Source organism: Vibrio sp. R12-SG2-ISO1 (assembly GCF_059834045.1).
In genome coordinates this window covers 1-115,343 of the sequence record NZ_JCBDGO010000005.1, presented here as the reverse complement: position 1 = coordinate 115,343, position 115,343 = coordinate 1, and the positions used below count along the sequence as shown (strand labels likewise).

Sequence of the window (115,343 nt, the reverse complement as noted above, 5' to 3'; positions counted from 1 at the left end):
TCGCGAGCATGTCCGTCGTTTCTTGGTCTCCAACGCCTTGTACTGGTTTGAGCAATTCCATATTGATGGTATCCGCGTTGATGCGGTAGCCTCGATGCTTTACCTCGATTATTCGCGCAGTCACGATCAGTGGATTCCGAACGTCGATGGTGGCAACGAAAACTACGATGCTATCGCGACCCTGAAATGGATGAACGAAGAAGTCTACAAACACTTCCCGAACGCCATGACCATCGCGGAAGAGTCGACGGCGTTTCCGGGCGTCTCAGCGCCGACCTTTATGGGTGGACTCGGCTTTGGTTTTAAGTGGAATATGGGTTGGATGCACGATTCGCTCTCTTACATTCAACAAGACCCTGTGCACCGCAAATACCATCACAACACCATTACCTTCCCGTTGATTTACGCGCACAGTGAAAACTACGTGCTGTCGCTGTCTCACGACGAGGTCGTGTACGGCAAAGGTTCAATCCATAACAAAATGCCCGGTGATGAGTGGCAGCAAACCGCAAACCTGCGTGCCTACCTAGGTTACATGTACGGTCAGCCTGGTAAGAAACTCAATTTTATGGGCGCAGAGTTTGGTCAGACCGGTGAGTGGAATCATGATGATCAACTGCAATGGTTCTTGCTCGATTTTGAGCGCCATCAAGGGGTACAAGCTCTCACGCGTGACCTCAACTTGCTTTACAAGCATGAAGCGGCGATGCATGAGTGGGATTGTGAGCCAACAGGATTTGAATGGCGCTTGCAAGATGCGGCGGACGCCTCCATTTTGGCGCACGAACGCTTAAGCGAAAACGGCGAGCGAATCTTGGTGGTGACGAACTTTACACCAGTGCCGCATGAGCGATTCCGTTTGGGCGTACCAATCAAGGGTGAGTATGCGTTGTTGCTCAACACCGACGATGATAAGTACCACGGCAGTGGCTTTGAGGTGAAAAGCAAAGTGAAGACAGAGAAGGTCAGCAGCGAAGGGCTGGATCACTCACTTCTTCTAAGTTTGCCGCCGCTTTCGACGGTGTTCTACAAACTGCAGTAACGTCGATAAACGGTGATTCGTTGAATTCACCGTAATTGGTGTTATTGATCTTGCCCGCCTTTATGGCGGGCTTTTTGCCGTTTATGGGGCGGGATGCGATTCTTGTGTGGCGAGAATCAACTGCGCAACATGACTTGGCAAGGTGGCCTTGGTGTTGTGTTTGAAGTCGAACATTACGCAGGTGGCGCGTCCGGTGGTGGTAATTTTACCCAGTTTTTTGCTCACGATTTGGTATTCCATCGTAAAGCGGTCTTGTTGGAGGTCGATGACGCGCGAGCCTACCAACAGTGTGTCCGGGTAAGTGACGGGCAGTCTATAGCGACACTGTGTCTCACTCAGTACGGGCCCAATCTGGGTTTTTTGGATGTTCACGAGCAAGTCAATCTTGGCAAAATACTCCAATCGCGCTGTTTCAAAGTAGCGAAAATAGACCGCATTGTTGACGTGTTGCAAGGCATCCATTTCTCCCCATGCGACGGGAATTTCAGTGATGACAGGAAAATCGCTCAACAGATCACTCATAGGGTTCACTTAATTTTTATTGTGGATGGAGTAAATATTCTAGAACTTCAGCGTCGGGTTGTTTTTATTTTGTTATTTATTTGTGATCTTAGATGGTTAAATCATGTTCCAGTTTTACTTCAAAGGTGTGAAAGAGTAAGTTAATGGAATGTTAACCAGAAGAGGTGCGTAGCATGGCGGTACTTGATGGTTTCAACTTAGCGCGATTAGAACGTCGGACTGACTGGACGCCGAACGTATTTAGCTTACGATTAACCGGCGCCCCCCTGACCTTCAAGGCTGGGCAGTTTACTAAATTGGGACTGCTTGATGACGAAGGCAACATGATTTCGCGCGCCTACTCATTGGTGAATGCACCGCTCAATACCAGTGATATGCTGGAGTTCTTAATCGTCGCGCATCCAGAAGGTAAACTGACGCCGAAACTGCAACAGCTGCAAACCGGTGATGGAGTCTACGTGGGCAAAGAGGCCTATGGTGACCTGACGTTTGACATCATACCCAAACAGACTCAAAACCTCTGGCTGCTCTCGACAGGTACCGGCATCGGACCGTTTCTCTCTCTGTTGGATGACATGAATTTTCGCCCCAATTGTGATGAGATTGTGCTGGTTCATGCGGTGCGTCATGAGAAAGAGTTGGTCTATCGCTACTTGATTGATCAATTGGTACAGCAATACGAAGGGCGTCTGCGGTACTTGCCGGTCGTATCAAGAGATCCTGACACCACACACCTTAGCGGCCGAATTCCTCAACTGCTGCAAAGTGGTGCGCTGCTCCGCAGTGCGGATGTTTGTTTGGCGCCCGAACAGAGTTTTGTGATGCTGTGTGGTAATCCTGAAATGATTAAAGATACTCAACAAACGTTGGTGGAGATGGGGCTGAATAAGTATCGACGCGCCACGGGTGGCAACATCATCTTCGAGCGGTATTGGTAGCCCCGCGCATAAGAATAAAAACACACTAAGAATAAAAAAGCCGAGCGGCAGAAAACTGCGCTCGGCTTTCGATGTTTAAGCAGTGTAATACGCGAAGGTTTACTGCGTACGATACTGCTTGAGAATGCTTGCCAGTGATGACGACGCTTTGGTCAGGTTCGCGACGCCCATTGAGCTTTGCTCTGCGACACTGCGAATGGTATTCGATTGGGTGCGAATATCACTAAGCTCTGAGGCGATGTCGTTCGCCACGGCGCTTTGCTCTTCTGCTGAGGTCGAGATCTGAATACTCATATCCATGAGAGAGCGGGCTGAGTCGGCGATGGATTGAACATCGCTGCCTAGCTCGGCAATCAAATCGCTGCTAGTTTTAGCTTGGGCAACGGTTTGCTCAGTAATATTGGCGATGTTGTGGCTTTCTGATTGCAGCTTCTCAATCATTGATTGAATTTCAACGGTCGCCGCTTGAGTACGACTAGCGAGTGTACGGACTTCATCGGCCACTACCGCAAAGCCGCGACCTTGTTCACCGGCACGCGCCGCTTCGATCGCCGCGTTGAGCGCGAGGAGGTTGGTCTGCTCAGAAATGGCATTGATGGTGGTGATCACCTCATTAATCTGTGTGGTGTTCTCATTCAGGCTAGATACAGAAGAAGACGCTTGCTCAATGTAGCTAGAGAGCTTGTCGATCTCTTGAATCGCAGACAAGACACGCTTGTGGCTGCCATCAATGTGTTGGGTATCGTTCTCGGTTTGCGACGTCGCCTGCTGAGAAATGTTCGATACCTCTTTCGCTGATGCCGTCATCTCTTCCATCGCGGTCGCCACCGAATCAAGTGAGGCATACTGGCTTGAAATTTGTGACTCGCTCAATTTCATCTCTTGCTCGAAGGAGGCAGAGGTTTCACTGAGAGTGGTCGCATTTTCTTTCACCGTTACCACGAGTTCAGTCAGGGTATCCATGGCTTTATCCAGCGCGCAGCCAATGGTACCGAATTCATCACGACCAGGGTGGAAGCCTAAGCGCGACGTTAAATCGCCTTCACCGATACGCTCGGTAGTGGTATAGAGCACCCAAAGCGCGCCACCAATAAACGTAGCGACCCAATAGCTGAACAGCGCAAACGGGATGACCCAAAGGTAGCTCAGTGCGAAACTGGTCAGTGCGGCAGATTTGCCTTGTTCTAGGCTTTGAGTAGCATTGACTGTCAGTTGATAGTGGCTGCCATCCGCGGCTCGCGCGGTGACCTTCACGACACCATTATTGAGGCTAGCAGGCGCCATCGAAGTCGATTTAGACACATTTTTCTGTGCACTAATGCTCTCAGGGGTACCCGCAGCGAGTATCCCGGCCAATCTTTGCTCCGCGGCGTAGATGGCGTTGTGCTCTAGCGCGTCAACCGTCGCGTAGTAACGTCCACCTGCAATCGCAGTTAAGGCAACAAGAAAAATGGCGAAAATCGTCCACATCTTGTCGTTGATAGACATTTTGATGAAGAGTCTATCAATGGTTCTAAAATCAACTTCTTTCATTCGTGACTTCCTATTCTTGTTCGTCGCACGGTTTGCTCTGCTACTACCTAGCCACCCGGTGGTGAGTGGGTTACCACTGCATCGGCAAATCCATGTAAATAATAAGCAATGAACTTATATTTATGTGAGTATCATCGCGTATTTTTGAAAAATGTTTAGTGAACTTTTCGTTTATTGAGACTTGGATCCCTATTTATCACTGCAAGCGATTCATCACTGCGAGTGTTGGTCGATTCCGAGCGATAGACGTCGTGTATCTGGCTCTAAACTTGCTTTATCTGTGCTTATGTCGATAGGTCTTCGGCATCAGGATAAAAACACGCGATTGAAGTGAGAAGGGACTCAATGAAGTTAATGATAGGTCATTTGGCGGCGAGATCTTGAGCTAAGGTGCATTTTTTCAGCAAGGAGAGGGGTGAAAAATGAGTCACCAACATGGTGCCGCTTAGCACTAAACCAGTGCCGAGTAGGGTAGACCACCCGACAGGCTCATCGAGAATCAACGCGCCCCACAAAATCCCGAATACCGGAATAAGAAAAGTGACCGAGAGGGCAGAGGTCGCACCCTCGTCGGCAACCAGGCGAAAGTAGAGTAGGTACGCTGCCCCAGTACAGACGACGCCTAACGCCACCACCGACACCATCTCAACTTCCGTTGGTGCGCCGCGCATCGGGACGAAAGGCAGCAAAGGTAGTATCCAGATCACTGCAGCCCACATGTTGCCATGTGCATTGTCGAAGGAGGCGACGTTTGGCGCCGATTTGGTGTAGTTGGTGGCGATCCCATAGCTGAACGCCGCCATCAGTGCGGCCATAATGGGTAAACGCGCTTGTGTACCAATCTGAATTGCGTCAACGCCGACCAACACGGTTACGCCTAAGATGCCAAGTGCCATGCCTAGAACCACACGTTTGGTCAGCGGTGCTTTATGCCAGACCACACCAATAAGCGCGCCCCAAATGACAGCGGTTGAGTTGAGAACAGAAAGCGTCGAGGCATTGAGCGTTTGTGCTGAATAGGCAAACAGTAGAAACGGTAACGCGGTATTAAACAGGCCAATGATCATAAAGTGATGAAAGTATTGGCGAAAGGGCAGAGAACGCTTGAGAGAATAAGAGACCAACAATAAGCTCAGCGCCGCAAAGCCGACGCGGCATTCAATCAAATAGGCGGGGCCAAACGTATTGGCCGCAATGCGCATAAAAAGAAATGAGCCACCCCAAATAGCAGCAAGCATCATTAGACGGATAAAACTGGCATAACTCATTGTCGATTCCTTCCATTGGTCAACTCAATGTGACGCAAGTGACTGAATAAGGCAATGAAATAGTGAATGCAGGTTCCGATTCTGGCCAATTCTATCGACACGGGAAGAAATACTATTAGGTGAGGCGCTGCGGTTACTATATGCTCAGAGAGTGATCGCAGTATGACAAAGAGACTCCCCACTATGAACCTCATCGTAAACATTCAAAAAGGCGTAAAAAAGCAAGGCTTTGAGATGGCCACTCGCCAAGCATGGAAATGTGGCGTGAAAGCAAACTTGGTTAAGCGGGTGATTGGTATTGCGAAGGGGCAGGTGGTGTGTGTGATTGAGGGCGTAAGACCGGAACTTTCGACGCCGTTAAACAATCCACTGCATGAAGAAGAGAAACAAGGCCGCTACGTGTTTGTCGGCGGCATAGTATGGGAACCCAATGATCTGTTGGCACCAGGCTTTCCAGAGTTTATGTTCATGCATCTTAGAAACAGTGGTAGTCGACATAAATACATGACAGACGATGAGCTATTTCTCAATATTGCCTAGCGATGTCTACACGTCGCTTTTAATGACGGACAGAGCAAAAAATTCAGGGGCCAATTGGCCCCTGAGTCGTTATTGACGGCTAGTGATCGAGATAGAGGTAGTTTTGCCAGCTCTTCATGCGAATCAAAACCTTACGCATAATAGACACGTGCTCAAATCGATCCGAGTAGACCGCAACTTCGACAGCGGTGCCCAGTGGCAGATGGTAATCCGATAAATCATCGGTGATACGCAGGGTGACAAACACACGGCCGCTGGTGCGCAGTGCATCTGTCCCTAGTAGGGCTCCACGCGCTTGGAACTGGCTTTCACCAATCGCTGGTAGCACATCCACCACTTCCCCTTTAAACACTTTGCCCGGTAAGGCGCGGAAGAGAAACTCGGCTTCGTATCCAGGCTCTAAACGTTGCAACGAGTTCTGGCGAAATGCCGCGGTGTAGATGATCTCTTCGGTATGGACAAACGTCATCACGGGCGCCAGCGGAAGCGGCACAGCCATGACCCCAGGGCGCAGAGCCAATTGAGTGGCAAAACCATCAGTTGGCGCACGCACGACCGTTTGCTCTAAGTTAAATTCAGCTTGGCGAAGTTCGGCCAACAAGCGCGCGACTGTGGTGTTCTCACCACCGATCTCTGAATCGAGCGAGATTTGAGCTTGCTGAACGTTTGCTTCGGCGGCAGCGACAGCGGCTTGTGCGGCTTTAAACGCTTGGCGACGGGTATCGAGTTGTTGCTCGGTGAACGCGCCTCTGTCAAACCCACGTTGATAACGGCTAAACTCGCGCTCCGCTTTATCTCGATCAGCAATGGCTCGTTCTCTGTCTGCCACGGCTTCTTGTAGATTTGATTCAAGACCCAATGCGTCTTGGCTCGCTTCTTTGATCTGCGCTTTGATCTTGTCGACTTCCGCTTGGTAAGGGATGGGATCAATGCGGAACAGGACATCCCCTTGTTTCAATGGCTCGTTTGGCTCTACTGGAACGTCAATGACTCGACCGCGTACACCGGAAACAATCGGCGTGCTAGAGAAAACTTGGTTACCAATTTGGGTAAACGGGTGGTTGTAGTTCATCAACAAGATCAAAGTGCCAATCAGTACCACGCCGCCTAACACCGCTGTCGGTACGGTCCACTTGTTCAACGGAATCTTGAAGACTTTGAAGATGGTAATACAAATAGCCGCGTAGGTTAATATCAGTAAGAGATCCATTAGCTACGCTCCTCATCCGTTGATGCGACTGGGTCAGATTGTTGTTTTTTCAGCTCAGCCACCTCTTTTTGCAGTTGACTGACTTGGTCGATCAGCGCATCGACGCGGTGGTGCATATCATGCTGTTCGGCTTCCAATTTCTGAAAACCCCAACCACGTTCTTTGCGCCACAGCGTGGCCCAAATCCATAGAAATGGCCACAACGCATGGAGTGTGAATAGACTCACCCAACCCGCGTAGTGAATCGCGTCTTGATGGGGATGTTCGCGCTCTTTGGCGATTTCGTAGGGAATGTCATGAATGACGATGATGCCGTAGAAAATCACTAAGGCAACAAAGACGAGTAGACCAAGTGCGAAGTAGTCTAAAAACATGGCAACGTCCTTATCTCTTTATTAATGAAAACAATCCATACAGGGTACTGTCAGTTATCTACAAAGTATAGAAATAAAAACAACAAATTAGATGCAAACTCGCTCACGATTATTAACATCAGAATATTCAGACAAAAAGAGCAGAGCAAGAGGATGGACTGCGCGAACAAGGCCGGGGTAGTGCCGCTATTCGCGCTGAAGAGAGTTATTCGGTGCAGACTTGGTTTCGGCCGTTGGCTTTAGCGCGGTAGAGCGCTTTATCTGCTCGGTAGAAGGTACGCTGCGTGTTTTCCCCTTCTCGGTGCAAAGTAATGCCGATACTGACGGTGAGGCCACGCTCTCCGAGAATTTCATGCCAGCCAAACTGGTAGATTTTTTCGCGGTAATTCTCGGCATGCAGGGCAGCTTGTTCAAGGGAGGCGTTTTCCAGAATCACCAAAAACTCCTCGCCACCAAATCGCACGCAGGAGGCGCCACGAAACTTAAAGTAGGCGGCCAGTTCGTGAGACACATTAACGATCGCTTTGTCGCCGACTAGGTGACTGAGCTCATCATTGATGGACTTAAAGTGATCAATATCGACGACTAACAGGGCAAACGGCGTTTCGTGTAACAGCAGGTCTTTCAGCTTAACGTCGAGCCAGCGACGGTTGTGCAAGGAGGTGAGCGGATCGGTAAACACGTCCTGCTGAAGCTGAGCCACAGTGTGTTTTTGGCTTTCAGTGGTCTCTTTGAGCTCTCGATTCTCAAGCTCAGAGAGGATCAGTTTGAGCTGCAATTCAAAGCGTGACAATTTGCGCAGCTGACTCGCGCCCAACTCACCAATAGGGATTTTTTTCATCAAATCGCTTTCGATGCGATACGCGCGTTTTTGAAATTCGAGGGCGCGTTTAAAGTCGCCTTGCTGCTCGGAAACATGAGCCATCGAGTTGGATAGCTTAAGGTTTAATAACGGTGAGGGTTGACGCTCGATACGGCGATGCGCTTGGTGCAGTACCCAACTGGCCAAGTGGCCTTTGCCAAAGTCATTGAGGCAACAAGCAAGCTCGATTTTGATCATGGTAGAGAGCCAGGCGGAGTGAATGTTGCCTGCGGAGTATTGCACGTTGCCCAGTGATTTAAGCGCCAATTCTGCTTCGTCGCTTTGTCTATACAGCTTAGCTTGATAGAGCAAAATCTGCCCCGCCAACACTTTGTCGCTGACCAAGATACTGAGCTCTTCACACTCTTTGATCAAATCGGTGGCAGCGGTGAGACGGTTAAGCTCGATATAGCAAGCCAGCATATAGAGCTTATAGCGCAATCGCAGCGACCGACTTTGGATCGCATGGTCAATACTGTCGATTTTTTGGTAGTAGCGCAGCGCGCGATTGTGATCGCCATAGGCATCACACAGATTGCCCATCCCCAATACCGCGAGTACGTACGCATCAATATTACTGCTTTCTACAGCGATCGTTGTGGCACTGGCGTACTGGCTTAACGCGCCGTAGTAATCGCCGTTTTCGACCAAACGCTCGGCCAAATTATTGCGCACTTCGAGCACCATTTCGGCGTCTTTGGGCAGAGCGAGAAACTTCAGCGAGGTTTGCAGCTCATCAATACTCGCCTGCAATTGCTTGAGCTCGCTGCGGTATTCGGCGCTAATGAATAAGGCCTGGGCTTTTTCTTGCGGTGTGGTAGCGATATGTCGTCGAACGTGGTCCCAAAAAATCAGCGCTTCTTCGCCAGAGACGGAGGAGGGATCAAGGCCAGAATCTGAAATTTTATTGAGGAGTCTTTCCATGCTGTTTTCCTCCTACACGTTTTCTTCGAGTTGTTCTAGTGTGAACGGGAAGGAGAGAATGTCGCTGAACACAACTTTTGGCAGCGATTGGCTCAATCCGCGTCGATGCCAAGGGTACATTTCTATCATTTTGGTGAGAACCTGAAAAACGCTGATGGCGTCACTGCCTTTTTCGGCGATCAGTAAGCCAAGGCGTTGACTGCTCAAGCGAGACAACAAATCACGGTTATTACACAGTGAATGGGCAATTTCAGCGCACACATCCAAATAGAGCGGATCGTCGTGTTGGATCATAATCACCGCGTGATTGGCGTGCTTTAACTCTGTCTTAAACAGCACCAATTGTTCCCACCAAAACGTCTCAGACACCATTTGTGTGAGGTGTTTTTCAGGGTCGTATTCGTGTTGACGTCGGATGCGGTTGATCAGTTTGCGCGCTCGTTGTTCTAGCTGACGTTTCGATGCGCGCGCTTTATCGCTTGATACTCGTGCGGTTTGCTCGCGCAGCATGTTAATGGAGTGGTCTCGGTATTTTTTGAATGATGCGAGTGCCGCTTGATATTGACCGCTCTCTTCCGCCACGCGCGATTGCTGAAAACAGATTTGTGATAACAGCTCGCCATTATCAAACGACTTGGCGGACTGCTCTGCTTGAATCAATAACTCGGTCGCTTTTTGTGGATTTTTTCGTAGTAGCTCGAGTCTCGCTCGGCTGATGTAGGAGTGAGACTTCATCCACACCAAATCGTGTTTCACCGCAAGATCGTGCGCTTTTCGCGTGGCTTCCTCTGCATCTTCAATACGCTCAAGCCCAAGTAGCGCAAGTCCGCGGAAATCCCAAATCTCTGCCAGCCAAGTTTTGTCTTCGTGATCATAGAGTAAGTCTGAGGCGCCATCCAAAACAGAGAGCATTTCGACGTAGTTGTTGAGTAGGTAGAGATCCCAAGCGAGCAAAATACGCGATTTGCCCTCAAGCCAAGCGATGCGATTATGGTTGGCCACCATGACCGCTAATTCGTGAGTACTTTGGGCAAGGCCGTACTCTTGGGTAATGCGCCAAATGTTGCCCAACCCAATCAAAGATTCGATTTGGTACTCAATTTCATCCACCAGTGCGGACTGCTCAAGGCAGTTAATCCAGTATTGTTGAGCGGAGTAGTATTTGGCTTGGCCCCAATATTGGAGCGCATAGACGTGCAGAATTTCAGGAAGCAGGTCATCGGTATCGAGGGCGTTGTGTTTAGTGTGCGCCTCTTTGATGTAGCGAAGTCCTTTGCGGTAGTCCATCGATGCCCACGCGCATCGCGCCATTACGATGAGGCTTTTCACCTCGGCGGGTGGGTAGAGGATTTGGGCGGCGCGCGCTAAGCACTGCTCAGCGGAAGCGAAGACTTTGTCCGGATCGGATTCAATCTTACTTTTTAGCTGTTCAAGCTCAGTGTCGAGTAGGCGTTGGCTTTTTTCCAATGAGTCAATCCCTTACCGCTAAGTAAACCTATCAAACTTTAGTACTAAACCTCAGTATAATATGAACATTGACGGGTTTACGACTATCAAAAGCATCAAACATTCCACCTTTTACAGGGATGCGTCACACTTCTATTTATTATGAGAGCAGCTCACGCAGTGTCAAAGGGGATTGAGTCAATTCAAGCCGTTGCGCTGCGGTCATGCCTTGTTTGTCTTGGTAGCACAAATTATGCCACGCTCTAAAAATATCCAACATAGGCAGCAGGCCACCCGGTCTGAGTTTGCGACGCGGCTCATTGATAAAACCGCTAAAGAGCGTTTGAAAACGAGACTGGAAAAACGCCGTTTGACGAATGGAAGCCCTGCGCAGCCAGTAGTTAGGTCGATTATCTTGTCCTGCGAGATAGCAGATGCCCTTGGCGTATTGACCATCGGAAGTAATCGCCCAGCGATCGCGCCACCAACCCATATGCACGATGTCGATTTTGTCCAAACTGTGGTTTAGAGACCACTGTGGATCTTCTTCGACATACATAAGGTCGATATTTTGACGCTGAATTCTAGGCAGGCATATGCTTAATGCTGCAGAGCGAAGCACCGGATCTTGCGGTAGATAGATGGAAACTTGGCGGTCGTCCTGACACAAATCCAGCACATGTAAGAAATGGGCGTACGAGGTGTACGGTGCTCTGATTAATGCCCCTTTAGAGGGGTAATGGAAGACGGTGAGGTTGCCCATGGGATCTTCCACATTGCCTCGCGCCAAAATGGTTTGGTACTGCTGATCGATGCGCTCGCGAAGATCGCTCGGTGGCGTTGGCACGGGCAGGTTGGCCTCAGAGCAGTGATCGCGTGAGACAAAACGCGCAGGCGTTTGGTACGGGTCATGATCGATGCCACCAACGGGTTCTTCATTAGCCGAGTAGTTGACGTGTTGGCACAAAATGTAGCCGCTGTGGGCTTCACCCGTCGCAAACCACAATACGCCGTTATTGCTTTTTGGTTGCAGGGTGACGTAGTGAGATGCGAGTTCGTAGTGTTTAGCGTGGTTGACCCAACGAGCGTCAATCATGGCAAGCTTGCGTCGGCAGCGGCTGGCAATATGGTCAACATGGTCATAAAAGGTTTTGGGGTTGATGGAAAGCTTGCGGCAGATTTCACGCACAGTATAACCCGTAAACAGCAACCCAAGCAGGTTTTCTTGAAATTGACGTTTTTTGTTCGCCCCTGACCACTTATCGACAAAGGTCGATTGGCACGCTTTGCAACGATAGCGTTGCCTATCACCACTGTAGCCAAACGCGTGGTAGAGGTGTTTATGTGTGTGAACCGAAAGGCCCATGTTGGGACAATCAGGCTGGCGACAAGCGGGCAGCCCATCGCTGTGTAGCTGGCGTAAACGTTGCAGTTCAGTCAGCACATCTTGATTGTTAAGTAAGGGGGGGAAAGCACCGCACTCCCGGCATACCATCGCAGGTCGTTTAGGGTTAGCGTGCTGCACAACGTAACGATGCGCATCACTCAATCCAAAGTTGTCACACGCCAATGTTTTACAAAAATTGAGCTGTAACCCATCTGCTTCCTTTGGCAGTTTGCCAGTTGTCACTCTCTCCCCCTCGGGACTATCTGGGCAGCCAAGCGGTCACTTGGCTGCAATATCGTTACAGGTTGATAGCAGTTTCTAGCGCCACTTTCATCATGTCATTGAACGATTTTTGACGCTCTTCTGAGCTCAGCTTTTCACCACGGATGATGTGATCAGAGACAGTCAGAATGGTGAGCGCTTTTGCACCAAGGTCAGCGGCAACGCCGTAGATGCCTGCAGCTTCCATATCCACACCAAGGATGCCGAGTTTTTCCATCTTCTCGAAGATATCTGCTTCTGGTGTGTAGAAGAGATCTGCTGAGAATACGTTACCGACTTTGACTGGCACGTTTTGCGCGCGAGCTTGAGCAACGGCGGTTTCAAGAAGACCAAAGTCCGCAATGGCTGCGAAATCGTGATCGTTGAAACGGATTCGGTTAACTTTTGAGTCTGTGGAGGCGCCCATGCCAATCACGACGTCCATCAATTTTACGTCGTCACGTACAGCGCCACAGCTACCGACACGAATCACGTTCTTCACACCGAACTCGGCAATCAACTCATGAACGTAGATACAGCAAGATGGGATGCCCATGCCGTGACCCATCACCGACACTTTTTTGCCTTTGTAGGTGCCTGTGTAACCAAACATGTTGCGAACGTCACAAACTTGTTTGACGTCATCAAGGAATGTCTCTGCGATGTATTTAGCGCGTAGCGGATCGCCTGGCATCAATACGGTTTCTGCAAAGTCGCCTGGCTGAGCATTAATATGTGGGGTTGCCATAGTCATTACTCCAATTGGGTCAGTAATCGCGGTGCTGATTACCAATTATGTTGAACTTCAATTCTGTGTTGAGGCAATACTAGCCTTGTCAGCCATTGTTCCTTGAGAGGTTGCTCACAAAACAGGGTGTGCCATGACGATTTCGAGATATTGATAACCAAATATGTTGAAAGTGATTTGGCAATCGATTTGCAAAAACGTTTGCTTGGGTAGTGAACCAAAATGGTTAAGTTTGCGTAACATTGTACAAATAATTTTTTTGTACATGTTTCAAGTGCTGTGCTACTACTTATATGAGAAATTGAGTTATACAAGAAATTAAGTTGTACACATTTGATGGTGATGGGAGCTCAACATGGAAAAGCAAATTACGATCGGTATCAGTTCTTGTGTGCTGGGAGAAAAAGTCCGTTTCGACTCGGGTCATAAGATCAGCAAGTTTGTCACGAAAGAGTTGGCACCGTTTTTTGAATTTATGCCGATATGCCCTGAAGTGGGAATGGGGATGCCGGTTCCTAGGCCGACGATTCGATTGATGTCAAACGACGAGCGCATTGCGCTGGTAGAGACCAAAGATTCGAGCAAAGATCACACGGACGCTATGATTCGCTATTCCCAAGAGAAGGTTGCCAGTTTAGTCGATGAAGAGCTATGCGGTTACATCGTTTGTGCTAAATCGCCCACCTGTGGAATGGAGCGCGTTAAAGTATACCGTAAAGCTGGTGCGGAAAATATTGGGGTTGGGCTGTATACACAGCAGTTGATGGAGCAGATGCCATGGCTACCCGTTGAGGAAGATGGACGGCTCAATGATCCTGTGTTGAAAGAGAACTTCATTACCCGCGTCTATACCCTACGTGATTTTTATGACTCAATGGGTGAGACGCCGACCCGTGGCAAAATCATCGCTTTCCACTCGCGTTACAAGTTGACCTTAATGGCTCATCACCCTGAAGCGTACAAAGAGCTTGGGCGCATGGTTGCCAACATCAAAGAGTACGACATCGAAGAGTTTTACCACTTGTACCGTACCGCGCTGATGCAAGCGGTGGCCAATCGCGCCAGTCGTAAAAACAACACTAACGTGCTGATGCACATCCAAGGTTACTTTAAGCGTCATCTCGACAAAGAACAAAAGTCTGAGCTGCGCCGCGTGATCGACGAATACCGTGTGGGTTTGCTGCCTTTGTTGGCGCCGCTAACGCTCATCAAACATTATCTATCCACTCATCCCGATGAATACTTGGCGAAGCAAAAGTTTCTTCAGCCTCACCCACAGGAGTTAAGACTGCGTTATGGTCTGTGAAAAAAATTGGTATGCGATTCGAGAGGTCTCGGATTTAACCGGAGTTAAGCCTGTGACGCTGCGAGCGTGGCAGCGACGCTATAATTTGATCCAACCGGAGCGCACTGAAAAAGGCCACAGACTCTACACGGATGAGCACATCGCACTTATCAATGAGATTCAAGGCTGGCTCGCGAAAGGGATTTCGATTGGCAAAGTGAAAGCCCTGCTCGGGTCTGATTTGCCAGATGAAGCGCTAGACGTCGGCAGTTTAGAGGCAGTAGAGGAGGTGCTTGAAGCGCTGACTAACCTCAATACCAAGCGTGCAGAGAGTGTGATTAATGGTGTGCTGAAAGAGTATCCTCTTGAGTTGGTTGAGCGTCAGTTCATCACGCCAACGCTCAATGCGCTCGCTCTAGTGAAACAAAGCCTGCGCTCTTTGCATCTTGGTCTGTTTAATACCTTGATGGTCACCAAACTCAACCAGATCATTGAGGCAGAAAACAAGGTGGCCCATCGCGGTAAATGTTTGGCAATCAATCTCGATGCGGCGCGCGATATTCACACTCAACTGTGGGCCCTGAGTCTTGTCAGTCAAGGCTATCGAGTCTTGATGATTGATGGCGTCGAGGATCTGTCGGGCCTCTTAGAGCACACCGCCGTTCACCGCTTTGAACAACTGGCGTTTTACAGTGCCACGAAACCGATTGAATCTCAGCTTAGTGTGATCAAAGAGTTAGAAGCGCAGCATGGGCAAGTCTCGCTGTCAGAAATGATCGAATTGGTAAGGAGAACGTTTTGAATATTGTTTGGTTTCGCCGTGATTTACGTGTTGAAGACAATCATGCCTTAGTGAGCGCCGTGAATCGAGGTCAACCGGTCGTGGCGTTATACATCGCAACGCCTGGTACCTGGCAAACCCATGATCATAGTCCAAGGCAAGCGGATCTCATCTACCGTCGCTTGCACGAGTTAAAGACGGAATTAGCCGAACTCGACATCCCGCTTTATTACGCGCAAGTCGAGACCTTCGCAGACAGCGCAGCGCTGGTGGCTGAGTTGGCACTGCAAGCCAAAGCAACGGCTCTGTATCTAAATAACGAGTATGAACTGAATGAACGTCGCCGCGATGAAGCGCTGGAGGAGGCGTTGAGTTCAAGTTCTGTGGAGGTGCATCGCTTTGATGACAAGTGTATTTTTCCGCCGGGCTCAGTGCGCAACAAGCAAGGCGACTATTTCAAAGTCTTCACCCCTTACAAGCGCGCTTATTTAAGTAAACTCTATAGTGAAGGATTCCACATCCAGACCTTCAAAGCGACGCCGTGTGCAGGGGCGTTGCAACACCAAGATGTCGCCTTGTTGGATGAGACGAGTCCGTTCAGTTACCCGCGTGAATCGAGCGAGCGATACAGTGTCAAGAGCCGAGACATCATCGCTACCTTGAGAGAGTTTGTGCAGAGCAAAGCGGATGAGTATGGTGATAAGCGGGATTTCCCGGCGTTGGATAATACCAGCCAGCTGTCGCCGTATCTGGCGATTGGAGCGCTGTCGGTGCGTCAATGCATGGCGCGCTTAATGTATCAGCAAACGCTGCCACTCAGTGGTGGGCGAGAAGTGTGGCAAAGTGAGCTCGTATGGCGAGAGTTCTATCAACACTTACTCCACTTTGAACCCAAACTGTCGAGAGGGGAGAGTTTTAATGCTTGGGGAGAGGAGCTGAGGTGGCAAAATAACCCCAAACACATTGAGGCCTGGATGCGCGGTGAGACAGGCTACCCTATTGTCGATGCGGCGATGAGGCAACTGAACGAAACGGGCTGGATGCACAATCGACTGCGCATGGTTGTGGCGAGTTTTTTGGTTAAAGATCTGCACGTCGATTGGCGTATTGGCGAGCGCTACTTTATGCGTCAACTGATTGATGGTGATTACGCTGCTAACAATGGTGGATGGCAGTGGTGCGCGTCAACGGGGTGTGATGGTCAGCCTTACTTTCGTATTTTTAACCCGACCTCTCAAGGTGAGCGCTTTGATGCTCGTGGCGCGTTTATTCGCCGCTGGGTGCCAGAGTTGAGTTCAGTTCCAGACAAATACATTCACACACCTTGGTCTGACCCGGGGTTAAATTGTCGTCAATATCCTCAACCAATAGTTGATCATAAGAGCGCAAGAGCGATAACCTTAGAGATCTACAAAGAAGCAAAGGGAAACTAAATGCTGCGTAAATGGGTGTCTTTGTGTGCACTAGTCACACCCTGGTTTGCGTTTTCTGCGACCTACGAATTACCCGGTGAAGAGAGTCGTCTTGTCGGGCGTACTCAGTATCACCAAGTGGTTGAAGGTGAAACATTGGCGGAAATTGCCAAACGTTATGATGTTGGTTTTCTCTCCTTGATGGCCGCGAATAAAGGGGTCGATCCCTTTTTGCCCGCCGCCGACCATGTGTTGACGATTCCCACGCAAGTGATCTTGCCCAACGTCGAGAGACAGGGTGTGGTGATCAATCTCGCGGAGCTGAGGTTGTACTATTTCGAACCTGAAAAAGGCGTGGTGCACATCTTCCCGGTTGGGATTGGCCGTATCGGCCGAGATACTCCCACTATGACGACCAGCATTAGCCAAAAGCGCGCCAACCCAACTTGGACGCCGCCGGCTTCCATTCGTAAAGAGTATTTGGCGAAGGGGATTGAGTTGCCGCCTGTGGTGTCCGCAGGCCCTGAAAACCCGCTTGGTGAGTACGCGCTCCGCTTGGCCTATGGTGTCGGAGACTATCTGATCCACGGAACCAACAAAGACTTTGGCATCGGTCTACGTGTTAGTGCTGGCTGTATTCGAATGGAGCCCAAAGACATTGAGTGGCTTTTCTCTCAAGTCAATGTGGGCACTAAGGTGCAAGTCATCAATGATCCAGTGAAAGTGGCGTTGGAGCCAGACCGAAGCGTCTTTATTGAAGCGCATGAGCCCCTGACACGAAGTGATGGCAGCAAGACGTTGCTGACTATTCCGCAAGAGCTCACTTGGTGGCTCGATGAGTTTCAGCATTCTGATTCCAAAGCGAAAGCAGCGATCCTTGCGCAAAATGGTGTGCCGGTAGAAATCGTCGCGCCAGATTATTTGTAGGTAATGAGTTGCTTATCGAGAATGAACGGTAGCTAGAATGGTCAGCGTGAGTGCAGGATTTTCAACGTGCTGATACGCTCAACGATGAGAAAAGAGAAAGGGTCTGCATATGCAGACCCTTTCTTTAAAACTTGACTGAATTACTTAGTGTAAGACTGAGCAATGTTGTCGATGCGTTCGTTTGCACGAGCGGCTTCTTCTTGCGCTGCCATTGCTGCGTCGCCTGACTTACGAACGTCTGCTTGCAGTGCTGAAACGTCTTGGCTTAGCTGGCTAACTTGATTGCTTAGCTCGTCCAGTTTCGCTGTTGTTGCTTCGTCTGGACCAGAAGCACAACCTGCTAGTAGAAGAACAGAAGAGGCTGCAGCTGCGATCAACATTTTGTTCATATTAGAACTCCTTGCTTATATGAGTATCATTTAGATTGCCCTATACATTCTTCATCATATAGTGACATCCACAGTGTAGTGCTAAATATTAACTTCCAAAAGTAGAGAAAAGTCAAAAAAACCCAAGAATTTAGGTAATTATCGAATTTGTTGACGAATGTCTCATTCGTGAGAGTAAATAATGCAAGTGAAGTCAATAATGAGCATCTATCAATAGTGGGGCTGCTGAAACTCATCCAGTGAGAAAGTACGCTTGCGATTGAGAGTCAAGAGGGTTTGATCGATATTTTGACCATACTCTACCCATCACCGTCTATTCTAGGTATCATGTACCGTTTTGATTTCGTCGCTCGATGTAGCGGGCGTCACTGTTTACCGTTCAATGTGGATTTATTGGAGACAACATTGCAATTCAAAGATTTAGGTTTAGATAATCGCTTATTAAAAAACTTGAACCATTTTAATTTTACCAAGGCGACTGACATTCAAAAGCAAGCGATCCCCGTGGCGATTGCTGGTAAGGATTTACTCGCCTCCTCGAAGACTGGTTCAGGAAAGACACTGGCGTTTGTTCTGCCGATTTTGCACAAGTCTCTAAAAAATAAATCGTTTTCAGCCAAAGACCCACGCGCATTGATTCTAGCGCCGACCCGTGAATTGGCGAAGCAGGTGTACGGTGAATTGCGTTCTATGTTGGGCGGTTTAACGTACGACGCCACCCTGATTTTAGGCGGTGAAAACTTTAACGACCAAGTCAAAGCGCTTAAGCGCTACCCTAAATTCATTGTGGCGACACCAGGGCGTTTAGCCGACCACTTGCAACACAAATCCTTGTTCCTTGATGGCTTGGAAACGTTGGTTCTGGATGAAGCGGATCGTATGTTGGACTTGGGTTTCGCGCCTGAGCTACGTCGTATCCACAATGCAGCCAAGCATCGTCGTCGTCAAACCTTGATGTTCTCGGCCACGTTAGACCACGCAGAGGTCAACAACATCGCTTTTGAAATGCTCAATGCGCCTAAGCGTATCGCTGTAGGTGTGGCCAATGAAGAGCACAAGGACATCACGCAGAAGTTCTACCTGTGTGATCATCTTGATCATAAAGAAGCGATTTTAGATCGCATTCTTGAAGAGGCGCAGTACAAGCAGCTGATCATTTTCACTGCAACACGTGTCGACACTGAGCGCCTGACTGATAAGTTGAACGAGCGCAAGCTCAAAGCGGTAGCGCTGAGCGGGAATCTGAATCAAACTCAACGCAACACCATCATGAGTCAGTTTGAACGTGCCGTGTTTAAGATTCTAGTGACCACCGATGTGGCTTCACGTGGTCTTGATATTGCCAACGTGACCCATGTGGTCAACTTTGATATGCCTAAGCATACTGAAGAGTATGTGCACCGAGTGGGCCGCACGGGTCGAGCGGGTAACAAGGGGGATGCCATTTCGCTAGTAGGACCAAAAGATTGGGACAGCTTTAAGCGTGTGGAAGCTTATTTGCAGCAAGACATTGTCTTTTCTGAGCTGGAAGGTTTGAAAGGCAAGTTCAAAGGTTTGAAGCCGCGTAAGCCCGATTTTCGTAACAAAGCCAAACCGAACAAGAAAGCCACCACGACTAAGAAAAAGGCGTCAACTAAGCCTGTTAAGCGTGATAAAGGATTCTACCAAAACGTGGCGGTGGGCGATTCGGTGTTTATTCCGAAGAAGAAAGTCGCGCCGAGTAGCGACGACGAATAACCTCAGCGTAAACGCACAACATAATAAGGGACTGCCGCGGCAGTCCCTTTGTCTATCTCACGCTTTAGACTTTAAAGAATCCAAGCTGCTGCTTTTGATTTTCAGCCAGTGCCGAGAGCTCTTGGCTGGCGGCGGCGGCTTGAGTGATACCAGTGACGTTTTGGCTCACTAACTCATAGATGTTGCTGAGGTTGTTGTTGACGTCGGAGGTGACTTGCCCTTGCTCTTCGGACGCGATAGCGACTTGAGCGTTAATACTCGACAGGTCGGAAATCGACGTGGAAATATCACGCAGCGAAACACTGACCAACTTTGCTTGCTCTTGACTGCGAGTGATCATCTCAAGGCTTGAATTCACGCTGTCATTGGCACTGCCCGACTGTTTTTGCAATTCTTCGATAATGGTCTGGATCTCTTTTGTCGACTCCTGTGTGCGTGCAGCAAGCATGCGAACTTCATCGGCGACTACAGCAAAACCACGACCACTTTCACCTGCACGCGCCGCTTCAATCGCTGCGTTTAGGGCAAGCAAGTTGGTTTGCTCAGAAATGCTCTCAATCACTTCAATCACTTTGCCGATCTGCTCAGATTGATCTTTGAGTGAGTGAACCACTTGCGCAGCATCCGATAATTGACGCGCCATTTTCTCGCTCTCACGAGTATTCTCATCAAAGACTGCCAAACTCTCTTTTGCCAGTTTATCTGCTTTTAGCGCTGCAGAGTCGGCCAGATTGGCGTTTTGCGTCACTTCGGTTGCCGTGCCCTCCATCTGGTTGATCGCCGACGCCACTTGCTCCACTTCGTTCTTCTCTTGGTCGGAGTTGACGCTCGATTGTGTCATCACTGCCGCTAACTCCGTAGAGGCGGACGCGACATCCACACTGATTCGAACCAATGAGTCGACGGTTTGCTGGAGTTTGCTCACGGTACTGTTGAAGTCTTTAGAGAGTGCAGTGATCTCGTTGTTGCCTTCTTCTTGCACGCTAACGAGTAGATTGCCGTGCGCCAATTGTGTCATGGCTTGTTGTAGGCGCTGAATCGGCGTGACGATGATTCCGGCCAGCAACCAACTTAATATCAACGCGATGGCGAGCACAGCGACAAGACCGATGATACTGCTGTTCATCACCGAAGAGTGGGTTGCCTCACTGCGATGCAGGTCATCCAATGCCAGTTCATTGAGCTTAGTGGAGAGGTGGTCAATGGCTGATACCATCTCTTGCCCGGCCTGGCGGTAGACTGCCGAAGCTTGCTCAAAACGTTGGTCAAACGCCGCACTGGATTGGGTCTGTTGATGTTTCTGATTGAGGAGCGGCACCATAGTATTGATGGAGTAGCGAACGTAGTGCTCGATGGCCTCTTTCATAGCCGAGACTTCTTTTTGCAAGCCCTCTACAGTATTGAGTGAGTCCAGCAGACGTTGACTTTCGCTCTGTTTTTCTAACAAGGTGCTGGCGAGTCCATCAACATCTTCTGCTCGAAACAAGCTGTAGATAGCTTTGATACGCATACCGTAGGTGTTGTCGATAATGTCAGTGAGTTCTTCTTTGTGATTGACGAGATGTTCAGTGGAGCTTTTGACGGTGCCAAACGCGTGAGTCAGGCTATTTGAGCTATAAGTGATGCCTGCGATGAGCAAGATCAGAGTGAATATCACAGGTACAACAACTTGTACCTTGATAGAAAGGTTACTGAGTAACTGGCGCATTAGTGGTCCTCTACATACGAAACTGAATAAGATCTATTATTTTTATAGTTAAGGAGAATGATTCTAATTTGTCTCTGATTTATTTCAATGATCAAATTTATCTTACATAGATAAGTTTGATCCGACGTTATGCAACTTATATTTGCATTAATATCAGATGGTTGATTCTTACCCACTAGATTGATGAGAAAGAGAAGGGCACACCAAGAGTGGTCGAGGTGGTGTAGGCGTCAGTGATGCGCTGATGTCGAGAAATAAGACTGATGTGTCATATAGGCTTCAACGAAGTGAAACACAACTGTCACATTTGAGTCCTAAAGTGAGCAGCGTTCAAGTGAAACACAACGGCAATAAAGCCAACTTAAGGAAATTGTGATGAAAAAGACAGTAATCGGTGCAATCGCACTTCTAGGCGCCATGGCAGTGACTCCTGTTTCTGCTAAAGAAACAATCTCTGCTGTAGGTTCTAGCAGCGTAACTCCACTGATGGAAGTTTTCTCTGAAACATACATGAAGTCAAACTCTGATGTGTTTATCGAAGTTCAAGGACCAGGTTCTTCTGCGGGCGTGAAAGCGGCGAAGAACGGCAGTGCTGACCTTGGCATGTCTTCTCGTAACCTGAAAGAGTCTGAGAAAGAGCCAACATTGAAAGAGCTAACAGTTGCACTCGACGGTATCGCTGTTGTGGTGAACCCTAAGAACGATCTTAAAGGTCTAACTGCTGAGCAAGTAACGGCTATCTACACAGGCGAAGTGACGAACTGGAAAGACGTGGGCGGCGCAGACAAGCCTATCGTAGCGATCACGCGCGATACTGCATCAGGTACACGTGGCGCGTTCGAAGACATCATGAGCCTTAAGAAGAAGATCTCGGGCAAAACTGTGTCAGCGATTTCTCAGCGTGCTCAAGTGGCCAACGGTAACGGTGCTCTTAAAACCATGGTTGCCTCTAACCCATACGCGATTGGTTACATCTCTCTAGGTACCGTTGACGAGTCGGTTCACGCACTAGCGATTGACGGTGTCGATGCAACGGTTGACAACGTGAAAGGCGGTTCTTACAAAGTGGCGCGTCCTTTCCTAGTTCTTTACCGTGAAGGTCAACCTACTGCGGCAACACAGAAATTCCTAGACTGGATGGTGTCTGACGACGCGCAAGCGCTTGTTGACCAAAAAGGTTACATCTCAGTTAAGTAACGCCAGTAAGATTTTAATTGCTCAGCCCCCTTTGGGCTGAGCCTTTTCTCACTCTGAAACGAGTGTTTCACTCGTTATCTCGGTAAGATTTTATGACCATCGCAACAAGTAGTGAAAAGCTTATGAATACTCAAGCGACTCAAGTATCTAAGCCAAGTCTTCGTGCCAAAAAGCGCGTTGATTGGAAAGAGCGCATCTTCCATGGCTTATTCTTAACCAGTGCTATTATCGGCATTGTTTCTCTCGCCATCATTGCTTACTTCATTTTTAGAGAATCCATTCCTGCCTTTCAAGAAGCGGGGATTACCGGCATTGTTCTAGGCCAAGACTGGTTGCCACCGGCACTGTATGGTGTGGCGACCATGATTGTCGCTTCGATTGTGTCCACCTTTGGCGCAGTGATTGTGGGTGTGCCGATTGGTGTATTGACTGCCATCTTTATTGCGGAAATCGCGCCTAAACGTTTAGCGGATGTGATTCGCCCAGCGGTTGAGCTGTTAGCGGGTATCCCTTCGGTCGTCTATGGCTTCTTTGGCCTCGTCATCATCGTTCCGCTGATTCAAAACATTTTCAATGTGCCTGCGGGTAACACCATTTTGGCCGGTATCATTGTACTCGGGGTGATGATCCTTCCTACGGTCATTACCGTGTCTGAAACCTCAATTCGCGCTGTGCCTCGTTCCTACAAAGAAGGGTCGTTAGCGCTGGGGGCGTCAAAAATCTACACCATCTTTAAGCTTCTCGTTCCAGCGGCACGAAGCGGTATCATGACTGGGGTTATCTTAGGCATTGGTCGCGCATTGGGCGAAACGATGGCGATCATTATGGTCATGGGTAACGCACCGGCGATGCCACAAGGTATTTTAGATTCCGCACGTACGCTGACCGCTAACATTGCGATTGAAATGTCCTACGCAAGCGGTGTACATGCGAACGCTCTCTACGCAACGGGCGTGGTACTGTTGGCCTTTATCATGATGTTAAACGGTGCATTGTTGTACTTAAACCGCGAAAAAGCGAAATAAGCGATAGGTGAAGATTATGGACCGCGTGAAATTAAAACAGTCTCGAGAGCGTAAGGATCAGATCCTCAATGCGTTTGTTTGGTTGTCTGCTGCGCTGACAGTTGGCTTCCTATTTTGGATTATCTGGTACATTCTTTCGAATGGCCTACAGCATGTTGATTGGAAATTTATCTCTGGCGATTACACTCGAACCGGTGATGAGCAAGGTATCTTTCCGATGATTGTATCGACCATTTACATGGTTATCGCATCAATTGCGGTTGCGGCCCCAATGGGCATCATGACCGCCATCTACTTAACAGAATACGCCAAAGTGGGCAGTAAACTGGTCAAAGTTATCCGTTTCTGTACTGAGTCACTGGCGGGTATTCCATCGATCATCTTTGGTCTGTTTGGTATGACATTCTTTGTGGCGATTTTGGGGCTGGGCTTCTCCATCCTATCGGGTGCATTGACACTGAGTATCTTGATTCTTCCCGTGATCATCCGAACTACGGAAGAGGCGTTGATGTCCGTACCACAAACATACCGCGAAGGCTCATATGGCCTTGGCGCATCGAAAATTTACACTATCTGGCGCCTAATTTTGCCAAGCGCAATGCCAGGTATCTTAACCTCGGTCATTCTAAGTATTGGTCGTGTGATTGGTGAGTCTGCCCCTGTATTTCTCACCGCAGGTATGGTCGCGCGTATTCCTGATTCGTTATTCGATTCAGGCAGAACGCTGACGGTACACCTGTACAAGCTCACTACAGAGCTCTTCACGATAGATGAGTGGAATCAGGCCTATGGAACAGCGACAGTGCTGATTGTGGTTGTTCTATTGATCAACATGATCACTAAACTGATTGCTCGCCGCTTCAATACCGCGACTTACTGATCGCTGACTGACCAAATTTAAGAGATTAAGACCATGAACAAATTCAACATTGAAAATCTAGACCTGTTTTACGGTGAGAACCAAGCCCTTAAATCGATCAACCTTCCGATCCCAACCCGTCAGGTGACGGCGTTGATTGGGCCTTCAGGCTGTGGTAAATCGACGCTGTTGCGCTGCTTAAACCGCATGAATGACTTGATTGAAGGTGTGACTATCAAAGGCTCGCTTGAGATGGACGGCACAGACATCTACGGCAACATTGACGTGGCGGATTTGCGCATTCGTGTTGGGATGGTGTTCCAAAAACCTAACCCTTTCCCTATGAGCATTTATGAAAACGTGGCTTACGGTTTGCGCGCTCAGGGTATCAAAGATAAAAAGCACATCGATGAAGTGGTAGAGCGCTCACTGCGTGGCGCAGCTCTGTGGGATGAAGTCAAAGATCGTCTTAAATCGCACGCTTTCGGCTTGTCGGGTGGTCAGCAGCAGCGTCTATGTATCGCGCGTACTATTGCGATGGAACCGGATGTGATCTTGATGGATGAACCGACGTCCGCGCTTGACCCAATCGCGACTCACAAGATCGAAGAGTTGATGGAAGAGCTGAAAAAGAACTACACGATCGTGATTGTGACGCACTCCATGCAGCAAGCACGTCGCATCTCCGATCGCACGGCGTTTTTCTTAATGGGTGAGTTAGTTGAGCATGACGATACACAAGTCATCTTCAGCGACCCTAAAGACGATCGCACCAAAGGCTACGTGAACGGCGACTTTGGTTAACGCTTAGCGGCTAATCAACAGAATTTACTGGCAATATCACTATAATAATATGCGATGGTACTTTGCCCCTCTTCTTAGAGGGGCTTTTTTGTGTCCGTCTTTTACTCATGACAGCCTTTCACTCATGGCATTAGTGAAGATTGAGATTTTTAAACTAACGTGATTGGTTTTCTGACAATGTGCAGTCTTGATGTAAGGACAAGTGAAGCGGTGCCACTTGAGGGGCGCTCAGTAACAGTGTGACTGGAAGCGTATCGAGGGAAACCGTGACGCGCGAACCTGGGCTCAACGAGCTTTGAATCGTGTTTGTACCTTGCAGTTTAATCTTGCTGCCAGAGGGGATTGTGGGCAGCGCAGTGATGGTGAGATGCAAAGGCGCAGCCTGTTCTTGCCTACAGTTTAGCGATGCAAATGGGGGAATAGAGATAGACACCGATTCTGCCAGTGTACTGAATGACAAAATGAAAGCGACGCCAAAGGACGTCGCTTTATAAACTAATGTGTTCACGATATTAGTTTTGGTTAATGGTTACTGTAGAACTGTTAGCATTAGTGCCATATACCATCGCGATGTCATTTGCGTTTTGTGTAACGTACACTTGGTTGCTATCAGAACCTGATAGATCGACGGTCGCACTAGAGCCGTAGCTTGTTTGCGTAACGCTGAGGATATTTTGATCACTGCCAGAATACACATCGATATCCGCTACGTTGTTATCGTTTTGAGAGACAGTGACGGTGTTCCAGAAACTACCGCCATCAATATTCACTTCTGCTAGGTTACCATTGTCTTGTGTGACCAACACAACGTTGTGATCACTCACATCCGTAACATCGATATCAGCAACACTGCTATCGCCATGCTGGATGGTGGTAACGGTGTTATACCACCCGTCGTTAATATAAACGTCGGCGGTATTACCAGAGCCAGCATTGACAGTGTTGGTGACAACGTTGGATAAGCTGTTGTTGATAATGTTGTTATTCACAGTGTTACCATATGCAGCCGCTCCATTAAATGAAGCGGTAGTAACGTTACCATTGCCTTGAATTAGGATGTTGGCGTCGTTGTAATCGCCACTATTCACTTGAACGGTAGAGATGTTTTGATCCCCGTCTTGATCTACAGAGAACGTGTTGTACTCGTTAACACTGCCCGAGGTAAACATCATGGCGTTGTTACTGTCCCCCAACTGTTGTACTTCAAATACAGAGTGTTCAGCATTGTCTGCGTTGACGGTTGTCACGTTCAAATCACCGGTTTGGTTGATCGTCGTGCCGTTATACTCAGTGTCTTTCATGGTTACAAACGCATCATTTCCGAGTGCCGGATTGAGGTGGGTCGTGTTTTGATTGATGACGACGTTGTCGCCTAGTGCGTCAGTTAATGTGACGGAGGCATCGTTTCCCGCGTATGCTGCACCAGATGCAAGAATAGCTGAGATTGTAATCGCTAGTTTTTTCATGAATAGATCCTTTATATGTCCATTATTAATATAGATTTCGTTCCTTTATGTCTGCATCACTGCCGAACATAAATACCGCGACTCATACTGCTTATAATTAGGATGGAATCATTTCCATCTTGTTCGATACCATAGCTAGAACCGCCTTTATCAAAAATGTACGCTTCATTGCTATCGTTAGTTTGTACGATACTAATGTCGCTTCCATAGTTTGAGCTGCAGTTCCAACCACTGCACTGACTAAGAACAGCAACGTTGTCGTCGCCGTCTTGGCTAATGTAGCTGTTGTGGTGTCGACCCGATTGTTCAAGATAAGCGTAATTATTAGTGCCTTGCTGTTCTATCATCCCGATATTATTTGAACCTGCTTGGTTAATGACTGCTTTACTTGAATAAGAGTTGTGTTGTACCACCTTGGCTTTATTTGTTCCTTGACCATAAATATCTTGATTAATCTCTATCTCAGAATCAGAACTGCTTATTATGGTGACCTCTGCATAGTTCTTTTCAGACGTGTTAACCGATAATAAGTCACGGTAACCGGGTGCACTACTGTAAAATTCACCAAATTCCGCTGACATCTCATCTGTAAACCGTGCGCCTGCGTATGCATGAGCCATGGATAATAAAGATAAGACAACAAAACCCTGACGTAATAGTTTTAGATTTTGCACCTTAACCTCCGTTATTTAGGTGTCGGCTACAAAGCCTGCTCCATAACTCACGATTAATTATGCTCTGGTTTATCACAAAAACAATGAACTTAAATTTGAAAATGTCTGGTATCAATTTTCTTTCTAATGAGACGCTGTTTTGCGTTGTGCAATCTAAAGTTTAATAAAACCAGTTTCATAGTTAGTTAAAAAGTTTATGTTTTGTTTTATCTTATTGATTTATATTGGTTTTGTTGTGTGTTTTTTGTGGGTGCTTTAATTTGTTTTTAAGTTTATTAGTCGTGGTACTCTTTGTTCTGTCTCAATATTGAGATGATCTAAAATGTCAGTAAACTGCCCTTTCAACTTTTTCAAAGATCATATAAGTTTTAATCATATTCATACTCACCATGCAAAAGTGGACATTTAGAATGAAACTAACAAACACCTTAAGGGTTATTTTTTTTGGTTTTATTCTGATGATGTTTAGTGTCACATCTGCTGCACAGAAGGTAGAGGTGGGTGATGAATCAAGCGATGATGGTCATTTTGAAAACAATGAGTTTTATATTGAAGTTGAAGGCCTGATTGTTGATAGAACGATGACAAGGCTAGGTGATGATTTCTATTTTTTCTTTACTCAGTATATGAATGACCGCCATGGCTCATTGCAAGAGAATTTGGTGGTGAAGGAGCGTCCTACTGCTCTGTCAGGCAGTATTATTAGCGTTCTTCACCGAGACAAAGTCATTTATCGCACTGCGTTGTCGCCAGGCAGAAAAACAGCGCAAGACAAAGCCAAAGAGGCGCTCAGTGCAGTCACAAATTACCTATTGAGATGGAAAGCTCAACGCGAGTATCAAGATACCTTTGATCTCGAACGAGATGAGTTCTAAAGGATGAAACTATGAAACGAAAAGTAATTGGTTTACCGGTGTTTCTGTTGAGTATGCTTGCTGTGAGCACTCAGGCGACAGAATTGATCTATACCCCAGTGAACCCAAGTTTTGGAGGCAACCCGAACAATAGTTATCACTTACTTAGCATTGCCAATGCAATCAACGACTATGAGGCGCCAGGGAATCAATTTGGCTTTGAGGAAGAATCGGCGTTAGAGCGACTTGCCAATAGTTTGGAATCCAGATTGATCAGCCAACTCTTAGCGGATGTAGGCAATGGGAATACGGGTCAACTGGAAACGGATGATTTCTACTTAAACATTGTGGATGACAATGGCTCGTTAATTGTACAGATTGTCGACAAGATTTCAGGTGAGTCCACAGAAATCAAAGTTGCTGGGTTAAACCCTGATCAATAACTATTTCCGGAGACTTCCCATGCGCCTGATTACTCTCACTTTACTCTGTGGCTTATTATCCGGTTGTGCCATTTCTATGGATATGCCTGATACTGACGAAGCACCGACTTTGATGCCACGCGGAGCAACTTACCAAGACTTGGTCAACCTACCTGAACCTCGAGGTAAGATTTTGGTCTCTGTCTACGACTTTCGCGATCAAACCGGTCAATATAAGCCTCAACCTAACAGTAACTTCTCGACGGCGGTCCCCCAAGGTGGTACGGCGCTGTTGACTGCGTCTTTGCTTGACTCCAAATGGTTTGTACCGCTTGAGCGAGAAGGGCTACAAAACTTGTTGACCGAGCGCAAGATTATTCGAGCGGCACAAAATAAGGGCTCAGGTGCAGAAAACCACGGTGATGATTTGAGTGCACTGAGCTCTGCTAATGTCGTGATTGAGGGCGGTATCGTCGCCTATGACTCAAACATTAAAACCGGCGGTGCGGGAGCACGCTATCTTGGTATTGGCTCATCGGGGACATACCGAACAGACCAAGTCACAGTGAACTTGCGTGCGGTGAATGTTCGTACGGGGCAGATTCTGCTTAGTGTCACCACGAGCAAGACGATATTTTCCCATGAACTGACGGCAGGGGCGTTTCGTTTTATTGACTACCAAGATTTACTTGAAGTCGAAGCGGGGTACACGAACAACGAGCCAGTTAACGTCGCTGTGATGTCTGCGATAGATGCGGCGGTCATTCACGTCATTGTTCGAGGTATCAGTCAAGGACTTTGGCAGCCGGCTAACCCAGAAGACAGAAACAACGCGTTGCTACAAAAATACGCCAAACAGACTCATCAGATTTTATAAAAGCAAACCTAAGGCCAAAAGCCTGTCTATTCAGAAAAGTCACGCCTATACAGATCGTATAGGCGTTTTTCTGTCTGCTTGTATCACTTAAGTGCTCAATCGTGATTGAGGGAGAGTGGTGTTTACTATCACCTAGGAAGGAGTATTGGCGGGTTTATCCTTGTCATCCTGTGCCGCGTCCTCGCCCGTGTCGGCAAATATCTCCGCTACTGCGCTGCGCTCTAACTCGCCTTGCAGATTTCCTTCGTCATCAACGACGGGTAGAGAGTAGTCGTACGACATGGTATCGACCAGCACCTCTTCGATGGCAGAATCGGCAGAGACCGTCGGCACTTCCTCATAGATTTCCTGATTGATTGCGTCTTCGCCATGTTCTTTGGCGGCATCCATCAGACCCTCTTTGGTCAACACGCCCTGATACCCCTCTTCAGTGACATGATAGGCGTAATCCTGTTTGAAGCCTTTCATCTGTTTGATGGCGTCTTGAATTGTGGTGGCGGTAATGCGATACGCGGGTGGGTTCATCACGGTTTCCACCGTGAGCGCGCGAGCACGATTGACGTCTTTGACAAACGCCTCAACGTAATCATCAGCAGGGTTCAAGAGGATATCGTCCGGTGTGCCTTGCTGAACTAACTCGCCATCTTTGAGGATGGCAATTCTGTCGCCCAATCTCAGAGCTTCATCCAGATCGTGAGTAATAAACACGATGGTTTTGTGCAGTTTTTCTTGCAGCTCGATAAGCTGATCTTGCATTTCACTGCGGATCAGAGGGTCGAGCGCCGAGAAGGCTTCATCCATGAGCAGGATTTCGGCATCGGTACACAGGGCACGTGCTAAACCGACACGTTGCTGTTGTCCCCCAGAAAGCTGAGAAGGGTACTGGTTTTGATAGCCTGACAGCCCAACGGTATCGAGCCACTCATTGGCTTTTTTTAAGCGCTCTGGTTTTGCGATGCCCTGAATTTCTAACCCGTACGCGACATTGTCGACAACCGTACGATGAGGGAGCAGGCCAAAGCGCTGAAATACCATCGACATTTTGTGACGGCGGAACTCTTCAAGCTCGCTTTGACTGAGCTTCATCACATCGGTCCCTTCGACCAAAATCTGGCCTTCGGTGGGGTCGATGAGTCGATTAAAGTGTCGAATCAAGGTGGATTTTCCAGAGCCTGACAGGCCCATGATGACAAAAATCTCCCCTTTATTGATTTGGAGATTGATCTCTTTAAGTCCGACAGTATGGCCGGTTTCAGCGAGTACGTCGTCTTTGCTTTGACCCTGCTTGACTCGCTCCATGACAGAGTGTGGCTTGGCACCGAAGACCTTGTACAAGCCACTGATCTCGATAAGTGGTTTAGTCATGTTTCAGATCTCCTAGATGAGCTTGGGTGCGCTTTGCATACGCTTGTGAGGCTCGGTCAAACAAAATAGCCAGCACGACGATGGCAAATCCGTTAAGTAGGCCTAACGTAAAGTATTGGTTGGTGATGGATTTAAGAACGGGTTGCCCTAGGCCTTTTACACCAATCATAGAGGCAATGACCACCATCGATAGCGCCATCATGATGGTTTGGTTGATGCCTGCCATGATGGTGGGCATCGCCAGTGGGAGTTGCACGCCAAACAGCCGTTGTTTGGCGCTGGCGCCGAAGGCCGTCGCGGCTTCGAGCACCTCTTTGTCGACCAAGCGGATACCGAGGTTGGTTAGGCGAATAACCGGAGGGATCGCATAAATCACCACGGCAATGAGCCCCGGTATTTTACCGATGCCGAGTAGCATTACGACCGGAATGAGATACACAAACGCGGGCATGGTTTGCATGATGTCCAACATCGGCGTGACGATAGATTGGACTCGATTTGAACGCGCCATCGCAATACCAATAGGGATACCAAGTACAATAGATAGCATGGTGCAGACAGTGATGATACTCAGCGTTCGCATAGTATCTTCCCACATACCAAAATAGCCAATGAAAATTAGTGAGATAAAACACCCGACACCCAATTTCCAAGAGCGGCTGGCCAAATAAACAAGCGCGGTACAGACCGCAAGAACAATAACCCAAGGCGTGGAGAGGAGCAGTTTTTCAAACCAAATTAAAAATGAGAGCAGTGGGTCAAAGAAAGACTCGATCATTTCACCGTATTCGCGAGAAAACTCGCGGTAGGCACCATCGAGTGTTTTGCGAATCGCTCGCAAATCTGAGCGTTCCATTTCTGGAAAGCTGCTAAACCAACTATCACTAGACATCGTGTTTATTCCTTTTATTCTCCTTCACGCGTCGCGCGTGAAGGAGTACAACTTATAACAGAGTTAAGGGAGGAGGGGGTTAGAGCGCTTTGGTCACTTTGTCCGCAACGTCTGCAGGTACCCAAGCTTGCCAGATCTGTGGGTAGGACTCTAAGAAGTGGAACATGGCTTCCTCACTGTCTGCTTGGTTGTCTTCCATCCAAGCCAGCAACTGGTTCATGTCAGCGTTAGTAAAGCCACGCTTTGTGAAGTAGTCATACGCTTCTGGTGAGCGAGTAGCGAACTCTTCTGTCGTGATGGTGTGGACGGGGGAAGGTGGGTACATCGTCGCTTTAGGCTCCGCACATTCCGGTTGCGAAGTACAGTTGACGAACTCATCTAAGTCAACACCACTACCAAAATCGACTTTGACCATGTTGTATTTACCTAACACGGCGGTCGGAGCCCAGTAGTAACCGAACCAACCTTGTTCACGCTCATAGGCTTTGGCGATAGAGCCAGATAGACCTGCACTTGAGCCTGGATCAATGATGGCAAATCCCGCTTCTTCTAATTTCAGTGCGCGGAATAGGTTCCCAGCGCTGATTTGACAGTTCCAGCCCGCAGGACAGCTGTAAAAACCGCCTAACTCGTCATCTTCAGGATGCTCAAAGAGTTTGGCATGCTTTTTCACCCCTTCAATGGTGGCGATTTCAGGGTATTGTTCGACTAAATAGGCAGGTACCCAAAACCCTTCTTCACCACCATCAACGAGGGATTTGCCCGCGTAGCGCAGACGCTTTTCCTCAACCCCTTTGTCTAGGGCATCCTTTAGCGCGTTACTCCATAATTCTGGGGCCACATCAGGTTGGCCTTTTTCAATCATTGATGTACCGGTGGGCATAGTGTCGCCGGGGATCAGTTCAGCATCACAGCCATAGCCGTGCTCGAGAATAAATCGATCAATGTTGGCCATCAAACTGGCGGAGTTCCAGTTCATATCAGCGATGGTGACAGAGCCACACTCACTTGCCTGTGAGTGAAAGGCAACAGAAGAGAGCGCAATTAGCGCGGCGGATTTGAGTTTCATTATTATTTCCCTTTTAAATGAATCCGTTAATAGAATAGTGAATTAATCATTAGAGTTCAAATTAACAAACGGACGAAGAGCTCGATTTTCAAGACAAAAAGCGAGCTTTTAGGGATTTAATGACGAAGTTAGCACCGATTATCTGCGCACAATGCATAGTTACAGAATGATACCCGTTCGAGGTCGAATGAGTTAATCAATAGACCAGACATTTTTAATGTCTGGCCAGCCCCAGTTGGTGAGCTCGACGTCTTTGAGTACACCCTCAAATCTGAGTGTTTGCCGATGATGGAACAGTGGCGATAGCCAAAACTGATTGATGAGTGCAGAGGCGATGGGCTCTAGCGCCTCTAAGTAGTTCGCCAGTGGTGTCGTGCTGCGTAGATCATCTAGCGTGCTCAGCAGCCAGCGTTTGGAGTCTTCGCCAATGCAAGCTTGGACTATTGGGTTGTGGTAGAGGCTGTTGAACGCTGAGGCGTGGCGATTGTCATCGAGGTTGATATTGGTGACGATTAGAGACGCTTGTAACTGACCACTTTCAGCGAGCGCAGTCAGCTCACGATAAGAATAGGAGTGAACAGTGACTTCAACGCCAAGGGTTTCGAGTAACGACTGAATAGCGAGTGCGCAGCTTTGCAGCGCGGTGTAGTCGTAAACGGCAATGCTGATGTGATTGGGCAGCGGTACACGAGGCATCGTGGGTCGAATCACTTTATGCCACATCGGCAGTAAGTTTTGCGCGACCTCACAACCGAACGCACGTCCGCTCTCTTGTAACTGCTTGAGCACTCGCAGAGGGGTGATAAAGGTCGAAAGAAAACGGCGTTGAGCATCGTTGAGCGTATTGCACGCCGTTTGATTAAATAGGACAAACATACAGCCATCTTCAACCCGAGAGCGCTTGATGTCGGTGTGCGGTTCATGACTCACCGCATGTGAGAGATAGTGATGACAGGGATCTTGCGCACCCGGTTGGTTTGTCTCGATTTGTTTTTTGTGGGCAGTGGGCTCTTCAATTTGCCAGATGGTCACTTGGTCGGTAAGCGCGCGGCAGGCATAGAAGCGCTCGAACGCTTGCAAGTTCAGTTTAGCACTGGAATGTTCGCTTACTTCAAAGGGGCCGGACCCGATCACTTGTGATTGTTTGGTGTCGTGGACTTGGCTCGGCGGTTGAATGGAATACTTGACGCCAGAGAGTAAGCCACCAAATCCTTGGTCGGGAAGGGAGAGTTCGAACATTACTTTATTGTGTCCGGGTGAGTGCACGGAATTTAAATGAGACAATTCACTACGGTAATGGCCAAGCTCACGCAATTGCTCAAACAGCGCCACAACACTGTTTGCGTCGATTGGCGCACCATTGTGAAACGTTAGCCCAGGGCGCAAATAAAACGTCCATGTTAGTGCGTCTTCATCATAGTGCCAATGATGAGCCAGTTGAGGAGTAAGCACTCCGTCATTGGTACAGCCAACCAGACAACAATAGAGCTGGCGAATTAGATAGCGCTCACTTGAGCGTTGCAGCTGATGGGGTACTAACCGCTCAAATGCACGTTTGTAAGTTAACTGTATATGCAGCCTTCCTTCACGTAGCGTCGCACCGGAGGTGTGTTGTAGGAGGCGGCCAAACTCTATTTGGTCGTCATCGAGGATCTGGAGTGCTTTCTCGTATTGGCCTTGACTGATACGGGCAGCGGCAAGTTGCGATTTCAAATCAGATAGGGCGCAGTGAAGTGTCAACGAGGAGCGTTGATTACGCCCCGCTTTTGGTGCCCAACTCAACCAGTTCAGTGCTTGCATCTGACCAAGCAAATTGCGAGCGTGCCGGGGTGTCGTACACAAATGTTCTGCCACCGTTGGTAGAGCAATCTTAATCGTTGCGCTTATTCCTAGCGGCGCAAGCCGTGAATAATAACGCAGTAAATTGATGTCAGACACTAGGCCTCCGATAATGAGAACAGAAAGTGAGCGTGATTTCCGTGTTTTGGCGAAATTCACGCTTATTGGCCGGCATGAAGCCGATATGTCGATTATATGGGAAAGACCAAGAAAAATTTAGACTCTTTTTTCTTTCCTTATTAAGTCGCACACTGACGCTGTACTAAGGAGGCATGAATGAACCCAACGGCTCACCCTATCACCAGATATTATTATCAGCGTTTAATGATCACCCACCCTTCGCTCGAGCGCGCCGCGATCATGGCGCTTCTTTTTCTCGTCGAGAATTAACCCGAGCCCCGATACGCGGCGCTGCTGATTAATGCTCCTACCCCCACAGAAGATTCTTCAGCGCCGTTTTTTTCTATACCCGGATTGGTTGTATGTATTTTGAGCGAATTCTGCCATTTTGCTTATACTTAGATTGAGGATTAACGAAGAGTGGCCTGACCGCTCATATCGATGGTCACAACATAAGGAGTTGGTATGGAATTACGCAATGAAAAAGGTGAAATTACCCAAGTCGCGGATAATCTCACGATCAAAGAAGTACTTGAGTTAGGGTATTCCATTGACCTGTGTGATGAGGCGTTTGATCCCTCTGAACATTGGCATGCCGATGCTCGTTCGGTGAGCGCTCGGGGCGAGTTTCCGGAAAAATAGAGGTTACCTATGAGTATGATCCGAGCCTTGGTGCTCGGATTTTTCGTTTTTTACCCAAGGGGTCTCGCTATCGTCGCCAATAATCGTCGCTGCGTTAGGAATGAATGGTATGATGGAAGCCTTAAGAAAGTGGGCTTATCGCCGATATAAGCCGCAACAGAACTGAAACTAAGACCATCATGAATATAGTGGGTATCGCGATTGGCGCGACCGGATTATTGTTACTGTGCCTGTTTCTTTGGATGCTGGCACTCTCGCTGCGTAAAAAGCGTCTAGAGAATGAGCGTAAAGCGCGCGATATGGCGCTACGAAAAGCCATCGAGAAGAATCGTAAGCAGGAAAAAGAGGAGCGCTTGTATAAAGCGGAGTCTGGCCATGTCCCGACGATTCTGTATTTAGCGAAAGAAGCGGAGCGCCATAACATTCAAGAAGCCTTGTATTGGTATACCAAAGCGGCCAAACAGGACAATGTGACCGGAATGTATGGCGTGGTGCGTATCAGCAATCGCATGAAACAAGATGTGATCTTGAAGGAGCAAGCCAAGTACTGGCAAACGTGCATTGCCGCCCATGAGGGGAGTCTTCCTCATCGCTTTGAGATGGGAGTGGCGCTGTTCCACGGACGTGGTGTCGAGAAAGACATTGTGAAAGCGCTAGAGACGATAGAAAGCGCCGCCAAGCAAAACTTTGTTGATGCGATCAACTTCCTTGGCGACTGGTATATTGCACCGAATAACCCACAGACTAATCCAACAAAATCGACGGACTATTTTCGTCGCGGTGCGGCGCTGAAAAGCAATGAAGGTCGAATGAAGTTAGGTCTGAACTATATCTACGGACGTGGTGTTCCTGTCAGTCACGAAAAAGGGTGTTACTGGCTCGAAAGAGCGGCGGAAAAGGGCTACCTTGAAGCGATGTACCGTGCCGGTGAAGCCTGGATGGATTACCGCCCCAATGGCAACTCAATCGCTTATATTTGGCTGTTTTTAGCGGCGCAACTCGGCTACGAGCAAGCTAGATTACTGCGCGATCAAGTGGCGTTAAATATTGGTGTGGACACTGTGGTCGGCTTACAAGCCTTATCGAAACCCATGTTGAAGAAGATTCGAGAAAAGAAAGTCAGCAAGCATTCGATTATTCGCGCGCTGAACAAGCTCTATAAACGCAAAATTCCGTTGTTAGAGCAGGAGCTATCGGTCTTGAGTAAAGATGATCTATTGAGCAAAGAAGCGCTGCACAGCGAAGGCGACTCTGCGTTACCAGAGTCGCAAACAGAGACGCTCCAGCCAGATCCTTCTCGGCAAGGTGAAACGCAAGGTGAAACGCAAGGTCAAGGTGAGGAGCGTACACCGAGCGATCCTCTAGACTTCAGTCAGTCACATTTTGCACCGACATCTAAATCATCCGGTGATTGAACCGAACCGATGAATGATTGAATGTGCAACAATAAAAAAAGGCTCCCAGTTGGACTGGGAGCCTTTGTCGTTTATGCATGTGTGATTATGCGTTCTCTTGATTGTGTTTCGATTTGCAAACGGCTGCAGTAAACACAACGTCGGTTGAACTGTTCAGCGCGGTTTCCGCGGAATCTTGCACAACACCAATGATAAAGCCGACCGCGACGACTTGCATCGCCACTTCGTTTGGAATACCAAAGAGGCCACACGCCAAAGGAATCAGCAGCAATGAACCACCGGCCACGCCCGACGCGCCGCAGGCAGAAATGGATGCCACAATGCTTAGAAGCAAGGCTGTCATTAGATCAACTTCAATACCCAGGGTATGAACCGCCGCCAACGTCAGGGTTGTGATGGTAATAGCCGCACCTGCCATGTTGATGGTGGCCCCTAGTGGGATGGACACGGAGTAGGTGTCTTCATCTAAATCCAGCTTCTCACACAACGCCATGTTAACCGGGATATTGGCTGCACTTGAACGGGTAAAGAAGGCGGTAACGCCACTTTCACGCAGACATTGGAATACCAGCGGGTATGGGTTTTGACCTGTCTTTACTAATACAATCAGTGGGTTGACCACCAATGCAATGATTGCCATCGCACCAAGTAATACCGCCAGAAGGTGTGCATAACCAGCCAGCGCTTCAAAACCTGTGGTTGCCAGTGTTGAAGAAACGAGACCGAAAATACCAAAAGGAGCAAGACGGATAATGAAACGAACGATTTGCGATACGCCGTGGCTAAGATCTTCAAACACTGCTTTTGTTGTGCCTGAAGCATGATGCAGAGCCAAACCAAGACCGACAGCCCAAGCTAGGATACCGATGTAGTTTGCACTCATTAGCGCATTGACTGGGTTGTCGACCAACTTAAACAGCAGCGTATTTAATACTTCACCAATGCCTTGCGGTGGTGTAGCGCCTTCTGCACCCGATACCAGTGTCAAGGTGGTAGGGAACAAAAAGCTCAGTACGACGGCCGTTAGCGCGGCGGTTAATGTGCCAAATAGGTACAAAACCACGATAGGACGCATGTAAGTGTGTTGGTTTTTCTTTTGGTTTGCGATAGACGCAGCCACCAGAATGAAAACCAAGATAGGCGCGACGGCTTTTAATGCGCCTACAAATAGGCTTCCAAGTAACCCGACACTTTGAGCAGACTCCGGAGACACGGTAGCCAGTCCAACACCAAGGATGATACCGGCTAGGATCTGTAGCACCAGATTTCCGCGCGCAAAGCGGGCAAAAATAGAGTTGTGTTGCATATGTATCCCTGCAATGAATAATTATCTGAGGTTATAGTTATTCCAGCTATTCCTAGCTGAAGCCGATATACTAGCGTGTTGAAATAATGTGTCTAGAATTAATTGAAACATAGATGAAACAATTGGATTTTTATCAAAGTTGTAAATTATATGTTACTAGTGTGGTGTGTTTTACAATAAAAGAATGATAAGAAAAAGGGAGCATACGCTCCCTTAGTGTTGTCTCAATTGGTCGTATTCGGCATAGACGTTAGTGGTGGTGCTTCATCCCGCTCATCACCTTTTTCACCGGAGCGGTAAAGGTTTGTGCCTCGCCATCTAGGTATTCAATGGTCACTTCAATCTCTTCACCCTCGACCAAAGGCGCCGTTAAATCAAACAGCATAATATGTAGGCTACCCGGTTTCAGTTCCACTTGCTCGTGCGCTGGCACGGTGATGCGCTCAATTTGGCGCATTTTCATCACATCGCCCTCTTTGATCACATCATGTAACTCTACTTTGCCTGCCGCACTGGTGGAGGCGGAGGTGATGATTCGCTCCTCATCACCTTTGTTCATTAGGGTGACAAACACGGCACTGGTGACCGCTGCGGGCGGCGTGGCACGAGCGTAGGCATGGTGCGTCATGACATCGGTATTCGCAACGGCTGAAGCGCTCATCAGCAACGAAAACAGTAGAAGTGTAGGCAGTTTCATCAGGCAATCCTTTCTTTCTCAATCAATTATTTTTTATCAGCCTGCTGGGGCTGTTTGGTCACGGTGTTAAACGCCTCAACAATAGGCGCGGGCGTAAGAGTGTGGGGGACTTTGGTCAACAGTTTCCCATTCGGCGCTAAAAAGTAGAAGTAGGAGCTGTGATCGAGTGTGTAACCCAGCTCAGAGTTTTCCAGTTCGGTTTTTCTAAATATCACGCCATAGCGATGGGCGAGCGGAGTGGTGATCTCAAGAGGCGCCGAGAGCCCTTCTATTGACGGATGAAAATACTGCGCGTAGCGATGCGCATCGGCAGCGGCATCTCGCTCGGGATCTAAAGAGATAAACATGGGTCTAAATTGGTGCTGAACCTCTTCACCCACCTGGTTTAGAGCGCCAGCCAGCATGGCCAGTGAAGTGGGGCAGACATCGGGGCAGCGAGTGAACCCAAAGTAAACCACACGAATACGTGGGTCGGACGAGTCAAAAATATCAACGGGTTGGCCTTGCTCACCATACAATATGGACGCGTCACTGCTATCACTTGTTGGGGTGACCTGCGATTGGTGATCGAGATAGCTTTTAAGGCCAAATCCCAGCGCAAAGGCGACGACTAAAATCAGGGACCAATTTCGACTCATCTTTCCATCCTTACTGAGAGTTTATGGTGGGTATGACCGTCAGAGACGGTGCCATACCAAGTCATGGCGTCTGTCGTACAGACGGGGAGTAGCAGTTCGCCTTGATATTGGCCATCCCCTGTCCGCGTAAGCAAAAACTTTGGCGAACCCATCTCCATTTCAACGCCCTGGAGTGACAGAACCAGCGATTGAGCATCGTTGTCTGGCCAGGCGACAGAGACGGTAGTCGGCAGCAGAGGCTGACTGGTGTCTTTATCCGCGTGAATCGACACCGTGCCTAATTGACACGAAGAGGTGGTGAGGGCGCAGTACTCACTTAAGTCAATGGAAGTGTGTTGGTGGCGGGCTGTGCTCAACCAATGATAAATGTCACTGGCAAAGTAACCGCCACTGAGCGCCATGAGTACCAGAAGCCACTGCCAACGGCCTTTCCCGTGTATTGAAAAGCTTGATGTCATCGAACCGCCTCTCACATAAAAATGTCACATCGACCAACAAGAGTGGCGGGATGTTACCACAGCTCAACGTGAACGCTGTATGGCCGGCAAGGATTTGTGCGCAAAATCAAGGCTTTTTAAGCAGGCCGTAGATAGCGTGGCTCAATAGGCGGCCATCAATGTTTTCCTGATGACTTAAGATTCCCTCAAGGGTCATACCGCAACGCGTGGCGACGGCGCGGCTCGCGTGATTGTCGACCGCAGCGCTCAGTTGGACTTTTTCCATCTGGTACTGGTCAAAGGCGATGTGCGTCAGCGCTTGAACCACTCGCGTGGCAATCCCCTTACCTTGATGGTGTTGGCTTATCCAGTAGCCGACTTCAACGCATTTCGTGTCATGGTTGATGCTATTGAAACTGCAGTTACCAATAATATCGCCATTGTAGAGGATGGCGCAGGTCATGGATTTGCCATCGGCGTAATCATGTAAGGAGCGTTGAACGAACAGGCGAAAATCTTGCTCTGTTTGGCAATGTGCAGGCCAAGCTAGCCACTGTGTTAGGTAGGGCAGTTGCTCTGTGACCAACTGAGCATAGTGGGCTGCGAACGACTCATGAACCAGTGCCAATGAGACTTCGTCATCAACCTCATAACGAAACATGCTTGCACTCCTTTGCAAAGAAATATCGCGCTCGTTTGAGCGCGTGAGTGATTATTGATTGTTGATGTGCGCTTTGAAACGAGCTTGAGTTTCTGCGTCAGCTTTGTTGTACCAAAAATGGAGCATTTCTTCGGCCGTGTTGCTGTCAACTTGTGTGGTAGGGGCTGGCGTGGCAACTGAAGCCGTAGCAGCGACGGTAGAGAGTGCTGCGACACCACCTTGGCGGTTGTACTCGGCCAGTTCGATTTGGTGGTTGCGCCCAAGTTGAAAGCCATCTTTGACCAATTTATCTTGTTTGGTCTCCAGCGTGTTGCCATTCTCATCTACAAGTGACCACTCGAGATGACCGATTTGCTTGCGCGCCTGGTTTTCATTGCGGTATTTAGGCAGAGCAAATTCCAGCTTAGTGTTTGAAGCGTTGAAGGTGCCAACGAGCGGATCACTTTCTAAAATGACGCGATCATTACCTTGGTCAAAATAGGGTTGGTACTGGAACAAAATTTGGTTCTCACCATCTGGTAGAGTCAGGGTTTTCGACGCAGAGAAAAAGCCGCCTTCTAGTTTAGGGCTAGCGTCATTGACCACCAACACATTAATGGTATCAGGAATGGAAAGGGTGACATCGGCAAAGGCGGCGCTACTGATCAATGCGGTCGCAGCGAAAAGGCAAAATTGATTTTTCATGGTATTCCCTAATTACAGAGTAGCCTATGAAACAGGCACTTAACTCATGCATCATCGCGCGTATCGGGCGTCGATTTCAATAACCTTATGTGAGAAGTTTGAAAATTTAACACAATCTTCATTGGCGTAAAGGCCGCACACCGATGAGACAGGATTCTGTATGGTTTATTGTGCGGCGTACTTCACGGTAATCTCAAAAAGGTTTTCGCTATAGTGTAGGAATGTTCAATTCAACAGGAGGATAACGCTATGACAAGCAGCATGCTGGTCGACTTTTTAGTGCGACAATCAGCATTAGACAGCAAACTCGTGTTGTCGTCGTGGTACAACTTGGACTATTGCCTTTCCCTGCTCAGCAAAGAATCCTCATTACTTTGATCCCCTTTGTCAGCGCCTTGCGCTGCGAGAAACACAACCGTTAAATACATTTTAAGATCGTCACTGCGTGATGCCGCACCGCATGTGCATGCTGATCTGGCACGCTAGCGTATCGCGAGTGCCTGGCGATCAATCAAAGGATCAAAAGATGAAACGCATTCCAGAACCGTTCCGCATCAAGATGGTGGAACCAATTAAAATGACCACCTACCAAGACCGAGTTGAAGCGCTCAATGAGGCTGGACTTAACCCGTTTTTGCTTAGAAGTGACGATGTGTACATCGACTTGCTCACCGACTCCGGTACCGGGGCGATGAGTGACAACCAATGGGCAGGCTTGATGCTGGGGGATGAGTCTTATGCGGGCAGCCGCAACTACTACAACCTTTGCGCGGCAGTTGAGCACTTTTTTGGCTATAAACTTACGGTTCCCGCACACCAAGGCCGAGGGGCAGAGCAGATTCTCTTTCCCGCGTTGATTGAAAGAATGAAAGTAGTACGCGGTGGTACTGAGCCTGTCTTTATCTCCAACTACCATTTTGATACGACCGCAGGTCATATCGAGCTAAACGGCGGCAAAGCGATTAACGTTGTCGATGATCGCGCGTTTGATACCACCACGCCGTATGACTGGAAGGGCAACTTTGACCTCGATAAACTGCAAACCACCATAGAGGCTCATGGTGCCAACAATATCTGTGCGATCATCACAACGGTGACGTGTAACAGCTCCGGTGGGCAACCTGTTTCCATGGCCAACATGCGTGCGGTTTACGAGATCGCTTCGAAAAATGACATTCCAGTGGTAATCGATTCCGCGCGTTACTGTGAAAACGCCTACTTTATTAAGCAACGTGAACCCGGCTATCAAGATAAGTCAATACTTGAGATCATCCGTGAGATGTACCAATACGGGGACATGTTGACCATGTCGGCGAAAAAAGACCCTATGGTGAACATTGGTGGCTTATGCTGTATTCGAGATCATGAAGAGTTATTCCAAGCGGTGCGCACCCGATGTGTACCGATGGAAGGGTTTGTCACCTATGGTGGTATGGCGGGCCGTGACATGGAAGCACTCGCGCGTGGTCTTTATGAAGGGGCAGACGAAGATTTCCTTCACTACCGCATCAGTCAGGTTGAGTATCTTGGTGAACGTTTGCAAGAAGGCGGTATCCCGATCCAAACGCCGACGGGCGGCCATGCGGTGTTTGTCGATGCGGCGAAAATCTTGCCTCACATTCCAGCGGATCAATTTCCTGCCCAAGTGCTCTGTAATGCGCTCTATCTAGAAGCGGGTATTCGCGCGGTTGAGATTGGCTCTTTGTTGCTTGGCCGAGATCCTCAAACGGGGGAGCAAAAAGCCTCTGATTTGGAGTTGATGCGTTTGACCATTCCGCGCCGCGTCTACACCAATGATCACATGGATTATATTGCCGATGCGATTATTGCCTTGAAAGAGCGCGCACATGAACTCAAAGGGTTGACGTTCGATTACGAGCCGCCAGTGCTGCGTCACTTTACGGCGCGTTTTCGCTCTAAGTAATGGAATCTATTTGGTTAAATAGCCATTCACGTACAGATCTAGTCACTTAGATAACTATTTGCCTAGGTAAGTATTCACCTAGGTAACTGATCACATAAACAACAACGCGCCAAACGGTTTAACACTGAGTGGCGCGTTGCTTTATCAGAGCGTGGTTTAGTGATTGACCGCGCGCACTTTACCTTGTTTCAAGCTGCTCAGTACCTCAGCCTTTGGGCCGTCAGCGATAATGCTGCCTTTTTCCATCACGATGACCCTATCGACGACATCAAGCATTGAGGTTTTATGCGTGATGAGGATCAGCGTCTCGCTCGATTTCAATTGAGAGAGCTGCTGCTTGATATGCATCTCAGAGCGATTATCCATTGCGCTGGTGGGCTCATCCATCAACAAAACGGGTGGGCGGCCAAGTAAGGCTCGCGCGATGGCGACGGATTGTCTTTGACCGCCGGACAGCAGCATTCCTCCTTCACCCACTTGCCTTTCTAGCCCAGCAGGGTCTTGTTGGGTAAACACGGTCACGCCAGCGCGGTTAGCCGCATCCATCACATCGCGATCGTCGGCTAGCGGTTTGCCAAGCGTAATATTATCGCGAATCGAGCCGTAGAAGAGCTGACTGTCTTGCGGTACACAGCCAATGTTGCGTCTTACGTCGATGTGGTGCATTTGGTCTATGTCCGTATCGTCGATACGTACGTGTCCTTCAGTGGGTTTGTACAAGCCCATGATCAAGCGTTCAAGTGTGGTCTTGCCTGAGCCAATTCGACCTATGATCGCCACTTTTTCTCCTGGGTTGATAACTAAACTGAGGTCACGAATCGACGCGATGGGTGAGTCAGGGTAGTGAAAGGTGACTTTATCAAGCTCAATCTTACCGTGTACGATTGGGCGGTGAATGTAGCGTTTACCCTCTTCTTGTTCGTCAGGCATCGACATGACTTGTTCAATGATGGTCATTGAGGATTTGGCTTGGTTGTATCGAGTCGAGAGCAGTGACAACTGCACCATAGGGCCAATTGCTCGCCCGCTCAACATCGTGGCAGCAATCAGACCACCCATGGTCAATTCACCTTCAGAGATCAAATACACGCCAAGAATGATCATCCCAACGTTCGACGCTTGCTGAACAAATCCCGCTGTGTTTTGAATACCATCGGTAATTCGGCGACTTTTGATGTTCCAGTTGGCCATATGGGCAACGGCTTCTTCCCAGCGGAACTGAAATTGGCTTTGGGCACCAAATAGTTTCACGGTTTCCAGCCCAGCCAAACTCTCAATCAAGTTCGCGTATTTTTGCGATGCGAGCCTTGAACCCTCTTCAATGGTATGACGCAAAGGCCCTTGAATGAGCAGTGAGTAGATGACCAGGATTGCCACACCGACAATCGGTACCAGCACCAAGTTGCCAGCCATTAGCCAAATCAGAAGCAAAAACAGCAGCGCAAAAGGCAAGTCAATCAACGAGCCTATGGTTGCCGAGGTGAAGAACTCACGAATCGATTCAAACTCTTGTAAGTGGCGAGCAAACGCACCCACTGAAGGGGGGCGAGACTCCATTCGAATCCCCATCACTTTACTAAAGAGTTTGGAGGAGATGAGAATGTCCGACTTTTTACCTGCTACATCAATGAAGTAACTTCTTAGTAGTTTGAGCACCAAATCAAACAAGAAGATGACAAAGATCCCGCTCGCCAACACCCACAAGGTCTCAAACGCCAAGTTAGGGACCACTTTGTCGTACACCAAGCGGGTAAACATTGGCGCGGCAACGGCGAACAAGTTGATGAGAATAGACGCAATTAACACATCTCGATAAATGCGTTTCGATTGCCAAATGGTGCTCCAGAACCAGTGACCCTTTTGGGTATTGAGCACTTCGGGTGAGCGCTCATCGTAGCGGAATTGCTTTTTGACCAAGAAGTAGCGGCCAATGTAGAGCGCTTCGAGTTCATCCATGCTGATGGAAATCGGTACAAGGCCAGATTCACCCGTAACGATTTCCGCTTCGCTGCCTTCGTCATTGATGCTGTTGAGAACGCAAGCGTCACCGCTTTTGAGCAGCAACACAACGGGCAATACCAATTGAGGAATGTCGCTCAGCTTTGAGCGGTTTTCTTTCGCGACTAGACCAGCCCGTTCAGCTGAGCGCGGAAATAGGAAAGGTGTGAGCTTCCCGTCAGCAAGAGGCAGCCCATTGATGAGTGCCTCTGGAGAGTTCGCTAAACCATAGTAGCGACTGACGTAGATAAGCGAATTTAATAGCGGATCCTGCATGCTAACCCTTTGTCGTTATTTATCTACGATGAAGCCCTGGAAGACTTCAATAAAGTGTTCAGATAGGAAATCAAGCTGCGTTTGTGTTTCCACGCGCGAGGCGATGGTCTTGATACCCAAATTATGCGCAGTGCGCGAGATAGACGTCAATGTGAACTTCTGCTTTTCATCGTCAAGGTGATGAGTGTAGAGATAATCCAGTTTCACGTACGCAGGACGGAACTCGTTGATGTAGTCGAGCGATTGGAAATTCCGGCCGTAATTATCGACACCAAAGTCGGCGCCAGCGGTACGAATGGCATTACAAAATAGCGCAGTGTGGTGCGGCGCATTGATAAAGCAGTTTTCTGGAATCTCAAAGTGGAGTAGAGGGGCGACTTTGCTGTGCTTGGCTAAATATTGAGATATCCAGCGAATGAAGCTTGGTTGGGAAATACTGCTTTGCGACATATTGATGGCAACGGGTTCTTTGAATTCGCCGCGGCTTAGCTTGTCCACCACCGATTGAATGACGTACTCATCAAAGATGTGGCTTGCGCCCAATTGTTCAAGCGCAAACAGGTATTGGTTGGCGGTATAACGCTCATCGCCTTTCTCAATCGCAGAGAACACCTCGCGGTGGTATGTCTGTCCCCAGGAGTCGTTCGCGGCCTGGAACCTAAAGGAGAACCAATCGTTGCTGATCGCTTCTTCAACCAAGTTTTTCCATTGCTGTTTGCCCATGAGATTTTCAGTGTTTTCACCGGTCACATAGCCATAATTGGAATCTGGGTTTGCTTTGGCCGCTGCCAACGCGTTATCAAGCATGGTGAGAATTTCAGACGTACCGCGCGATGTTTTGCTGTACACCACACCCAGTGACACATTAGCGGTCGCCATGCCGGTAGGATCGGCACTGACATCTTGCACAAAGGTAATGATGCTGTCCGCCATCAGTTTGAGTTCACTGTCATCGATGTTAGGAAGGATGAAACCGAACTCTTCAGACGAGATACGCGCTAATGTCGCTTCCGGCGAGGAGATAGAGACTTTTAGATGTTCGGCCAGCTCTCTGACCATGCCATCACCCGCTTCATAGCCTTTTTCTTCATACAGTTCACGGATAAAGCTCGCCTCTAAGATAGCAACGCCACCCATTCCGCCTTCGGTCAACCATGCGTTTAATTGGCTCATGTAGTAAGCGCGGTTGCCTAATTGAGACACGGGATCGATGTAGGCACGTTGTCTCAATTGCTGTGCTTCTTGAGCTTGCGCTTTAAACGATTTCTCTACTTGAGCAGACATGCTGTTTATGCCATCGACCACGTAGATGAGATCTTTGGTCGCAGGGCGGGGAAGAGGTTCGCCGAATTGATTCTTCGCCACTTGCTCCATTTTGGTGACGATGAGCTGGAGCGGCTTTAATGCGCGGCGCAAGATGAAAGAGATCGCAAACAAGCCAATGAGGAAGATAAAGCAGAACGCATAAACCAAACGTTCGAAGGCAAGCCATAGCTGGGTGTAGGCATCCCCAGGGTGGCTGACAATTTCGACTTCCGCTAGTTGCATCCAGCCACTGGTCACGACACGTCGATCGTGAATAGTGTCGAACAGCTTAAGGTCGGTAAACCAGGTTGGGACATTGTTTGGTTTGATTGGGTAGGCGCGTAATATCTCATCGCCAGTATCGAGGAAAATCAGACGAACGATAGAGTAGCTACTGCCATCAAACAGCGCATTGATAACGGATTCCACCGCGACTTGGTCCTTATTCTCCAAATAAGGAGCCAAAGCCAAGCCGACCGTGTTGATGGTGTTATTCACTTCTGAGCGCTGTTGCTGCTCTAAGTTGTTTCGCGTGGTGTTGAATTCAATGATAAAGACCGAGATCATTAACATCAAAAAGACCGCAATCATTCCCGCGACAAGTTGTTTATATAACGTCATATTGCCTACTCATCATAATTGACTATTGGTTTATTGAGTTTGAGCGATTTTTCTCGCGCACGGAGATCGTTCCATAAGCTAAGTCGGGACGATTTTCCTGCTAATTGTCCGTTTTTCGACTTCATTAACCAGAGGTTTTTACCATTGAAGCTGTAGATCGGTAGTAGATCGCGGCGGGTGGAAGCGCGGCGAATCTGCGGGTTGATGTTGTCGAGAAGTAAAGGTTCCGCACTGGGTGATGAATAGTAGGCGAGAACCATGTGAAATTGATTCAGTTCGATGGCTTTAACATACACTAGCCTCAATTTTCTGTCTGAGACGCCAAGTTCGAGCAGTGAAAAATATTTGGCAATGGTGAAATCTTCGCAATCCCCGGCGTTAGCGCCTAAAAATTCGAGCGGCGTCGCCCAATAGTCGGCTTTGCCCCACAGCCTGTCATCGTTAACGAAGTGAAGCTGATTAAAAAAGTTGTTCACTTTTTCAAGTTGTTCTGTCTCCGGTAGCGATTGATATTGTGAGATTTCGTTGCGCCAGGTTTCTACGCGCTTTGCCGCTCTTGGGCCATAGACTTTATGCACAGCCGACACCCATCGTTGCTCTGATGTATTCAGAGCAAACGACGTGGCGGAGCTTATAAGCATCAGCACTAAGGCCCAACAATACTTCATCGATTACAGGCCGCTTTTGTGTGCGTTAGAGTTGTGCATTCACTATTCCTTTAGTGCGTTACTTTTTGCGCTCATGATCGGTTTGAGCAGATATTCCAGCACAGTGCGCTTACCGGTAATGATATCGACCGACGCTGTCATCCCGGGGATGATCGGCAGTGACTCATCTTTGTTTAATGACGTTTCGCTGGTCCGCACACGCACCAAATAGAAGCTATTGCCCTCTTCGTCGGTGGTGGTATCCGCGCTGATGTGCTCAAGAGAGCCTTCTAATCCGCCGTACTTGGTAAAATCATAAGCAGAAAACTTCACAATCGCGTTAAGGTCTGGCCTGAGGAAAGCGATATCTTGTGGCGCAATCTTGGCCTCGACCAACAAGGTATCTTCACTCGGTACGATTTCAACGATGTCCATGCCGGGTTGGATGACGCCACCGACGGTGTTGATATTGAGCGTTTTGACGGTACCAGTAACAGGCGACGTGACAATGGTGCGATTGACTCGGTCTTCGAGGCCAACGGTCGACTCGGTCAAGGAGGAGAGTCTGTCTTGCGCATCATTGAGTTTTTCTTGTTGCTCGGAGCGAAATTTCTGCGCGGCGTCTATGCGTGCCAACATCGACTCGCGAATGGATGAGCGTAGAACAGGTACTTTCAATTCGCTTGAGGTTAACTCTCTACGCGTATCGTTTACCTGGCGTTGCAGTTTGAGTAGCTCAATGCGAGGGACGACGCCTTCTTCCGCAAGTGGTTCGGTGATTTCGAGCTCTTTGCGTGCAAAGTCATAACTGTCTCGTAGGTTTCTTACACGCGCTTGAATTTCTACTAAGTCTTGCTGCTTCTGCTTAACCTGCTGATCTATGACGGAGATTTGGTTACGCAGATTATTGAGATCCTGACGGTATTCAGCCCGTTGACGAGCGACGAGTTGAGGCTGACGTTCTTCCAGAATCGGCGGGAAGGCGAGCTTACTGAAGTCGAGTTGAACGTTACTTTGCCAGTTGCTGTCGTTGAACTCTTCATTCACTTCAACACTGGTAATGGATGCAGAGAGTTGCAGGACACTGGCGGTCAGGTTTGCGACTTGCTGCTCTCGCTCACGAAAGTCAGAGCGAAAACGGGTGTCATCGATGAGTAGCAGTTGTTGGCCTTTTTGGACGATTTGTCCCTCTCGAACGAGGATTTCTTTCACCAAGCCGCCTTCAAGATTTTGCACGATTTGGACTTGAGAAGAGGGAACCACTTTACCTTGCCCTACGGTCACTTGATCGATCTGTGCCCAAGAGGCCCACACACCGGCCAAAATAAAAAACAGCACCATGACCCAGAGCATAATGCGGGCGCTGCTCGGGGTGTTGAGTAGGAGGGCCGCGGTTTTATCATCGACGTAATCCAACTCATCCGGAGTGAGCTTATTGTAACCGCTCTTACTCATTCGCTATCCTTTTCAATCTTGGTTATTTAATTGATTTTATTACTCAACCAGCAAAATGTTAAGAAAATGCTTATAGAATGTCGTGCTTTATATGTTTTTTGAGTCCTTGCCATTGAGTTTAGTTCCTTCATCGGGTGTTTCACTTGAGTTATACGATTTATGGGCGCACAATCAGCAAAAATTTATCGTCGCGGTCAATGAGGAGAAAAGATGGAACTGGAAGACATTCGTCGTGAGTACACTAAAGGCGGTCTGCGCCGTAAAGATTTGTCTGCGGACCCGATTGAGCAATTTGATCTATGGTTAAAGCAAGCGGTAGACGCCAAGCTCACCGACCCTACCGCCATGACCGTCGCGACAGTAGATACCAACGGCCAACCTTTTCAGCGCATTGTGTTGCTTAAGCATGTCGACCAACAAGGGTTTGTCTTTTACACCAATTTAGGCAGTCGCAAAGCTCAGCACATTGAGGGCAATGCGAAAGTCAGCCTCCACTTTCCTTGGCATCCACTTGAGCGCCAAGTGCACATTACTGGCGTGGCGGAGAAGTTGAGTGTTGTGGAGAACATGAAATACTTTTCTTCCAGACCCAAAGAGAGTCAAATTGCGGCCATTGCCAGTAAGCAGAGTAGCCGTATTTCGGCACGCGGCATCTTAGAAGGCAAATATCTAGAGCTAAAGAAGAAGTTCGAAAAGGGTGAGATTCCGGTGCCCAGCTTCTGGGGTGGTTATCGCATTCGTCCAGAGAGCATCGAGTTTTGGCAGGGAGGTGAGCATCGTCTGCATGATCGTTTCTTGTTTTCGAAACAGCAAGACAACTGGCTGGTGGACCGTTTAGCGCCGTAGCCGTCTACACAAAACATTCAGTGTAAGAGACACAAAAAATGCCACAATTGTGGCATTTTTTATTGCTACTCGAGCTCAACAGAGACGTGACTCAGCGTTAGTTAATGTCTCGTACCACTCGAAAACCGACATAGTTGGTGGCGGTAGAGTCGGACAAATAAAGCTGCTGATGAGCGGCGGACATATCCGGAGCAAAGTTCCAAGCGCCACCCTTGGCGATGTGACCAGCGCTGTTTGTCCACTGCCATACGTTGCCCACAGCGTCATACAAACCGAGTGGGTTAGGCTTAAAGGCGCTGACTGGTGACGTGCTCTTGTTTGCCCAAGGGGTGCCACTCCAGCCGGTATTCGCTTGACCGGGAACAAACTTATCTCCCCACCAGTAACGATCTTGACTGCCTGCTCTCGCGGCCACTTCCCACTCTTCTTCGGTTGGCAAGCGGTACAGAGCGCCAGTTTGCTTAGTTAACCAGCGGGCGTATGCATTGGCATCATTCTGGCTGACACACACTACAGGTGAGTTCGCGTATTGCTTGAACCCTGGGTTACGCCAGTAGCTGTTGGCAACTGGGGTGACTTCACCATTGACGATGGCGGTGCAGGTATTTTGCAATTCAGCATCGGTTTGATAGTTGGTCTGTTCCACAAAAGAAGAGAACTGAGTCACGGTAACAGGCGTCGCGCCAATCCCGAAAGCATGATCAAGGTGCGCTTGATAAGACGCATGTTCACCAATGAAGTAGCGCCCCGGCAAAATGGTGATCATTTCTGGCGCTCGAGTGCCTCCGGGCAAGCCATCTGCGAACTTGTCGCCTGCTTTGAGTGGGTTTTCAATTTCATTTAGCGTCGCGCGCAAGGTTTGGTCTTTGTTGACGCTGAGCGTTTGGTTAAATGGACGGTAGCCTTCTTTCGTTACGGTAATCTGATGTGAACCGACGGGAAGCATCACCTCCAGTGGCGTACTGCCGTAGAGAACACCGTCGATGGTGACCTTGTCGTTAAACAAGTTCGAGCGTACTGACAGCGTCACCCAAGCCACTTCTTGTTCGACGTTGGCGGTGTCATCAAACTGAGTCCCCGGTGCAAAGCAGTATTGCTTATCGATGTTGAGCAGTGAACAGGCGGCGGCTTCAGCAGGTCGAGCTTCGAGCTCCACATCCATGATGGTTCGATAGCGCACACCATCGTAAAAGCCGGATTCTGACACACTGTGTCGCAGGACATGAATATTCAATGCGACCGCATTGAGATTGCGCTGAACGAGGTTAGCTTCAGAGGTTTGCTCTGCGATAGAAGCGCGAAACTGTTTGACGGCTTTCTGTAGGGCAAGTTCGCGCGTTTGTGTATCACATTGTGCCAACGTCAATTCGGCCTGACAACGATTGGTGAAACTGATGGGGAGTTTCGCTGGGACTTTCAGTTCCGCTTTTAGGCGATCGGCACGAGCACGTAATTTGTCACTGTCTAACCCAAGGATGGTTTGCTGTAGCGCATCGACCGCTGCTTGTCTCACCAATTGCTCTTGTTTCAACTCTTCAAGCTTTTGTTCGGCCTCGAGTCGCGACTTTTGGTTCTGTTTGACGTCTGCCCACGCACTTTGGTAGCGCTGCTGAGAGGCGGCGATGTCAATCGCGGGATCATCAATCATGCGTTGATAATCACGCTCAAGTGTCTCTTTGGCTTTATTGAATGCCTCATCCAAGGTTTTGGCTTGTTGAGATAAACGGGTTAACTCGGCTTGCTGATTCGTTACTTGCGTATTTTGCTCATCGAGCGCTTTCTTTGCATCGCTGAGTTCAGAGTGCTTAGTGAACAACTGATCATCAATTTGGATCAGCGAGGTGGGCGCCTCTTCAGCCATCGCATAAGAAGCAACAACACAAGGTGAAAGTGCCAGCAAAAGGGTCGATAAACCTAATCGCATTGTCATTCTTCTACATCAAAAATTAACTAATTGGACCATTCTAAACGAAAACGCCATTTTGTGAATTGGGTGCATGTTTATCCGTTGGGACGCAGCTTCACCCAAACTGTGTCATTGGTATTCACTGTGATCACGCGGTTGTATGTTTCAAAGCCATCTTTGGTGACGGTGACTTGATGTTGACCACGAGGTAAGACTACTTCTACCGGTGTGCTGCCGTAGTCGATACCGTTGATCACCACAGCGTCGTTATATTGGTCTGAACGAACGGTGACGTTGACCCAGTTCTTCTCTTTTTGCTGCTTATCGGATTGAACCGCTTGTTCACCACGAAGACAGTAGCGAGTTGAAACGCCGAGCAGTTTACATGCCGCAGTCGCTTCGGGTTTGGCTTGAAGCTGTGCTTGCATTTGTGTGTAGTAGCTGCCTGTACCTTCAAAGCCAGAACGAATGATTTGGCTTTCTTGAACGTGGACGTTAAGTTGCACGTCTTTTTCATTGCGCTTGGCGATATTGGACTCAGTCAGGTTGTCGAGTAGTTTCGCCTTAAAGGTTTTCACCGCTTTTTGTTTGGTGAGGTAATGACCTTGATTGGTACATTCACCCAGTGTCATTGTGGCTGCGCAGGTGGTTTTGTAGTTGGTTTCCAATACATCGCTTTGACGAAGCTCGGCTTCCAGTCGTTTCACGCGTGCTTCCACTTTCTGTTCAGCCAGGTAAGAAAGCTCGGAACTGATGCGCGCTTGCTTCTGCTTGATCTGGGAGAGACGCATTTCGCTTTCAGCGATGGCTTGTTGATTTTCGAGCGAAGCCGACTGGTTGTCTTTCACTTGAGCCCAAGCGTCTTGGTACTCTTTTTGGAAAGAGACGAGGTCGATATCAGGATCGTCCAACAAGCGATTGTATTGTTTGTCCAATGCGGATTTGGCGCGGTTACGTTTCGCGTTCAGTTCTTGCTCTTCACGCTCAAGCTTACTTTTTTCATTCTGAAGTTGCTGAAGGCGCTCGGCTTCGGACTTGTACTCCGCTGCCATAGCATCTTGCTCTGATTCTTTATTGTTTAATTTACTGTCGATAGCGGAAACAGGGTCTACCTGAGTACTCTCTTCCGCAAAAGTCGAAGTCGATACCCAAAGTGGGCTTAGCGCAAGCAAAAGCGCTGGGATGCGACGTGTGATCATAAGTCCCTGCAACAATTTAACGTTTAATTCACCAATGTAATATACCGAAAACGATGAACGAATGAGAAAGTGTTTGCACCTCGTCGTTCAAAGCGGTATGGGTAAAAAGACAAACTTTTGACAGTCCTTGGCTCAGCTGTCTTACAGAGGTATCTTTCTTCCATTTATGCACGGTGAGTAATACTCAATGTCCAAGTTTATCATTCATTTATAAAAAACTTATCCGTGCATTGCTCATTTTGGGCAGATATATGAAATATGCAAGCAAAGAATCCCGATATCGAAATAAGAAAAGGGATAGAAGTGACATGAGCCGTAATTTATGTGCGCTTGATCATTCTTCCGGTAAAGAAATGACCTTCTATTCTTGTCAGTAATGAACAGCGTGTTGATGACATTTTCACCATTTGTATGATCAATGAGCGACGGGCTCGGTGGATTTCGTGTTCGTCAAACTTTGTTATACCATGATCGAGATCACCGGATAGGCGCAAGAATTAGCTGATGAATAGAGCAAAATCTCAATCCCAAGACACTCAACCTGCCAAAGTTTTGTCGCCTAGGCCGGCGGAGTTGATCACCCTGCCTTCTTATATGACCTGCCATGACCACAGTTATACGCAAGTCGTTATTGGTCTGAAAGGCAAGGCGGAGTTTGAGGTGAATGGCTATGGGAACTACGTGGGGCCAGGGCAGGGCTGCGTCGTCACCTCAGGGTCTGATCATGCGTTTGGTGGCGTGATAGAACAATCGGATATCTTGGTCCTTAACATGCCGATGCCGACGTCAGACGACCCTTTGATGCTCAATAAAATCAACGATCTGAGTCAAAAAGATACCTATTTTCAACTCGATAGCCAAATTCAAAAGTTGATTCAGATGCTAGTGTGTGAAATGCAATCGAGCCCTGATGATTTGTTGCTTAGCCGCGCCTGCAACGATACGGTGGTGGCTTTATTGCAAAGACACATGTCTGCCTTTGAGACGATTCGCAAGGAGTCACGCTTTGATCTTGAGTCTATTGACCGCTATATCGACCGGCATCTCAGTCAGAAGATCTCCGTGGCTCAGTTAGCGGGTAGCGTGTTTCTTGGTGAAAGCCAGTTTCACAACCTCTTTAAAGAACAAATGGGGATCACCCCACATCAGTATGTGCTAGGTAAACGTATTGATATGGCCAAGCAACTGATTCAACAAGGTCAGCTTTCTCTTGGTCAAGTTGCAGAGCTCACTGGCTTCTCTGGTCAAAGCACCTTCACTCACACCTTTACCCGGCTGCAAGGCCTCTCTCCATCGCAATACAAGAAACAATTCGGTTAAAAAAGATAACAGTTCCGATGCTTTGTTTTTCTGATTTGAGTGTGATTTTGTTTTTGTTTTGTTAAAAAACGTAGAATTCAGCAAAAAGCTCGGAGTTTTTGACAAGTATTCCACTCAAGCTCAAAATACACTGCTTGCCATTGTGATCAACAAATTCAAAGCATTCTCCGCTTTGAGCCGTTTCCGACAGACGTCGGGTGTGAGATTGAGGAAAACGCATGTTTACAGCAACGGATGTGTTAAACGCCGAGTTTGTTCAGCAACCGCTAGACAAACTTTGGTCGTTGATCTCGCCACTTTACATGGTGGACGAGTCGCAATGGTTAGAACAATTACTTCCATTGGCCACGCCAACAGAAGTCGAAAAACAAGCCACACTAGAAAAAACAACGCAGCTTATTAAAGAGATTCGCGCAGACAAAAAAGCCATTCAAATGATTGATGCGCTGCTGCTTGAATACAGTCTAGATACCCAAGAAGGGATCTTATTGATGTGTCTGGCAGAGGCGTTAATGCGCATCCCAGATGCGGCCACCGCCGATGCGCTCATCCGCGATAAACTCAGTGTCGCCGATTGGAGATCTCACTTAAAACACTCAGATTCTGTTTTTGTCAACGCGTCAACTTGGGGCTTAATGCTCACAGGTAAAGTCGTTGGATTGTCTGAGCCACAAGCGCAAAGCCCAGTCAGTGCGGTAAATCGATTGGTCAATAAGCTTTCTGAGCCTGTGATTCGCAAGGCGATGCATCAGGCGATGAAGGTGATGGGGCACCAGTTTGTTTTGGGACGCACCATCGCTGAGGCGCAGAAGAATGGCCGCAGCATGCGCGATAAAGGTTACACCTATTCATACGATATGCTCGGCGAAGCGGCACTGACGACCAGTGACGCTCACAAATATTTCAAAGATTACTTGATGGCGATCGAAGCCGTTGGCAGCGATCACTATGGATTGAAGACCAGCCCGGCGCCATCGGTCTCTATCAAACTGTCCGCGCTTCATCCTCGCTATGAAGTGGCGAACGAAGAGCGTGTGCTTAGCGAGCTGTATGACACCGTGATGCAGCTTCTGTCACGCGCTGTTGAACTTGATGTGGCGATCACTATTGATGCCGAAGAGGCCGATAGACTTGAGCTGTCACTGAAACTGTTCGAGAAAATCTACCGCACGGATCTGGTGAAAGGTTGGGGCAAGTTTGGTCTTGTGGTTCAAGCATACTCCAAACGTGCGTTGCCTGTGTTGGTGTGGTTAACGGGCTTATCGGCACAAGTCGGAGCAATGATTCCGGTGCGTTTGGTCAAAGGCGCCTATTGGGATAGCGAGATCAAGTGGTCTCAGCAGGCGGGCTATAACAACTATCCGGTCTACACTCGCAAAGAAGCGACCGATGTGGCGTATCTTGCGTGCGCGCGATTTTTGCTCAGTGACGCGGTGCGTGGTCGACTTTTCCCTCAGTTTGCCAGCCATAACGCACAGACGGTTAGTGCTATTGCAGTGATGGCGCCGCACAAAGAGTTTGAGTTTCAGCGTTTGCATGGCATGGGTGACGCTCTGTATCACCACGCGATGGCGAGCTACCAACAATCAGTGCGCATTTACGCGCCTGTGGGCAGTCACAAAGACTTGTTACCGTATTTAGTTAGACGCTTGTTGGAAAATGGCGCCAACAGCTCTTTTGTCCACCGTTTGGTCGATGCGCGATGCCCGATTGACTCTTTGACACAACATCCGGTCGATATGCTGCTCGCTTTTGACAGCTTCGATAACAAGAGCATTCCTCTGCCGCCCGCGATTTTCCCGGAGCGCAAAAACTCGCTTGGGATCAATATTGACATTGAAAGTGAAGCACTGGGGTTTGAGCAGCAAGTAGAGCAATTCTTAGCTCACCAATGGTTTGCAGGGCCGATTATCAATGGTCAAGTGCCGAGCGAAAGCATGATCAAGGAAAGTGGCCAGTCTGTGCCAGTCACTGCCCCTTATGATCGTCGCATTGAAGTCGGTCATGTACTGTATGCCAACCTTGATCATGTTTCCGAAGCGATTGATGTTGCGGCGCAGCATGTTTCATCATGGCGTGCCACTCCTGCAAGTAAGCGAGCACAATCCTTGGAGACGTTGGCGGATCTGTTAGAAACCCACATGCCTGAACTGGTGGCGCTGTGTCATCAAGAAGCGGGTAAGACTATTCATGACAGCATTGATGAAGTCCGCGAGGCGGTTGATTTCTGTCGCTACTACGCCAAGCAAGTTCATGAGCTAGCGCCAATGACCACTACATTTCTAAGTGGTGAGTCTCAAACGGTTGAGCGAGTAGGCCGAGGTGTCTTTGTGTGCATCAGCCCTTGGAACTTCCCGTTGGCGATTTTTCTTGGTCAGGTTACCGCTGCGCTTGTTGCCGGAAATACCGTTGTCGCCAAACCGGCTGAACAAACCAGTTTAATTGCGGCGCGTGCCGTTGAGTTGATGCTTAAAGCCGGTTTCCCAGCAGGTGTTATCCAACTTGTGCCTGGGCTTGGTAGCGATATTGGTCACGCGTTGACCTCCCATGAAGTTATTGCCGGTGTTGCCTTTACGGGCTCGACTGCGACGGCGCAACGCATCAATCAAACGTTGGCGGAGCGCGATGTTGACCCGGTACCGTTTATTGCGGAGACCGGTGGACAGAACGCGATGATTGTCGACAGTACCGCCTTGCCTGAGCAGGTGGTGCGCGATGTGATTCGCTCGGCGTTTGCCTCTGCGGGGCAACGTTGCAGTGCGCTGCGAGTTTTGTATGTCCAAGAAGACATTGCCGATCGCATCTTCAATCTGATTCAAGGCGCGATGCAAGAGCTGCGCGTTGCGGCGCCCTATCTACATTCAACGGACGTGGGACCGGTGATCGATGGCAAAGCCAAAGCGAAACTCAATCAACACATTGATACCATGACGCGGACACAAACGCTTGTCGCCCAGTTGACGTTGGATGAGACCCATCAGTATGGCGATTTTGTCGCTCCGACTGCGTTTGAGATTGACTCCATTGATGCGCTCAACGAAGAACAGTTCGGCCCAGTTTTGCACATCGTGCGCTTTAAAGCCCGTGAGCTAGTGCAAGTGGTAGAGAAAATAAACCAGACCGGTTTTGGTTTGACGATGGGCATTCACAGCCGCAACGAAACGACCTACCGCTGGATCGAAAAGCACGCTCGGGTGGGGAACTGCTACATCAACCGCGACCAAGTTGGCGCAGTCGTTGGTGTGCAACCATTTGGCGGCCAAGGTTTATCGGGCACTGGACCTAAAGCTGGTGGCCCACACTACTTGTATCGTTTTACCGAGCCACATTACACGCAGGCCGTTCAATCATCAGGGGCAGGAGAATAATCATGATTCATCAAGTGACACGTTATACCGATGCTCTCTCTGCGTTTGAGAATTGGAATCTGACCGACTTTGCCTCTAAGAAGGAGGATGTTTCCTCACTGATTGAAGCGATGGGCAAAGTACAAAGCCCTAGTGAAGACGCAGATTGGAACGCTGGGCTGAACGTCATGCGTTTTCAACTTGCGCGTGCGACATCACTGTTGGCGCATTGCCATGAGTTGTCTGGCCCAACCGGAGAGACTAACGAGCTCTACACTGCAGGTCGCGGTGTGACGGTTCTCATTCAGGAAGAAAAATCAGCACAAGCGAAGTGGTCTGTGCTTGCGCAACTGACGACGGCGTTGCTCGCGGGCAATAGCGTCATCTTATGCAGCGATGACGACACACTGTGCACAGTGTTAGAAGACGCCTGCACTCACTCATCACTGCCTACTCATGTGCTGCAGGTCGCCCCATTAGAGGCGCACCCGCAGCTATTGGAATCCGATATACGCTGTATCGGTTATGTCGGTCAAACGCAGGCGCTTGTTCGCCTCAACCGACAACTTGCGAAACGTTCTGGCGCGATTGTCAGTTTGGTTTCGGAGACGGATCTATCCGCGCTGCCTGTGGCGCAGGATCCGCATTTAGCGCTGAGGTTTATTACCGAGCGCACTAGAACGATAAACATAACTGCTGTTGGTGGTAACGCTACCTTGCTCGAGCTCGGTAGTGAAAGCCACTAAACCTAAATGCGACATCCTCTTCTAAGGAAGAGGATGTTTAGGGAAAGCGAATTCTAAAAGAGGACAATATAGATGGAAAATAGCTTTGCTATTACAACAACGTTCATCGCCTATCTGATCATGATGCTGGCGATTGGCGTGATTGCGTATCAGCGAACGAAAAATTCGTCGGATTATTTTTTGGGCGGTCGCTCGCTTGGCCCTTGGCCGGCGGCGCTATCGGCTGGGGCATCCGACATGAGTGGCTGGTTACTGCTGGGTTTGCCAGGCTATGCCTACGCAGCCGGTATTGAAGCATTTTGGTTGGCAGGTGGTCTTCTTGTCGGGACATGGCTCAACTGGCTAATCAACGCCAAACGCCTACGCACCTACTCGATTACAACCGATTCTCTAACGCTACCTGAGTTCTTGTCACGTCGTTTCAATGACAACTCAAAATTGATTCAGGTGATTTCCGCATTTTTCATTCTGCTGTTCTTCCTTTTCTATACCAGCTCTGGCTTGGTCGCGGGCGGAAAACTGTTTGAAACCGTGTTTGGTTTGGATTACACCATGGCGGTGATCATCGGTACGGTGTGTGTGGTCTCTTACACATTATTTGGTGGCTTCCTAGCGGTCTCTTGGACGGATCTGGTTCAGGGGCTGTTGATGGCGGCTGCGTTAATGATCGTTCCCGTTGTGGCGATGGAGGGTGGGTTCTCTGATGTTGCTGCTCAGCTCAATAGCATCAACCCGGAACTCCTGACACTGTGGAATGACTCCAAAGGCGAGCCACTCTCTGCTATCGCGATCATTTCGCTTGTGGCATGGGGCTTGGGCTACTTTGGTCAGCCACACATTTTGGCGCGTTTTAAAGCATCTCGCAGCAACAAAGACCTGACGACGGCACGCCGTATCGCGGTGATCTGGACAGGCTTATCTATGGCTGGCGCGCTTTTGGTGGGGATGGTCGGGCTTATTTACGTGACCAATACCGGTGGAAATGTGGATGATGGCGAAACCATCTTCATGTTGTTGGTTAACGCCATATTCCACCCAGTGATTGCCGGTATCCTACTGGCCGCGATTCTTGCGGCGATCATGAGTACGGCGGACTCTCAGTTACTTGTGTCTTCATCGGCGCTAGCGGAGGATTTCTACAAACAAGTGTTTAAGAAAGATGCCAGCTCTGAAGAGATTGTTATGGTTGGACGCGTTGCGGTTGTCGGTATTTCGATTGTCGCCCTCGTACTGGCGATGACACCCGACAGCTCTGTACTGGGTTTGGTCTCTTACGCATGGGCAGGCTTTGGCGCTGCATTTGGCCCTGCATTAGTATTGAGCTTGTACTGGTCGCGCATGAATCGCAATGGCGCGTTGGCGGGTATCATTGTTGGCGGTGTGACAATCGTGGTTTGGAAGCAATTGTCTGGCGGTTGGTTCGATGTGTATGAAATCGTTCCAGGAATTGTGTTCTCTACCCTATCAATCGTGATGGTGAGTCTATTGAGCGCAGAGCCTGAAGAGTCAGTAAAAGCACAATTTGCTGACTATGAGAAACAGCTGCAAACCCTTGATTAATCAATCACCACTCTAGTGTCTAAAGCCCTGTCCGCAGGGCTTTAGACATTTTCCAGTCTATTATTTGTACACAGCTCACATTTTTTAAACTAAAGTTTGAGAACTCGGAACTCTGTCATTAAAACTATGTCGATTAAATGGAACGCATAGAAAAGGAGAGAGGACAATGCCACAAATGTACTGCCATTGCTGCGATAAGGTAACAGCGCACAAAGCGGTGATGAAACGATGTGATGAAAACCATGATTCCGTCGTAAAAAGTTTGGCGTGTTTTTTCTCTACTCTTTTTAAAGGTGCACACTACGTGAAAATGGAGCAACAAAGCTTCTGTCGCGTCTGCAACACCCAAGCGACCCATGTCCCTTCGAACCGAGATTTCGACCACGCAAAAGCGGCGTAAGACTCAGACTTTATTTATGTTCGTTGTATAATCCAGCTCGATTGGAATCAAAGCGAGACTGGAGACGCAATGGAATTAGACCGAATAGACAAAGAAATACTGCGCGCCTTAAACATTAAGGGTCGATTGCCCATTGTTGAATTAGCGAAGCAGGTGAATCTCACTACCTCTCCTTGTTCCGATCGTGTGAAACGCCTTGAGAAAGAAGGCTATATCAAAGGCTATCATGCCGAACTCAACCCAGAAAAGTTGGGCTTAGATGTCCAGGTTTTCATCCATATTCGTCTTGATCAAACCAGTTTCTCTATTTTTGATAAATTTGCCCGAGCCGTGGCCGATATTCCGGAAATCGAAGAGTGTTACTCCTTGTCTGGCGACTTTGACACCATGATCAAAGTACGAGTGAAAGACATGAAGGCTTATCAGAGTTTCATGTCGAGCAAGATGGGGACATTACCGGGTGTGATTCAAACCCGCAGTGAAGTGGTGATTGAAGAGCACAAAACCAGCTTTGGCATCAATCCAGATCTTATCGCGAAATTGTAAACGGGGCGCTTGAAGCGCCCCGTTTTTCCTTAAGCCCGTTTTACCTTAAGATAGTATTGTGCTTAGCCGTCATTACGTTCGGAAAGCTTCTCCAATCCTAGTACCAACCCAACGGCACAAAGCATGAGCACAATCGCCAATAGCCACTGTGAGGACTGGGCAGTTAACGCTTCAAATTCAAACGGTGAAAGGTTGTGCTGCACCAAGGGTACTTGTTCGCCCTTCGAGTTCACTCGCCAACTGATGGTCTCTTTCCATGGCCAGATTTTCGGCAGTGTACCGAGCATAAGGCCGGTCAGAAAGACCAAAGTGAAGTCCCGAAAACGTCGCAATAGCCAAGATAACAGATGTGAAAAGCTCAATATGCCGACCACACACCCAGTGAGGAACAGTGCCAGGATAGGCAGATCGAAAGTTTTGACCGCGCCGAGTACTGGCGTGTACATGCCAAGAAGTAGCAGGATGAAGCTGCCGGAAATACCGGGCAGAATCATCGCACAGATGGCGATGGTGCCCGCTAAGAACACGTTGAGGTGGGTTGGTTCAAGCTGCAAGGGCTGTAACACTGTGATGCTGTAGGCAAACCCTACGCCAAGCGCGAGAAAAACCAGTCGATTGAGCGATCTATGTTGCACCTGCTTAAGCATGTGTACCACTGACACTAAGATCAAACCAAAGAAGAACGACCAGAGTGGGATAGGGTGATAGGTTAACAGCCAAGAGATCACTTTGGCTAAGGTGGCGATGCTGGTAAATACCCCAGCAAACAAACTGATGAGGAAAAGGCCATTGATATGAGAAAACGCCACGACGATGCCTTCACGTTTCACCACACCGATTAGACTTGGGTTAATACGTCGAATGCTTTCGAGTAGTGTGTCATAAATGCCGCTGATAAAGGCAATAGTGCCGCCAGAGACGCCCGGGACGACATCCGCGGCGCCCATCGCTAACCCTTTTAAAAATGTAGAAAAATAGCTCATTGTTTATGGTCACTTATTCTGTGTGGCGAGAGTATAACGCCTAAGGCGTTGGAGTTAAATTATCGCGCTATGTATAGCGCTGACTATGTGGAAAAAACATCAATAGCCACCATTGATAAAATTAAATATAAGAGATCAGTTTCTTATTGAAATGCACATTGTTTGCATTATGCAATTGCACTTTGCAAAAATACACTCAAAGCCTGATAAGAAGTGCGATACAACAGGCTAAAACGGCCAATATAAACTTGGCACGCATAATGCTTTTATATCACTGACCCTTCTTAAGCCGAGGGTCACCTAGCCAACTGACGTTGTTAGTGAATGAATTTTGTTCACAATACATATAAGCCAAGCGCACGATTGCGGTTGGCTCTTTTTTTGCCTTTTTTCCGGAAAAACTCGACAAATCCCCACTTTTTTCTCCATAATGGCCGCTTTTATTGCACAAAGACGGTAGTTTTTACGACCGATTGTCAGTCGATATCGTCTTTATCCAGTTGTTTCACTAGAGGAAAAGTACCCACGTCATTAAGGAAGATGGCATAGCAACGTTAAAGAGGTGATATGAATCCAATAATCTCCGTTGGGCCATTAGAGTCGTTCTTAGTCGCAATCAGTGTGTTGTTTCTCGGCCAGTTTATCAATGCTCGTCTTCCTATCTTGCAGCGCTTTAATATCCCTGAACCCATTGTAGGCGGGCTTGTGGTGGCGCTCATCATTACCGTGCTGCATTTCAACCACGTCGATGTGATCTTCTCTTTACCGCTGCAAAAAATCTTCATGTTGATGTTTTTTGCCACCGTCGGCCTAGCGGCCAACTATACCCAATTGATGAAAGGTGGGGCGAAGGTCTTTTTGTTTCTTGCGATCGCCTCTTTTTACATCGTGATTCAAAATGGTGTAGGTATCTCATTGGCGACCGCGCTTGGTCTTGATCCTCTCATGGGTCTTATCGCCGGTTCGATAACCTTGTCGGGTGGACACGGCACAGGGGCGGCTTGGTCGCAAACCTTTTCTGAAAGCTTTGGATTACCGAACACTTTAGAAATCGCGATGGCATCAGCAACGTTTGGGTTGATCATTGGTGGCATTATTGGCAGTCCTGTAGCTCAGAAGCTGATTAATAAACACCAGATTGAATCTCAATATGGCCGTGGCGGCCACACGCACGAGAAGTTTCCTGATCTTGTCACCTACAACGAGTACGAAGAGGACAAGGTCAACGCTAAAAAAGTGGTGGAAGTGCTCTTTATCTTACTGCTCTGTGTGACGGGGGCTAAATACCTAGAGCAGTGGGTCAGCGAGTTGGCGATCTCCTGGTTGATGATTCCCGATTTTGTTTATGCGTTGTTTATCGGTGTGTTTATCACCAATATTCTCGAAGTCACTAAAACTCACAAAGTGGACACCGAAACCGTTGACATCTTAGGGACTGTTTCGTTGTCGCTGTTTTTGGCGATGGCGCTGATGAGTTTAAAGTTGTGGAACATCTTTGATTTGGCGCTGCCGTTTTTGCTGATTTTGGCCGTGCAATCGGTGATTCTTGGCCTGTTTGCTTATTTCGTGACGTTCAAGGTGATGGGAGCAAACTACGATGCGGCAGTGATTGCTGGCGGCCATTGTGGTTTTGGGCTCGGCGCGACCCCCACCGCTGTCATGAATATGGGCTCGTTGGTCAATAAATTTGGCCCATCCCCTCAAGCCTTTATGGTTGTGCCGATTGTCGGCGCGTTTTTTATCGATATTGTCAATTTGGTCATTCTGCAAGGCTACATCAGTTTTATCCGTTAGTGGAATGAGCCTATAAAAAAGACCCAGCCGTGTTACCACGCTGGGTCTTTTTTAATGGTTTTTATCTCAAGGTGAGCTTAGTACCATCGAATTTCAGCTTACCGAGCAGGTTTTTCGCGTTTTCTGCCCCTAATTCAGTAAAGGCAACACCATATCGAGAGTAATGGTGTGAGCGCTGAAGATTGCAGATCTTGCCAAACAAAGGCTGAAATTCAACCCCTTTCCCACTTTGCACCATCACATTTAGAGAGACTTCTTCTCCGACTTGGAATGAACGACTCAGTGGCGCAGTAATGAATCGGCAACCGCCTTTGGAGAGATCGCGAATTTCTCCGTCCAGCCGATGGGACTCGGCAATCACTTTGACCGCGAGGTTGACATCGTAGCGTGGCTCTTTGCGAAGCTGGGTGACTTCCATGGTTTGTGGTACGGAAAGTGCGACCATAGGCACTGGGGAGACCATGACGTGCACGAGTTGCGAGCGGAAGTGGATCAAGGCACCTTCACCACGGGGTGAGATGGCTCTCACTGTCGCCCAAAATCCTTCTTGGAAGAAATAGTCAAGGTCATCGTCGGAGACCTTGGGTAACTCGGCTAACACATAGTTATCAGAGTGCGAACCGATGAACGCGGTTTTACAGCGGAATGTCGTGCCCACTGGAGTCGTAATGCCGATGGTTAATTCTCCACCATGTTCAACCATGGCTAGAGCGTCCGAGCTCTTAATTATGGATTTATTTTTATCTTTGATTTTCGAACCTGAATGTCGTTGTTGTTTTAACACTGCCTGTGATGTCATCTAGCCTCCTGCGTGCCTCCTTATCATTGTTTTTTGCGGTAGGCATCATATTATTTCGAAAATCATGTCAGAATGTTTCCGAATGTATTAGATTTTATTCACGCTTGAAGGATTGTTCAAACATCTATTTACGGTAAAACTATGAGCTAAGTAGCATTTTGGGGAGTAACTATGCAGGAGAAGCTGATTTTTGACGAGTCGAACTGTCAAATTCGTGTTCACCTTGAAGGGGAAGAGTACGCGTTGGTTCGTTACCAGAAAGTGGGAGACGTCTACCACATAACGTCAACGAAAGTGCCTGACGCGCTGCAAGGGCGAGGTTATGGCAAGGTTATGATGGAAGCGATCCTTCCCCTATTCGAGGAGCGAAAGCTAAAAATTCACCCGGTCTGCAGCTACGTAGTCCACTATCTTGAGCGTCACCCTGAGTGGCAACATTTAGTGGCGTGAGATATTAATTGGTTTTGATTCTCGCCATATAGTAAGTATCAATGTACTGACCGTGGCGAAATACTGAGCAGCGCGCTTGCCCTTCAATCTCAAAGCCAAACTTTTTGTAGCAGGCGATAGCGCGTTCGTTATCACTGTTGACCTCAATCTGAATGCGTTTGATTTGCAGCCAGTTATCGGCCAAATCAATCACAGACTCAATGAGCTTACTTCCTATGCCTAGTCCGTGGTATTGGTCATGAACGCCGATGCCGAATGAGCCACAATGTTGGGTTCTTGGCCGCTTTGAGTGCTCGAAGCCAATGTTGCCGACCACCTTACCCTCCACCTCAGCGACAAAGCAGTAATGGTGGCTAGATTGATTCGCCAACCGTTCACGCCAGAGCTCAATGGATGGCATGGGCAGCTGCAATGTTTCCGCTTGTGCGCGAGGCTGGCTGTAGATGTCACAAATGGCTTCTGCATCACTGAGTTTGGCTGGGCGAATAACGATATCCATGTTTGTTGATACTCTTTATGTACTGATTGGCCTACATTACTGGCGAATTCCGCACTGGTAAAGTCGCCAGTTTGCGATTAATGTAACACTTCTTTCACATCAACATGTACGGCTTATGAATCGCTCTGCCTCTTGGAAAACCCCGCAAAACTTTCTGCTGCTCATTTCTATTGTTGTACCCATCGCCTTTTCAAGCTGGATGGCACTGTTAAACAACTTTGTGATCGAGAAGGCCAATTTCGATGGTGCAGACATCGGCCTAATGCAAAGTGTGCGTGAAATACCGGGTTTCTTAGCGTTTACCGCAGTGTTTGTTTTGCTGTTTGTCCGTGAGCAAAAGTTCATGTTGCTCTCTTTGGTGGCGTTAACACTGGGCACCGCGATTACGGGGTTCTTCCCCTCCCTATTTGGCCTATTGATGACCACGTTACTGATGTCGACCGGCTTTCACTATTTTGAAACTCTAAAACAGTCGCTCTCCCTGCAATGGTTAAATAAAGACGAAGCACCAGAAATGCTCGGCAAGCTGATATCGGTTGGCGCGCTTGCCTCTCTGGTTACCTACGGCGCGCTTTGGCTGTGTTTGGAAGTGTTCGCGATGGAGTTTAAATGGGTGTACCTGCTGTTTGGCGGCGTCGGGCTGGTGTTGGTCACTTGGATGGCGTTCGCGTTTCCTCAATTTGAAGCACAAACTCCGCAAAATAAGAAGTTGGTGCTGCGCAAACGCTACTGGCTCTATTACGCATTGACGTTTATGAGTGGCGCTCGTCGCCAAATCTTTACCGTTTTTGCCGGCTTCCTTATGGTGGAGAAGTTTGGCTACTCGGCGGCCGATATCACCATGCTGTTTTTGATCAATTACCTGTTTAACTTCCTATTTGCTAAGCGTATTGGTCGCTTTATTGGCCATGTGGGCGAGCGCAAAGCCTTGATGTTTGAATACGTCGGCTTGATTGGCGTGTTTGTCGGCTACGCATTAGTGCAAAGCGCAGAGTGGGCCGCCGCTTTGTACGTGATTGATCATCTCTTTTTTGCTTTGGCATTGGCGATAAAAACCTATCTGCAGAAAATTGCCGACCCTGCTGATATGGCTTCAACTGCGGGCGTCTCCTTTACGATTAACCATATTGCTGCGGTTGTCATTCCAGTGACCTTTGGCTTTATTTGGCTTGTCTCTCCCGCCGCGGTGTTTTATATCGGTGCGGCGATGGCAGGGGTATCACTACTGTTATCTTTAAACATTCCCGCCAAGCCTGAAGAAGGGAATGAAGTCCGACTATTAAGATGGAGTTAACGCTGTGAAACAAGAGGCGACCTCACTCAACCAAAATATCGTTCCTATGTATCCGACGTTGAAAGCGTTGGATGTCGACGCGCTGGCGCCCGGCGAGCACAAATTGTGGTTTGCGGTGGCGACCGACGCGGTGGGCCACGCTCAAACTTTACCCGTTAGAGTGTTCAAAGGTGAGCAAGCGGGCAAGCGCGTCATGATCACGGCGGGCGTTCACGGTGATGAACAAAATGGCATCTTGACTGCTCAAAGTTTGGCAAGAGCCTTAGTGGGCAAAAAGTTAGCCGGCACGGTGACCATAGTGCCGACGGTCAACCTCTCGGGTATCGAGCGACACAGTCGCGACTTTCACTCCGCCGCGCCAGACAGCTCTTCTGCTAACCTTAACCGTCTGTTTCCCGGTAGCGCGGAGGGGGACGATGCCAGTCGCTATGCCTTCAGCTTGTGGGAAAACTTGCTCAAACCCAACGCAGATCTGGCGATTGATCTGCATTCGCAAACCAGCGGCTCAGCGTATCCTTTGTATGTGTTTGCCGACTATCGCTTAGAAGAAGCCATTGCGATGGCAAGACTCGTCAATCCTGATGTCATTCTTGATGATCCCGGTGACCCGGGTATTTTGGAAACCGTCTACAACCGCGCGGGGATCCCATCCATTACGATTGAAGTGGGCGTTGGGCGCTACACCGACATCGACATGGTTGGAAGAGCGACGCAAGGCGTGCTGAACATTTTACGCGCCTATGAGATGTTGGATGAACCCGTATCACGCAGCGAAACTAACTGCGTGGAAGGGAAAAAGATCGTGAGTATTCGCGCCAACCAGGGCGGATTTGTCCTATGTCACGTGCCTTTGCTGGCCAAAGTTGAAGTCGGTCAGTCGCTGGCGACGCAATATGACAGTTTTGGCGACGTGGTGGATGAATACGTCGCGCCAGTCTCGGGGACTGTGATCAGCCACAATGTTGAAGCAGTTCGTGCGCCGGGGTCACTTGTCGTGCGCTTGATTTGCTGAGGGTGTAATACCCCTAGAATCTACCCGTGGTTAATCTGGCTATTCACCGCTATGATGAGTAAAACCCATGACATAGGAAACGTCACCATGATAGAGATCGGCCAAACTATTCCAGAAGCGGTACTGAGTGAGCTTACGAGCGATGGAATGGTGTCACACTCAACTTCTGAACTATTCGCAGGTAAAAAAGTGGTTCTGTTTGCAGTACCTGGCGCATTTACGCCAACCTGCTCTGAAGCGCACCTTCCCGGTTACGTTGTGCTCGCAGACAAGATCAAAGCGCAAGGCGTTGACTTGATTGCTTGTGTCTCCGTCAATGATGCCTTTGTGATGCACGCATGGGGCGAAGCGCAAAACGCCACCGAAATTATGATGCTGGGCGATGGTGATGCAAGCTTCACCAAAGCGTTAGGGCTTGAGAAAGATACCGCTTCATTCGGTGGTCTGCGTTCACAACGCTATGCGATGGTGATCGACAATGGCGTTGTCACCCAACTCAACGTTGAAGAGCCGAGTAAGTTTGAGGTAAGCAGCGCAGAAGCAATTCTCGACTCGCTGTAATCAACGCCCTTATTGAACGATGGCCCGCATTGCGGGCCATTTTTTACACGCCTTTCATTTCCCCTGCACCATCACCCCAAGCTTTTTGCCCATCCGATACAAATTTCCGCGATCCATTTGAAGAAACTCGGCTGCTTTTGACCAAGTGCCGTTGGTGACGTCAAGCGCATGAACAATCAGATCTTTTTGATAGGCCTCGACAAGCTCGCGCATTGGCTGGCTCTCTTTGGGTAAAAAGTGCGGTTGTGATGCGGTGTTGTAGGTGGTTAGCCCAGTGTCAAAATGGCTCGGTTGAATAATATGTTGCTGCTGCTGAATGCAGCGCAGGGCCGCTCGCGTGAGGGTATGTTCTAGCTCTCGGACGTTTCCTGGCCAGGTCTGTTTTTCCAGCAAGAGAATGGATTTGGGATGCAGGTGCAAATTAGGAATGTGGAACTGGCTGCGAACCTTCTCCAACAAATACCCCGCTAGCACCGCAATATCGCCTTCGCGTTTGCGAAGCGGAGGAACGTCAATAGGAAAAACGTTCAAGCGGTGGAATAGATCGGCGCGAAAATGACCCGCATTGACCGCCTTTTCTAGATCGCGATTGGTGGCGGCGATGATGCGCACATTGACCAGCAAACGTTGATCGCTGCCGACGCGTTGCACTTCACCTTGTTGGAGAACACGCAATAGTTTGGCTTGCAGCGTTAACGACAGTTCTCCGACCTCATCGAGAAACAGCGTGCCACCATCGGCCAGTTCAAATTTCCCCGCGCGGTGCTGGCTGGCTCCGGTATAAGCGCCTTTGACATGACCAAACAATTCGCTTTCAGCCAATCCTTCTGGCAAGGCGGCGCAGTTGACGTAAATCATCGGTTTGTCTGCGCGATGACTTTGCGCGTGGACACTGTGCGCCACCAATTCTTTACCCACCCCCGTTTCTCCGGTGATCAGCACGGCATAATCCGACTGCGCCACGGTTGAGATGTTGGTTTTTAGCTGGCGTATTTGGGGGCTGATGCCCATCATCTCACCCGTCTGCGATCGTGCTTGCTGGATGAGCGTCTGCGTCACCGACTTCTGTTTCTGATTTTGCGCTTTGAGCGCATTCATCTGCGAGATATTACGTAGTGTCGCCGCCGCGAGCGCGGCAAAGGTTTCAACCGTGACAACATCGATGCTGTCAAACGCGCCGACCGTGAGTGAATCTAAAGTTAAGATGCCAACCAATTGCCCCTCCACATACAAGCTGCACCCCATGCAGTCATGGACATCCAAATCATTCTCTGCGCTGAGCATGATTCCGCTGAACGGGTCGGGCAACTCACATTGAGCATCAAAACGCACCGGGGAGGTACTTTGCATGATGGCTTGAAGTCTAGGGTGGTTTTTCGGATAGAAACGGCGACCAAAGATGCTCGCCGCTATGCCTTTTACCGCGACGGGTGTTAGCAGCCCATCCTGATCGAGAATAAACAGCGCACTCGCATCACAGGGAAAGACACGATCAACACCGTCAATTAAGACTTGATATTGACGTTCACTGTTTTGGCTAGAACTGAGGTTAAGGGCAATATCGAGTAAAACGCGATTGAGTTTATCTTGCATGGTTGTCATTTTGTCATATCGGCATGCAGGAAGTGTAGCACTGCGATGTTGTTTTAACATCAACAATGTCATTGGGTTGTTTAGCCCAGTTTAAACTTCTCCCGATACTGCTGAGGCGACACGCCGACTAAACGACGGAAGTGGTGGCGCAGCGTGACGGCGCTGTCGAACCCCGATTGTTGGGCAAGTTGCTCAATGCTTAGCGGCTCGGTTTCCAATAACCCTTTGGCGCGTTCAATACGCTGCTTAATAAGCCAGGCTTTAGGGGAGAGGTTGAAGCTTGAGCGAAACTTTCTATCAAACGTGCGCCGCGACATATTGGCGTGGTTTGCCCATTCGTCGACGCTGATGGCTTGACTGAGGTGTTCATTCGCCCACTCAACGGCGTTGGAAAACGAGCTCGGCACTTTGAGCATGGGCGTTTCGACATATTGTGCTTGTCCGCCGGTGCGATGTGAGGAGACAACCAAGCGCTTTGCGACATGGTTGGCGATTTGGTAACCAAAATCTTCGCGTATGATCGCCAGTCCTAAATCGAGCGCAGAAGCGCTGCCAGCGGCGCAGCCTATTTGCCCCTCCAACACATACAGCACGTCCGATTGATAGTCCACATCGGGAAATTGTTCACGAAACTTGCTCTCGTACATCCAATGCGTGGTGGCTTTTCTACCGGTGAGCAGCCCCAATCTGGCCAGCAAAAATGAGCCAGAGCATAGAGACAGCACTCGCTTACCTGCGTTAACAAAACGCGTTACTTCTTTCGCAATCAGCGGTGGGATGGTGTCATCCCCTGTTGGCCAACCGGGAATGATCAAGGTGTCAAACGGCTCAAGCGAGCTTGCCGACTCAGTGACCAAGGTCATGTTGCCTGTGGTCTGAATTGGCGCGTCTTCCAGTGTGATGACTTGGGTATCGTACCACTCTTTAAACTCAGGTCTTGGTAGGGCAAACAGTTCAACCGCGCAGGAGAGCTCAAATAAAGTCACGTGCTGATGGGCCAATATCGCAACGCGCACTGTTTTGGTCTGATGTGCGCAGGGTTTTGCAGTGGATCCCTGTTTGTCAGTGCTCATTATTTGCCTCCCACCTGATCGCTGCTTTTGGCTTATTATTATCGCATATTGGCGTTTAAGCCAGTGGTAAGGGCAATAATTTGTGCGGATAATGATGCTAACCTCAATAAACTAGGGAGAGAGCCATGAGCGCAGTATCAAGAGTACCGGCAGCGAGCAGTGAGGCAGCGTTGCGCCATTTTGAGTCGTTAATGCAGTTTGAGACCGATTGCTGGGACGTGCACCATGCGATAAGTAACGGATTACAAGATTTCGTTCTTATCGATGTGCGCGGTGAGGCGCTGTTTGACGCAGGGCATATTGAGGGCTCGGTATCGATTCCCCATGCTCGATTGAATGAACGTACGTTGGCTCACTACCCGCAAGACACGCTGTTTGTGGTGTATTGCGCAGGGCCACACTGCAATGGCACTGAAAAAGCCGCCGTTCGTTTGGCTCGCCTCGGCAGGCCAGTGAAAAAGATGATTGGTGGGGTAACAGGTTGGCAGGATGAAGGCTTTGCTCTGGTCACGGGTTCGAGGAGCGAGCAGAAAAATGCATCTTATGCATAACATGAGTGTAGAAATGTCATTTGAGTCATGGCGCGCGGCGCTCTACACTCCGCGCTCTTTTTACTGTCACTGAGGCTGAAACGTATGCTTTTTTCATCCCTTTTATCGCAATCACTCAGTGCTCAACTTGTGAGAATGACCTTAGTGCTTGTGCTTGTCTTGGTGGGTGTTCACCATTCCCCTTCTTTACTTAGTACGCTGGCCGAACAAGCGATGGCACTGGGGTGTCATGGACAAGATCTTGAGTTCGATGATGCTTCAAGCCAAGACTCACGTGCATCAAGTCACGGCAATAGTCATTCTCACCACCATCATTAAGGGCAACAATAATGAGTGTATTTCGATTTCCATTGATGGTTTGGCTGGGCATTGCCATTCTCATCATCTGTTTGGGTATTCGCCAATCGTTCGGCATTTTTATGATGCCTATTTCAGAGCATTTTACGGTCGGTCGAGAGTTTTTTAGTTTCGCGATTGCCCTACAAAACCTGCTATTTGGTGCGTTTCAGCCGTTTGTTGGTATGGCCGCTGATCGCTTCGGCGCCAAACGTATTATTGTCGGTGGCGCTCTGGCTTATGGATTGGGGCTTTATTTGACCTCGATCGCCACTGCGCCTAGCGTGTTGTATCTCTCATTGGGTGTGTTGGTTGGCCTTGGCCTTAGTGCAACCAGTTATGTGATTGTGCTCGGGGCCGTCGCCAAAGTGGTCCCCGCACAGCACGCGGCCAAAGCGTTTGGATTGACGACCGCCGCGGGCTCGTTTGGCATGTTTGCGATGATCCCGGGCGCTCAAGCTTTGCTGTCTGATTTTGGCTGGCAAGGCGCGATGCAGGTATTTGCGCTGCTCTGTTCTACTATGGTGGCTTTTGCTCTGTTTATGAAAACGCCTAAAACGAGTGCGGCGACCACTCAGGTGGCGGATGATCAAAACCTTAAACAGGCACTGAAAGAAGCCTTCTCCCACAAGGGGTATTGGCTGATCCATGGTGGTTTCTTTGTTTGTGGTTTTCATGTGATGTTCATTGCAACCCATTTGCCCAGTTACTTGGCTGATAAAGCCCTGCCTGCGTCTACGGCGGCGATGGCGCTGGCGTATGTCGGTATCTTCAATATTTTTGGTTCGTACTTTTGGGGCGTGCTGGGTGATAAATTCAGCAAGCGCCACGTGATGGCGGCTTTGTACGTTATGCGCACTATAGTCATCGCGGGGTTTGTCACTTTGCCTGTTACCGAATCGACGGCGGCGCTTTTTGGTGGGGCGATCGGCTTTGTATGGCTAGGGACTGTGCCGCTGACGTCGGGGTTAGTTCGGCAGATCTTTGGCGCGAAATACCTTTCCACCTTGTATGGGTTGGTGTTTTTCAGCCACCAAGTCGGTAGCTTTCTTGGCGCGTGGGTAGGCGGTCGAATTTATGACTACTATGGCTCTTACGATCCGATTTGGTGGTCGACCGTGGTCTTGGCTTTTGCTGCGGCATTGATTCATTTGCCGATCAACGACAAGCCTGTGGCAAGATTGGCCGCTGCGAGCTAATCCGCCCGTTCAACCTAATCCAAAGCTTAAACTAATCCATAATGGTAGAAACTGCGTATTGAATGGGAGTGAATGATTTTATGGAGCAAGGCTTTGTCACTCCCCACATTTCGCAGGGGGTTGTACTGGTTTCACAATGATTTTCGTCTGACAGACAACCCATTACTTCAAGCCGCAGCAGAGCAGGTCGATGAGATGCTTTGCGTCTGCAGCCCGCCTCAGATGACTCATTTCCTCTCTCGCTTTTCCCAGCAGTGCCAGTTGGGAGCGAGCAGAGAGGCTTTTTGGTCTCAATCGGCCAGCGATCTGGCGGCCAGTTTGGCTAAATTGGGTCAAAACCTCTATTGTTTGCCTGATCTTAGCGCCGCTTCGCTCGCAGCTCTCATTCGAGAGCAGGACATTACCCACTTTTATTGTCAACGTTTTGCCGGTATAGATGAGCAGCGTATAGTGGATGCGTTGCAAGCAACGTGTCCTGATCTCAATATCATCCAAAGAGAGAGTGGCCACATACTTGATGAATCTGAGCTGCCTTTTTCACCCGCCGAACTGCCTGCCACTTTTAGCCGATTTCGAAACCGTGTCGAACCCCTTGCAGTGGCAGGGCCCTTGCCTGTGGTTGAGACATTGCCAAGTGTGATTGAGGTCGATTACCCCCTAGTGACGACGAGTCCCTGCCAAAGCGGGCAGTTTCTGGGGGGAGAGAGCGCGGCGCTAGCCCATTGTGACGATTACTTTTCGACGTCCAACGCGAGTCACTATAAAGCGACCCGCAATGGCCTTGACGGCATGGCTTACTCGACCAAGTTCTCACCGTGGCTCGCTCAAGGTTGTCTCAGTGCACGGACCATTTTGGCCAAACTGGCGCAGTATGAGGCGATTTATGGATCCAATGAGTCAACCTATTGGATTACGTTTGAGCTACTGTGGCGTGACTACTTCTACTGTTATGCAAGATTGCATCGTCAGCGTTTATTCGCTTTTCGAGGTATCACAGATCAAGCGCCGCTCACGTCGTTTTACCCGGAGCACTTTGCGGCGTGGATAGCAGGGGAGACGCCTTATGCTATCGTTAATGCATGCATGAAACAGTTGCGTGCGACAGGGTATATGTCCAACCGCGGCCGTCAACTGGTGGCGAGCTGTTTGGTTCATGAGTTGGGTATGGATTGGCGTTATGGCGCTGCGTACTTTGAAACGCAGTTGGTGGACTACGATGTGGCCTCAAACTGGGGAAACTGGCAGTATCTTGCGGGCGTCGGAGCGGATCCACGCAGCGGGCGCCAATTTAATCTCGAGAAACAGACCCAAACTTACGACCCTGACGGTGAATTTATCCGCCGTTGGCAGGGGACACCCTCTCACTCGTGCTTGGATGCCTTCTCGCGCTTAGATGCCTTCGACTACAATGGCTGGCCGATTGAGGATTGCGGGGAGGCGAGATAAGTGAACTATTCTTGCGTTCGGCTCATTTTGGGGGACCAGTTAAATCATCAGCACGCTTGGTTTGCACAAAAAGAGGAGGGGGTGCTTTACCTCATCGCAGAGCTGCATCAAGAAGCCCACTACACCCGTCATCATAGCCAGAAAATTGCGGCTTTTTTTGCCGCAATGGCGAACTTTGCGCGTGAGCTACTAGAAGTGGGTCATCACGTGGTGCATCTGACGCTCGATGACACCCAGCCCTACAAGGATCTGTCCTCACTCATATCGTATTGGGTCGAGCGGGTTAATGCCGAGACGTTCGAGTATCAAAGGCCGGATGAATACCGACTGATGCGGCAGCTAGAGCTGTTATCACTGCCTCAATGTACAGTGCACTGCGTCGAAAGCGACCACTTTTTGCTGCCATTTGATGAGATTGGCGATTACTTTAAGTCGGGCAAAGCGGTCAAGATGGAAAATTTCTACCGCAAAATGCGCCAGCGCTTTGATATTTTGATGGACGCAGACAAACCCGCCGGAGGACAGTGGAATTTTGACGGTGACAATCGCAATAAGCTCAAAAAGTCCGATATTGAAGCGCTGCCGAGACCTTTGCTGTTTGCCAACGATGTCACATCGATCAATGAGCGTATCAAGCGTCATCAAATCCCGACGATCGGGCAGCAGCAAGAGCGTCTTGTCTGGCCGATATCTCGTCATCAAGGCTTGAATTTGTTGGCGCACTTTTGCCGAGTGTGTCTGCCGCTTTTCGGTCGCTTCCAAGATGCGATGACCGATCAGCATCTTAGCCAATGGAGCCTCTACCACAGCAGACTCTCTTTTGCGATCAACACTAAAATGCTCAGCCCAAGGGAGGTGGTGGACGCAGCGTTAGAGAGTTACCACCAGAGCCAGCGCAGTGACAACCCGATTACGCTGGCGCAGATTGAAGGTTTTGTCCGTCAGATCATCGGGTGGCGCGAGTATATGCGCGGCATCTATTGGAGCAACATGCCAACCTACGCGACGCTCAATGAGCTGCAAGCCAAGCGTCCATTGCCGAGCTACTTTTGGCATGGCCGCACTCAGATGAAGTGTATGCGTGCCTGTATTGGTCAATCGCTTGAGTGGTCTTACGCTCATCATATTCAACGCTTGATGGTCACGGGCAATTTTTGCTTGCTGGCTGGTGTTGCACCGGACGAGGTCGATGCGTGGTACCTTGGCATCTATATTGATGCCATAGAGTGGGTAGAGATGCCCAACACGCGCGGGATGGCGCTGTTTGCCGATGGAGGCATCATCGCCACCAAACCTTATTGTGCAAGCGGAAACTACATCAACAAGATGAGCGATTACTGCAAAGGGTGTCACTACGATGTGAAGCAACGCAGCGGAGAGAGGGCCTGCCCGTTTAATAGTTTGTACTGGCGTTTTATGTTGCTTCATCGTGAGCGTCTCAGTCGCAACCCACGCATCGGTATGATCTATCGCAGTTGGGATAAGCTGTCAGAGGCCGAGCAGGCAGAGGTGTTATCAACGGCGGAGCGTTACCTAGCGCAGATAGACGCGTTGTAACGCTGCACCTTGCAAGCAATGGGGTACTTAGCGTGATCTGTGGTATCTCCATGACGCTATCTCAGTTAAGATACGTTATTGATTGATTATCAAAAGCGGTAAACACCGCTTTTTGCTTGTGTTGACCTATGTTTGCTGAGTGGATGACTTCAGAGGCGCTGATTGCGGCGCTGCTTATTTTTATTGGTTCTTTTGTCCAAACCGCCATCGGTTTTGGTTTGGCGATTGTGGCGGCGCCACTGCTGTTCTTGGTGTCACCGGATTATGTTCCCGCCCCGATTTGTCTCGTTGCGCTGTTTATCTCGCTGCTGAATGCGCTCAAGCATCGCGCCAGTGTGGAAATTGGCGGCTTGAAAATGGCGTTGATTGGTCGGGTGCCGGGCTCTATCGCTGGTGGCGTATTGCTGGTGATGGTCTCGACCGACATGCTCGCGCTTTGGCTCGGTTTATTAGTGCTGTTTGCCGTGGCGGTGAGTCTGCTGCCTTTTCGTATTGAGCCAACCCCCGTCAAAATGGGCATCGCAGGTTTCTTTTCTGGCTTTTTTGGTACCAGCAGCGCCATCGGCGGGCCGCCGATGGCGCTCTTGTTGCAGCATCAAGAAGCAAACCAGTTGCGCGGTAACCTCTCGGCGTTCTTTGTCTTTAGCTCGATCATTTCTTTGATGATTCAAATGCCAGCGGGCTTTTTGAATTGGCACCATGTCTGGATCACCGTGCCGCTGATCCCTGCCGCTTGGGTGGGCTACAAGCTAGCTCAGATGACGACGCATTCGTTACCCAAAGAGAAAATTCGCGTGGGCGCCTTGCTACTGTGTAGTATCAGTGGTGTCACGGCCGTGTGGCAGGCGCTGGCCAGCTAATGAGCGTGCGAAGCGGTTTTGTGTTTGAATAGATGACCAACAGTGACTGAGGAGATCTGGGAATGACTATGCTAAGAATGCTAGGCAATGTGATTTGGTTTGTGTGCGGCGGCGTCATTATGGGGCTGATGTGGTGGCTATTTGGTCTGCTGGCGTTCATCAGCATCATTGGCATTCCTTGGGGGCGTGCGTGCTTTGTGATGGGCAATTTTTCCTTTTTTCCGTTTGGCCAAGAGGCGATTTCCCGTGAAGAGCTGACCAATGAGGTCGACATTGGCACCAGTCCATTTGGGCTGGTGGGTAATATCATCTGGTTTCTACTGGCGGGGATTTGGCTTGCGATCGGTCATATCTGTTCTGCGGTGGCGTGCTTTATCACCATCATTGGTATCCCATTCGCGCTGCAACACCTGAAATTGGCGCTGATTTCGCTCGCACCGATTGGTAAAACGGTTGTGCCCGTCGAGCAAGCCGCTCGGGCACGCTATTCAAATCGCCCGTAGATTCCGCGAGTACCACTCACCAAAGAGCCCCGCTTACTATATATAACAGTGTGCGGGGCTCTCTTTTTGACGCTCTGTTAGACGAACGACTAGGAAAACGCGTCTTACGCTCAGTGACTCAAAGAGTCATTGGTTCGCCGAGTTTCTATTTATTCGTCCGTCATTTATTCGCCGGTAATTATTCGCCGTAGATGTCGAAGCTAAAGTATTTGCTGGCGATCTTGTCGTAAGTGCCGTTGGCGCGAATGGCGGCAATGGCTTGGTTAAACTGCTCGGCTAAGGCCGTGTCGCTTTGACGTAGTGCCAGTGCAGTGCCTTCACCAATGTAGGCCTTGTCAGTCACTGCTTCACCCACAAATTCAAACCCTGCACCAATTTCTTTGTCTAGGAAGGCAAGCGCGAGTTGATCTGAGTTACCAAAGGTGACGTCCAGACGACCGTTTTGCATGTCGATGTATACTTCATCTTGACCACTGTAGCGTTTGATTTCAGCCACATCACCAAACTTGTCGGTGACGTAACGGTCGTGAATCGTACCTGACTGCACACCGATCACTTTCCCTCTCAGTCCGGCTTGGCTGATCTCAATGTTGCCTTGCTTAGCGGTGACGAAACGTGCTGGCGTTTGGTAATACTTGTCGGTAAACAGAATGCGCTTTTTACGCTCTTCAGTAATACGCATCGAGGCCATGATGACGTCCGATTTACGCGCGAGTAAGCTTGGAATTAACGCATCCCAACCTTGTGATACCCAAGTGCACTCCAGTTTTGCTTCAGCACATAGGGCATCGGCGATTTCAATGTCAAAGCCCGCAGGTTTGCCATCGGCATCCATGTAGTTGAAAGGGGGATAAGTGAAATCAGACGCCAGACGCACGGTTTTCGCCAACGCTGGGGCGGTCATCATAGTGGCGGTGCAAGCAATGAGAGTGAGGAGTTTTTTCATCGTGGTTCCTTTTTATAATGGGTTACTGCGCCGAAGTGGCGGGGTAGCGACACATGAGCTCGGCAACTTCGTCCATGCTTTGCTCTGAGCCGATGGTAATACGAACGCAATGCTTCAAACTTGGCTCATGAGCCTGATTGCGCGTGACCACGCCATGCTCGGCGAGGTACTGAAACAGATCCACACCGGGTTTGGTGCGAATTAGAACAAAATTTGTCGCGCTCGGATAGAGGGTCTCGATCCAGTTCAGTGAGTCAATGCGCGCGATAAAGCGCTGTTTGGTCTCAATCAGACGCTGAGTCGCCGCGGCGACTTTCTTTAGTCCATCGTTGCTGAGCGCTTTAAGCACAATCTCCGCCGTGCTGTCAGGCATCGGGTAAGGAGGGACGAGCTTTTTCACATAGTCCATAACCGCGGGTTGAGCGATGATAAAACCACAGCGCACCGCCGCCAAACCGAAGGCTTTGGATAAGGTTCGGATGACGACTAGATGCGGATAGTGATCGATAAGGTCGACCACGCTCTCGCCAAGTTCAAACTCAATGTATGCCTCATCCACGACCACGATGGCGTCGTTCGCTGTATTTTCGAGCACGGTAATGATGTCTTGACGGGCGAGCAGTTGGCCCGTCGGATTATTCGGCGAGCAGAGAAAAACAAGGTTCACCTTTGGCGCTGCGCGTGTGATGCCTTCAACATCTAACGCAAAAGCATTGCCCATCAAAGGGACATCAATAGTGTCGACCGCGAAGGATTCGGCGCAAAACTCATACATGGCGTAGGTTGGCGAGCAAATCGCGATCTTGTCTTTACCTGGCTGGCAAAAGGTTCTGACCAACAGATCAATCGCCTCATCGGCGCCGCGCACGGCCATCACATCCTGGTCGGTATGGCAGTACGCTTGGTAAGCGCGCGCGATGTCGTGAGGCAAGTAGTCAGGGTAACGGGAGTAATCGGATTGTTGTTCATCAAAAAAGATCGGGGTCTCTAACTCGTTGGCGTTGAGCCACACGCGCCCATGACCACCTATGCGTCGAGCAGATTGATAAGGTATTAATTTTTTTATGCTCTCAGGCGCTAATTTATCCGCTAATGAATCCATTTACGTTCCTTTGACTGATTTTATAGTCGCTCACAATGAAAAATTATTTCTTATAAGCGGTTTGTATTGCCAATTTAGTCAAAAATGGGAGTTGGATGAAACGAAATTAATACATGATAGCCATGCATTTTTGTCATGGCTTGTGCTAGGGGTTTTAACATGACCTGTGCTAGAGTCGTGCCATTCTGGCAGACAAGTATTGACGATGAATCATCGACTTCCTTCGACAAAAAATTTGCAAGCCTTCTTGGCAACGGCGGAGCATCTCAATTTTACTCATGCGGCGAGTGCGATGGCGATGACGCAAGGGGCGATCAGCCGTCAGATTCAGTCACTTGAATCCATGATGGGGGTGAGCCTGTTTTATCGCCACGCTCGCGGTTTGGCACTGACACCAGACGGACTCAAGTTTGTGCCACTGGCCGAAGCGGTTATTCACCAATTGCAAAATGCGGTGCGTGAGGTCGCAGAGAGCGCCAACCGCATTAAACTCAATGCACCTAGCTGCATCACCACGTTTTTGCTGGAAAAATTGACGGCCTTTCAGATTTCTCATCCGGATATCAATGTCGAGCTTACCTCGACCACCAAGCATCAGCTCCACCCTAACTTTGATAGTTTTGATCTGGTGATTATGTATGGCCGAGCGAGTGCGACCAAGCGTGTGAGACAGGTGCTTTTGTTTGAGGAGCGCCTTTCCCCAGTTTGTGCACCGCAGATTTGGCACCAAGCGCAGCAAGAGGGGGGCGGTGATGCTTACCAGTCATTGCGGCGCGTTAACTGGCTACACGCGAATGCGGAGCAATCCGATTGGCAGCTGTGGCTTGATAGTATTGGGTTAAGTCAACTGCGCGGCGCACGTAACCAAACCTTCGCCACTTTGGATCAAGCGATGAATGCCGCGCAACTGGGCTACGGGATGACGGTCGGCGATCTCACTCTGGCAGCGCGTCAAATCGAGCATCAGCAACTGATTCAGCCTTTTGAGCATGAGGTAATGTCCGGCAAAGGCTACTATTTGATCGCTCCCGCAGACAGCGACAATCCGAATTTGAGCGCCTTTGTTGAATGGTTGGCGTCGGTGAATACGCCTTAGTCTTTGGCCAGTGGAAGGTTAATACGCCTTGATACCGTAAGCGCGCAGTTTGGCGGGTAGACACTCATCGAGTGTCTCGACCTCTTCTGGGTGTATCTCAATCAGTTCAAAACCATGTTGAGCGTAGAGGGCGCGAAGGGTCTCACGTTGGTCATCTGGCATTGCGCCGCTGTCTGAGCCCCAATACTGGATATAGACGTTGCCCGTTGGCAGATAAAAATCGCTCAACACATCTTGTTCAATAGGCAGCGGTCTATCGTAGGCGTGGACAACGCCGTTCATGTACAGCCAGTTATCAATCAGTAGCTCACCTTTTGAGCGAACATAGTGCCCGTCTAAGGTGCGATGTTTGGCTTCAAACTTTTGCCGAAAGCTAGAGAGGGATTTATCCGTCGCGTGCGCGTGTGCATCTTGACCGGAAAACTCGACCACCGTTTGCCTCAGGCGTTTGTTGCGCGCTATTGAGTCATGCCAGACGACAAATTTCTGGCCGCTCTGTTTATCCTCACGTTGGTAACCACCGGCACTGAGCCCCGTCTGGCTCACTTGCCAGCCTTGCTCGGTTTTTTGGATCCAACCGAGTTCTTGAAGCAGTTGATTGATTTTTTTCGCCGCCAGGGAAAAGCGTTCGCCAAGCTCGGTGGCGGTGAGCGTTTTGCCGCTGGTGGCGTCACTATCAATCAGTAGGTTGGTTGGCCAGACGATAAACTGGCCAAATTTGGGGTGGTTGGCGTAGTCACCACCAAACTTTTTGCCCAGTTCCGTCAACACCCAACTCTCGTCATCACGATTGATGTAGCCAGCCAGTTTCAACTGATTGAACAAGGCTTTGGCGTCCAAGCCGCGCTGTTTTGCCAGCGCGGTGGTAGAGAGTTTGTCGGCCACTGGCTTAACTTGCCTTATAGTGGAAAATCGCCATCGATCCTGGCGCGATCAGCACTTGCTTGTGATCAATGGTTTGATGCACTTCGTGCGAATCGGTGTTGCAGATCATCATCCACTCTTGTTGATTTTCTGCTGGCAAGGTAAAGCGCGCGGGCGCCGTAGTTTGGTTGATGCAGTAGAACAGCTCGTCACCTGCTTTGTCGATGCCCAGTTGCAAAGCGACGCAACTCAGTTGGTTCCAATCTTCATGTTCCATGAAGGTGCCATCAATGCGTCGCCACAGTACGCGGTTTTCATTGCGGGTATCGCCACTAAAGGCGCGAATGAACGGCACCATGTAAGTTTGACGCGCTTTCACCATTTGCGCCAACCACTCACGAAAGCTCTGCTTTTCTTGGGTCATAGACCAATTGAGCCAACTAATTTCGTTGTCTTGGCAGTAGGCGTTGTTGTTGCCACCTTGGGTGTGAGAGAGGACGTCGGCGGTCAAAATGTGCGGAATGCCGAAGGCGAACAGTAAGCTGGCCATGAAGTTGCGTTTCTGCCGTTCGCGTTTTTCGATAATGCGCGGATTATCGGTTGGCCCTTCGATGCCATAGTTTGCGGAGCGGTTATCCCCGTGACCGTCCCGGTTCTGTTCGCCGTTGGCGTCATTGTGTTTTTGCTTGTAGGAGACCAAGTCCTGCATGCAAAAGCCATCATGATAGGTGATGTAGTTAACGGTCAGTTTATAGGGCCAATTCGCCGCGCTGTAGAGATCACGCGAGCCCATAATGCGCGTCGCAAACTCTTTCATAAAGCCTTGGTCACCGCGCCAAAAGCTGCGGGTGATGTCTCGTAGGCGATCGTTACACTCATTCCAGCCAACCGGAAAATTCCCTACTTGATAGCCGTTCGGGCCAATGTCCCAAGGTTCGGCAATCAACTTCACCTCACGCAAGATGGGGTCTTGGGCGACAGCTTTAAAGAAAGCGGTATTGGGGTTAAAGGCTTCACGTTCACGACCCAAGGTCGCGGCTAAATCAAAGCGGAAACCGTCCACTTGGAACTCCTGCGCCCAATAACGCAGCGTGTCCATAACTAAGTTGAGGCTCGGTTGGTAAGAGAGATCCACCGTATTGCCACAGCCGGTGTAGTTGGCGTAGTGATCGTCGTGGCGCAAGTAGTAGTTAGCATCCAGCGCTTTGAGGTTAAACACCGGACCATCTGCGCCACCTTCGGCGGTGTGGTTGTAGACCACATCCAAAATTACCTCGATACCGTGGCGATGCAGCTCGCGAATGGTGGTTTTCAGCTCAGTCACGGCGTCGTGCATCGCGTATCTTGGGTCAGGCACCATAAACAAGTATGGGTTGTAACCCCAATAGTTGACTTTATCCATCTTGAGCAGGTGCGGCTCATGCATACAAGCGGCGACGGGCAGCAGTTGCAAAGTATTGATGTTCTGCTGCTTGTAAAATTGGATCATCGCTTCGCTGACTAAGCCCAAGTAGGTCCCGCGAGAGTATTCAGGCACATTCGGGTTAAGTTTGGTGACCCCTTTGACGTGCGTTTCAAACAGCACCATTTCGTCACGCGGGCGATGAGGCTTAGCAACACCTTGCCAATCAAAACTGGTTTTAGTGACGACGCACTTGGCTAATTGGAAACTTTTTTCAGCATTAAAAGGGAGGTCATAGAAGAGAGGCTTATCGAGGGCTTTGGCATAAGGGTCAGAGAGATAATGCTCTGCATCGTTGACCCGGGTAATAAAGCCGTATTTTTGCCCCGCTTTAATCCCTTCTATATAGGTGTGCTTAATACCCGCGTCTTCATTATCGAGCGGGTAAGTCGTATAAGAGCCATCGGCTTTAAAAAGCGCGAGTTGTAAGTCTTGGTTAGAAGGCGAAAAAATCGAGAAGTTACAACCTGCTGCATCCAAGGTGGCCCCTAATGGGTATGGGCGAGAGCACTGCATTGTCTTTTACTTATTGTCGTGTGTTTTTCAATCTCACTTTAGTAAATAGTTTTGTTTATAGCAGGTCAAGCCTATTACCAAAATAATTCTCAATGAAATTTAATTACAATTTAATGAAATCAAAAAATCAAATCGTGAGCCGTGTGTCATTTGGTGCGAAACTTTGTTTCGAAATCCTCCTCTACTCCTCCCGATTAGTGTGATCTCAACCAAATCAACGGCGTACTCCCACATTCCTCCTCCCTTCTCATCCCCCTCAAATTAATCTGAGGTGGAGGAAGTCAGCCTTACCCCGCTTCGTTAATCTAGCCACAGTTGAAACGAACGAGGATGAAGCGCAAGCCAAGTCCTATCTTACCTCTCTTTTTCAAACACTCCGTTACTGCCTTGCGGGATGTCCTTAGAGGAAGAGAGCAAAAGAATAATAATCCCTATAAATGGAGTTAAATAATGAAAAAAGTAAGTGTAATTGCTGCTGCAGTGGCTGCGACTCTCGCTGCTGGTTCTGCATTCGCAGAAGATAAAGTGAACCAGGGTTGGCAAGTCAACGGTTATGGGCACCTTCTCTACAATGCTGGTCAGTCTTTAGCACTCAACGAAACATGGGAACACCGTCGAGACTACCGTGCTGCTGGTGCGCCTTTCTCTGGCAACCCAAATCAAGTTGAATTCACAGTGACACGCGGTGATAACTACGAAAATGGTGCATGGTCTAAATACGTTCTAAAAACAGAGTATGGTAATAACGAAGGCGGTAATGGTCGTGGTTTCTACGGTTCATCTTCAGGTAACGAAGGTCATTTTGAAACCGGTCAACTTGAATTTAAAGAAGCTTACGTAGAGTTGGGTGATCTTTCCTACTTTGCTGAAGGCACGAGTGTTTGGGCTGGTAAACGTTACCTAAACCGTCAGGCTGGTATCATCACTAAAGAATTCTGGAAACAATCATCTGGTGTGGGTGGTGGTATCCAATACAAAGATATGGGTATCGCTGTAGTTTCTGCTGACGCTGGAGAAGGTAGTTGTGGTGACCAGAGCTGTAAGAATGATAACGTAGACGATCAGCAGCGTAGCACTACAATGACATCGGTAGACTTGTACTACTACGGCGTAGAAGCGCTAGGCGGACGTTTTGACTTTGACGCTAAGTTTATGAGCCGTGCCAATGTAGAGTCAGACGACACAGCAGACAGCGGTTTTGGTCTTTCAGTTACCTATTCTCGCGACTACTACGGCTTCGATGGTTGGTCATTGACAGCACTAACTTATGGTAAGGGCGTTGCTGCAAACCGTGGTGTGAACTTTGGTCAATGGAGCGGGAACTGGAACAAAGATGATGAATCAATTTTCTTGACCTCTTACGGTGTGGCAAACATCACTGACAAGCTACAGCTAGGTACAGAACTGACATATTGGGATTTGTCAAACGATAAAACCGATCAAGTATGGGGCTCACAAGATGGATTGTCTCGCTTTATCTTTGGTGCAACACCATCATACAAGGTTAACGAAAATTTCCGTATGGAAGCAACATTCTCATACGCAGTTGAGAGCCTAGGGTCAGATGGTACATGGGGTCGCGAGAAAGCAGATACAAGCTTCTACACAGCAACGCTTGCTCCAGTGCTGACTGTTAATGCTGATTACTGGGGTCGTCCTCAGATCAAACCATACATTTCTTACATGGCATCAAGTGACGATGGCTACAACTGGAGTAATGATGGTAAAGATTCAGAAACTCGCTTCGGTGTTGAAGCTGAAATCTGGTTCTAATACCTAGTCTTAGTCCTCATTTACTGTTACTAACTATAAGGCGGCCCTAGAGGTCGCCTTTTCTGCTCTCTACCCAAAGGATGAATGATGAAACAGAGTCTATTAATTTTGATGTCGGGCCTTAGCCTTTTGGGGTGTGCCTCTGACCAATCGATTGAACAAAAATTGGAGCTACAGCCACTCTCTGCGTCGGTATGTTGTGAGGCGGCGACGGCGTATCCATGGATAACGTTGAACCAAGAGCAGCAACTTAAATTTCACATCAATGAGTCCTCGCCTGTTGACCTATTCCCAAGCGGGAAAAGTTATTTTGCGCCGTTTGTTTTTGACCAACAATCGGGTGTTGTGGATCTGCTCATTCGTAGCAATATGGAAGATGGGCTCGTTGCTATCCCAGTAGTTGAATTACTTAACAAGGATTTCCAAGTCGTAAAAACGCTGACAAAGGCCGATTTTAAAATCGTATTCTCAGATGCGTTTGCTCGCAATCGGTTTGAACTTGAAATCAAAGTGGATTCAGTTGAAACCCCTTATATGGTGATTTACACCGATAATAGTCAGCTCGCCAGTAAGGTCGTGGTCCCTCATCCGGCAAAACTACGTGCAGAGGAATCTGGGGAACCGATGCCAATCGTGACTGACCCTACGTATCTTGCCTCTAATGTCGGCTACTTTTCGATTGAAGTGGAAACTTTGTCATTGAGTGGCTTCGGACAGAAAGAGCTTGTTGAAAAATCAGAAGGTTCAACGGCTAAGTTGAACAAAGCGCCTAAAGTGCAAGCCATATCGGAAACCCAACACTACTACCACAACGCAATAAAGTCTGCCGTTCAGGCGGGAGAGCTCGACAAAGCCTTGAGCCTGCTAGAAGAAGCCAAAGCGCTCAATGTTGAAGGCGCACAAGAGACCTTTATCAAAGCGGTGAATGCGCGCTAACCACTAGCAATTCGAACGTAGTTAATGGTACGAATAGTTTACAGAAAGAAGCCCATGTGGAGGATAAATCCACATGGGCTTTTTCTTGGTTGTATATATCTGTAGTCTGAATGGAACAAGTGAGGCGCCCATCGGCGCCTCGTTTTGCTTAGGTTAGTTGGCCTTTACCACAGAAAGCACAGGCTGAGTTTCGCTGTCGTTTTGTAGGTAAACGGCATTAAGCGTAAAGGTGTAGTCACCCGCTTCGCTGATGGTGACTGAGCAGTTGCCGTCGCTACCAAGTGGTAGTGAGCTGCTGGCTTGTGCGGCGTTGTCGCAACCGATGTTGGGGTTACTCCAACCTGAGTCGGCGAATTTGAACGCGTAGCTTCCTGCATCGAGGGTATGGGTGACGCTGTAGACGCCGTTGCCAATAAAGCTCATCGCCCAGTTCGCATCATCGCTCCAACCATTCATATCACCTTTGACATACACGGTGGTGTCGCCGTATGGCGGGGTGTCGGAGAGATCTTTACTGCTCACGGGTAAGCCAGTGCCTTGCACGCCAGATTGCTCTTGAACAAACACCGCGGTGGTGAGTGCTGGCACGCTAAAGGTGTTACCGCTAAAGCTTGCTGTTTGGACATCGCTGTCCGCTGAGCTTTGTTGCACAGTGTGTAAGGTAAAGTTGCTCGCGTTAGCGATATCGAAGTCCTGCGTCTGTGCCGTGGCGTTGACGATGACCACAATCGCATCATAGTTGGCATCCAAATCGTCGCCTGCGCTCACGCCATCGTCAATAGACATGACAATCAGCCCCTGAGTTTGCTGAGGTCCGACATTATGGAAATCAACGCGGTTTTGTACCTCGGTCAAACTTGGCAAACGGAACAGCTCACTAGTGCTGCGTATGGTAAGCAGCTCGAGGAACTGTTGTTTGCTCAGCTCGATATCGGTCGGGATAGGTTTTGCGGTGCTGTCACTGAGCAGGGTTTGAATCAGCGGCCAGTTGGCGCCATCTTTGTCTTCACGCGGTAGGCCGACATTCCAGTTGTTGTCTGAGCCGTCAAAACGTACACGGTTAAACCAATCGCCCGAATCATAAGAATCACGCTGCATCGATTTCGAACGCAGCAACTCCGAGCCCATATGAATGAACGGAATGCCTTGGCCAAGCATCACGGTAGAGAGTGCCACCGTCTGCATTCTGGCGCGTTCAGCGCTGCTGGTGCCTGTCGCAATCTTATAGGCGTTGTTGTCCCACAAGGTTTGGTTGTCGTGTTTAGAGACATACGAAATGTTTTCAGATGGTTTGTGAGTGTAACCAGCCGGCGCACCGTTGTAGTCGATGTTTTTACCCATCTGCAGCGTGCCTTGATAATCGGTGAGGCGATAATCGGCAAGGTTCCCGGCCATGCCAAGGCGCACTAAATCTTGATTGTGCAGCATGGCATCAAGATAAGCCTGATCTTGAGTCACCTCTTCGTTGGGGTATGCCGCGTTGGCAAAGCCCTGATTAAAGCGAAGTGGGTGCTTACCTTGTGAGTTTTGTCCGCCGTCAAATGGGCTGCCACCACGTACTGCATCACGTAAGCGATCGGAGAAAGTACCGATCTCGGTGCCTGCCATGTTAATTTGCGTGGCTTGATCAAAACGAGCGTTATTGGCCACCTCACCAAAATCCCAACCTTCGCCATAGAAGAGGGTGTCAGGGTCGATGCTGCGTACTTGCTCTAACGCGTAGACCATCAGATCTTTTGGCTGGTGGCCCATCAAGTCAAAACGGAAACCATCGACTTTGTAATCGTTGGCCCACACTTTGAGCGAATCAACCATCAACTTGCCCATCATCAAGTTTTCTGTTGCCGTGTTATCACAACAGGTGGACATCTCAACTTGGCCGGTATTGGTGTCTAGACGGTGGTAATACCCAGGAACAATTTTATCCAGCACCGATTTTTCATTGATGCCAGAGGCGTTCGTGTGGTTGTAGACCACATCCATCACTAGCTTCAACTCCATATCGTGTGCCGCTTTGACCATTTCACGGAATTCGACAATGCGCGTGGTGCCTTCGGGGTTGGTCGCGTAGCTGCCTTCAGGGACGGTGTAGTGGAACGGATCGTATCCCCAGTTAAAGCTGTCTAGCATACGCAGATCGTTTATGAGTGCTTGCGCTGCACCTGTCGTGGGGTCATAGCTGTTGAGCACATCTTCGATGATCTCATTGTCGCCATTGGTCTCACAAATCGCCGCTGTGGATTTAATGGCGCACAGCTTGCCCACGGTATCGGTAATGTCGACGCGATTGGCGCTCTCTTCATCGACCGTCGCAATGTCGAATGCAGGCAAAATATGTAGCGTAGTCAGGCCGGCATCTTTGAGCGCTTGTAGGTGCTGCACGGATTCACGTGACGCTTCGGTCAACGCGATGTATTTACCGTTGAGCTCAGGGCTGCCAAGTTGATCACTGAAGCTGAAATCACGCAGATGAGATTCGTATAGGACGTGATCTTCATCTTTAGCTAGCACCGGGCTGGTGGAGCTTTCCCAGCCGCTAGGCATAAGAGTGCTATCGTTGAGATCCACCACTTGTGAGTAGCGTGAATTGCTGGAAAGGCTGAGTGAGTATGGGTCTGTGACTAAACGGGTTTCCACCACGCCTGTGGTTGGATGATAAACGGTGACTTGATATTGATAATAGAGGCCAACTTTGTCACTCAGTGCCTCAGACGACCAAATTCCGGTTGTCGTGTTTTCACTTAGCGTCACGCGCTCTAGTTCCGTTTTATCGGTATCGTAGATGACCAATTCAACGCTTTTCGCAGTGGGCGCCCACAGTTTGAAGGTGGTATCGCCTTGCTCAACGATGGCGCCGAGTGTCTCACCCATTGCATTGCCGGCATCGCTTGCGGCAAATACCGCATCCAATACGCCCGCTTTTTGCACTTCGGTTGAGGCTACCAAGTTACCACTGTTGTTATAAGCCGCGACCACCACTTGCGATTTTAGAATGGTGTGCAGTGTGGCGTCATCGACATCCAGTGTCATTGCGCCTAATTCTGCGAGATGGCGAAAACGTGTTTTCAGGTCATCGCTTAGGCTGCCACTGGTAGAGAGGGCAACTTCAGTACCACCTTGAATGGTTTTGTCACTGCTCATCGAAATGCCGCCGTTTGGTGCGTAAAAGAGTTTGACCGATGTCGCGTTTGAAGCGCTTTCCCAAGCGAGTGTATCACTATCGAGCCAGTGGGCTTTGCGCCCATCAATCATGACTGGCCGCTCTTTGGTGGGTGTATAGTACAGCTCACTGCTACCATGGAAACCAAATAGGCTGCGTGTGGGACCAAGTTTGGTCAAATCCACTTTAGCATTTTGGCTACCAAAGGCTTTCTCATCGCCTTTGTGGAGAATAAAGTTCATGCAGTTATGTGGATCTGAGGCGTCAAGATCCACCTTGAGCACGTAATACGCGCCATAGGTAGCGCTGATACCCGTACGAAGATAAGGCGCGTTCCAATCCGTACCGGTGTCGGCAATGTCCATTGCTGGTAAATCCGTACTGGTGCATCCCTCCCCATTCCAAAGGTGCATGCCCCAACCGTCATAATCACTGCCGGTTGATTGCGCCGCAATCTCGCTGTCGCGTTTGTAGTAGATCACCACCTCATCGTTGGCGGCTGGGTAGAGGTCGTCTCCCTCTTCGGTGGGTGGATTGAGTTTACAACCCGCCAAGGCGGCCACGGCAAGCATGGGTATGATGGCCTTAACCACCGGATTAAACGTGTAGTGTTTCATCGTTATGTGCTTCCATTCTCTGTTGATTAGCAACAAAAAGCATACGATTGAGTGGCCGCGCCATGTGTGAGTGCCAGAGCTAAAGTTGCTTTGGTGAAAGAAATAATGGCGTGATTGAGTGCGCCTCACATCTCTGGTTGAAAAGTGAACAATAAGTGTTTTTAGGATCACAAAATAGCGTGTAAAAATAAGACTCAATTCGCGTAGAGGAGGAGGGGTGAGGCGTAGTAAAGGAGGAGAACTCAACCTAAATTATGTGAGTTCAGTAGGCGAAAAAAAGACACATATTTTTTGTTGTAAAATAACAGTCTCAGATCTGAATTTATCAGATTGGTATGTTAAATTGTCAAAAAACTCATTTAGAATCGGAGCTTTAGTTGACAACGACAATTGATGACCACGGATGGAAAAATGACGTCAATAAAACTCGGCAGCAGTGAGATTACCCCTAGCAAAATCGTCTGTATTGGCCGCAACTATATCGAACACATTCACGAGTTGGGTAACGCCGTTCCTGAGCAGATGGTGGTGTTTAACAAGCCAGCCAGTGCGATTACGTCAACCTTGTCCTCTTTTCATCAAGAGCCGCTTCATTACGAAGCAGAGATCTGTTTTGTGGTGACGAACGGAGAATATAGCCATGTCGGGCTAGGGCTGGATTTGACCAAACGCGGCTTGCAGTCGTCTCTCAAAGGGAAAGGCTTACCCTGGGAGCGAGCAAAAGCGTTTGATGGCTCTGCGGTGCTTAGCCGTTTTATGCCACTCGATGGCATAGAGGTGAATGCGCTGAGTATCGAGCTCTACATCAACTGCGTGCGCGTTCAAAAAGGTGCAGTCACGCAGATGATCTATTCTCCACAAGCGATTTTGCAAGAGCTCGGCAGCTACACCACGCTATATGACGGGGATGTGGTCATGACAGGCACGCCACAAGGTGTGGGCGAAGTGCACAGTGGCGATCGCTTCCTTGCGCGGTTGAAAACCGATGACACCACCTTGATGGAGATTGAGTGGATTGCGCATTAATCGGATGCGTGAGTTACATCAGTTTCAATAGTAGGAAAAGACACATACTGATCACGGTGGTCAGCAATACGTTTTTGGTTTTCCATGCAATCAAGGCCGCAATCACTGCGCCCACTAAATAGGGATTGCTGTGTGACAGCCACAGCTCTCCCTCCGGTATAAAGACAATCGGTGCCCAAATGGCGGTTAATACCGCAGGCGCTGAGTAGCTGAGCAAGCGCTGCATACTGTGATTTAGCTTGAGTGGTAATTTGGGCTCAAGAAACAGGTAGCGACTGAGAAACACTAACGCCGTCATCGCTAAAATGGACCCTAAAATCATACCGCTCTCCCTTTCACTTGCTCCGTCACATAACCTGCCAACATGCCACTGATACTCGCTAGCATCAGTCCTCCATCGAGTGAGAAATAGTGACAAGTGACCGCGACGATCAGCGAGGTGAGTACGGCAACGATAACTGGCGACGACTGAATATTGGGCACGACGATGGCAATAAAGGTCGCCGCAACCGCAAACTCGAGACCGAGCTCATTCATCATCGGGATTTGATTGCCAAGCACAATGCCCGCTAAGGTCGCTAAGTTCCAACAAAGATAAAAACTGAGGCCAGCGCCCAAGGCATACCAGCGATCGAACTGCTGCTCAGATTGCTGACCACAGATAGCAAATAGTTCATCGGTCAGCAAAAAACCGAGCGTCAGACGCCATTTTAGTGGCAGTGGACTGATTCGATTGCGCATCGACACGCTGTACAGCAAATGACGGGAAGTAATAAAGAAGGTGGTGAGCAACATAGTGGCAAGCCCTGCGCCCGCTTTAAACATGCCCGTTGCGACTAATTGCGCGGAACCCGCAAACAAAATCGCCGAGAGCGCTTGGCTCTCTAAACTGGTCAATCCCGCATCGATGGCAAACGAGCCTGCGAGCAATCCCCAAGGGATCACCGCAATACTCAGAGGCACCATAGCAAGGCTACCTTTGAGAAGTTGTTCTCGTTTACTGGTTTGGTGGGTGGGGAGTGTGTCGGTATCCATAAGCCTCAATTATCCGTTTTGCACTGGTCTCTAATTTTCGCCAGGTGAAAAGCCAGCGCGATAGGCGACATGCCATTGATTCTGCTAGCTTATCGATAATGAGGCCGTTATACAAAGCGCTTTCGTGTCACAAAAGCGCTTGAGTGCTAAAGGTGCGTTAAGCTCGTTTGATGTTCACTGATGAGCAAATCCATCACTTTCTGAGCGTGGTTGCTGGCTTCGGCAAAACTTTGCTCAGGTGGGAAGGCTTCGACCACTTCGTAATAACACTTAATTTTCGGTTCAGTGCCGGATGGGCGAACAATCACACGCGCGCCACCCGCGAGATGATAGATAAGCACATCACTGGCCGGTAAATTTATGGTCTCCACTCGACCATCTTGATAGGTGGTGGTGAGCGTTTTGAGATCGTCGACGCGTTCGATGTCACGCCCTGCAATTTGGCTGACTGGTGAGGCTCTTAGGCTCTCTCCAATAGCGGGTGCGCTTGGATCTAGGGCAATACTGCGCTGCGCATTGACCACCATGCCATGTTGACGATAGATCGTCTCCAGTTGATCCCACACGGTTTTTCCTTGGCGTGCTAACTCTGCCGTCAACTGAGCAAACGCCACCAGCGCTGACAGGCCATCTTTGTCCCAGACAGTGGTGCCAATGGTATAACCCAACGCCTCTTCATAGGCAAACAAGAACGAGCGATCACTCGATACTTTACTCATGGCAACGTTAGTGAGCCACTTAAAGCCCGTCAGCGTTTGGTAGTACTCACCGCCAAGCGAGCGTGCGATGCTGGCGAGCAGTGTCGAAGATACGATGGTATTTCCCACTAGCGGCGTGACACCTTGGCTACGATCAAAATGACTGAGTAGATAATGACCAAACAGCGCGCCCACTTGATCGCCGGTTAACATTTGATAGTCGCCTTGCGCGGTTCTCGCCGCCACCGCAAAGCGATCCGCATCGGGATCATTGGCGCAGGCGAGATCGGCGTTGTGCTCCTTGGCTAATTCAATCACTTTGTCCATCGCGCCCGCTTCTTCGGGGTTGGGGAAGTTGACGGTCGGGAAATGGCCATCTGGATCACGCTGCTCTTTGACGCTGTAAACTTGGTTAAAGCCCGCATCGCTGAGCAGGGCTTCTGCCATCTCTGCGCCGACACCATGCATGGCGGTGTAGCTGATGGTAATGGGCGCAGGCGCTTGGCCGAGTTGCGGGTGAGTGTTGATGGCCTGTCGATAGGTCTTGTAATACGCGTCATCCAGCCAAACGAGCAAGCCTTGAGACTCAGCGTCACTGAGATCCATCAGCGCGAGCGGCGCCGAAGCGGCGTCTTCAATGTGCTTCGCAATGCCGGAATCATGCGGTGGAATGATCTGAGCACCATTCTCCCAGTAGACTTTAAATCCGTTGTATTCCGGTGGGTTGTGGCTGGCGGTCACCACCACTGCCGCTGCCGCGCCAAAGTGTTTGACACCAAACGCCACGATAGGCGTCGCGGCAACGTGATGCGTGAGAAAGACTTTAATCCCAAGGGCAGTCAGTACCGCAGCGGTATCGTGTGCAAACTGTTTGGAATCGATGCGGCCATCGTAGCCGACCACGACACCGCGCTCAGCCGCCTGTGGGATTTGTGCTAGCAGATAGTGACCTAGCCCTGTTGCGGTTTCTTGAATCACCAACCTATTCATACGGTTAGGCCCACAACCCACTTTGCCCCTTAGGCCCGCGGTGCCAAATTCGAGCCGTTGGCTAAAACGATCGTCAAGTTCTGCTTGTTGCTGCTGCTCGATGAGACGTTGTAGCTCTTCACGGGTGGCGGGATCGGGATCGCGTGCTAGCCATTGATCATACTGTTTCATGTTAAGAGTTCCTCGTAGGTCTTGCGACTGACGGTTTGTATGTCGTTCTCTTTGTATTGTAGCTATCTATTACAGCAATGGACGACAGTGTAACTATGGTTGTGATGATTTTAATTGATATCAATTATCATTTATAGGAGCGCAATCGTTAAATCACTATGCGGCCAAAATGGCTATGCCGACAAAATTACTTTGCCGATAAAAAACATTGGGTCACAAAAAAATCATTGGACCTTGTCAACCGCTTGCACAATCTGAAAACGCCAACTAGCTTTTAATTACATTCATTTTGTTAACATAAATATAACAAATTAAACCAAATTTCGCTGTTTATAGGAATCAACTGAGCGACTCCCTTCGGGTGATGTGTAGTAGGCCAAGGTGCGGTGAGGGAACGCTGAGTTCAAGCGAGTTAGCCAGTAGGCTACCGAGCAAAGGAGACATCGTTTGAAACGAGTACAGCAGGCACTGTGGCGATTACTTGGGCAATGGCTTGGCTATGGAATAACCAGTGTGTGGTTGGTGTTACCCGCCCACGCGTCGGCCGAGGAAAGCCCCAAGGACACCACCTACAACATGACACAAGGTGTGACCAATATCAGCGGTCAGGTGTATGAACTGCACATGCTGATTTTTTACATCTGCTGCGCCATCGCACTGGTGGTGTTTGGCATCATGTTCTATTCCATGTATCACCACCGAAAATCCAAAGGCGCGGTTGCGGCGCATTTCCACGAAAGCACCAAAGTCGAAGTGATCTGGACGGTGATCCCGATAGTCATCTTGGTCTTGATGGCAATCCCCGCCACCAAAACCTTAGTGGCCATGGAAGACACGTCACAATCGGACTTAACGATCAAAATCACCGGGTCGCAATGGAAGTGGCACTACAGCTACTTTGATGAAGACGTCGAGTTTTTCAGCTTGCTCGCGACCAGTCAAAAAGCGATCGATGGCATTGAAGAAAAAGGCGCCCATTACCTGCTGGAGGTTGATAACCCCTTAGTGCTGCCGATCAATCGCAAAGTACGATTTTTGATGACGTCCGATGATGTGATCCACTCTTGGTGGGTGCCAGATTTTGCAGTCAAGAAAGACACCATTCCAGGATTTATTAACGAGGCGTGGACGCGCATCGATAAGCCTGGGGTGTATCGCGGCCAATGTGCTGAGTTGTGTGGGAGGGCGCATGGTTTTATGCCGATCGTGGTCCACGCAATGGAAGAAGCAGAGTACGAGCAGTGGCTAGCGGATAAAAAAGCACAACTCGCTTTAGCCAAACAAGAGGCTGCGGCGTCGCTGACGGCAACACTCTCTCTCGAAGAGCTCGTCACCTTGGGCGAGAAAGTCTATCTCGATCGCTGCGCGGTGTGTCACCAAGCCAATGGCGCTGGTATTCCGGGGGCGTTCCCGGCAATCACGGGCAGTAAAGTGGCGACGGGTGAGATAAACAATCACATTGACACCATTGTCTATGGCCGCCCGGGCACCGCTATGCAGGCGTTTGCTAATCAATTGACCGACAAAGAAATCGCGGCGGTGGTGACTTATCAACGTAATGGACTGGGTAATAACACGGGTGACGTTATACAAGCGTCAGACGTTGATGCCTATAAAGCTTCAAAAAGCGCTAACAATGCTGGCGCAGCCGAGGAGGGACAATGAAAACGTCCAAATCTGACTCTATGACGGCAGACAACGTCAAATCTGCGCCTGTAACGGATGCGGAGCTAAGCCGCGCTGGGCACGCTGAAGGGGTGATAGAAGATCATCATGACGATCACCACGATGCGCCAAGCGGTATTTACCGCTGGATTTATTCCACCAACCACAAAGACATCGGCACGCTCTATCTTTGGTTCAGCTTTATCATGTTCCTTACTGGCGGCGCGATGGCGATGGTGATTCGCGCTGAGTTGTTCCAACCGGGTCTACAACTGGTGGAGCCGCAGTTTTTTAACCAAATGACCACGGTTCATGGATTGATCATGGTGTTTGGCGCCGTAATGCCGGCTTTTACTGGGCTTGCAAACTGGATGATTCCAATGATGATTGGCGCGCCGGATATGGCGCTACCTCGTATGAACAACTTGAGTTTTTGGATTCTGCCTTTTGCGTTCTTGATTCTGATTGCCTCGCTGTTTACTGAAGGCGGTGGCCCCGATTTCGGTTGGACGTTTTATGCGCCGCTGTCGACCACCTATGGCCCTGATAGTACTGCGCTGTTTGTCTTTTCTGTACATATCATGGGCATCAGCTCCATCATGGGCGCGATCAACGTCATCGTCACCATCGTCAATATGCGCGCGCCAGGAATGACTTGGTTCAAAATGCCCATGTTTGTTTGGACTTGGCTGATCACGGCGTTTCTGCTGATCGCGGTCATGCCGGTGTTAGCAGGGGCGGTCACCATGGTGTTGACCGATAAGTACTTTGGTACCTCGTTTTTTGATGCGGCCGGGGGCGGCGATCCGGTGATGTTCCAGCACATTTTCTGGTTCTTTGGTCACCCGGAAGTATACATTATGATTTTGCCCTCATTCGGTATCATTTCGGCGATTATCCCCGCTTTTAGTGGTAAAAAGCTCTTTGGTTATCACTCAATGGTTTATGCGACTTGCAGTATCGCGCTGCTCTCTTTCTTGGTTTGGGCGCACCACATGTTTACGACCGGCATGCCGGTGTTTGCAGAGCTGTTCTTTATGTATTGCACCATGCTCATCGCGGTGCCGACTGGGGTGAAAGTGTTTAACTGGGTTGCGACCATGTGGCGGGGGGCGATGACGTTTGAAACGCCTATGTTGTTTGCTATCGCGTTTATCATTCTTTTCACGATTGGGGGATTTTCGGGCTTGATGTTGGCGATCGTTCCTGCGGATTTCCAGTATCACGATACCTACTTTGTGGTGGCACATTTTCACTATGTCTTAGTCTCGGGTGCGGTCTTCTCGATCATGGCGGCAGCGTATTACTGGTTGCCGAAGTGGACGGGTCACATGTATGACCATAGGTTGAGCTTGTGGCATTTCTGGTGCTCGGTCATTTCCGTCAATATCTTGTTCTTTCCGATGCATTTTCTTGGCCTTGCGGGGATGCCAAGACGCATTCCTGATTACGCCATTCAGTTTGCCGACGTCAATCAAATCGTCTCCATTGGTGGGTTTGCCTTTGGTCTCTCTCAACTGATTTTCTTGTGGCTCGTCATTAAGTGCATTCGCGGCGGCGAAAAGGCAAGCGCGAAACCGTGGGAGCGTGCAGAAGGTTTGGAGTGGAGCGTGCCTAGCCCTGCACCACATCACACGTTTTCAACACCACCTAAGATTGATTGAGGTGAGAGATGAGCCAAGCAAATGCGAACCAGAAATTGACCTTAAAGCTGTGTGCTGCGGTCGTCGCTATGTTCGGTTTTGGCTTTGCACTCGTGCCGCTGTATGACGTGATGTGCGATGCGTTGGGCATCAATGGCAAAACCAACAGCGAGTCAGTGGTGGCACCTGCCGGGTTGAGTATCGATACCTCGCGAACCGTGAGAGTGGAATTTATGGCGCACAATAATCCGGGTATCGAGTGGCAGTTTCAGCCCCAATTGACCCATCTCGATGTGCACCCGGGTGAGGTGATTCAAACCGCGTATCAGGCGAAAAACCTCGCCAATCATACCGTAGTGGGGCAAGCAGTACCGTCGGTCTCACCCGGTCTAGGGGCCACCTATTTCAACAAAATAGAGTGCTTTTGTTTTAATCAGCAACCCCTCGATTCAGGGGCAGATGCCGAGATGCCACTGATTTTTTACATCGAACCGGACATTCCCGATTCGATTCATACACTGACACTCTCTTACACCCTGTATGACATCACGCAAAAAGAGACGCCATCCGTTGTTGATGACACCTCAACGCCTGTCACTGCGATGGCTCGGGTCGCATCGGTGCCATTGGCGGCTCAAGACATATTCCGTCAAGGTAGTCGGAGTCAAGGGAATGGAAGTCAAGAAAGGGTGAGTCAAGGAAGCCTTGAGCAAGGAGTTACCCCATGAGTACGAAACATCAACCGTATTTTGTTCCCGCGCAGAGCAGCTGGCCGATTGTCGGCGCCGTGGCGCTCTTTTTAATTGCTGTTGGCGCCGGGATCACGGTGCAGAGTATGGCAGAAGGGGGCGATACCAGTGTCTTCGGAAAGCTGATTTTAACCGCAGGCTTACTGTTTTTACTCTATATGTTTGCAGGTTGGTTTAGCAATGTGATCACTGAGAGCATGAGTGGCAAATACTCCGAGCAGCTTTCTCGCTCGTTTCGTCAGGGAATGAGCTGGTTTATCTTCTCGGAAATCATGTTCTTTGGCGCTTTTTTTGGTGCGCTGTTTTACGCGCGCATGGTTTCTGTCCCTTGGCTTGGCGGCGCGAGTAACAACGCCATGACTCATGAGGTGCTGTGGCCCGCTTTTGAGGCGTTGTGGCCGCTCACCACCACTCCCTCAGGCACGACCACCACAGCGATGCCTTGGCAGGGCATCCCGCTGATCAATACCTTGTTGCTGCTGACTTCCTCCATCACGCTGCATTTGGCCCACACCAGTTTGGAAAAAAATCACCGTATGGCCCTGATCGTTTGGTTGGAGCTGACGATTGTGTTGGCCTGCTTCTTCCTTTACTACCAAGGGGTGGAATATGTGCACGCCTATCAAGATTTAGGGCTCACTCTGCAATCCGGGGTGTACGGCAACACCTTCTTTTTGCTGACGGGATTTCATGGCATGCACGTGCTGCTCGGGACAACGTTTTTGATCATTTTGCTGGCACGTGTGGCGAAAGACCATTTTACGCCGAAAGACCATTTCGCTTTCCAAGCGGGCAGTTGGTATTGGCACTTTGTCGATGTGGTGTGGTTATGTTTGTTTGTCTTTGTCTACGTGCTTTAAAGAGGTAGACAAAGAAAAAGACAGGCAGATGAGAGCGGTTAATAGGGGCGCACGTTCGGCTCAATGAAACCACTAAGAAGCGCGGCAATTAACAGAATAACCGCGAGAGCAGAGAGGAACACGCGTCGCCCCAAATAGTGACTCATGGGTTTGTTGTCTTCTTTGGAGGTGTCTTGGCGCGGGCCTTTGACCATCTCAATTAATGCAAGGCCAAGATTAAACAGAATGAACAGTAGTAAGAGCACGAGCAGCAGTTTAAACAAAAAAATCATCCGAGATTCCTTACGTCGCCGGTTTTATACCCGAGGCTTTGCGTTGATGGTTCTGTTAACTGTGGTTGCCTTTTGCTTTTTGGTCAAACTTGGCTTGTGGCAGCTCTCGCGCGCAGAAGAAAAAGCGCAGATCGCGCAAAGCGTCGCAGAGCATTTGCAGCAAGGCCCTGTCGCGCTTAGTGCGTTGTCTCAAGCGCAGAGAGCGCAGCCAACCGGTGTGATGGTGCATTTCGATTACACCCCCATCGCAGGAAAAACCGTCTTGCTCGACAATCAGTCATACCAAGGCAAGGTTGGCTACTTAGCGATTCAATTGGTGGATGTGCGTGGTGTGGATGAGCATCTGTTGGTCGAACGCGGTTGGGTGGAAGCAAAAGCAACGCGAGATGTATTACCTGAGGTGGATTGGTTGAACGAGCCCGGTTCGATGAGCGCAAGGTTGTATCAGAAATCGTTCAACCCGCTCAGCAATGAGCTGTATTACGAAGCGGGCAACCCCGCGCGGGTGCAAAACATCAATACAGAGGCGCTCGCCAAACAGTGGGCCGCACCGATGGCGACGTTTATCGCCCAGCCTACCTCTTGGTCGATGGGTACAACCACTGGGGACAGTTGGCCCTATCCTCAGCCCTGGCAACCCATCTCGATGAGCCCAGAGAAGCATTTGGGTTACGCCGTGCAATGGTTCTCTATGGCGTTGGCTTTGCTACTGATTGTCTCACTGCTGCTGTTTCGTACCATCAAAAGAACGCTTGCAAAGGTCAAGGCGCATCATCGCAGCCTAGACTCGACTCACAAGGAGGTGTCGCATGACTCATGCCGCTAAAATGGGAACCCCGAATTCGGTCGATACACGTCGTGTCACCCGAGGGCGCTTGACGCTGATCGCGTTGGTGCTGTTTTTCACTCTTCCCGTGATTGCCGCCAAGGCGATTTTGGTTAAGCAGTGGTACAACTCGGGTGTGACCAATCAAGGGACTCTCATCGAGCCCCTCACCACCTTTGAGTCGCTCGGTGTCGCCAATCCTTTTCAGCACAAACAATGGCAACTGGGCTACGTTGTGCCGAGCGAATGTGAGGCGCGATGCCAACAGCAAATTCACCTTCTTGGTCAAACTCACATAGCACTAGGAAAATATCAAGAACGCGTCACCCCAGTATTGCTGCGCACCGATAAAAGCGCACCGCTCCTAGAAGAGGTCGCGTTGACCAGCATTGCGATCAATGAGGCGTTTCATCAAGTGGTCGGGGACTTTGAGTATGTGATTATCGACCCATTGGGGCAGTTAGTGATGCGTTATCCGCCAGAGCAAGACCTCGCCCAACTACCCGCGCAAAGCAAAGGCTTACTGGCGGATTTGCGCAAATTGCTCAAGCTGTCTCGGGTCGGGTAAGGGGGGAAGTATGATTACATTACTAAGAGCCAGTTTACTGCTCACCTTGATGGTCATTCTTCTTGGTGCCTATACCCGTTTGGCTGACGCAGGACTCGGGTGTCCTGATTGGCCCGGTTGTTATGGCCATTTAACGGTGCCCAACGAAAGCCACGAACTGGCCAAAGCGAACGCGCTTTACCCTGAGCTGACGGTAGAAGCAGACAAGGCGTGGCTTGAGATGATCCATCGTTACTTTGCCGGCAGCCTTGGCTTACTGGTGTTTGCCATCGCCTACCTTGGTTTGAAGCATCGAGCCTTACCTGCTGGGCTGTCTCTCGCACTCCCTGCCGTGATTGTGTTTCAAGCGTTACTGGGTATGTGGACGGTCACGATGAAGCTGATGCCGATTGTCGTCATGGGGCATCTGCTTGGTGGTTTTACGCTGTTTAGCCTGCTCTGTTTGAGTTATTGGCATGTGACTCGTTATCCGTTGGCGCACCGACTGGCTGACATCTCAGTATCTCGTGGACTGCGCTGGTTGGCTGGGTTCACGGCTTTGATAGTGGTAGCGCAGGTGGCATTAGGGGGGTGGACCTCATCAAATTACGCCGCGCTGATGTGTACTTCTCTGCCGATTTGTGAGGGAAACTGGACGCAATATTTAGATTTTGAGACGGCCTTTGAGCTTATCCAGCCTAAGAGTGAGAGTTACGAATTCGGTACTCTCGACTATGGCGCGCGAATGACGATTCATGTCACGCATCGTTTTGGCGCTATGCTGGTGATGCTGTTTGTTCTCGCGTTGGTGGTCGCGCTTAAGCGTTATCGGAATACAGAGTTTACCCTCTGTGCCCATTGGCTACTTGGACTGTTGGTCCTTCAAATCGTACTGGGAGTAAGTAACGTACTGCTCAGCTTACCTTTGGCTATTGCCGTGGCACACAACCTTGGCGCAGCGCTGCTGTTGGTCGCCACGCTGAGAGCCAATTACTTGCTAAGCCAAGTCAGTGCGCCAACGAAAGCGACGCAGCGTATCAGCCCGAGAATCGCCGCGTCTGTGAGGGCGCAATCCCCAAAGCGCCAGTCAGTGATCGACATTGAGGAGAGTGCTCATGAGTAAAACCGCGACGTTTACCTCTAGCGCGGAGAAATCACTCGCGCATCACTATTTCACGCTCACTAAACCGAAAGTGGTGGCTCTGATGCTGCTTACCGCGCTGGTGGGGATGTGTTTGGCCGTGGAAGGCCCGCTACCCATACAGCAAACGGTACTTGGATTGGTCGGCATCGCCTTGATGGCGGGTTCAGCAGCGGCGTTTAATCACCTGATCGATCGCCGAATTGACGCGATTATGGCGCGTACTTATCAAAGACCTCTGCCCTCTGGTCGCATCAAGGCAGTCAATGTATTTGTGTTCGCCTTTGCTCTTGGCGCCGTGGGGATGGGGGTATTGCTCTTTGGCGTCAACGCACTCACGGCTTGGCTGACATTAGCGAGCCTTCTTGGTTACGCGGTGGTGTACACGCTCTACCTTAAACGTGCGACACCGCAAAACATTGTTATCGCAGGCATCGCTGGGGCTATGCCTCCCTTACTTGGTTGGACGGCGGTCACCGGTGAGATGCACGCACACGCTTGGTTGCTGGTGATGATCATCTTCATCTGGACCCCGCCTCATTTTTGGGCGCTGGCTATCCATCGCAAAGCAGATTACGCCAAAGCTGACATCCCCATGCTACCTGTGACGCATGGCGAAGAGTACACCAAAACCTCGATCTTGCTCTACACCGTGCTGTTGACCTTGGTTTGCTTAATGCCTGCCTTAGTCGGTATGGCAGGCACCATGTATTGGGTCGGGGCAACTCTGCTCTGCCTCGGCTTTGTTGCTCATGCCTGGAAACTGAAATTCGCTCCCACCAACAAGTCAGCCATTGAGACGTTTAAGTACTCAATCTATCAGTTAATGCTGCTGTTTCTGCTGCTTTTAGTTGATCATTACTGGGTGTAAATATTAATGGACGGACGGTGTAAATTTTAAAGTTGGAGATAATATTGCCTTTTAAATAAAATAATGCTTGCAAGCCTTGTTTTTGGCAGATAAGTTACTGGGAACAGAGTGACGAGAGATTGAACATTTTTGCATCACTATCTTTGATGCTGTGTTCAGGCCAAGAAAATAGGAAGAAGTAAGCGATGTTTCAAACTGATGATGTACGAATTAACCAAGTAAAAGAGTTATTACCCCCTGTTGCTGTTTTAGAGAAGTTTCCGGCGACTGAGTCTGCTTCTTCAACCACGTTTCGTTCGCGTGAAGCGATTTCTAATATTTTAAAAGGCGATGATGACCGTTTGTTGGTCATCATCGGGCCTTGTTCTATTCATGATCCTGAAGCCGCGTTGGAATATGGTCAGCGTCTCAAGGTTCTGCGTGATGAGTTAGGTGATCGTCTTGAAGTCGTGATGCGCGTTTATTTTGAGAAGCCGCGTACCACCGTTGGCTGGAAAGGCTTGATCAACGACCCGTACTTAAATGACTCATTTGCGATCAATGATGGTTTGCGTATGGGGCGTAAATTACTGTTGGATTTGACCGACATGGGCATGCCCACCGCAAGCGAATTTTTAGATATGATCACCCCGCAGTATGTGGCGGATTTGATCAGCTGGGGCGCGATTGGTGCACGTACGACAGAGTCACAAGTGCATCGTGAACTCGCTTCGGGTCTCTCTTGCCCGGTTGGATTTAAGAACGGCACGGATGGAAACATCAAGATCGCGTCCGATGCAATTCGAAGCGCTGGCGCATCGCACCACTTCCTTTCGGTGACCAAATTTGGCCATTCAGCCATTGTCGAGACAGCAGGCAACCCAGATTGCCACATTATTTTGCGTGGTGGTAAAGAGCCAAACTACAGCGCAGATCACGTCGGCACCATCAAAGCGGAGCTGGAAGCCTCAGGTTTGCCACAAAAAGTGATGATCGACTTTAGCCATGCGAACAGTTCAAAGCAGTACCAAAACCAGATGGTTGTGGCAGAGGACGTGGCAGGACAAATTGCAGGCGGTGAAGACGCAGTATTTGGTGTGATGATTGAGTCTCACCTTGTGGAAGGTCGCCAAGACTTGGTGGCGGGCTGTGAGCTGACGTACGGTCAATCCATTACCGATGCGTGTATTGGTTGGGATGATACCGAGAAGGTTCTGCGCCAACTCGCTCAAGCGGTCGAAACGCGTCGTAATAACCGTTAATTCTCACCTTCTTGACCTCTTTCCAATAAAAACGGGCTCCGCGGAGCCCGTTTGCTTTTCTATTGCATTCGCTAATGTGCGTTAGCGGCTAATGCTCTCATTCACTCTTTACTCGCGCTTGGTGCCGACAAAGGCAACAACGACCTTGTCGTCTCCTAAGGTGCGAGAGAAGACGTACTCTTGGTTGTTGTCAATCACACGGTGGACTCCGCCGCCAATCGCTGGGTGATTCTGACGAAATTGACCCACACGTTGCCAGTGCGCAAGAAGCGCCTGGCGCTCTTTATCCAGTGTCCAAAGCATGTCTGAGCGTGTCCCTTGATGGAAGTCATCGGCATAAGGGCCTATTTCACGTCCCACTTCATCGCCGTAATAGACTTGGACCGCCCCCGGGCTGAGCAGCAGCGCGTTGGCTGCACTGCGCTGCACATCAAGCGAGTTGAAACGGCTGAAAAACAGTTCGGTATCGTGTGATGACATGTAGCTCACCGGGGTAAAGTCCGGTGTTTCTTGCATGGAATCTGCGTAGTTTTGATAGGTGCTTTGCATCTTGCTAAAGCAGGCGGCGCCCTTATCCATTTTCTTTTGTAGATCAAAGTTGATTAGGGCATCGAAGCCTTGATCGGCATAGGGAGAGCGGTAAGCTGAGTGTCCCCAGACTTCACCCATCATCCAAAACGGCTCGCCCGATTGACCATTGGCTTCACGCCACTGCTCTAGACTTGTGCTGGCTTGTTCTTTGAGTCGTTGCCATACTTCGCCCTCGACGTGTTTGACGGTATCAACACGAAAACCATCAATCCCAAAACGTTTAACCCAGTCACTCTGCCATTCAATCAGATAATCCGAGACGCGATAATTGTCGCGGCGTTGAACGCGTGTGCCCGGGTTGTCCAATAGCCATTGCGGCGGTGTCACAAATTGTTGTGATTCAGTACGGAAATCAGGTAACCCAGCCAGTGTCATTTCGATGTCGCTTGAGCCCGGTGCAGGGTATCCCGGTAGGCCCGCTCTGACCCAATCGCCACCCCACCAAGATTGCCATAGTGGGCTGTTGTAATCGATGGCTTGGTGGAAACTGTGCCAGTTCTCATCACCGTTTGGTTGCCAATTTTGCCAAGTGGCCGGCATTTTACCTGCATTGACGACCTCGATGTTGTCGGTTTGCAGATCGGCTAAGGTGGCGTACCCCGAATGGTTGATCACGGCATCGAGGAAAATCTTCATACCGCGTTTGTGGGCTTCGGCGACTAACGTTTTCAGGTCGTCCTCTTGCCCAAAGTTGGCGTCAATTTTCGTGAAATCACGTGTCCAGTAGCCGTGATAGCTGTAAAACGGGAAGCTGCCCTTTTCTCCGCCACCGACAAAGCCATGCACCTGTTCTACTATGGGCGATAACCAAATCACATCCGTCCCTAGGCTTTGAATGTAATCGAGTTTTTCTATTACCCCTTTAAGATCGCCGCCGTGGAAGGTGCCCACTTCATCTTTGCCATCCTTGCGACGACCGTAGCTGGCATCATTACTGGTATCGCCGTTGTGGAACCTGTCCACCATAGCGAAATAAATGTTGGCGTTACGATAGGTAAAGTCGCGCTCTACGGGCTCGGTGAGCACTGGCTCAAGGAGTAGGACGCCACCACTATTTTCACTCGGTTCGAGTGAGATTTGACCGTCGCGTACGGTGACGATTTGACCGCTTAAGGCCTCTTTTAGCTCGGTACCATCGGGGAAGGTGTCACCTAAGTTTAGTGTGACGGGGCCACCCACGTATTGACGACAATTCACATCCGGTAGTGGTCGTTTGAACGTTGTAGTGGTGTTTTTCTTCGCTTCGCGGGCGATCACCAATGTATTTGCTTTGGCGTCGTATTCGAAGGAGTAATCACCGCTAAAGCGGATGTTGACGGGCAGAGTCGTTGCCGTTTGACAGTTCAGGGCAATCGGCTGCCTGAACTTGACCTGCTCGAGGTTTGTGGTGGGGCAATCACCACCGGTAGCGGAAATGTGTAGCGTATACTCTTGTTTGGGCAGCGGTAAGACCAAGGGCGTATCGCTATTGAGAGGAAAATCTCGGCTGGTGGTTGTGGTTGAGAGAGTGAGAGTGGGTGACGCGAATGCAGTCGCACTCAACAGCCCACCAATCACTATACAGTGTGGTTGATATCGTTTCACGTTCTGTCCTTGTTGTTTTTTTAGACAGAATACTGCGAACGAAGCGGCGCCACATCCTACCCCCGATCTACGCCCTAAATTTTGCTCTTAGTCACAGTTCTTTCGGGCTGTGACGATGAAGAAATTGCAGCATCGACGCCTGGTCAAGATAGCCATCGGATTTCTTATGGGCACGTAAATATTGGTATGCCGCGATCACCTTGCGATGTTGCTCGATGGGCTCTGGTGTTTGGCCCATGACGGTCTCATACGCCATGGTGTAAGCGGGCATATCGACCACTTCCGCTTGCCTGTAGAGATACCCACACCCTGTGGCTAACCACTCCAGTGAGCAGTTGGCCTTCATCGCGATCTGATTCGCTTTGGCCAAGCTAGGTTCACTGCCTTTGAGATATTTGCGAATCAGGGCTTCGGAGAGCTCGACCCGACGCGCAAAACCAGAAATGGACTCTTCACCGATGAGGGCTTGAAGACGCAGTGCAAAACTCATTTTCGTACTCCAGTTCGAAATTCTGCACAGTATACGTTGTAGGTTGAAACAAACAAGAATAGGGTAGAAGCGTTCTTTTTTTAGGAGGTAAAAGATGGTGTCTAAAGTAACAATTGCGCCGCAGGGCCCCGAATTTTCACAGATGATTCAAGGCTACTGGCGTTTAGCAGAATGGGGTATGACGCCGCAAGAGCGTTTGACGTTCCTTAAGCAGCACATTGAGCTAGGCGTAACCACGGTAGACCATGCGGACATTTACGGTGGCTACGAGTGTGAGCAGCTGTTTGGTGAAGCGTTGAAGCTGGATCCTTGTGTACGTGACCAAATTGAGATTGTCACTAAGTGCGATATCAACCTATGCGTGGATAAGTTCCCGCAGCGTAAAGTGAACCACTACGACACCAGTGCGGCCCACATTTACCAATCGGTGAATAATTCACTGGAGCGTTTGGCAGTGGAGCAGATTGATGTATTGCTGATCCATCGTCCAGATGCCTTGATGGACGCAGACGAAGTGGCAGAGGCTTTTGCCGAGCTACGCAAAGTAGGTAAAGTGAAGCACTTTGGTGTATCGAACTTTTCTCCTCGTCAGTTCGAACTGCTGCAATCGCGCGTTTCTCAGCCTTTGGTGACCAATCAGGTGGAAATTAACCCACTCAATTTTGATGTTGTCCATGACGGCACCCTAGATCAAATGCAAATGCTTCGCACGCTACCGATGGCGTGGTCTTGTCTTGGTGGAGGCAGCATTTTCAGTGGGGACACAGAGCAAGCTGCTCGCGTACGTGATGAACTGGAAGCGATCCGCGCTGAAATCGGCGCAAGCAGCATCGATCAAGTGATCTACGCCTGGGTACGTCGTCTACCGTCGAATCCGCTGCCTATTATCGGTTCAGGCAAAATTGAGCGAGTGAAATCGGCCGTCGAGTCACTACAGTTCGAGCTGACACGTGAGCAGTGGTACCGTGTTTGGGTTGCATCGAAAGGGCACGGTGTGCCATAGAAATCGCAAAAGAATAATAATAATGAGAAGGGAGTCAGCGTTTGCTGGCTCTTTTTATTTTATCGTCTCCTATACTGAAAGTGCCTCATGTCATTGCTGAGACTGTGGCGAAAAAGCTCAATCTTTGCTTACTCTCGCTGTGAGATTGAGTGATGATGTTAGATGTGCATGGTTTTTGCATCTCTAAAATTACAACTCTAATAATAAATTCTCGTTTCAGTCAGTTCGCTCTAGTGCAACACCCGTATCCACGTCAAAGACGTGGGAAGCTAATTGACAAAGGGAAATGTTATGGACGTAGAAGTCATTCGCCAGCCAAGTCGTGTCAAAGAAGTGAATGGTGATGTCGTGATCGCCTCGCCCAACGGGGAGGCGCGCAAAGCGCAAGTCGGTGAGAATATCAACATCGGTGAGATGATCATCACCGCTCAAGGTGGGACGCTCGTTCTCGAAGACGTATCAGAAACACTGTTTATTGATGAAAATTGCGTCAGCTGCATAGAACCAGGTGACGGATTTGGTTGGGCAACCGCGCCAGTCAGCGGCGACATTCAGGTTGATGATGCGCTACTTGGTGAAGGGGCACTGAGCGGTGATGAATTGGCGGCCATTCAAGAGGCTATTCTTGCGGGCGCTGACCCGACGGCGATTTTAGAAGCCACGGCAGCGGGTGCAGGGACGAGTGGCTCAGCCAACGGCGGCTTCATTACTATCGCGTACAATAATCCCGAAGTACTGGCGAGCACCTTTTTCGAAACCGCGGGTTTCAATGCTCAGGCCCAGTCTGAAACGCAAGATACTGGACGCCGCTTTCAATTTTCTCCAGGTGGCGAGAGCGTAGCAGCCACCCTGTCTGAAGGTTCGTTATCTCTCGGGACCTATCCTGCCACTATTGTCAGCAGCACTCTCATTGCTGCCGGGGATCTTACTCTCGATCCCGAGTCTTTTGTTCCTGAGACCTCATCCATAGCCGCGCTGCTCACAGAACTCAATAGTGATATCACCTCGAATGGCGGGGATGTCCTGTTTTCCTATAATGATTCGCAAAATGCAATTATTGGTGTCAATGAGCAAGGGGAAGTATTACGCATTGACATTAACGCAGCCAATATTGGTCGAGACATCAATCTGGAGATCACCACAACGCTGAGTCAACCGATCGATCATCTTCCGTCAGTCGCGGGAGGTTTGGTGGCGTTTAATGAGGACAAAATCACGATCAACATTGAGATTCAGGGAGCGGATACTTTAGGTAACCTATTGCGCTCACCTATCAGTGTGAGCACGGCGATCAGTGACGGTGAGGTGCCGACACTGTCTCCTATCGACGGTAAAACGGCACTAGAATCAAGTTTGGCGACGGGAACGGAGGCAGGCAGTGTTAGCCCGATTGTAACGGGATCGATAGCCGGTCAGCTTGGCAGTGATCAAGTGGTGGGTGTACGCCTGGACGTCGAGGCATTCAACCAGAGTCAGCAGACCAATGGTCTCACCGCTGCAGGGCAAATCGTGACTCTTGAGGCTAACCCGTCTCAGCCGGGTGAGTATGTTGGATTTGTTATACAAGGTGAGGAGCGAGTCGATGTCTTTTCTCTCACCATTGAGAGCGTCAGCAACCTGAGTTCTGGCGGTTTTGAAGCCGAGTATCAATTCGAACTGCTTGCGCCGCTTGACCATTCAGAGCAGGGCAAAGACGACGTTTTAGTTTCACTGCCTTTTTTCGCGATTGATTCCGATAACGATACTACCGCCAATAGCAATTTAGTCATTACCGTCGTGGATGATGTTCCTTTGGTATCAGATGCGAAGATTGTGGTGACCGAACCGGATGTTCAATATGGCAACGAATCACAGCCCATTACGCTCATCAGTGCGTCGGGCGCCGAGCAAGGCGTGGTGACGCAGTTCACCTTTGATGGCGGCGACCCGATTCCGTTAGTCGACGGTCAAAGTGAATACTTGGTCACCGACGGTAAAGTGATTGTGTCTGCCGATGGCACACTCTCGTTTGCGCCAGATAGAAACATCGATCATCACTCAGCCAATGACGTGGTGAGCCACACCTTAGTGGCGACCATTGAAGATGGCGATGGTGACGTGTTGACCAGCACGGTGGCTATCGATATTCGCGATGGTAATGACCCCGTCATCACTCAAATCGAGACCGCGCAAGTCTCAGAATCTGGGTTAACCGGTGGCACGCAAGCAGGCCAAGCTGCCGTGCAAGACAGCGGCAAAATCACCATCGATGTCGGCAGTGATGACATTGCCGCGCTGACACTCGATATTGCGGGCTTTACCGAGCAATCGACATTGAAAGCGCAAGGGCAAACCGTGCGCTTGATAGAAGACTCTGATGTGCCCGGTCAATACCTGGGAGTGATTACCGTTGACGGGCAAGAGGTGCCTGTTTTTGAGGTCGCGCTCGACCAAGCCACCCTTAAAGATTACACCTTTACCTTGCTCAGACCGCTCGATCACAGCGGTGATAATGATGAGAGCTTGGTGATTAACTTGCCGGTGGTCGCGGTGGACAGCGATGGTGATGAATCAGCATCGGTGAATCTCGCTATCACCGTCAATGACGACATTCAGACGGTGGTGGATGGCGAGATAAAGGTCACCGAGCCTGATACGCAGTACGATAACGAATCACAGCCGATTACGCTCATCAGTGCGTCGGGCGCCGAGCAAGGCGAGGTAACGCAATTCACCTTTGATGGCGGTGACCCGATCACGTTAGTGGACGGTCAAAGTGAGTATGCCGTTACCGACGGCAAAGTGATCGTCTCTGCCGATGGCACACTCTCGTTTGCGCCAGATAGAAACATCGATCACTCAGCCAGTGACGTGGTGAGCCACACCTTAGTGGCGACCATTGAAGATGGCGATGGTGACGTGTTGACCAGCACGGTGGCTATCGATATTACCGATGGTAATGACCCCGTCATCACTCAAATCGAGACCGCGCAAGTCTCAGAATCTGGTTTAACGGGCGGCACGCAAGCGGGTCAAACCACGGTGCAAGATAGCGGCAAAATCACCATCGATGTCGGCAGTGATGACATTGCCGCGCTGACACTCGATTTAGCGCGCTTTACCGAACAATCGACATTGAAAGCGCAAGGGCAAACCGTGCGCTTGATAGAAGACTCTGATGTGCCCGGTCAATACCTGGGAGTGATTACCGTTGACGGGCAAGAGGTGCCTGTTTTTGAGGTCGCGCTCGATCAAGCCACCCTTAAAGATTACACCTTTACCTTGCTCAGACCGCTCGATCACAGCGGTGATAATGATGAGAGCTTGGTGATTAACTTGCCGGTGGTCGCGGTGGACAGCGATGGTGATGAATCAGCATCGGTGAATCTCGCTATCACCGTCAATGACGACATTCAGACGGTGGTGGATGGCGAGATAAAGGTCACCGAGCCTGATACGCAGTACGATAACGAATCACAGCCCATTACGCTCATTAGTGCGTCGGGCGCTGAACAAGGCGTGGTGACGCAGTTCACCTTTGATGGCGGTGACCCGATTCCGTTAGTCGACGGTCAAAGTGAATACTTGGTCACCGACGGTAAAGTGATTGTGTCTGCCGATGGCACGCTCTCGTTTGCGCCAGATAGAAACATCGATCATCACTCAGCCAGTGACGTGGTGAGCCACACCTTAGTGGCGACCATTGAAGATGGCGATGGTGACGTGTTGACCAGTACGGTCACTATCGATATTCGCGATGGGAATGACCCTATCATCACTCAAATCGAGACCGCGCAAGTCTCAGAATCTGGTTTAACGGGCGGCACGCAAGCAGGCCAAGCCGCGGTGCAAGATAGCGGCAAAATCACCATCGATGTCGGCAGTGATGACATTGCCGCGCTGACACTCGATATCACGCGCTTTACCGAGCAATCGACATTGAAAGCGCAAGGGCAAACCGTGCGCTTGATAGAAGACTCTGATGTGCCCGGTCAATACCTGGGAGTGATTACCGTTGACGGGCAAGAGGTGCCTGTTTTTGAGGTCGCGCTCGATCAAGCCACCCTTAAAGATTACACCTTTACCTTGCTCAGACCGCTCGATCACAGCGGTGATAATGATGAGAGCTTGGTGATTAACTTGCCGGTGGTCGCGGTGGACAGCGATGGTGATGAATCAGCATCGGTGAATCTCGCTATCACCGTCAATGACGACATTCAGACGGTGGTGGATGGCGAGATAAAGGTCACCGAGCCTGATACGCAGTACGATAACGAATCACAGCCCATTACGCTCATCAGTGCGTCGGGCGCCGAGCAAGGCGTGGTGACGCAGTTCACCTTTGATGGCGGTGACCCGATTCCGTTAGTGGACGGTCAAAGTGAGTATGTCGTTACCGACGGCAAAGTGATCGTCTCTGCCGATGGCACGCTCTCGTTTGCGCCAGACAGAAACATCGATCACTCAGCCAGTGACGTGGTGAGCCACACCTTAGTGGCGACCATTAAAGATGGCGATGGTGACGTGTTGACCAGTACGGTTACTATCGATATTCGCGATGGGAATGACCCTATCATCACTCAAATCGAGACCGCGCAAGTCTCAGAATCTGGTTTAACGGGTGGCACGCAAGCGGGTCAAACCACGGTGCAAGACAGTGGTCAAATCACCATCGATGTCGGCAGTGATGACATTGCCGCGCTGACACTCGATATTGCGGGCTTTACCGAGCAATCGACATTGAAAGCGCAAGGGCAAACCGTGCGCTTGATAGAAGACTCTGATGTGCCCGGTCAATACCTGGGGGTGATCACCGTTGACGGGCAAGAGGTGCCTGTTTTTGAGGTCGCGCTCGATCAAGTCACCCTTAAAGATTACACCTTTACCTTGCTCAGACCGCTCGATCACAGCGGTGATAATGATGAGAGCTTGGTGATTAACTTGCCGGTGATCGCGGTAGACAGCGACGGCGATGACTCGGTGTCGGTGAATCTCGCGATCACCGTCAATGACGACATTCAGACGGTGGTAGATGGCGAGATAAAGGTCACCGAGCCTGATACGCAGTACGATAACGAATCACAGCCGATTACGCTCATTAGTGCGTCGGGCGCGGAGCAAGGCGTGGTTACGCAATTCACCTTTGATGGCGGCGACGCGATCACGCTGGTTGAGGGGAAAAATGAATACTTGGTCACCGATGGCAAAGTGATTGTGTCTGCCGATGGCACGCTCTCGTTTGCGCCAGACAGAAACATCGACCACTCAGCCAGTGACGTGGTGAGCCACACCTTAGTGGCGACCATTGAAGATGGCGATGGTGACGTGTTGACCAGTACGGTCACTATCGATATTAAAGATGGTAATGACCCTATCATCACTCAAATCGAGACCGCGCAAGTGTCAGAATCCGGTTTAACGGGTGGCACGCAAGCGGGTCAAACCACGGTGCAAGACAGTGGTCAAATCACCATCGATGTCGGCAGTGATGACATTGCCGCGCTGACACTCGATATTGCGGGCTTTACCGAGCACTCGACATTGAAAGCGCAAGGGCAAACCGTGCGCTTGATAGAAGACTCTGATGTGCCCGGTCAATACCTGGGGGTGATCACCGTTGACGGGCAAGAGGTGCCTGTTTTTGAGGTCGCGCTCGATCAAGTCACCCTTAAAGATTACACCTTTACCTTGCTCAGACCGCTCGATCACAGCGGTGATAATGATGAGAGCTTGGTGATTAACTTGCCGGTGATCGCGGTAGACAGCGACGGCGATGACTCGGTGTCGGTGAATCTCGCGATCACCGTCAATGACGACATTCAGACGGTGGTGGATGGCGAGATAAAGGTCACCGAGCCTGATACGCAGTACGATAACGAATCACAGCCGATTACGCTCATCAGTGCGTCGGGCGCCGAGCAAGGCGAGGTAACGCAATTCACCTTTGATGGCGGTGACCCGATCACGTTAGTCGACGGTCAAAGTGAGTATGCCGTTACCGACGGCAAAGTGATCGTCTCTGCCGATGGCACGCTCTCGTTTGCGCCAGATAGAAACATCGATCACTCAGCCAGTGACGTGGTGAGCCACACCTTAGTGGCGACCATTGAAGATGGTGATGGTGACGTGTTGACCAGTACGGTCACTATCGATATTCGCGATGGGAATGACCCTATCATCACTCAAATCGAGACGGCGCAAGTGTCAGAATCTGGTTTAACGGGCGGCACGCAAGCAGGTCAGACCACGGTGCAAGACAGTGGTCAAATCACCATCGATGTCGGCAGTGATGACATTGCCGCGCTGACTCTCGATATCACGCGCTTTACCGAGCAATCGACATTGAAAGCGCAAGGGCAAACCGTGCGCTTGATAGAAGACTCTGATGTGCCCGGTCAATACCTGGGGGTGATCACCGTTGACGGGCAAGAGGTGCCTGTTTTTGAGGTCGCGCTCGATCAAGTCACCCTTAAAGATTACACCTTTACCTTGCTCAGACCGCTCGATCACAGCGGTGATAATGATGAGAGCTTGGTGATTAACTTGCCGGTGGTCGCGGTGGACAGCGATGGTGATGAATCAGCATCGGTGAATCTCGCTATCACCGTCAATGACGACATTCAGACGGTGGTGGATGGCGAGATAAAGGTCACCGAGCCTGATACGCAGTACGATAACGAATCACAGCCGATTACGCTCATCAGTGCGTCGGGCGCCGAGCAAGGCGAGGTAACGCAATTCACCTTTGATGGCGGTGACCCGATCACGTTAGTGGACGGTCAAAGTGAGTATGCCGTTACCGACGGCAAAGTGATCGTCTCTGCCGATGGCACACTCTCGTTTGCGCCAGATAGAAACATCGATCACTCAGCCAGTGACGTGGTGAGCCACACCTTAGTGGCGACCATTGAAGATGGCGATGGTGACGTGTTGACCAGCACGGTGGCTATCGATATTACCGATGGTAATGACCCCGTCATCACTCAAATCGAGACCGCGCAAGTCTCAGAATCTGGTTTAACGGGCGGCACGCAAGCGGGTCAAACCACGGTGCAAGATAGCGGCAAAATCACCATCGATGTCGGCAGTGATGACATTGCCGCGCTGACACTCGATTTAGCGCGCTTTACCGAACAATCGACATTGAAAGCGCAAGGGCAAACCGTGCGCTTGATAGAAGACTCTGATGTGCCCGGTCAATACCTGGGAGTGATTACCGTTGACGGGCAAGAGGTGCCTGTTTTTGAGGTCGCGCTCGATCAAGTCACCCTTAAAGATTACACCTTTACCTTGCTCAGACCGCTCGATCACAGCGGTGATAATGATGAGAGCTTGGTGATTAACTTGCCGGTGATCGCGGTAGACAGCGACGGCGATGACTCGGTGTCGGTGAATCTCGCGATCACCGTCAATGACGACATTCAGACGGTGGTGGATGGCGAGATAAAGGTCACCGAGCCTGATACGCAGTACGATAACGAATCACAGCCGATTACGCTCATTAGTGCGTCGGGCGCCGAGCAAGGCGTGGTGACGCAGTTCACCTTTGATGGCGGCGACTCGATTCCGTTAGTCGACGGTCAAAGTGAATACTTGGTCACCGACGGTAAAGTGATTGTGTCTGCCGATGGCACACTCTCGTTTGC

Annotated in this window: 97 protein-coding genes and 2 pseudogenes (1 of these 99 running past the window's edge); 53 read left to right on the top strand and 46 right to left on the bottom strand. The window is 49.6% G+C overall.

Annotated features, from left to right (window positions below; all coding sequences use genetic code 11):
• On the top strand, positions 1–1,042 hold the 3' portion of the coding sequence (glgB, locus tag AC6R10_RS04870) for a 1,4-alpha-glucan branching protein GlgB (protein ID WP_500671631.1). It extends 1,142 nt beyond the left edge of the window; 1,042 of the gene's 2,184 nt are visible here — the last part of the coding sequence; the start codon falls outside the window, past its left edge; it ends in the stop codon at positions 1,040–1,042.
• Between the two features lie 81 nt (positions 1,043–1,123).
• Here glgB and AC6R10_RS04865 read toward each other — a convergent pair whose 3' ends face one another.
• Positions 1,124–1,564 (bottom strand): acyl-CoA thioesterase, encoded by a 441-nt coding sequence (locus tag AC6R10_RS04865; protein WP_500671630.1) that lies wholly within the window; start codon positions 1,562–1,564, stop codon positions 1,124–1,126.
• A 173-nt stretch (positions 1,565–1,737) separates the two neighbouring features.
• On the opposite strand from AC6R10_RS04865, the gene AC6R10_RS04860 reads away from it, so the two are divergent.
• A complete protein-coding gene (locus AC6R10_RS04860; protein ID WP_500626220.1) occupies positions 1,738–2,502 on the top strand; it encodes a ferredoxin--NADP reductase in 765 nt (254 codons plus the stop codon).
• A 99-nt stretch (positions 2,503–2,601) separates the two neighbouring features.
• On the opposite strand, the gene AC6R10_RS04855 is transcribed toward AC6R10_RS04860, so the two are convergent.
• Together AC6R10_RS04855 and AC6R10_RS04850 are read right to left on the bottom strand one after the other, a co-directional pair.
• Positions 2,602–4,035: a methyl-accepting chemotaxis protein gene (locus AC6R10_RS04855; protein WP_500671629.1), complete on the bottom strand. Its 1,434-nt coding sequence runs from the start codon at positions 4,033–4,035 to the stop codon at positions 2,602–2,604.
• A 362-nt stretch (positions 4,036–4,397) separates the two neighbouring features.
• Positions 4,398–5,303 carry a DMT family transporter gene (locus AC6R10_RS04850; protein WP_500671628.1) on the bottom strand — a complete coding sequence of 302 codons (906 nt, stop codon included), beginning with the start codon at positions 5,301–5,303 and terminating at the stop codon, positions 4,398–4,400.
• Positions 5,304–5,486: 183 nt separating this feature from the next.
• On the opposite strand from AC6R10_RS04850, the gene AC6R10_RS04845 reads away from it, so the two are divergent.
• Entirely contained in the window at positions 5,487–5,843 is a 357-nt protein-coding gene (locus AC6R10_RS04845) for an acyl-CoA synthetase (RefSeq protein WP_334552893.1), read from the top strand.
• Between the two features lie 79 nt (positions 5,844–5,922).
• On the opposite strand, the gene AC6R10_RS04840 is transcribed toward AC6R10_RS04845, so the two are convergent.
• From AC6R10_RS04840 to deoD, 6 genes are all read right to left on the bottom strand, one after another.
• Positions 5,923–7,053, bottom strand: coding sequence for an HlyD family secretion protein (locus AC6R10_RS04840; RefSeq protein ID WP_334552891.1), 1,131 nt, complete (start codon positions 7,051–7,053; stop codon positions 5,923–5,925).
• Positions 7,053–7,427 carry a DUF3302 domain-containing protein gene (locus AC6R10_RS04835; RefSeq protein WP_334552889.1) on the bottom strand — a complete coding sequence of 125 codons (375 nt, stop codon included), beginning with the start codon at positions 7,425–7,427 and terminating at the stop codon, positions 7,053–7,055. Before AC6R10_RS04835 ends, AC6R10_RS04840 begins: the two co-directional genes overlap by 1 nt.
• A 205-nt stretch (positions 7,428–7,632) precedes the next feature.
• Positions 7,633–9,213, bottom strand: a complete 1,581-nt coding sequence (locus AC6R10_RS04830) for a diguanylate cyclase (protein ID WP_487903030.1) — start codon at positions 9,211–9,213, stop codon at positions 7,633–7,635.
• Positions 9,214–9,225: 12 nt separating this feature from the next.
• The gene (locus AC6R10_RS04825; protein WP_500671627.1) at positions 9,226–10,680 is read right to left on the bottom strand and encodes a hypothetical protein; all 1,455 of its coding nucleotides are present in this window, start codon (positions 10,678–10,680) and stop codon (positions 9,226–9,228) included.
• Between the two features lie 139 nt (positions 10,681–10,819).
• Positions 10,820–12,289, bottom strand: a complete 1,470-nt coding sequence (locus tag AC6R10_RS04820) for a transposase (protein WP_487903028.1) — start codon at positions 12,287–12,289, stop codon at positions 10,820–10,822.
• A 55-nt stretch (positions 12,290–12,344) separates the two neighbouring features.
• A complete protein-coding gene (deoD, locus tag AC6R10_RS04815) occupies positions 12,345–13,055 on the bottom strand; it encodes a purine-nucleoside phosphorylase (protein WP_334552881.1) in 711 nt (236 codons plus the stop codon).
• Between the two features lie 355 nt (positions 13,056–13,410).
• Here deoD and AC6R10_RS04810 point away from each other — a divergent pair, with 355 nt between their 5' ends.
• Genes AC6R10_RS04810 through AC6R10_RS04795 form a run of 4 tightly spaced genes read left to right on the top strand, consistent with a single transcriptional unit; the run spans position 13,411 to position 17,460 of the window.
• On the top strand, positions 13,411–14,361 hold the full coding sequence (locus AC6R10_RS04810) for a YbgA family protein (protein ID WP_487903027.1): 951 nt from the start codon (positions 13,411–13,413) through the stop codon (positions 14,359–14,361).
• Positions 14,351–15,142, top strand: a complete 792-nt coding sequence (locus AC6R10_RS04805; protein WP_500671626.1) for a MerR family transcriptional regulator — start codon at positions 14,351–14,353, stop codon at positions 15,140–15,142. Before AC6R10_RS04810 ends, AC6R10_RS04805 begins: the two co-directional genes overlap by 11 nt.
• On the top strand, positions 15,139–16,554 hold the full coding sequence (phrB, locus tag AC6R10_RS04800; protein ID WP_500628886.1) for a deoxyribodipyrimidine photo-lyase: 1,416 nt from the start codon (positions 15,139–15,141) through the stop codon (positions 16,552–16,554). Before AC6R10_RS04805 ends, phrB begins: the two co-directional genes overlap by 4 nt.
• Positions 16,555–17,460 (top strand): L,D-transpeptidase family protein, encoded by a 906-nt coding sequence (locus AC6R10_RS04795; RefSeq protein ID WP_334552874.1) that lies wholly within the window; start codon positions 16,555–16,557, stop codon positions 17,458–17,460. It abuts the gene before it with no gap.
• Between the two features lie 140 nt (positions 17,461–17,600).
• Here AC6R10_RS04795 and AC6R10_RS04790 read toward each other — a convergent pair whose 3' ends face one another.
• Entirely contained in the window at positions 17,601–17,849 is a 249-nt protein-coding gene (locus tag AC6R10_RS04790; protein WP_334552872.1) for an Lpp/OprI family alanine-zipper lipoprotein, read from the bottom strand.
• A 393-nt stretch (positions 17,850–18,242) separates the two neighbouring features.
• On the opposite strand from AC6R10_RS04790, the gene AC6R10_RS04785 reads away from it, so the two are divergent.
• Complete coding sequence (locus tag AC6R10_RS04785; protein WP_500671668.1) at positions 18,243–19,586, top strand: DEAD/DEAH box helicase; 1,344 nt, start codon at positions 18,243–18,245, stop codon at positions 19,584–19,586.
• Between the two features lie 64 nt (positions 19,587–19,650).
• Here AC6R10_RS04785 and AC6R10_RS04780 read toward each other — a convergent pair whose 3' ends face one another.
• The gene (locus tag AC6R10_RS04780; RefSeq protein ID WP_500671625.1) at positions 19,651–21,294 is read right to left on the bottom strand and encodes a methyl-accepting chemotaxis protein; all 1,644 of its coding nucleotides are present in this window, start codon (positions 21,292–21,294) and stop codon (positions 19,651–19,653) included.
• Between the two features lie 375 nt (positions 21,295–21,669).
• On the opposite strand from AC6R10_RS04780, the gene AC6R10_RS04775 reads away from it, so the two are divergent.
• The 4 genes from AC6R10_RS04775 to pstB all read left to right on the top strand — a co-directional run bounded on the left by AC6R10_RS04775 (position 21,670) and on the right by pstB (position 25,179).
• Complete coding sequence (locus tag AC6R10_RS04775; RefSeq protein ID WP_487902909.1) at positions 21,670–22,491, top strand: phosphate ABC transporter substrate-binding protein; 822 nt, start codon at positions 21,670–21,672, stop codon at positions 22,489–22,491.
• A 92-nt stretch (positions 22,492–22,583) separates the two neighbouring features.
• Positions 22,584–23,516, top strand: coding sequence for a phosphate ABC transporter permease subunit PstC (gene pstC / locus AC6R10_RS04770; RefSeq protein ID WP_487902910.1), 933 nt, complete (start codon positions 22,584–22,586; stop codon positions 23,514–23,516).
• 16 nt (positions 23,517–23,532) lie between these two features.
• Positions 23,533–24,396 carry a phosphate ABC transporter permease PstA gene (gene pstA, locus AC6R10_RS04765; protein ID WP_487902911.1) on the top strand — a complete coding sequence of 288 codons (864 nt, stop codon included), beginning with the start codon at positions 23,533–23,535 and terminating at the stop codon, positions 24,394–24,396.
• Between the two features lie 33 nt (positions 24,397–24,429).
• Positions 24,430–25,179, top strand: a complete 750-nt coding sequence (gene pstB, locus AC6R10_RS04760; protein WP_334552864.1) for a phosphate ABC transporter ATP-binding protein PstB — start codon at positions 24,430–24,432, stop codon at positions 25,177–25,179.
• A gap of 154 nt (positions 25,180–25,333) precedes the next feature.
• On the opposite strand, the gene AC6R10_RS04755 is transcribed toward pstB, so the two are convergent.
• The 3 genes from AC6R10_RS04755 to AC6R10_RS04745 are packed head-to-tail and all read right to left on the bottom strand — an operon-like array spanning position 25,334 to position 27,319.
• Positions 25,334–25,687: a hypothetical protein gene (locus AC6R10_RS04755; protein ID WP_500671624.1), complete on the bottom strand. Its 354-nt coding sequence runs from the start codon at positions 25,685–25,687 to the stop codon at positions 25,334–25,336.
• 4 nt (positions 25,688–25,691) lie between these two features.
• Positions 25,692–26,645 carry a curlin gene (locus tag AC6R10_RS04750; protein ID WP_500671623.1) on the bottom strand — a complete coding sequence of 318 codons (954 nt, stop codon included), beginning with the start codon at positions 26,643–26,645 and terminating at the stop codon, positions 25,692–25,694.
• A 56-nt stretch (positions 26,646–26,701) separates the two neighbouring features.
• A complete protein-coding gene (locus AC6R10_RS04745; protein WP_500671622.1) occupies positions 26,702–27,319 on the bottom strand; it encodes a curlin subunit CsgB in 618 nt (205 codons plus the stop codon).
• 389 nt (positions 27,320–27,708) lie between these two features.
• On the opposite strand from AC6R10_RS04745, the gene AC6R10_RS04740 reads away from it, so the two are divergent.
• From AC6R10_RS04740 to AC6R10_RS04730, 3 genes are read left to right on the top strand one after another with little or no spacing between them, the layout of a single operon-like run.
• Positions 27,709–28,194, top strand: coding sequence for a curli production assembly/transport protein CsgE (locus AC6R10_RS04740; RefSeq protein WP_500671621.1), 486 nt, complete (start codon positions 27,709–27,711; stop codon positions 28,192–28,194).
• An 11-nt stretch (positions 28,195–28,205) separates the two neighbouring features.
• Complete coding sequence (locus tag AC6R10_RS04735; protein ID WP_500671620.1) at positions 28,206–28,616, top strand: curli assembly protein CsgF; 411 nt, start codon at positions 28,206–28,208, stop codon at positions 28,614–28,616.
• A gap of 19 nt (positions 28,617–28,635) precedes the next feature.
• Entirely contained in the window at positions 28,636–29,472 is an 837-nt protein-coding gene (locus AC6R10_RS04730; protein WP_334552853.1) for a CsgG/HfaB family protein, read from the top strand.
• A gap of 132 nt (positions 29,473–29,604) precedes the next feature.
• Here AC6R10_RS04730 and AC6R10_RS04725 read toward each other — a convergent pair whose 3' ends face one another.
• The 4 genes from AC6R10_RS04725 to AC6R10_RS04710 form a co-directional block, all read right to left on the bottom strand.
• The gene (locus AC6R10_RS04725) at positions 29,605–30,837 is read right to left on the bottom strand and encodes a quaternary amine ABC transporter ATP-binding protein (RefSeq protein ID WP_500671619.1); all 1,233 of its coding nucleotides are present in this window, start codon (positions 30,835–30,837) and stop codon (positions 29,605–29,607) included.
• A complete protein-coding gene (locus tag AC6R10_RS04720) occupies positions 30,830–31,729 on the bottom strand; it encodes an ABC transporter permease (RefSeq protein WP_500630232.1) in 900 nt (299 codons plus the stop codon). The genes AC6R10_RS04725 and AC6R10_RS04720 overlap by 8 nt, the downstream gene beginning before the upstream one ends.
• A 79-nt stretch (positions 31,730–31,808) precedes the next feature.
• Positions 31,809–32,798 (bottom strand): ABC transporter substrate-binding protein, encoded by a 990-nt coding sequence (locus tag AC6R10_RS04715; RefSeq protein ID WP_500657697.1) that lies wholly within the window; start codon positions 32,796–32,798, stop codon positions 31,809–31,811.
• Between the two features lie 192 nt (positions 32,799–32,990).
• Positions 32,991–34,736, bottom strand: a complete 1,746-nt coding sequence (locus AC6R10_RS04710) for an SgrR family transcriptional regulator (RefSeq protein ID WP_500671618.1) — start codon at positions 34,734–34,736, stop codon at positions 32,991–32,993.
• Between the two features lie 486 nt (positions 34,737–35,222).
• Here AC6R10_RS04710 and AC6R10_RS04705 point away from each other — a divergent pair, with 486 nt between their 5' ends.
• Positions 35,223–35,399, top strand: coding sequence for a hypothetical protein (locus tag AC6R10_RS04705; protein ID WP_500671617.1), 177 nt, complete (start codon positions 35,223–35,225; stop codon positions 35,397–35,399).
• 179 nt (positions 35,400–35,578) lie between these two features.
• A complete protein-coding gene (locus AC6R10_RS04700) occupies positions 35,579–36,814 on the top strand; it encodes a tetratricopeptide repeat protein (protein WP_500671616.1) in 1,236 nt (411 codons plus the stop codon).
• 85 nt (positions 36,815–36,899) lie between these two features.
• On the opposite strand, the gene sstT is transcribed toward AC6R10_RS04700, so the two are convergent.
• From sstT to AC6R10_RS04670, 6 genes are all read right to left on the bottom strand, one after another.
• A complete protein-coding gene (gene sstT / locus AC6R10_RS04695) occupies positions 36,900–38,120 on the bottom strand; it encodes a serine/threonine transporter SstT (protein ID WP_334552840.1) in 1,221 nt (406 codons plus the stop codon).
• A 250-nt stretch (positions 38,121–38,370) separates the two neighbouring features.
• Positions 38,371–38,817 carry a copper chaperone PCu(A)C gene (locus AC6R10_RS04690; protein WP_500671615.1) on the bottom strand — a complete coding sequence of 149 codons (447 nt, stop codon included), beginning with the start codon at positions 38,815–38,817 and terminating at the stop codon, positions 38,371–38,373.
• 26 nt (positions 38,818–38,843) lie between these two features.
• A complete protein-coding gene (locus AC6R10_RS04685) occupies positions 38,844–39,455 on the bottom strand; it encodes an SCO family protein (RefSeq protein ID WP_500671614.1) in 612 nt (203 codons plus the stop codon).
• Positions 39,452–39,913, bottom strand: a complete 462-nt coding sequence (locus tag AC6R10_RS04680) for a hypothetical protein (protein ID WP_500671613.1) — start codon at positions 39,911–39,913, stop codon at positions 39,452–39,454. The genes AC6R10_RS04685 and AC6R10_RS04680 overlap by 4 nt, the downstream gene beginning before the upstream one ends.
• Positions 39,914–40,019: 106 nt before the next feature.
• Positions 40,020–40,553, bottom strand: a complete 534-nt coding sequence (locus AC6R10_RS04675; RefSeq protein ID WP_500671612.1) for a GNAT family N-acetyltransferase — start codon at positions 40,551–40,553, stop codon at positions 40,020–40,022.
• Positions 40,554–40,604: 51 nt separating this feature from the next.
• Positions 40,605–41,237: a DUF2057 family protein gene (locus AC6R10_RS04670; RefSeq protein WP_500671611.1), complete on the bottom strand. Its 633-nt coding sequence runs from the start codon at positions 41,235–41,237 to the stop codon at positions 40,605–40,607.
• A gap of 526 nt (positions 41,238–41,763) precedes the next feature.
• On the opposite strand from AC6R10_RS04670, the gene AC6R10_RS04665 reads away from it, so the two are divergent.
• Complete coding sequence (locus AC6R10_RS04665; RefSeq protein ID WP_500671610.1) at positions 41,764–43,161, top strand: tryptophanase; 1,398 nt, start codon at positions 41,764–41,766, stop codon at positions 43,159–43,161.
• A 156-nt stretch (positions 43,162–43,317) separates the two neighbouring features.
• Here AC6R10_RS04665 and AC6R10_RS04660 read toward each other — a convergent pair whose 3' ends face one another.
• The 4 genes from AC6R10_RS04660 to AC6R10_RS04645 are packed head-to-tail and all read right to left on the bottom strand — an operon-like array spanning position 43,318 to position 49,463.
• Complete coding sequence (locus tag AC6R10_RS04660; protein WP_500671609.1) at positions 43,318–45,435, bottom strand: type I secretion system permease/ATPase; 2,118 nt, start codon at positions 45,433–45,435, stop codon at positions 43,318–43,320.
• A 15-nt stretch (positions 45,436–45,450) separates the two neighbouring features.
• The gene (locus tag AC6R10_RS04655; protein ID WP_500671608.1) at positions 45,451–47,361 is read right to left on the bottom strand and encodes a bifunctional diguanylate cyclase/phosphodiesterase; all 1,911 of its coding nucleotides are present in this window, start codon (positions 47,359–47,361) and stop codon (positions 45,451–45,453) included.
• A 5-nt stretch (positions 47,362–47,366) separates the two neighbouring features.
• Positions 47,367–48,029, bottom strand: coding sequence for a transglutaminase-like cysteine peptidase (locus AC6R10_RS04650; RefSeq protein ID WP_334552823.1), 663 nt, complete (start codon positions 48,027–48,029; stop codon positions 47,367–47,369).
• Positions 48,030–48,071: 42 nt separating this feature from the next.
• Complete coding sequence (locus AC6R10_RS04645) at positions 48,072–49,463, bottom strand: HlyD family type I secretion periplasmic adaptor subunit (protein WP_500671607.1); 1,392 nt, start codon at positions 49,461–49,463, stop codon at positions 48,072–48,074.
• Positions 49,464–49,673: 210 nt separating this feature from the next.
• Here AC6R10_RS04645 and pdxH point away from each other — a divergent pair, with 210 nt between their 5' ends.
• Positions 49,674–50,309 (top strand): pyridoxamine 5'-phosphate oxidase, encoded by a 636-nt coding sequence (pdxH, locus tag AC6R10_RS04640; RefSeq protein WP_500671606.1) that lies wholly within the window; start codon positions 49,674–49,676, stop codon positions 50,307–50,309.
• Between the two features lie 97 nt (positions 50,310–50,406).
• Here the strand turns inward: pdxH and AC6R10_RS04635 are convergent, their stop codons facing one another.
• Positions 50,407–52,233, bottom strand: coding sequence for an SUMF1/EgtB/PvdO family nonheme iron enzyme (locus tag AC6R10_RS04635; RefSeq protein ID WP_500671605.1), 1,827 nt, complete (start codon positions 52,231–52,233; stop codon positions 50,407–50,409).
• Positions 52,234–52,310: 77 nt separating this feature from the next.
• The gene (locus AC6R10_RS04630; RefSeq protein WP_334552817.1) at positions 52,311–53,414 is read right to left on the bottom strand and encodes a PEGA domain-containing protein; all 1,104 of its coding nucleotides are present in this window, start codon (positions 53,412–53,414) and stop codon (positions 52,311–52,313) included.
• A 504-nt stretch (positions 53,415–53,918) separates the two neighbouring features.
• On the opposite strand from AC6R10_RS04630, the gene AC6R10_RS04625 reads away from it, so the two are divergent.
• The 7 genes and pseudogenes from AC6R10_RS04625 to AC6R10_RS04595 all read left to right on the top strand — a co-directional run bounded on the left by AC6R10_RS04625 (position 53,919) and on the right by AC6R10_RS04595 (position 61,333).
• Entirely contained in the window at positions 53,919–54,734 is an 816-nt protein-coding gene (locus tag AC6R10_RS04625; protein ID WP_500671604.1) for a helix-turn-helix domain-containing protein, read from the top strand.
• A 218-nt stretch (positions 54,735–54,952) separates the two neighbouring features.
• Entirely contained in the window at positions 54,953–58,102 is a 3,150-nt protein-coding gene (putA, locus tag AC6R10_RS04620) for a bifunctional proline dehydrogenase/L-glutamate gamma-semialdehyde dehydrogenase PutA (protein WP_500671603.1), read from the top strand.
• A 2-nt stretch (positions 58,103–58,104) separates the two neighbouring features.
• A pseudogene (locus tag AC6R10_RS04615) lies at positions 58,105–58,189 on the top strand (1-pyrroline-5-carboxylate dehydrogenase); the annotation flags it as partial.
• Between the two features lie 101 nt (positions 58,190–58,290).
• A pseudogene (locus AC6R10_RS04610) lies at positions 58,291–58,827 on the top strand (1-pyrroline-5-carboxylate dehydrogenase); the annotation flags it as partial.
• Positions 58,828–58,899: 72 nt separating this feature from the next.
• Positions 58,900–60,387: a sodium/proline symporter PutP gene (gene putP, locus AC6R10_RS04605; RefSeq protein ID WP_487902934.1), complete on the top strand. Its 1,488-nt coding sequence runs from the start codon at positions 58,900–58,902 to the stop codon at positions 60,385–60,387.
• 166 nt (positions 60,388–60,553) lie between these two features.
• Entirely contained in the window at positions 60,554–60,787 is a 234-nt protein-coding gene (locus AC6R10_RS04600; RefSeq protein ID WP_334552808.1) for a hypothetical protein, read from the top strand.
• A 69-nt stretch (positions 60,788–60,856) separates the two neighbouring features.
• On the top strand, positions 60,857–61,333 hold the full coding sequence (locus tag AC6R10_RS04595; protein WP_500671602.1) for an Lrp/AsnC family transcriptional regulator: 477 nt from the start codon (positions 60,857–60,859) through the stop codon (positions 61,331–61,333).
• A gap of 62 nt (positions 61,334–61,395) precedes the next feature.
• Here the strand turns inward: AC6R10_RS04595 and AC6R10_RS04590 are convergent, their stop codons facing one another.
• Entirely contained in the window at positions 61,396–62,316 is a 921-nt protein-coding gene (locus tag AC6R10_RS04590) for a polyprenyl-phosphate transporter (protein WP_500671601.1), read from the bottom strand.
• Positions 62,317–62,883: 567 nt separating this feature from the next.
• Here AC6R10_RS04590 and gltS point away from each other — a divergent pair.
• The gene (gene gltS / locus AC6R10_RS04585; protein WP_500671600.1) at positions 62,884–64,110 is read left to right on the top strand and encodes a sodium/glutamate symporter; all 1,227 of its coding nucleotides are present in this window, start codon (positions 62,884–62,886) and stop codon (positions 64,108–64,110) included.
• A gap of 61 nt (positions 64,111–64,171) precedes the next feature.
• Here gltS and AC6R10_RS04580 read toward each other — a convergent pair whose 3' ends face one another.
• On the bottom strand, positions 64,172–64,909 hold the full coding sequence (locus AC6R10_RS04580; RefSeq protein WP_334552800.1) for a flagellar brake protein: 738 nt from the start codon (positions 64,907–64,909) through the stop codon (positions 64,172–64,174).
• Positions 64,910–65,080: 171 nt separating this feature from the next.
• Here AC6R10_RS04580 and AC6R10_RS04575 point away from each other — a divergent pair, with 171 nt between their 5' ends.
• Entirely contained in the window at positions 65,081–65,359 is a 279-nt protein-coding gene (locus AC6R10_RS04575; RefSeq protein WP_487902938.1) for a GNAT family N-acetyltransferase, read from the top strand.
• A gap of 4 nt (positions 65,360–65,363) precedes the next feature.
• Here AC6R10_RS04575 and AC6R10_RS04570 read toward each other — a convergent pair whose 3' ends face one another.
• Positions 65,364–65,858 carry a GNAT family N-acetyltransferase gene (locus AC6R10_RS04570; protein WP_500671599.1) on the bottom strand — a complete coding sequence of 165 codons (495 nt, stop codon included), beginning with the start codon at positions 65,856–65,858 and terminating at the stop codon, positions 65,364–65,366.
• A 115-nt stretch (positions 65,859–65,973) separates the two neighbouring features.
• Between AC6R10_RS04570 and AC6R10_RS04565 the strand changes: the two genes are divergently transcribed.
• The 3 genes from AC6R10_RS04565 to AC6R10_RS04555 all read left to right on the top strand — a co-directional run bounded on the left by AC6R10_RS04565 (position 65,974) and on the right by AC6R10_RS04555 (position 68,725).
• Entirely contained in the window at positions 65,974–67,152 is a 1,179-nt protein-coding gene (locus AC6R10_RS04565; RefSeq protein ID WP_500671598.1) for an MFS transporter, read from the top strand.
• A 46-nt stretch (positions 67,153–67,198) separates the two neighbouring features.
• Positions 67,199–68,164, top strand: a complete 966-nt coding sequence (locus tag AC6R10_RS04560) for a succinylglutamate desuccinylase/aspartoacylase family protein (protein WP_500671667.1) — start codon at positions 67,199–67,201, stop codon at positions 68,162–68,164.
• A gap of 87 nt (positions 68,165–68,251) precedes the next feature.
• On the top strand, positions 68,252–68,725 hold the full coding sequence (locus AC6R10_RS04555) for a peroxiredoxin (protein ID WP_500671597.1): 474 nt from the start codon (positions 68,252–68,254) through the stop codon (positions 68,723–68,725).
• A 54-nt stretch (positions 68,726–68,779) separates the two neighbouring features.
• Here the strand turns inward: AC6R10_RS04555 and norR are convergent, their stop codons facing one another.
• Both norR and AC6R10_RS04545 read right to left on the bottom strand, forming a co-directional pair.
• Entirely contained in the window at positions 68,780–70,318 is a 1,539-nt protein-coding gene (norR, locus tag AC6R10_RS04550; protein WP_500671666.1) for a nitric oxide reductase transcriptional regulator NorR, read from the bottom strand.
• A gap of 80 nt (positions 70,319–70,398) precedes the next feature.
• The gene (locus AC6R10_RS04545) at positions 70,399–71,391 is read right to left on the bottom strand and encodes a helix-turn-helix domain-containing protein (RefSeq protein WP_500671596.1); all 993 of its coding nucleotides are present in this window, start codon (positions 71,389–71,391) and stop codon (positions 70,399–70,401) included.
• A 125-nt stretch (positions 71,392–71,516) separates the two neighbouring features.
• Between AC6R10_RS04545 and AC6R10_RS04540 the strand changes: the two genes are divergently transcribed.
• The 7 genes from AC6R10_RS04540 (at position 71,517) to AC6R10_RS04510 (ending at position 77,843) form a co-directional block, all read left to right on the top strand.
• Positions 71,517–71,942, top strand: a complete 426-nt coding sequence (locus AC6R10_RS04540; protein WP_500671595.1) for a rhodanese-like domain-containing protein — start codon at positions 71,517–71,519, stop codon at positions 71,940–71,942.
• 84 nt (positions 71,943–72,026) lie between these two features.
• Positions 72,027–72,260 carry a hypothetical protein gene (locus AC6R10_RS04535; RefSeq protein ID WP_500626795.1) on the top strand — a complete coding sequence of 78 codons (234 nt, stop codon included), beginning with the start codon at positions 72,027–72,029 and terminating at the stop codon, positions 72,258–72,260.
• 11 nt (positions 72,261–72,271) lie between these two features.
• Positions 72,272–73,477, top strand: a complete 1,206-nt coding sequence (locus AC6R10_RS04530; RefSeq protein ID WP_500671594.1) for an MFS transporter — start codon at positions 72,272–72,274, stop codon at positions 73,475–73,477.
• A 93-nt stretch (positions 73,478–73,570) separates the two neighbouring features.
• Complete coding sequence (locus tag AC6R10_RS04525; protein WP_500671593.1) at positions 73,571–74,923, top strand: DASH family cryptochrome; 1,353 nt, start codon at positions 73,571–73,573, stop codon at positions 74,921–74,923.
• The gene (locus AC6R10_RS04520; RefSeq protein WP_500671592.1) at positions 74,924–76,480 is read left to right on the top strand and encodes a cryptochrome/photolyase family protein; all 1,557 of its coding nucleotides are present in this window, start codon (positions 74,924–74,926) and stop codon (positions 76,478–76,480) included.
• Positions 76,481–76,608: 128 nt separating this feature from the next.
• Positions 76,609–77,340 (top strand): sulfite exporter TauE/SafE family protein, encoded by a 732-nt coding sequence (locus tag AC6R10_RS04515; protein WP_500671591.1) that lies wholly within the window; start codon positions 76,609–76,611, stop codon positions 77,338–77,340.
• Between the two features lie 68 nt (positions 77,341–77,408).
• Positions 77,409–77,843, top strand: a complete 435-nt coding sequence (locus tag AC6R10_RS04510; protein WP_334552219.1) for a YccF domain-containing protein — start codon at positions 77,409–77,411, stop codon at positions 77,841–77,843.
• Positions 77,844–78,021: 178 nt separating this feature from the next.
• Here AC6R10_RS04510 and AC6R10_RS04505 read toward each other — a convergent pair whose 3' ends face one another.
• Positions 78,022–78,789 (bottom strand): ABC transporter substrate-binding protein, encoded by a 768-nt coding sequence (locus tag AC6R10_RS04505; protein WP_500671590.1) that lies wholly within the window; start codon positions 78,787–78,789, stop codon positions 78,022–78,024.
• 22 nt (positions 78,790–78,811) lie between these two features.
• A complete protein-coding gene (hisC, locus tag AC6R10_RS04500; RefSeq protein WP_500671589.1) occupies positions 78,812–79,891 on the bottom strand; it encodes a histidinol-phosphate transaminase in 1,080 nt (359 codons plus the stop codon).
• A gap of 205 nt (positions 79,892–80,096) precedes the next feature.
• Between hisC and AC6R10_RS04495 the strand changes: the two genes are divergently transcribed.
• Positions 80,097–80,987: a LysR substrate-binding domain-containing protein gene (locus AC6R10_RS04495; RefSeq protein ID WP_500671588.1), complete on the top strand. Its 891-nt coding sequence runs from the start codon at positions 80,097–80,099 to the stop codon at positions 80,985–80,987.
• 18 nt (positions 80,988–81,005) lie between these two features.
• Here AC6R10_RS04495 and AC6R10_RS04490 read toward each other — a convergent pair whose 3' ends face one another.
• Both AC6R10_RS04490 and glgX read right to left on the bottom strand, forming a co-directional pair.
• Positions 81,006–81,872 (bottom strand): glycerol kinase, encoded by an 867-nt coding sequence (locus AC6R10_RS04490; RefSeq protein ID WP_500671587.1) that lies wholly within the window; start codon positions 81,870–81,872, stop codon positions 81,006–81,008.
• A 4-nt stretch (positions 81,873–81,876) separates the two neighbouring features.
• Positions 81,877–83,829: a glycogen debranching protein GlgX gene (gene glgX / locus AC6R10_RS04485; protein ID WP_500671586.1), complete on the bottom strand. Its 1,953-nt coding sequence runs from the start codon at positions 83,827–83,829 to the stop codon at positions 81,877–81,879.
• 450 nt (positions 83,830–84,279) lie between these two features.
• Between glgX and AC6R10_RS04480 the strand changes: the two genes are divergently transcribed.
• Together AC6R10_RS04480 and AC6R10_RS04475 are read left to right on the top strand one after the other, a co-directional pair.
• On the top strand, positions 84,280–85,602 hold the full coding sequence (locus tag AC6R10_RS04480) for a carbohydrate porin (protein ID WP_500671585.1): 1,323 nt from the start codon (positions 84,280–84,282) through the stop codon (positions 85,600–85,602).
• An 87-nt stretch (positions 85,603–85,689) separates the two neighbouring features.
• Positions 85,690–86,538 carry a MalM family protein gene (locus tag AC6R10_RS04475; RefSeq protein ID WP_500671584.1) on the top strand — a complete coding sequence of 283 codons (849 nt, stop codon included), beginning with the start codon at positions 85,690–85,692 and terminating at the stop codon, positions 86,536–86,538.
• A 153-nt stretch (positions 86,539–86,691) separates the two neighbouring features.
• On the opposite strand, the gene pulA is transcribed toward AC6R10_RS04475, so the two are convergent.
• On the bottom strand, positions 86,692–90,315 hold the full coding sequence (gene pulA, locus AC6R10_RS04470) for a pullulanase-type alpha-1,6-glucosidase (RefSeq protein ID WP_500671583.1): 3,624 nt from the start codon (positions 90,313–90,315) through the stop codon (positions 86,692–86,694).
• Between the two features lie 411 nt (positions 90,316–90,726).
• Here pulA and AC6R10_RS04465 point away from each other — a divergent pair, with 411 nt between their 5' ends.
• On the top strand, positions 90,727–91,341 hold the full coding sequence (locus AC6R10_RS04465) for a fumarylacetoacetate hydrolase family protein (protein WP_500671582.1): 615 nt from the start codon (positions 90,727–90,729) through the stop codon (positions 91,339–91,341).
• Between the two features lie 13 nt (positions 91,342–91,354).
• Here the strand turns inward: AC6R10_RS04465 and AC6R10_RS04460 are convergent, their stop codons facing one another.
• From AC6R10_RS04460 to AC6R10_RS04450, 3 genes are all read right to left on the bottom strand, one after another.
• A complete protein-coding gene (locus AC6R10_RS04460) occupies positions 91,355–91,663 on the bottom strand; it encodes an AzlD domain-containing protein (protein WP_487902175.1) in 309 nt (102 codons plus the stop codon).
• Positions 91,660–92,376 (bottom strand): AzlC family ABC transporter permease, encoded by a 717-nt coding sequence (locus tag AC6R10_RS04455; RefSeq protein ID WP_500671581.1) that lies wholly within the window; start codon positions 92,374–92,376, stop codon positions 91,660–91,662. Before AC6R10_RS04455 ends, AC6R10_RS04460 begins: the two co-directional genes overlap by 4 nt.
• A 146-nt stretch (positions 92,377–92,522) precedes the next feature.
• Positions 92,523–94,235 (bottom strand): phospho-sugar mutase, encoded by a 1,713-nt coding sequence (locus AC6R10_RS04450; protein WP_500671580.1) that lies wholly within the window; start codon positions 94,233–94,235, stop codon positions 92,523–92,525.
• 504 nt (positions 94,236–94,739) lie between these two features.
• On the opposite strand from AC6R10_RS04450, the gene coxB reads away from it, so the two are divergent.
• The 4 genes from coxB to AC6R10_RS04430 are packed head-to-tail and all read left to right on the top strand — an operon-like array spanning position 94,740 to position 99,152.
• Positions 94,740–95,900: a cytochrome c oxidase subunit II gene (gene coxB / locus AC6R10_RS04445; protein ID WP_500671665.1), complete on the top strand. Its 1,161-nt coding sequence runs from the start codon at positions 94,740–94,742 to the stop codon at positions 95,898–95,900.
• Positions 95,897–97,564 (top strand): cytochrome c oxidase subunit I, encoded by a 1,668-nt coding sequence (ctaD, locus tag AC6R10_RS04440; protein WP_334552161.1) that lies wholly within the window; start codon positions 95,897–95,899, stop codon positions 97,562–97,564. The genes coxB and ctaD overlap by 4 nt, the downstream gene beginning before the upstream one ends.
• Positions 97,565–97,572: 8 nt before the next feature.
• Positions 97,573–98,271, top strand: a complete 699-nt coding sequence (locus AC6R10_RS04435; RefSeq protein WP_500671579.1) for a cytochrome c oxidase assembly protein — start codon at positions 97,573–97,575, stop codon at positions 98,269–98,271.
• Complete coding sequence (locus AC6R10_RS04430) at positions 98,268–99,152, top strand: cytochrome c oxidase subunit 3 (protein WP_500628470.1); 885 nt, start codon at positions 98,268–98,270, stop codon at positions 99,150–99,152. The genes AC6R10_RS04435 and AC6R10_RS04430 overlap by 4 nt, the downstream gene beginning before the upstream one ends.
• Positions 99,153–99,190: 38 nt before the next feature.
• On the opposite strand, the gene AC6R10_RS04425 is transcribed toward AC6R10_RS04430, so the two are convergent.
• Positions 99,191–99,424: a DUF2909 family protein gene (locus AC6R10_RS04425; RefSeq protein WP_487902182.1), complete on the bottom strand. Its 234-nt coding sequence runs from the start codon at positions 99,422–99,424 to the stop codon at positions 99,191–99,193.
• 46 nt (positions 99,425–99,470) lie between these two features.
• Between AC6R10_RS04425 and AC6R10_RS04420 the strand changes: the two genes are divergently transcribed.
• The 5 genes from AC6R10_RS04420 (at position 99,471) to aroG (ending at position 104,050) form a co-directional block, all read left to right on the top strand.
• Positions 99,471–100,250, top strand: a complete 780-nt coding sequence (locus AC6R10_RS04420; RefSeq protein WP_500671578.1) for an SURF1 family protein — start codon at positions 99,471–99,473, stop codon at positions 100,248–100,250.
• Complete coding sequence (locus tag AC6R10_RS04415; protein ID WP_500671577.1) at positions 100,234–100,818, top strand: redox-active disulfide-containing membrane protein; 585 nt, start codon at positions 100,234–100,236, stop codon at positions 100,816–100,818. Before AC6R10_RS04420 ends, AC6R10_RS04415 begins: the two co-directional genes overlap by 17 nt.
• Positions 100,819–100,828: 10 nt before the next feature.
• Positions 100,829–101,920 carry a COX15/CtaA family protein gene (locus tag AC6R10_RS04410; RefSeq protein WP_500671576.1) on the top strand — a complete coding sequence of 364 codons (1,092 nt, stop codon included), beginning with the start codon at positions 100,829–100,831 and terminating at the stop codon, positions 101,918–101,920.
• Positions 101,913–102,809: a heme o synthase gene (gene cyoE / locus AC6R10_RS04405; protein ID WP_500671575.1), complete on the top strand. Its 897-nt coding sequence runs from the start codon at positions 101,913–101,915 to the stop codon at positions 102,807–102,809. Before AC6R10_RS04410 ends, cyoE begins: the two co-directional genes overlap by 8 nt.
• 185 nt (positions 102,810–102,994) lie before the next feature.
• Positions 102,995–104,050 (top strand): 3-deoxy-7-phosphoheptulonate synthase AroG, encoded by a 1,056-nt coding sequence (aroG, locus tag AC6R10_RS04400; RefSeq protein WP_487902187.1) that lies wholly within the window; start codon positions 102,995–102,997, stop codon positions 104,048–104,050.
• Between the two features lie 108 nt (positions 104,051–104,158).
• Here the strand turns inward: aroG and AC6R10_RS04395 are convergent, their stop codons facing one another.
• Both AC6R10_RS04395 and AC6R10_RS04390 read right to left on the bottom strand, forming a co-directional pair.
• Entirely contained in the window at positions 104,159–106,225 is a 2,067-nt protein-coding gene (locus AC6R10_RS04395; RefSeq protein ID WP_500671574.1) for an alpha-amylase, read from the bottom strand.
• Positions 106,226–106,316: 91 nt separating this feature from the next.
• The gene (locus tag AC6R10_RS04390) at positions 106,317–106,715 is read right to left on the bottom strand and encodes an XRE family transcriptional regulator (protein ID WP_334552151.1); all 399 of its coding nucleotides are present in this window, start codon (positions 106,713–106,715) and stop codon (positions 106,317–106,319) included.
• A 94-nt stretch (positions 106,716–106,809) separates the two neighbouring features.
• Between AC6R10_RS04390 and AC6R10_RS04385 the strand changes: the two genes are divergently transcribed.
• The gene (locus AC6R10_RS04385; RefSeq protein WP_500628464.1) at positions 106,810–107,718 is read left to right on the top strand and encodes an aldo/keto reductase; all 909 of its coding nucleotides are present in this window, start codon (positions 106,810–106,812) and stop codon (positions 107,716–107,718) included.
• A gap of 291 nt (positions 107,719–108,009) precedes the next feature.
• Positions 108,010–115,343 (top strand): retention module-containing protein (locus tag AC6R10_RS04380; RefSeq protein WP_500671573.1); only part of this gene is annotated, 7,334 nt, incomplete at its 3' end.

What these genes read in the sequence shown, in the direction of transcription:
- AC6R10_RS04540 (WP_500671595.1), top strand. Translation starts at nt 71,517, where the DNA reads ATGAGCGCAGTATCAAGAGTACCGGCAGCGAGCAGTGAGGCAGCGTTG.
- AC6R10_RS04425 (WP_487902182.1), bottom strand. Translation starts at nt 99,424, where the DNA reads ATGATTTTTTTGTTTAAACTGCTGCTCGTGCTCTTACTACTGTTCATT.
- pulA (WP_500671583.1), bottom strand. Translation starts at nt 90,315, where the DNA reads ATGAAACACTACACGTTTAATCCGGTGGTTAAGGCCATCATACCCATG.
- AC6R10_RS04795 (WP_334552874.1), top strand. Translation starts at nt 16,555, where the DNA reads ATGCTGCGTAAATGGGTGTCTTTGTGTGCACTAGTCACACCCTGGTTT.
- AC6R10_RS04580 (WP_334552800.1), bottom strand. Translation starts at nt 64,909, where the DNA reads ATGACATCACAGGCAGTGTTAAAACAACAACGACATTCAGGTTCGAAA.
- AC6R10_RS04670 (WP_500671611.1), bottom strand. Translation starts at nt 41,237, where the DNA reads ATGAAAAATCAATTTTGCCTTTTCGCTGCGACCGCATTGATCAGTAGC.
- AC6R10_RS04840 (WP_334552891.1), bottom strand. Translation starts at nt 7,053, where the DNA reads ATGGATCTCTTACTGATATTAACCTACGCGGCTATTTGTATTACCATC.
- AC6R10_RS04680 (WP_500671613.1), bottom strand. Translation starts at nt 39,913, where the DNA reads ATGACATCAAGCTTTTCAATACACGGGAAAGGCCGTTGGCAGTGGCTT.
- AC6R10_RS04430 (WP_500628470.1), top strand. Translation starts at nt 98,268, where the DNA reads ATGAGTACGAAACATCAACCGTATTTTGTTCCCGCGCAGAGCAGCTGG.
- AC6R10_RS04850 (WP_500671628.1), bottom strand. Translation starts at nt 5,303, where the DNA reads ATGAGTTATGCCAGTTTTATCCGTCTAATGATGCTTGCTGCTATTTGG.
- AC6R10_RS04830 (WP_487903030.1), bottom strand. Translation starts at nt 9,213, where the DNA reads ATGGAAAGACTCCTCAATAAAATTTCAGATTCTGGCCTTGATCCCTCC.
- putA (WP_500671603.1), top strand. Translation starts at nt 54,953, where the DNA reads ATGTTTACAGCAACGGATGTGTTAAACGCCGAGTTTGTTCAGCAACCG.
- AC6R10_RS04475 (WP_500671584.1), top strand. Translation starts at nt 85,690, where the DNA reads ATGAAACAGAGTCTATTAATTTTGATGTCGGGCCTTAGCCTTTTGGGG.
- AC6R10_RS04480 (WP_500671585.1), top strand. Translation starts at nt 84,280, where the DNA reads ATGAAAAAAGTAAGTGTAATTGCTGCTGCAGTGGCTGCGACTCTCGCT.
- AC6R10_RS04740 (WP_500671621.1), top strand. Translation starts at nt 27,709, where the DNA reads ATGCAAAAGTGGACATTTAGAATGAAACTAACAAACACCTTAAGGGTT.
- cyoE (WP_500671575.1), top strand. Translation starts at nt 101,913, where the DNA reads ATGAGTAAAACCGCGACGTTTACCTCTAGCGCGGAGAAATCACTCGCG.
- gltS (WP_500671600.1), top strand. Translation starts at nt 62,884, where the DNA reads ATGAATCCAATAATCTCCGTTGGGCCATTAGAGTCGTTCTTAGTCGCA.
- sstT (WP_334552840.1), bottom strand. Translation starts at nt 38,120, where the DNA reads ATGCAACACAACTCTATTTTTGCCCGCTTTGCGCGCGGAAATCTGGTG.
- AC6R10_RS04410 (WP_500671576.1), top strand. Translation starts at nt 100,829, where the DNA reads ATGATTACATTACTAAGAGCCAGTTTACTGCTCACCTTGATGGTCATT.
- pstC (WP_487902910.1), top strand. Translation starts at nt 22,584, where the DNA reads ATGACCATCGCAACAAGTAGTGAAAAGCTTATGAATACTCAAGCGACT.
- AC6R10_RS04600 (WP_334552808.1), top strand. Translation starts at nt 60,554, where the DNA reads ATGCCACAAATGTACTGCCATTGCTGCGATAAGGTAACAGCGCACAAA.
- AC6R10_RS04390 (WP_334552151.1), bottom strand. Translation starts at nt 106,715, where the DNA reads ATGAGTTTTGCACTGCGTCTTCAAGCCCTCATCGGTGAAGAGTCCATT.
- AC6R10_RS04635 (WP_500671605.1), bottom strand. Translation starts at nt 52,233, where the DNA reads ATGCGATTAGGTTTATCGACCCTTTTGCTGGCACTTTCACCTTGTGTT.
- AC6R10_RS04655 (WP_500671608.1), bottom strand. Translation starts at nt 47,361, where the DNA reads ATGACGTTATATAAACAACTTGTCGCGGGAATGATTGCGGTCTTTTTG.
- AC6R10_RS04465 (WP_500671582.1), top strand. Translation starts at nt 90,727, where the DNA reads ATGACGTCAATAAAACTCGGCAGCAGTGAGATTACCCCTAGCAAAATC.
- AC6R10_RS04810 (WP_487903027.1), top strand. Translation starts at nt 13,411, where the DNA reads ATGGAAAAGCAAATTACGATCGGTATCAGTTCTTGTGTGCTGGGAGAA.
- AC6R10_RS04515 (WP_500671591.1), top strand. Translation starts at nt 76,609, where the DNA reads ATGTTTGCTGAGTGGATGACTTCAGAGGCGCTGATTGCGGCGCTGCTT.
- AC6R10_RS04495 (WP_500671588.1), top strand. Translation starts at nt 80,097, where the DNA reads ATGAATCATCGACTTCCTTCGACAAAAAATTTGCAAGCCTTCTTGGCA.
- AC6R10_RS04460 (WP_487902175.1), bottom strand. Translation starts at nt 91,663, where the DNA reads ATGATTTTAGGGTCCATTTTAGCGATGACGGCGTTAGTGTTTCTCAGT.
- AC6R10_RS04675 (WP_500671612.1), bottom strand. Translation starts at nt 40,553, where the DNA reads ATGTTTCGTTATGAGGTTGATGACGAAGTCTCATTGGCACTGGTTCAT.
- pstB (WP_334552864.1), top strand. Translation starts at nt 24,430, where the DNA reads ATGAACAAATTCAACATTGAAAATCTAGACCTGTTTTACGGTGAGAAC.
- AC6R10_RS04690 (WP_500671615.1), bottom strand. Translation starts at nt 38,817, where the DNA reads ATGAAACTGCCTACACTTCTACTGTTTTCGTTGCTGATGAGCGCTTCA.
- AC6R10_RS04700 (WP_500671616.1), top strand. Translation starts at nt 35,579, where the DNA reads ATGAATATAGTGGGTATCGCGATTGGCGCGACCGGATTATTGTTACTG.
- AC6R10_RS04385 (WP_500628464.1), top strand. Translation starts at nt 106,810, where the DNA reads ATGGTGTCTAAAGTAACAATTGCGCCGCAGGGCCCCGAATTTTCACAG.
- AC6R10_RS04715 (WP_500657697.1), bottom strand. Translation starts at nt 32,798, where the DNA reads ATGAAACTCAAATCCGCCGCGCTAATTGCGCTCTCTTCTGTTGCCTTT.
- AC6R10_RS04555 (WP_500671597.1), top strand. Translation starts at nt 68,252, where the DNA reads ATGATAGAGATCGGCCAAACTATTCCAGAAGCGGTACTGAGTGAGCTT.
- AC6R10_RS04630 (WP_334552817.1), bottom strand. Translation starts at nt 53,414, where the DNA reads ATGATCACACGTCGCATCCCAGCGCTTTTGCTTGCGCTAAGCCCACTT.
- AC6R10_RS04720 (WP_500630232.1), bottom strand. Translation starts at nt 31,729, where the DNA reads ATGTCTAGTGATAGTTGGTTTAGCAGCTTTCCAGAAATGGAACGCTCA.
- AC6R10_RS04750 (WP_500671623.1), bottom strand. Translation starts at nt 26,645, where the DNA reads ATGAAAAAACTAGCGATTACAATCTCAGCTATTCTTGCATCTGGTGCA.
- AC6R10_RS04780 (WP_500671625.1), bottom strand. Translation starts at nt 21,294, where the DNA reads ATGCGCCAGTTACTCAGTAACCTTTCTATCAAGGTACAAGTTGTTGTA.
- AC6R10_RS04645 (WP_500671607.1), bottom strand. Translation starts at nt 49,463, where the DNA reads ATGAGTAAGAGCGGTTACAATAAGCTCACTCCGGATGAGTTGGATTAC.
- AC6R10_RS04775 (WP_487902909.1), top strand. Translation starts at nt 21,670, where the DNA reads ATGAAAAAGACAGTAATCGGTGCAATCGCACTTCTAGGCGCCATGGCA.
- AC6R10_RS04725 (WP_500671619.1), bottom strand. Translation starts at nt 30,837, where the DNA reads ATGACTAAACCACTTATCGAGATCAGTGGCTTGTACAAGGTCTTCGGT.
- aroG (WP_487902187.1), top strand. Translation starts at nt 102,995, where the DNA reads ATGTTTCAAACTGATGATGTACGAATTAACCAAGTAAAAGAGTTATTA.
- AC6R10_RS04545 (WP_500671596.1), bottom strand. Translation starts at nt 71,391, where the DNA reads ATGAGCACTGACAAACAGGGATCCACTGCAAAACCCTGCGCACATCAG.
- AC6R10_RS04575 (WP_487902938.1), top strand. Translation starts at nt 65,081, where the DNA reads ATGCAGGAGAAGCTGATTTTTGACGAGTCGAACTGTCAAATTCGTGTT.
- AC6R10_RS04560 (WP_500671667.1), top strand. Translation starts at nt 67,199, where the DNA reads ATGTATCCGACGTTGAAAGCGTTGGATGTCGACGCGCTGGCGCCCGGC.
- AC6R10_RS04845 (WP_334552893.1), top strand. Translation starts at nt 5,487, where the DNA reads ATGAACCTCATCGTAAACATTCAAAAAGGCGTAAAAAAGCAAGGCTTT.
- AC6R10_RS04570 (WP_500671599.1), bottom strand. Translation starts at nt 65,858, where the DNA reads ATGGATATCGTTATTCGCCCAGCCAAACTCAGTGATGCAGAAGCCATT.
- pstA (WP_487902911.1), top strand. Translation starts at nt 23,533, where the DNA reads ATGGACCGCGTGAAATTAAAACAGTCTCGAGAGCGTAAGGATCAGATC.
- AC6R10_RS04685 (WP_500671614.1), bottom strand. Translation starts at nt 39,455, where the DNA reads ATGAGTCGAAATTGGTCCCTGATTTTAGTCGTCGCCTTTGCGCTGGGA.
- AC6R10_RS04590 (WP_500671601.1), bottom strand. Translation starts at nt 62,316, where the DNA reads ATGAGCTATTTTTCTACATTTTTAAAAGGGTTAGCGATGGGCGCCGCG.
- AC6R10_RS04450 (WP_500671580.1), bottom strand. Translation starts at nt 94,235, where the DNA reads ATGAAACAGTATGATCAATGGCTAGCACGCGATCCCGATCCCGCCACC.
- AC6R10_RS04595 (WP_500671602.1), top strand. Translation starts at nt 60,857, where the DNA reads ATGGAATTAGACCGAATAGACAAAGAAATACTGCGCGCCTTAAACATT.
- AC6R10_RS04665 (WP_500671610.1), top strand. Translation starts at nt 41,764, where the DNA reads ATGAAACGCATTCCAGAACCGTTCCGCATCAAGATGGTGGAACCAATT.
- AC6R10_RS04510 (WP_334552219.1), top strand. Translation starts at nt 77,409, where the DNA reads ATGCTAAGAATGCTAGGCAATGTGATTTGGTTTGTGTGCGGCGGCGTC.
- AC6R10_RS04530 (WP_500671594.1), top strand. Translation starts at nt 72,272, where the DNA reads ATGAGTGTATTTCGATTTCCATTGATGGTTTGGCTGGGCATTGCCATT.
- AC6R10_RS04650 (WP_334552823.1), bottom strand. Translation starts at nt 48,029, where the DNA reads ATGAAGTATTGTTGGGCCTTAGTGCTGATGCTTATAAGCTCCGCCACG.
- ctaD (WP_334552161.1), top strand. Translation starts at nt 95,897, where the DNA reads ATGAAAACGTCCAAATCTGACTCTATGACGGCAGACAACGTCAAATCT.
- AC6R10_RS04735 (WP_500671620.1), top strand. Translation starts at nt 28,206, where the DNA reads ATGAAACGAAAAGTAATTGGTTTACCGGTGTTTCTGTTGAGTATGCTT.
- AC6R10_RS04625 (WP_500671604.1), top strand. Translation starts at nt 53,919, where the DNA reads ATGAATAGAGCAAAATCTCAATCCCAAGACACTCAACCTGCCAAAGTT.
- AC6R10_RS04865 (WP_500671630.1), bottom strand. Translation starts at nt 1,564, where the DNA reads ATGAGTGATCTGTTGAGCGATTTTCCTGTCATCACTGAAATTCCCGTC.
- AC6R10_RS04565 (WP_500671598.1), top strand. Translation starts at nt 65,974, where the DNA reads ATGAATCGCTCTGCCTCTTGGAAAACCCCGCAAAACTTTCTGCTGCTC.
- AC6R10_RS04535 (WP_500626795.1), top strand. Translation starts at nt 72,027, where the DNA reads ATGCTTTTTTCATCCCTTTTATCGCAATCACTCAGTGCTCAACTTGTG.
- AC6R10_RS04505 (WP_500671590.1), bottom strand. Translation starts at nt 78,789, where the DNA reads ATGAAAAAACTCCTCACTCTCATTGCTTGCACCGCCACTATGATGACC.
- AC6R10_RS04705 (WP_500671617.1), top strand. Translation starts at nt 35,223, where the DNA reads ATGGAATTACGCAATGAAAAAGGTGAAATTACCCAAGTCGCGGATAAT.
- hisC (WP_500671589.1), bottom strand. Translation starts at nt 79,891, where the DNA reads ATGGATTCATTAGCGGATAAATTAGCGCCTGAGAGCATAAAAAAATTA.
- AC6R10_RS04660 (WP_500671609.1), bottom strand. Translation starts at nt 45,435, where the DNA reads ATGCAGGATCCGCTATTAAATTCGCTTATCTACGTCAGTCGCTACTAT.
- AC6R10_RS04730 (WP_334552853.1), top strand. Translation starts at nt 28,636, where the DNA reads ATGCGCCTGATTACTCTCACTTTACTCTGTGGCTTATTATCCGGTTGT.
- AC6R10_RS04455 (WP_500671581.1), bottom strand. Translation starts at nt 92,376, where the DNA reads ATGGATACCGACACACTCCCCACCCACCAAACCAGTAAACGAGAACAA.
- AC6R10_RS04435 (WP_500671579.1), top strand. Translation starts at nt 97,573, where the DNA reads ATGAGCCAAGCAAATGCGAACCAGAAATTGACCTTAAAGCTGTGTGCT.
- AC6R10_RS04855 (WP_500671629.1), bottom strand. Translation starts at nt 4,035, where the DNA reads ATGAAAGAAGTTGATTTTAGAACCATTGATAGACTCTTCATCAAAATG.
- norR (WP_500671666.1), bottom strand. Translation starts at nt 70,318, where the DNA reads ATGCAAGATAAACTCAATCGCGTTTTACTCGATATTGCCCTTAACCTC.
- deoD (WP_334552881.1), bottom strand. Translation starts at nt 13,055, where the DNA reads ATGGCAACCCCACATATTAATGCTCAGCCAGGCGACTTTGCAGAAACC.
- AC6R10_RS04835 (WP_334552889.1), bottom strand. Translation starts at nt 7,427, where the DNA reads ATGTTTTTAGACTACTTCGCACTTGGTCTACTCGTCTTTGTTGCCTTA.
- pdxH (WP_500671606.1), top strand. Translation starts at nt 49,674, where the DNA reads ATGGAACTGGAAGACATTCGTCGTGAGTACACTAAAGGCGGTCTGCGC.
- AC6R10_RS04805 (WP_500671626.1), top strand. Translation starts at nt 14,351, where the DNA reads ATGGTCTGTGAAAAAAATTGGTATGCGATTCGAGAGGTCTCGGATTTA.
- AC6R10_RS04790 (WP_334552872.1), bottom strand. Translation starts at nt 17,849, where the DNA reads ATGAACAAAATGTTGATCGCAGCTGCAGCCTCTTCTGTTCTTCTACTA.
- AC6R10_RS04420 (WP_500671578.1), top strand. Translation starts at nt 99,471, where the DNA reads ATGGTTCTGTTAACTGTGGTTGCCTTTTGCTTTTTGGTCAAACTTGGC.
- AC6R10_RS04860 (WP_500626220.1), top strand. Translation starts at nt 1,738, where the DNA reads ATGGCGGTACTTGATGGTTTCAACTTAGCGCGATTAGAACGTCGGACT.
- AC6R10_RS04415 (WP_500671577.1), top strand. Translation starts at nt 100,234, where the DNA reads ATGACTCATGCCGCTAAAATGGGAACCCCGAATTCGGTCGATACACGT.
- glgX (WP_500671586.1), bottom strand. Translation starts at nt 83,829, where the DNA reads ATGCAGTGCTCTCGCCCATACCCATTAGGGGCCACCTTGGATGCAGCA.
- putP (WP_487902934.1), top strand. Translation starts at nt 58,900, where the DNA reads ATGGAAAATAGCTTTGCTATTACAACAACGTTCATCGCCTATCTGATC.